Genomic DNA, 114404 nt, shown 5'->3' on the forward strand with positions numbered 1-114404 from the left:
ACCGCGAGCAGCTGCGCGAGATTCTCGATCGCAAACAGATCCACGTCGTCTCCAAAATGCTTCGCCGGTGGTGCGGCAACGTCATGCGCTCGAAAGTCGAACCCATGAAGGACGTCGCGCGCATGATCCGTCGTCATTTCGACGGCATCATCGCGTGGGCGCAGACGCGTCAGACCAACGGATTCATCGAAGCGATCAACGGCCTGTTTCAGGCCGCCAAACGCAAGGCACGGGGATACGCCAGCTTCAAGACCATGCGCACCGTGCTGTTTCTCATCGCGGGCAAGCTCGACTTCTCAGCACTCAATCCGCATGCCTCGTGAGCCGCATTACCCACTGAGTTTTTAAAAGAGCCACAATTAGAGACGTTCCTTCTGATGGCGATACAACACGTGAACCTCTATGCGAACAAGCGTCATCTGCGCAGCGAAGCAATGCGGGAAAAGGGAGTCCGGATACATCCATATTCGCTCTGGAACTACTACCAGCGTCCGGAGAACCGCGCTGGCGACCAGCGGCGTGAATGGAATCCCTTTGACATTTGGCTCAGGTTCATACCTTGGCGAACAGCGAGCGTGCGCGGTGGCAAGATTAGATACCTCGGCAGGCGTTGGCGCTCGGATGAGCTCGATGCGCTCTATGACAGGCATATGGGCAAGAAGGCGAAGACGCGCGGCACGCTCTCAATCGAGTTCAAACGGGTTGGCCCGTACGCCAAGCGCCTACAGTGGCGCGCGGATGATGGAAAGATTGGCGAGCTCGAGATGGTCGAGGAAGACAAGTTCATGTTAGGCGCTATGACTTGGAAGCAGTTGGAACTGCGCAACTTCGACGACAGAACTCAGGCGGTGAAAGCGGAGCCGAAAGCAAGCCGCAGCCGAAGTCGGCTGCAAGATAAACCGCATAAGAAGATTGCTAAAGTCGAAAAAGCTCGGCAAGCCTCGGCGGTCACTGCGTTCCACGGTCCTACCCCCAAACAGGCTCGGGAAGACGGACAGGCTCGACGGGAGGCACGGAGGCTTGCAGACCTCCGAGCGGCACATGGCAGTTCGGGCGACCAGCAGAACGACATCGCCTCTGTGGAGACCATCGTCGAAGAGAGCGTGAGCATCTTCTTCGAGTCGTTTCATGGGTCAATGGCCGAACAGGCATACGACAGCGACCTCGAAGCTCGGCTGCTGGCGATTGCCCAATCGCAAAGCCGCATCGCACGACCGTGACTTGGTTGCGTCACTTCTCGGAGCGGTGGTGACATCGCTCCGTACTCTTACTCTTGGCGCACGAAGCCGCGTCGCCATCACAGATAAGGAGTCTGACATGGCTGCAGCAGACCGTAATCGACCTTCATCGTCCGACAAAACGGCATTCTTCTTCCCGCCTACACTTGAGTCGGTCAAGAGGCAAGGAAAAAAGCTCCGGAAGATGTTCGGTAAGGAAGCATTGCACTTGAGTAACGCATACAACCTCGCTGCCCGGATTTTCGGCTACCAAAACTACTGGGCCATACGCGAAGCACATCTGTCGAATGACGTACGTCCCACTGTCTGGGACCACGAACTCAGCGAGTCGCAACTGCGCGAACGTCGAAGAGTTCAAACCGAGGTGCTGGCGACTGGGATGCAGATAAGCGGTGCGTATGCTCTCGAGATTCTCGACGCCTGTCGGTTATCGGCTCGGAATGTCAACCTGATAGACGAGCAATCGCTGCCCGAGGAATTCCGCGGGCAGGTGGGTGGTCGTGCCGTTGTTGACGATGGCGGAAGCCGAGGGCTGACCGGGAGGATAGAGCTTGGCGACTCGGCCGGTGCGGCGGCCACCGCGCAATTCAATCAGGTGAAGGTGGTGTACCGGAAGCGCCGGCTGGTGCAGAGGGCTGTGTGACAAACGGTCTTGGGAAGCGATGCCGGCTTCCCCACACCGAGCTTAAGTGAAACTATTAGAAGTTCGCGTCAGGGACGCCATGTCAAAAGGAACGAGCCGCGCTAACAAGGAGCATCGAGGTGCTACAGGCAGGCCGAATCTTAAGTCGTTGATTTTGCGGAAAAAAAGACTCGGCTTAAGTGAAACTTCGCCGCTTAAGTGAAACTAATAGAAGTGGCTAGGGCCGCAAGCTCACGCAATCAGCCGCGCCGCCATGCGGTCCGGCGGACGAAACACCATCGGCATCTGTCGTGCAACGATGCCTCGACGTGACGACGCCACATCGACTACCCTCTGTCGACATCCATGTGGCCTCGTCATCATGAAGACCTCATCTCCCAACACGCTCACCGAAAAGCTGAAGTCACGCGTCGTGCTAATCGGGCTGTTCGTCGGTTCGATGTGGGCGGTGTTCTTTCTGTCGGTTGCGTTGCCGTTCCTGCATCTGAACGAACACGGCGTCGTGCCGCCTTCGCTCGACGGCTTGCAGGGCATCCTGTTCGCGCCGTGGCTGCATGCGAGCGTCGGACACATCGCCGCCAACACGAGCGGGCTCGTCGTACTCGGCTGGCTGTGTACGTGGCCGGATATCGCCGGCTTCTGGCGCGCGACCATCGGCGCGATGCTCGGCGCCGGTCTTTGCGCGTGGCTATTCGGCGCGCCGTATTCGGTGCATATCGGCGCGAGCGGGCTGGTGTTCGGCTATGCGGGTCACCTGGTTGCGCGTGGTTACTACACGCGCAATCTCGTGTCGATCCTCGTGGCCCTGGTCGTCGTCAGCAGCTACGGTCTGAGCCTGCTGTTCGGCGTACTGCCGATCTATCCGGATGTGTCGTGGCAGAGCCATGTCGGCGGCGTGCTCGGTGGTGTGCTCGCCGCGCGTGCGGGGGCCGGCGCGGCAAACCGGGTACGCGTGCGCTGACCCACCTGTATTTTTTCGCCTATCGGCATATCGCCGGGTGATCGACGAATCCTACAACTCCGGCCGCGCCAGATCGCTCGCGACGATGTGTTCGCCATACACCTGCGCGGCCGCGAGCGCTTCGAGTCGGCTCGCGTGTGGGCCCAGTTCGGGCGCGCCATCGAATGGAAACAGCACGCGGCCGTCGGTCGTGCGCACCACCGTCAATACGCCGAAGAAGCGCCGGTAGCCGGCCATTTTCGCGCTCGCCGAAATCTCGAAGTCGTCCTCCGACGTGCCGGGGACGCTGGGAATAAACGCGGTCTTGCTCATAGCTGAAACATCGGTTGTTCGTTGAGGCGGCATGCAACGATGCGCGCGGCCGACGCGCATTGTCTCAAATCGGCGCGAAGCGTGAATCGAGTCGGCAACCCGCTGGTTCGCCAATGGTTTTATCGGTGAACTAACGTCAACTTTCACGGCAATGTCATAGGCGCTCCATAAAGTCTGCCCGCAAATAAAACCGCATTCCCGACAGGGCAACAAAGAGACAGCAACAGAGGGCCACGAACATGTCACACCGCATTGGGCTACGCGCACTCATCATGGCCGCTTGCGCGGCTTTAATCGCTTTGATCGTGGCCGCCTGCGGCTCGTCTTCTTCGTCCGGCGGGCTGCAACTGACCGGACAGCAGCAGATTCGCCACGTCTTCGTGATCACGCTCGAAAACGAAAACTACGCGACCACATTCGGCGCCAACACCAAAGCGCCGTATCTCGCGCAAACACTGGCATCGCAAGGCGCGCTCGTGCAGCAGTACTACGGCACGGGCCACGTGAGTCTCGACAACTACATCTCGATGATCAGCGGCCAGTCGCCGACCAACGAGACCGACAACGACTGCATGACCTATCAGGACTTCAAGCTGACCGGCATGACGTCCGATGGCCAGGCGATCGGCTCGGGCTGTGTGTATCCGGCGAGCGTGAAGACGTTGCCGGACCAGCTGAAGGCAGCGGGCTATACGTGGAAGGGCTATGAAGGCGACATGGGCAACGATCCGTCGCGCGAAGCGGCCACCTGCGGCCATCCGACGCTGAACACGACGGACCTCACGCAGTCGGCCGAAGCGCCGAGCGCGGCCGTGCCGCTCGGCGACCAGTATGCGACGCGCCACAATCCGTTCATGTACTTCCACTCGATCATCGATTCGCCGGACTGCGGACAGCACGTCGTCAATCTGAATAACCTGCAGAACGATCTGCAATCGGTCTCGACCACGGCGAACTTCAACCTGATCACGCCGAACCTGTGCGACGACGGCCACGACGCACCTTGCGTGAACGGCCAGCCGGGCGGCCTGACGAGCGCGAACACGTTCCTGCAGAAGTGGGTGCCGATCATCACCGCATCGCCGGCGTTCCAGAAGGATGGCCTGCTGATCATCAACTTCGACGAAAGCAGCTACGCGACGGTCACGCAGTCCGCGTCGGGCGAGGATCTGATATTTGCCGGCACGACCTGCTGTAGCCAGCAACCCGGGCCGAACCTGCCGTCGTTCCCGGAGACTTCGTCGCTCGCCTATAACGGCATCACGATCAACCTGACCAAGTCGAGCTACGGCGGCGACCAGACCGGCGCTGTGATGATCTCGAAGTTCATCAAGCCGGGTACGGTGTCCACGGTGCCGTACAACCACTATTCGATGCTGAAGAGCATCGAGGACATTTTCCAGCTCGACCACCTTGGTTATGCGGGACAGGCCGGTCTGGTGGGGTTCGGCAGCGACATCTTCACGAACCTGTAAAAGACTCGATGCTGTCTTCTGTCATACGATTCACGGCGCGCGCGAGCGCGCGTCGGATAGCGCTCGCCGCCCTGATGGGCGGCGCGTTACTGGGGGGCGCCGGTGCGGCGCCCGCTGTTGCGTCGAATGCGACACCGACATCCGCCGATGCGAAGCCCGTCTATAGCGACGCCGCCGCGCTCGGCAAACTGATGTTCTTCGATCCGGCGCTGTCGGCCTCGGGCAAGATGTCGTGCGCGAGCTGCCACAGTCCCGAGCACGCGTACGGGCCGCCCAACGGTCTCGCCGCGCAACTGGGCGGCACGGACTTGCATCAGCAGGGCACACGCGCGGTGCCGAGCCTGCGCTACGTGCTGAACCGTACGCCGATCTGGACGCATGCGCAGGCGGCGAGCCTGTCCGAGCGGCTCAGCGAAACGGACAACGCGCCGGTCGGCGGCTTCGGCTGGGACGGGCGCTTCAACTATCTGCACGATCAGGCGAACTTCCCGCTGTTCAATCCGAACGAGATGGCCAACAAGGATCCGGCCGCATTGCTCGCGAAGATGCAGCGCGTGCCATACGCTGCGCGCTTCAAGGAAGTATTCGGCCAGAACATTTTTGCCGATCCGACCAAGGCGTTCACCCAGGCGATGTACGCGATCGAGCGCTTCGAGCTCGAAGACCCGAGTTTTCATCCGTACACGAGCAAGTTCGACTACTACCTGGACGGGAAAGTGCAACTAACTGCACAAGAGCTACGCGGCAAAAAACTGTTCGACGACCCCGCCGGCGGCAATTGCGCATCCTGTCATATCGACCAGTCGGGCGTGAACGGCGCTCATCCGCTTTTCACCGACTTCAACTTTCAGGCGCTTGGCGTGCCGCGCAACGCTGAACTGAAGGTCAACGCCGATCCGAAGTATTTCGACATGGGCCTGTGCGGACCATTGCGTACGGATCAGAGCGACAAGCTGAACTGCGGACTGTTCAAGTCGGTGTCGCTGCGCAATACCGCAACGCGTCACGTGTTTTTTCACAACGGTCGCTTCCACACGCTGAAAGAGGCGTTGCGTTTCTACGTGCAACGCGATACGAACCCGGACAAGTGGTATCCAAGGGATGCGCACGGCAAAGTCGACAAATTCAACGATCTGCCGGTCGCACTGCGCGTGAACGTCGATATGACCGACGAGCCGCTGACGCGCAAAACGGGCGAGCGTCCGGTCTGGTCCGAGCGTGATATCGACGACGTCGCCGCATTCCTCGCGACGCTGAGCGACGGCTATGACCTGAAGTCAAAAGCGGTCAAATGAACGCATCGGAAAGCGGGGCGAGTTCCGCTCACCCTTGATTTAAAAGACAAAAATTGCCGAGGAAAGGCGCCGCCCGACGCCGCGGCGCTATAATGCGCGGATCTTTGCTTCCTCCGACGTCCACTATGAGCCGGTTACTTTGCCTGATCGTGCTTTCGCTCGGCCTCGCGCAAACCGCGGCGGCCGACGAAAACAGCGACCGAATATCGGCGTACCTGACGCAGAAGTTCGGTGTGGGCAAAGAAAAGGCTCAAAAGATCTCCGACGCGGTGCAATCCGCCGCCAACAAATACTCCCTTCCTCCGGCGCTGCTGCTCGCCATCATCTCGATCGAATCCCGCTTCAAGGAAAAAGCCCGCGGCGCCAATGGCGCGACGGGGCTGATGCAGGTCGTGCCGCAGGCGCACCGCGGCCTGCTGCGCAACGTGAAGGATCTGACCGAGCCGGGTGCGAACATCGAAGCGGGCTCGGCGATTCTGTACGGCTACATGCGCTCGGCGAACGGCGATCTGAATACCGCGCTCAAGAGCTATGGCGGCTCGAAGGCCTATGCGCAGAAGGTGAATCTGCGCGTGGAGGATTTCGCGGCGGTTGCGACACCCGCTGACGGCGCTTCCGGGGCCGCTGGGCGGGCCGCGTCGTGCGAGGCGGATCGTTGCGCCAGCGCGAACCCGTGGGCCGACGCGTTCAGCGTGCCGGCGGCGCTCATTGCATCCGCGGCACCCGCCGCGAGCGGGGCAGCCGGGGCATCGTCGGCCGCGACCTCTGGGTCGACTTCGGCCGCGACGATTGGCTCGACGCGCACGACGTCGAACTAGGCACGCGCGCGATTTCTTTCGCATTTTCGCCCGCATGCACTGCGAGGGCGCGGCGGCGTGCTTCAAGTTGACGCCCTGTTTCCCGCTGTAATAGGGTCCGGGCTGCACCTTGCACGCTTTTTACGCACGTGACGCTGCCCGCTCTACAATGCATTTCCATTCGCGCTCACGAGGCGCTTCTCGCAACTGATCATGCAGAACCCCTTTTCCCGCACCACCGCCGCGGCCCTGTTCGGGCTGGTCGCGCTCACGGCATGCAGCAGCACGCCGCAACCCGAATTCACTCAGGAACTATTCGAAACCGGCGCAAGCCCGTACGCGCGCAATTTCAATTCGAGTACGGGCGATAGCTGCGAAGCCGCGCGCCGCGCATTGCTGAGCCAAGGCTATCTGACGACGATGTCGCGTCCCGATACCGTCGACGGCACGAAGAATTTTCAGCCGACCGGCGATTCGCACGTGGTCGTCGAATTTCACGTCGTGTGCACGCCCGGCGAAGAGGCGGCCGATACCAGCATCGTGTACGTGAACGCGGTGCAGAACGGCTTCGCATTGAAGAAGAGCGATACGTCGGCGAGCGTCGGGCTCAGCGTGCTCGGTTCGCTGTCGCTGCCGATTCGCTCGAATAGCGACGCGATGGTGAAGATCTCGAGCGAGACGATTCCGTCGGGCAAGTTCTATGACCGCTTTTTCGGTCTCGTCGATCATTACTTGCAGACGGTCGTGCGCACGCAGCCGGTGACGAGCAGCCCGATCGAGACGCGGACGCTGCCGATGCCGGTAGCAGCGCCGCTTCAACTGACGATCCCTGAGCCGGTGCCCGAGCCGGTAGCGGCGACCACCTCCACTGCAGTTCGAGCGACGCCGACCGTGCCGGTTCAGACGACGTCACCAGCGCTCGCCCAACCGACGACCGACAAGCCTGTCGTCGTGACGCCACCAGCTGCGGCTCAGGCGGTCCAGTCAGCGCCCGCGCCAGTGCAGTTAACCGCGCCCGCACCGGTTCCGTTGACGACACCGTCGACATCCTCGCCGGTCCAGCCCGCCGACCCAATTGGCCAGGCTGCAGCGATCGATCCCGCGAGCGGCACGGCGCCTCTGGTGCCGTGACAGCGGCGCAGCGGCTTTCGCATCGAGGCTGATCAAGGTCCGATCAGCCTCTGATTCAGGCGCGCAGTGATATTCACCTTATGGTGTTTACTTGATACGTATACATACGTAGTAGTAGTTAACAAGGGTTAACCGATTCTGTGGATAAGTCGCAAATGTCGCGCCGCTTCAACATCATGCGAAACCTATAACCCTGCGGAACACGTCGGTAGAAAAACTACATAACTGGGATAAGTTCGAACACCGTTAGCCGACCCTGATCTTTATCAAGATTTCGCGCACAGGCTGTTCGTCGCGCTATCCCGAAGTTATTCAGAGGTCGCTGGGGATAACCACGCCTCGACCGACACTTCCCGTTGCTCCCGCATCGACGCTTCGCGCGACGCGAAGGGCTCGCCAACGCACAGATTTCCGCCCACCGAACGCGCACATTGATAACGCGGTACGAAGATTGCGCGCCTTCTTATTGCAAGCGCGACTGTTGCTATTTGGTCAAAATCATTTGCCCAACGAACAATCCGGCATAGAGTTAAAGTGCTTTGTGAGGTTTCTGGTGCAGTGCGGGGGATGTATGAAACGCAGATCAGCACGACAGCTAGTCCGTCTTCTGTCCGACCTTCGACATGCGGCCCATTGCAGCTCGTTGCGCGCGGTCGCGACCAGTCGGATGATGGCGCTGGCAGCCGCAGAGGCCGCCGAGAACGGCGACGCCGCTCGCGACGACGACAGTCCCGAGTCCACGCGCGATGCGCAGCGCGGCAAGCTGTTCCGGGGCAGATCATGAGAGCCGCGAGCGAACAGTCGTTGCGGTTTCTGGTCGAGAAGTGGCTTTCGCCATCGCCGGCCGAGCCGGTTCACGTGACGGAGTTCAGCCGCACGCGCGCGGGCGGGCGGCGCTATGTGCGGGTGGAGACGTCGTCGGAACAGGGCGGGCGGGGTTTGTTCTTCTTTCGCCACGACGACGGCTGCTGGTGCGTGTTTCCGCCAACCGCCGATACGCCGAGCCTATTCGCTCATCCGCGCGCGGCATAGTTGGGCGAAGGGGCAAGACGCCTGTCGGCGCGCATCCGCGCACCGAGCGTTGGCGTCGAATCGTTTTATGACGCTGTAAATCACATCCCCTGCGGCGCACGCTGCCGGGCGCGTTTCCAGCCTGGCAGTATCTGACACACGATCAATCCCGCGAGCATCAGCGCAGAGCCGAACAACGCGCGAGTCGTCAGCGTTTCGCCGAAGACGAGCCAGCCCGCAAACGCAGCGAACACGCCTTCCATGCTGAAAATCACCGCCGCATGCGAGGGCGCCGCGTGGCGCTGCGCGACCACCTGGATCGTATACGCGACGCCCACCGATAACGCACCGCCGTACGCGATCGTCGGCGCGGCCCGCGCAATTACCGCGGCGCTAACGGGTTCAATGGCAAGGCCGATCGACAGGCACACGAGCCCACAGGTCACGAACTGCGCGAGTGCGAGCATCAGCGTGTCGTGGCGCGCCGCGAAGCGGCCGACCAGCATCATCTGCGCGGAAATCACCAGCGCCCCGGCGAGCTGATACCAGTCGCCGTACAGTATCGAAAAGTGCTCGTCGACGCTCAGGAAGTACATGCCAACGGCCGCCAGTAGCGCGCCAAGCCACGTACCGAGGCCAGTCCGGTGGCGAAACAGCACGCCGAGCAGCGGCACGATCACCACATACAGCGAACTGATGAAGCCCGCGTTCGCGATCTTCGTGTACTGCAGGCCGATCTGCTGCAGCGAGATCGACACGGCCAGCACGACGCCGAGCAGCCCGCCCGCGCCAAGCAGTTCGCGGGCTCCGCCGGGCGCGCGCTTCGTCCGCTCGCCGAGCGCCGCGCGGCGCACGCAGACGATCATCGTCAGCACGACGAGCGCGCCGAGCAGAAAGCGCAAGCCGGTAAACAGGAACGGGCCGATCGTATCGAGGCTCAGTCGCTGTGCGACGAACGCGGAGCCCCAGATCATCGCGGCGATCAGCATCAGCACGTTCGCGCGCAGGTGTTGGCGGGTATCGGGATGCAAGATTTCTTCTGATTTGTCTTGGGATCGCGCTGGGAAGCCGCGCAGGCGCGCCACGCGGTGCTCAGCCGGTAAGGAATCGCTCACATGATACGCGGGCGTCGCGCGTGGGGCAGGCAAAGCCCGCGAGTCGCGCGATAATCGCGCAACGGCCGTGCGGTCGCCGGCCTGCGGATCGCGGTGATCAAGCGACTTGCGGACCGGACCGCGATCCCCCGCTCCTTCCACGAGCAAACGACATGGACGACAAGGACTGGATCGCGGGCGCCGCGAAGGCGCTCGCGATCATCGAAGCATTCGACGAAGAGCACGCGCGCATGACGCCAACGATGGTCGCCGCGCGCGCCGGCCTGTCGCGCACGGCTGCGCGCCGCTATTTGCTGACGCTGCGCGAGCTCGCCTACGTCGACACAGACGGCAAGCTGTTCTGGCTCGCGCCGCGCGTGCTGCGGCTCGGCCAGTCTTACCTCGATTCGGCGCGGCTGCCGCGCACGGTGCAGCCGTTCCTGCAACGGATCACCGCGACCGTGCAGGAAACCGCGCTGGTCGCGATCCTCGACGAACACGACGTCGTCTACGTCGCGCGCAACGGCGTGAATCGGGCGATGGCGGTCGGCTTCGTGACCGGCTCGCGCGCGCCGGCGCCGTTGTCGTCGGCGGGGCTCGTGCTGCTCGCGTTCCAGCCGCCCGACAGCATCGACCCGTGGCTCGCGTCGTATCCGATCAAGGTTTTCACGCCGTACACCTATTCGACCGTCGAACGGCTCAGAGAAGTGCTTGGCGAAATCCGCCGCAACGGCTACGTGGTCACCGACCAGCAGCTCGAGATCGGTGTGCGCGGCGTCGCGGTCCCGCTGCGCGACCGGCACGGTACGGTGGTCGCGGCGATCAGCGTCAGCATGCCGATTGGCGAGGAGTCGGCGAACGCCGCGCTGCACCGCGTTTTGCCGGCGCTGCAGGAGACCGCGAGCCTGCTGCGGAACCTGGTTTGAGCGCCGCGAAGCGGTCGGCGAGGCGCGCGGGCGGCGGCTTCACGGGGACCTGGTAGGGTCCTTGGTGCGCCTTGCAGGTAGATGAAAGCACGCTGAAAGCAGGCTGTCTCCCGGAAAATACATATCGAGTTTTGCGCATGACAAACCGCCTACGCCTGGGTAATACTCTCCCGCGGGGAGCACAAGGCACCTCGAAGTCCAGCCGCTCTACCGTGCAGCTGTATTCATTCACATTGACTCAGTCGTCTGGTTTGGGGATCAACACATGAAAAAAGTTATCGTCTCGCTCGCAGCCGCTTCGATCGCACTCGTTTCCGTTCAGGCTTTCGCGCAGGCATCGGGTGCCGCTGCTATGGAAGCAGCAAGCGCACCGAAGAAGCACCACGTCAAGCAGTTGAAGACCCACGGCAAGAAGGCACACGTTTCCGCCGCAGCTTCGGCAGCAGGCACGAACGACAAGGGCGTGCAGAACTAAGCCAACGCGCGCTCGTTGGGCGCGACATAGCGCTGCGCCGCACCGGTTGCCGGTCGGTGCAGCCGGTGGCGGCAGATGCGTTGCCAGCAAAAAGGCCAGAGCTCGCGCTCTGGCCTTTTTGCTGTTGCGGCGCATTTTGCGCGCGGGAAGATCAGCCCGCGAGCCCGCGCCGGATCACTTCATCCAGCAGCCCGTTCAGGCCGTCCGGATGACTGGCAGCGCGCGTTTTCAGCTCCTCCACCAGCTCGCCGTTGAGCTTGCACGCAAACGGGACGAGGCCTTGCGCCTGATCGAGCTTGCGCTGCTCGCGCCGGTCGATCTTCGGCTCGGTCGCCGCGTTCTTGCCACCGCGGTTCGCGGTCGCCTGTTTCATCGCGTTGCCCAGTTTCAGCGCCTTGTTCTTTTCAAGGTCGGTTTTTTTCATCATCGGAAAGGCCTCTGCCAAATAGATCAACCCGCATTGTACGCAAGCGCGGGGCGTCAGCCGACACGGTCCGGTGCGCCGGCGGAGACGCTGTCCATCAACGCGCGCATCCTCTGCCAATGCGTGCCTTCCCAGAACACGCGTCCGCATACATCGCAGGTCACGAAGCGGCTGTGCCGCTGCAGCACGCCGCGCGGCACGCGCGGGCCGGCTTCCTCGCGTGCGATGCGTCGCAGCGGCGCGTTGCATACGAGGCATAGCCGAAACGGTTGCGCGCTGCGCGCGAGGTCGAGCCGCTCGAACACTTCGCGCAACTGCTCGCGCGGCCGCAGCGCGCGCACGTAGCAGCCATGCGTGATGTTGCGGCGTTTGAGCAGCTCGCGGTCGCGCGTCAGCACGATGCGCTGCTGCGCGGCGGCGAGCGCCTCGATATCGGCGTCGGGAAAGTGGTTGTCGTACAGCGTATCGAAGCCCGCAAGCCGCAGAAGCGGCGCGAGGCCGCCGAGATGCGCATCGGCGATGAAGCGCATCACGCGCAACGGACGCTCGCGCACGCGCAGCAGCGGCTGGATGTCGAGCGCCTCGAATTTCGGATAGACCGCGACGCGGTCGCCGTCGGCGAGCGGATGATCGAAACCGACCGAGTCGCCGTTCACCAGTATCAGCTCGACCTCGGTATGCGGCACACCGAGCACTTCGATCATGTGCTTGGTCGTTGCGCCGCGCGCGCAGACGCAGGTGAACGCGCGCCGGCGCAGCGGCCGGGCGATGAAGTCGTTCAGCTCCTCGTAGAAGCGGAATGTCGCGGTGACCATGCCTGCAGTATCGCACCGCTCGGGTTGCGCGTTGTCCTGCGCTTGTCGCATGAGTGTGCTCTACTTCGGGTTCTTTAGAAGACGGAGCGATAGATGGACATCGGTTTTATCGGTCTCGGCGAGATGGGCGCCGCGATGGTTGCAAACATTCTGAAAGCCGGGCACCAGGTGCGCGTGTGGAACCGCTCACCGGAAAAGGCCCAGCCGCTGGCCGGGCTGGGCGCGCAAGTCGTCGCGACGCCGGCTGAAGCGTTTGCGGGCGACGCCGTGTTCTCGATGCTCGCCGACGATGCCGCGCTGCGCGAAGTCATCACCGCGTCGTTGCTCGAACATGCGCCGCGCGGGCTGATCCACGCGAATATGGCGACGATTTCCGTGGCGCTCGCCGAGGAACTGGCGACCGCGCACGCGTCGCGCGGCGTGCATTACGTCGCCGCACCGGTGCTCGGGCGGCCCGATGTCGCGGCCGCGGGCAAGCTGACGATCGTCGCGGGGGGCCCGGCCGAATCGATCGACCGGATCCAGCCGATTTTCGACGCACTCGGCCAGAAGACCTGGCGCATCGGCTCGCTGCCGCAGCAGGCGAACGTGATGAAGCTGGCCGCGAACTTCATGCTCGGCGCGGCGATCGAGACGCTCGGCGAAGCGGCCGCGCTCGTGACGGGCCACGGCCTCGCGATGCAGGACTTTCTCGACGTGATCACGAGCGGCCTGTTTCCGGGACCGGTGTACTCGGGCTACGGCAAGCTGATCGCCGAGCAGCGCTTCGAGCCGGCGCTGTTCAAGGCGCGTCTGGGACTGAAGGACGTGCGCCTCGCGCTCGCCGCCGCCGATGCGGTGACAACGCCGATGCCGGTCGCGAGCGTGGTTCGCGACAGCCTGATCGAGGCGATCGCGCACGGCGACGGCGAGAAGGATTTCGCGGTGCTGGGTCAGGTCGCGACGCGCCGGGCCGGCCGCTGACGGCGCTGTCGATCCCCGGACGCGAGCGATCGACGCAGCGTGGCCGCATGAGTCGCGCTGGGCGGCAAGGCATAATAGCCGCCCGATCCTGTGTTCGTCGGTTTCGGCGCGATGATGGCGCTGGTGAGGCACTAAGCACCGCGCGTGTCGGCAGACCAGGGAAAACTGAGCCGTACCCATGTGACCGTTGTATGTCTGCAACATTGAGGGTCAACCCTAATTTGCATGTTGCAACGCACCAAGCGGTCTGCTATAGTTCGTCTTGTCTCCTCCATGTCTCCTCTGATATGGATTCAGCCCGCCAACCTAGGTGGGCTTTTTTTTGCCCGGAATTCGCCGCGCGCCCAAAGCGGCGCCGCGACCGCGGAAAATCAAATTCAGAACTTATACGAGACGGCCAGGAAGGAAATGATCGGGTTTGCGCGCAGATCCGCCTTCGACACGCCAAGCTCCGTCCCATCGGCCGCCTTGATGATGACCGACGACGTCGTCTTCAGCGGGATATACGTGACCGACGCAACGAGCCCCCAGTGCACGGTGATGTTGTACGCAAGGCCCGCGTTGAACACCGGCGCCCACGACGACGACGCCTTCGCCCACGAAAATCCGCGCCGGCCGGCTCGCATCGAGGCTCGCGCCGTTCAGACGGAACGCGCACTGGTTCAGTTTGTTGGTCGGTAGCCGCGTTTCCTGGGTCAGGGAGCCGCTCGCGAACTGGCCCGCGCGCGTCGGGGCGACGGTGCCGGTGGTGGCGGGAATCGGCGACTGGATGTAGCTGATCTGCCACGTCATCTTCGTCGTATCGAGCTGCAGTTTGACGAGTTCACCGTCTCCGCCGCCACCGGTGAAGACCGTGCCGTAGTCGAGCGACGCAGGGCACAGCCGCGTTTCGGTCATCGGTCCGTCGCCGGCTCCCATTCCGGCCACCGTCTGCTTCATGTGTCCTGCACTGAGCCGCGCGGGTCGGCTGCGCGTTGCGCGCAGCGGGTGCCTGTTGCTTTTATTTGCTGATCTGCGCGCCGATGCCGAAGTACGGCGCGCTCGGCGTATCCGCATTCGCCGACGTCGACGTGATCCCGCCGTTTTCTTCGCCCTGAATCACGGTCGCGTACAGTCCGCCCGACGCGATCGCGAGACCGGTGTTGCCGGTGCCGTCCCGCACGTTGACGAGACCGGGGCTCGACGCGCCATAGCTCAGACCGACCGAGCTTTCCGCGGCCGACGTCGACGGATTGATGAATGTCGCGGCCGCGCCCTGGACCAGCGTCGCCGTGTACTTGAAGTTCGAATCCGCGCCGACGTAACCGCCGTCGAAGCCGCCCGAGGCGAGCGGCGTCGCCGCGGCGAGCATTGCGATGCCGGATTCGTCGTCGACCTGCGGGGAGATCAGGTTGCTCGTGTCGACGAGGCCGGTGCGGACCACGAGCGGGACCGTCGCGCCGTTGAGCTGGCCGAGGATCATGTGCGCGGTGCCGTACTTGCCGGTGCGCAGCGGATTGCTGGTGGCGCCGGTGCCCGGCACGATCTGCGGCGGGTTGGCGCTGTCGAAATAGCCGTTGCTGTTCAGCGTCAACGGGTTACCGGTGCTCAGACACCCGGCCACGCTCGATGACGTGCAGTTGCCGCTCGCGTCGAAGGTTTCGACGGCGTTCGTAGCGACGGTTTCGTAGTTCGCGGTCGGCGACAGGTGGTACAGCAGCGCGTTGTAGGTGCCGGCAAGCTTCGTGATGTCGGTCGTCGTGCTCGCGAAGCCGAGGAACGGATAGAAGTCGAAGTGCCGCTTGTTGACCGCGCCGATGGCGGGAACGCCGGGCAGCAGCGTGATGCCTGCATACTGGATCGTCGCGCCCGGAATCCCGCCGCCCGCGACGCACTTGCCGATCAGGATCATCGGCGCGTTCGGGTTGTCGACGAAGTCGGGCGTCGTGTAGGTCGTGCCGTCCGACGCGGTGCCGGTGCCCGCGCCGAGGATGAACGCGCAGCGTGTCTGCTCGGCAGTCGGCAGCATGCCGGTGGGCGGGTGAATCACCGCGCCCGTGATCTGCGTGCCCCTGCGTGTGACGGCGACGCTCGCGCTGGTGAGCGGAATCGGCGACTCGAGCCACTTCAGCGTGTAGGTCATCGCGGTCGCGTCGATATTCAACTGAACGATTTCGCCGCTGCCGGCGCACAGCGTCGCGGTGCTAGCGCTGGGCGTCGGTGCGCCTTGCGTACCGCAACTCGCGCCCGCGCATTGCGCCGGTGTGACGGGGCCCGGATTGTCGGCTTTGCCGCCGCCGCAAGCAATAAGAAAAGGTGCTGTGGCAATAGCCATGGCCAGATCGCGAGTTATGCCGTGCGACATGCTGCTGGCGGAAAACAATGCAGTGTAATGCAATGAGCGGGCTTTAAAACAAAAAAAGCCGGTCTGCAAAGACCGGCTTTTTTCGTGGCACCGCGGATGCGGGTCGACTCGCCTAGCGTTTCAAACCGGTGTCTTCGGCCGCGCCGATCGCGAGATTCATGCACTGGATCGCCGCACCCGACGCGCCCTTACCGAGATTGTCCAGCCGCGCGACGGTCACGAAGCGCTCTTCGTTGCCGAACACGAACAGGTCGACGCGGTTGGTGTCGTTGTTCGCCTGCACGTCGAAGAAGCCGTTGTCGAGACTCGCGTCGGCGTTGAACGGCGCGACGTGCACGAACGCTTCGCCCGCGTAGTATTCGGCGAACTGAGCCTGCACGTCCTGCGGCGTCGTCTTCTTCGCGAGCTGGCCCGGCGAGAAGTACGTGGTGACCGCGAGGCCCTTGTAGAAGTCGCCGACGATCGGCGTGAAGATCGGCGCCGACTTCAGGCCCGTATGCGCGGCCATTTCCGGCAGGTGCTTGTGCGTGAGGCCGAGCGCGTACGGGCGCGGGCTTTTGAGTCTGTCGTTGCCGCCGGCTTCGTAGTCGGCAATCATCTTCTTGCCGCCGCCGCTGTAGCCAGTGATCGAATAGGCGTGCGCGGCGAACTCGGGCGCGACGACGCCGCCTTCAACGAGCGGGCGCATCGCAAGCACGAACGCCGAGGCGTGGCAGCCCGGCACGGCGATGCGTTTGGCGGTGCGCAGGCGTTCGCGCTGCGAGCGAGCCAGCTCGGGCAGGCCGTAGGCCCAGTCGGGCGAGGTGCGGAACGCGGTGCTCGCGTCGATCAGCACCGTGCGGTCGTTCTCGACGAGCGAGGCCGACTCGCGCGAGGCGACATCGGGCAGACACAGGAACGTGACGTCCGACGCGTTGATGAGACGAAGGCGCTCGTCCAGGTCCTTGCGCTTCGCTTCTTCGATACGCAGGATTTCGACGTCGGCGCGCTGCGACAGGTATTCAAAAATTTTCAGGCCGGTCGTGCCTTCCTGTCCGTCGACAAAAACTTTCGTGCTCATCTCGATCTCACTCGCTGGAAACGGGGCGCGACGCCGCGCCGGAACGTTATTTTAAGACGTCATCGCCGCAACCGTGCGGTGCAGCGCGAAAAAACGACGATGCGCGCACAACGTGACGTTGGCGTGACCCGTTGCGCGGCGAATGCGGGCTGATGACCGAAGATGAACCGCAGATGAGCCGCGACGTCGTTTCGGCGCCGTTCAGCCATTAGCCGCGCGCCGCTACCCGCGCGCCGCTACCCGTGCGGCGCGATCCAGCGCGCGGTGACGCCCGCAATGCGCGCGCCGAAGAGGCGCGCGGTTTCGAGATCGCCCGGCGGCGGCGCTTCGTCGGGCGACGCATCGGCCGCCGATTGCGTAAGCAGACCGGTAAAGCCGCCGACGAAGTTCAGATCGTTGCGCGTCGCGGCCTTCGTGTTCGACGGCATCATGCCGGTGCCGGCCCAGATCATGCTGTGCTGCATCGCCAGCGTGACGAAGTACTGAATGGTCGAGAACTTGTCGCCGTTCATCGTCGCCGAGTTCGTGAAGCCGGCTGCGATCTTGTCTTTCCACGCCTGCGCGAACCACGGTTTCGAACTGGCGTCGGCGAACTTCTTGAAGTCGGCCGACGGACCGCCCATGTAGGTCGGCGCGCCGAAGATCAGCGCGTCGGCGGCGGCGAGTTCGTCCCACGAGGCGTCGTCGAGGTCGCCGACCGGCATCATCTTTGCTTGCGCACCGGCTTCCAGCGCGCCCGCGAGGACGGCTTCGGCGACCTTCTTCGTGTGGCCGTAGCCGCTGTGATAAACGATGACGATCTTCGACATGAAGTGCTCCAGCAAAGCGATCGGGAAGGCGAGCGGCGCAAGCCAGGCGATGCGGCGCGGCGGCGCCCCATCACGACCGCGATGGCCGCCACTAGCGCCCGTAATTGACCTCGAGCCGCGCGCTGCCGATCGCGGCCGTGCGGATCTCGTGATCGAACATCAACGCGGGACGTCCTTGCGCGAGACGCAGATCGGCCGAGTTCAGCGCGTACACGGTGATGATATAGCGATGCGGTTTGCCGGGCGGCGGGCACGGACCGCCATAGCCGTCGGTATCGAAGTCGTTGCGCGCTTCGACCGCGCCGAGCTTGCGCAGGAAACCGGACGAGCTCGCATTCTCGGGCAGGCTGTCGACCGTGGCGGGGATGCCCGCGACCGCCCAGTGCCACCAGCCGCGCCCCGGCGCGTCCTCGTCGAACATCGTGATCGCGAAGCCGCGCGTACCGGCCGGCGCGTCGCGCCATGAGAGCTGCGGTGAACGGTTGCCGCCCTTGCAGTCGTTCCGGTCGAACACCTGCGCATTCTGCACGGTGCCGCCCGCGCGCACGCTCGCGCTCGTCAGCGTGAACGGCTCGTCGGCCCGCGCACCCGCACTATGCGCTGCGAATAGCGCGAGCATCGCGCCGACGGCGAGCGATCGATGCCGCCAAGATGAAGCCAGCGAAACAACCAGGCAACGCATGCGCATATGCCGGTTCTCCTGTAAGGGCGCGAGGCGCGGGTCCTCGCGACTGTCGTTGTCCTGAATTGTGCCCCAAGGTCGAATCAAGTCTAACATCAGCGCTGATTAGCTCTGCGACGCAATATGTTCGCGTGCCGCGGAATTCGCAGACAGGAAATCAGCTATAGTAAGGGGGTTGTCGCGCGACCCTTACTGCATTTGACTCGTTTAAATAGCGAGCGTCAAAAGCAGTGTTAGAAGTTGTGGAGACCGGTTTATCCGTCCAGAGGAGGACGATGCAAGTTTCACTCAGGGTCGTGGTGGCAGACGATCATCCGGTTATTCTGTTTGGCGCTGAAAATGCGCTGCTCAAATTTCCCGGTATGCAAGTCGTTGGGCGCGCAAGGCAGTCGACTGAACTTATCAAAATGTTGCAATCCACCGAATGCGACGTGCTCGTCACCGACCTGGCCATGCCGGGCGGTCAGTACGGCGACGGCTTGCAACTCATCGACTATTTGCGCCGCAATTTCCCGGATCTGCCGATCGTCGTGCTCACCATGCTCGAGAACGCCGCATTGCTCAAACGGCTCAAGGAACTTGGCGTGACGTCGGTCGTGAACAAATCGGACGATCTCAGCCATATTGCGCTTGCGGTACAACACGTGGGCCGTCGGATGGCCTATATGAGTCCGTCGGTGAAGGCGGTGCTCGATGGGTTGCGGGTCAATTCAGCCGGCAAGCGCGACGACTCGAAGCTGTCGCGGCGCGAACTCGAAGTCGTGCGCCTGTTCGTATCGGGTATGACGATCAAGGAAATATCGGAGCGTTTGAATCGCAGCATCAAGACGATCAGCACACAAAAAAACGCGGCCATGCGCAAGCTGGGAATCGATCGCGACTCCCAACTATTCCAGTATGCGCAGAGCAATGGTTTGCTGAATCTTTCGTCGAACTCGAGTAAGGACATCGCGAACCAGTCCTGATATCGGGCCTCGTTTCGTCCGCCGGGTAATCGGCGATAAACAAAGCCGCCTGTTGCGAAACAGGCGGCTTTTTCATTCAATCCGCATAAAGCGGCTACGTTTTTATTGTCACTGCCTTAGCGCGATGGCTTTATTGCGGCGTAGACGTCGCACCGCCATGTGCAGCGGACCACTCGGCCGGCGCGTGCAGGAATTTTTCCACTTCGTCGATCGTCTTCGTGTCGAAGTAGTTGTTCTGCTTCGCGACGCGCAGCACGTCCCACCACGTGGCGAGCGCGTGCAGATCGACGTCGATGTCTTTCAGCACCGACACGCTTTCCTTGAAGATGTTGTAGTGGAACAGCACGAAGCAGTGGTTCACCGTCGCGCCGGCGGTGCGCAGCGCGTTGATGAAGTTGATCTTGCTGCGGCTGTCGGTCGTCAGGTCTTCGACGAGCAACACGCGCTGGCCTTCGGTCAGCAGACCTTCGATCTGCGCGTTGCGGCCGAAACCCTTCGGCTTCTTGCGCACGTACTGCATCGGTACCATCAGGCGGTCGGACAGCCATGCCGCGAACGGGATGCCCGCGGTTTCGCCGCCGGCGACCGCGTCGATCTGCTCATAGCCGACGTCGCGCAGGATCGTCGCTTCGGCCATTTCCATCAGGCCGCGGCGCACACGCGGATACGAGATCAGCTTGCGGCAGTCGATATACACCGGGCTCGCCCAGCCGGACGTGAAAATATACGGTTTCTCCGCATTGAAATGCACTGCTTGCACTTCGAGCAGCATTTTGGCGGTGGTGTCGGAGATCGTCTGGCGATCGAAGCCTGTCATGGGCGGATCCTTCGGAGTGAGCGGGGGAGAAGCGGGCGCTGGGCCCGGTGGCGCAGCAAGCGGGGTATGCCGCGCCATGCTGGGCGGGATACGCGGCCGGGGGAAGAGCACAGACCGGCTTTTGCTGCGCGCGTGGGCCGCTATTTTACCTGAAATGGGTCGCACCGAGGAGGCCGTCGTGCGCGGCGGCGCAGCCGGCGGGCGCTTTGGCGCGCGCATCGTCTTGTGACCGGGTGAGGCCGCCTTTACACTCACGCGACTTTCCCGGGACGCTTCCCACGCAGCCGCCTTCAGACCTACGGAATGCTTTCAATGAACGCCGCTCCACCCGCCTCCGCCTCCGCCACCGAAACCCGCTCCGCCGTCCAACCGGGCTATGCGGGCCGCGCGCTGCTTGCGTCGGTGCTGGGCTATGCGATGGACGGCTTCGATCTGCTGATTCTCGGCTTCATGCTGCCGGTGATCGCCGCCGACCTGCATCTGAGTTCCTCGCAGGCCGGTGCGCTGGTCACATGGACGCTCATCGGTGCGGTGGCGGGCGGCGTGCTCTTCGGCGTGCTCAGCGATTATTTCGGCCGCGTGCGCATGCTGACGTGGACGATCCTGATCTTCGCGGTGTTCACCGGCCTGTGCGCGCTCGCGCAAGGCTACACGGACCTGCTGATCTATCGGACCATCGCCGGGATCGGGCTGGGCGGCGAATTCGGCATCGGTATGACGCTGGTCGCCGAAGCGTGGCCGGCGTCGCAGCGGGCGCGGGTGTCGTCGTATGTCGGGCTCGGCTGGCAGCTTGGCGTGCTGGCGGCCGCGTTGCTGACGCCGCTGCTGCTGCCGGTGATCGGCTGGCGCGGCATGTTCGCGCTCGGGCTGCTGCCGGCGGTCGTGTCGTTCTTCGTGCGGCGCCGCGTCGAGGAGCCGGCGCTTTTCGACCAACGCGTCGCGCGCGGCATGCGCAAGCTGCCGCTGAAACTGCTGTTCGTCGATGGACGCACGACGCGCGCGAGCCTCGGCGTCACGATCCTGTGCTCGGTGCAGAACTTCGGCTATTACGGGCTGATGCTCTGGCTACCTAGCTATCTGTCGAAGACCTTCGGCTACTCGCTGACCAAATCGGGGCTGTGGACCGCCGCGACGATTCTCGGCATGGCGGCCGGCATCTGGCTATTCGGCATCGCCGCCGACCGCTTCGGCCGCAAGCCGACGTTCCTGTTCTACCAGGCGGGCGCCGTCGTCATGGTGTTCGTCTATGCGCAACTGACGACGCCGATGGCGTTGCTGATCGGCGGCGCGGCGATGGGAGTGTTCGTCAACGGCATGATCGGCGGCTACGGCGCGCTGATTTCGGAGCTCTATCCAACCGATGCGCGCGCCACCGCGCAAAACGTGCTGTTCAACGCGGGTCGCGCGGTGGGCGGCTTTGGGCCGGTCGTCGTGGGCGCGCTGGCGGCGCGCTACTCGTTCGGCGCGGCGCTCGCGCTACTGGCGTCGATTTACCTGCTGGACATCCTCGCGACCCTGTTTCTGATTCCTGAGCGACGCGGCGCCGAACTCGACTGACCGCGTCGACGAAGCGCGTCCTTCAATCGCTTCGAATACTGCGAATGCGTGGACCATGCGGCCCGCATGGCGCCCTGCCGCGTGGCGGAAAAGCATGGCCGGGTCGTGGCGACGCAGCGTCCTGAGCGCCTGTTTCGCTAATGGCGAGTCCTGTTAACCACTCAGTGCATCGACACGTCCGGGGTGTACACTAATCGACCCGCGAAGCACTCCACATCGTCCCGTGTTCGTCGAGCTAAGCCGTCGCGCCTGACCGGGCGCGTGCGAAAACCGCCTCGGTCGGCTATCGGTCCGACAGATGAAAGCGCTGCAACGATGTGTGTCGCCGGGCCCAATCACTTACGTCTCGCAGGCCTAGAAATGGACGAACAACTCAAGCAAAGCGCTCTCGCATATCACCAGAATCCGAAACCTGGCAAGATTTCGGTGACGCCTACCAAGGCGCTGTCGAACCAGCTGGATTTGTCGCTCGCGTATTCGCCGGGTGTGGCGGCAGCCTGTATGGCAATTCACGAGGAACCGCTCGACGCGCAGAAGTACACGTCGCGCGGCAACCTCGTCGGCGTGATCACGAACGGCACCGCGGTGCTCGGCCTCGGCAACATCGGCCCGCTTGCCGCGAAGCCGGTGATGGAAGGCAAGGGGTGTCTGTTCAAGAAGTTCGCGGACATCGACGTGTTCGACATCGAGCTGAGCGAATCCGATCCGGACAAGCTCGTCGAGGCGATCGCGATGCTCGAGCCCACGCTGGGCGGCATCAACCTCGAGGACATCAAGGCACCCGAGTGCTTCTACATCGAGAAGAAGCTGCGCGAACGTATGAAGATTCCGGTCTTCCACGACGATCAGCACGGCACCGCGATCATCGCGTCGGCGGCGATCCTGAACGGCCTCAAGGTGGTCGGCAAGAGGCTCGACGAAGTGAAGCTGGTCTGTTCGGGCGCGGGCGCGGCGGCCATTGCGTGTCTGGATCTGCTCGTCAATCTCGGTCTGTCGAAGCAGAACATTCTCGTCGCCGACTCGAAGGGCGTGATCTACGAAGGGCGCGGCAACCTCGATCCGTCGAAGGAGCGCTATGCCGCGCACACCGAAGCGCGCTCGCTCGCCGATGCAATCCGCGGCGCGGACGTGTTCCTCGGCTGCTCGAGCGCTGGCGTGCTGAAGCCGGAGATGGTCGCCGAAATGGGCTCGCAGCCGCTGATTCTCGCGCTCGCGAACCCCGAGCCGGAAATCCGTCCGGAAGAAGCGCGCAAGGTGCGCCCGGACTGCATCATCGCGACCGGCCGGTCGGACTATCCGAACCAGGTCAACAACGTGCTGTGTTTCCCGTTCATCTTCCGCGGCGCGCTCGACGTCGGCGCGACGACGATCACCGAAGAAATGAAGCTCGCGTGCGTGCGCGCGATTGCCGAACTGGCCGAGGAAACCGACCAGGGCGATGAAGTCGCGAAGGCCTACGAAGGCCACTCGCTCGAATTCGGTCCCGAATACCTGATTCCGAAGCCGTTCGATCCGCGCCTGATCATCAAGATCGCGCCGGCCGTCGCGCAGGCCGCAATGGATTCGGGCGTCGCGACCCGCCCCATCCAGGACATGGATGCGTACCGCGAACAGCTCGGCGCGACCGTCTATCGCTCGGGCATGGTGATGCGGCCGGTGTTCGCGGCGGCGAAGTCGGCACCGGCGCGCATCGTGTTCGCGGAGGGCGAAGACGAGCGCGTGCTGCGCGCCGCGCAGTTCGTGCTGCTCGAAAAGATCGCCAAGCCGATCCTGGTCGGCCGTCCGTCGGTGATCGAGATGCGTCTGAAGAAGATGGGCTCGAAGCTCAAGTGCGGCGAAGACGTCGAGATCGTCGATCCGGAAGACGATCCGCGCTATCACAAGTGCTGGCAGGCGTATCACGAACTCGGCGCGCGCGAAGGCGTGACGCCGGACGTCGCGAAGGCCGCGATGCGCAAGTTCAACACGCTGATCGGCGCGATCCTCGTGCGCCTTGGCGAAGCGGACGGCATGATCTGCGGCATGATCGGCCAGTTCCACACGCATCTGAACTTCATCGAGCAGGTGCTCGGCAAGGCCGACGACGTCGAGAACTTCGCCGCGATGAATCTGCTGATGCTGCCGGGCCGCAACATGTTCATCTGCGACACGTACGTGAACGAAGTGCCGACCGCCGAGCAGCTTGCCGACATGACGATGCTCGCCACGCGCGAAATCGAGAAGTTCGGCATCACGCCGAAGGTCGCGCTGCTGTCGAACTCGAACTTCGGCAGCGCGCCGTCGTCGTCGTCGCAGCGCATGGCCGCGGCGCGCAAGCTGATCACGCAACGCGCGCCGTCGCTCGAAATCGACGGTGAAATGCACGGCGACGCGGCGCTGTCGGAGACGGTCCGCAAGGCCGCGTTCCCGGGCACGACGCTCGCCGGCGAAGCGAATCTGCTGATCATGCCGAACGTCGAAGCGGCGAACATCGCGTACAACCTGCTGAAGGTCGTGGGCGGCGAGGGCGTGACGGTCGGGCCGTTCCTGCTGGGTGCGGAAAAGCCGGTGCATATCCTGACGCCGGCCGCGACCGTGCGCCGTATCATCAACATGACGGCGGTCGCTTCGGCGAACGCGCACAAGTCGGTGAACGCGAAGTAACGTGCATCACGCCTGAAAAAAAGCGGCGGTCCGTGCAGACCGCCGCTTTTCGGTTCAGTTGGGAGAGTCGATCAAGCCGCGTGCTGCGTCTTGCCCGCATCCGGCGAACGCCAACGCGCGAGCAGCTCGTTCCACTTGATGCGCACGCCTTTCAGGTTGTTTTCCTTCACGTGCCCATAGCCGCGGATGCCGTCAGGCAGATTCGCGAGCTCGACCGCGAGATCGCGTTTCTGAGAAGTCAGCCCGCCGATCAGCTGACGCACCAATGCCTCGTATTCGCCGATCAGCGCGCGCTCGGTGCGACGCTCCCCGGTGTTGCCGAACACGTCGAACGCGGTGCCGCGCAGGAACTTGAGCTTCGCGAGCACGTGCATCGCGCGGAACATCCACGGGCCGTACTTCTTCTTCACCAGATGGCCGTGCGCGTCCTTCTTCGATAGCGTCGGCGGCGCGAGATGCAGGTGCAGCTTCCAGTCGCCTTCGAACGTCGCGTTCAGTTTTTCGATGAACGCCGGGTTGCTGTACAGACGCGCGACTTCGTATTCGTCCTTGTACGCCATCAGCTTGTGCAGGTTCTTCGCGACCGCCTCGGTCAGCGGCATTTGGCCGTCGGCGGAATCGAGCGCTTCTTCCGCGGCCCGCACCTGCGACACCAGCGCGCGATAGCGCTCCGCGTACGCACGGTTCTGCCAGGCGGTCAGATAGTCGGCGCGCTTGTCGATCAGCGTGTCGAGCGCCTTCGGCGTATGCAGCGCGATGATCTTGCCGCCCGCGCTGTCGGCCGGGTCGCCGCGTCCCTGCGTTTGCGCGAGCTTGCGTACCGCAGCCAGGTCGTGCGCGGCGCGCCGGCCCCATTCGAACGCCGCGCGGTTCTTGTCCACCTGCACGTTGTTCAGCTCGATCGCGCGAATCAGCGACTCGTGCGTGAGCGGCACCCAGCCGCGCTGCCACGCATAGCCGAGCACGAACGGGTTCGTGTAGATCGCGTCGCCGAGCAGCGCGACGGCGAAGTGATTCGCGTCGACGGTCGAAACGTTGTCATCGCCGGCCGCTGCGCGCACGTCGGCTTCGGTGCTGCTGCCGGGGAAGCGCCAGTTCGGGTTCTTGATCAGCTCGGCCGTCGGCGTGTGCGCGCTGTTCAGCACGACGCGCGTGCGATCCGCGTGCATCCGCGACACGCATTCGTCGCTGGCAGTGACGATCGCGTCGCAGCCGATCACGAGGCTCGCTTCGCCCATTGCGATGCGGGTCGCGTGGATGTCGGCGGGCTGCTTCGCGATCTGCACGTGGCTCATCACGGCGCCGCCTTTCTGCGCGAGGCCGGTGACGTCGAGCACCGTGACGCCCTTGTTCTCGAGATGCGCGGCCATGCCGAGCAGCGCGCCGATCGTGACGACGCCCGTGCCGCCCACGCCCGTCACCAGAACGCCGTACGGACGGTCGATGGACGGCAACTCGGGATCCGGCACCGGCGGCATTTCGGCGCCCGACGCCGCCTTCGGCTTGCGCAACTGGCCGCCTTCAACGGAGACGAAGCTCGGGCAGAAGCCGTTCACGCACGAGAAGTCCTTGTTGCAGGTCGACTGGTTGATCTGGCGCTTCGTGCCGTACTCAGTGTCGAGCGGTTCGACCGACAGGCAGTTCGACTTCACCGAGCAGTCGCCGCAGCCTTCGCACACCGCTTCGTTGATCACGACGCGTCGTGCCGGATCTGGATACGCGCCGCGTTTCCTGCGACGGCGCTTTTCGGTCGCGCAGGTCTGGTCGTAGATCAGGATCGTGGTGCCCGGAACCTCGCGTAGCTGACGCTGCACGTCGTCGAGCTGGTCGCGGTGGTGAATGTCGACGCCGGGCGCAAGGCCGACGTTTGCCGCGTACTTCTCCGGCTCATCGGTGACGATGACGATCTTCGCCGCGCCTTCGGCGGCGAGCTGATGCGTGATCTGCGGCACGCTCAGCACGCCGTCGACCGGCTGGCCGCCCGTCATCGCGACCGCGTCGTTGTACAGCAGCTTGTAGGTGATGTTCGCCTTCGACGCGATCGCCGCGCGAATCGCGAGCAGCCCCGAGTGGAAGTAGGTGCCGTCGCCGAGATTGGCGAACACGTGCTTGTCGTTCGTGAACGGCGCCTGGCCGATCCACGCGACACCTTCGCCGCCCATCTGGCTGAACGTGCTGGTGCTGCGATCCATCCAGACCGTCATGTAATGACAGCCGATGCCGGCCATCGCGCGCGAGCCTTCCGGCACGTTGGTCGACGTGTTGTGCGGGCAGCCCGAGCAGAACCACGGCTTGCGCTCGACTTCGACGCGCGGCCGCGCGAGCGCCTTTTCCTTCGCCTCGATCACCGCGATGCGCGCGGCAATGCGGGCGCGCACATCCGACGGCAGATCGAACTTGTCGAGCCGCGTGGCGATCGCCTTCGCGATGATCGCGGGCGACAGCTCGTAGTGCGCCGGCAGCAGCCAGTTGCCCATCGGCACCGACCATTCGCCGCCCCGCGCCGTCCTTCTCGTCGAACTTGCCGAATACGCGCGGGCGCTGCGCGTCGGGCCAGTTGTAGAGCTCTTCCTTGATCGCGTATTCGAGGATCTGGCGCTTTTCCTCGACCACCAGAATTTCGTCGAGACCGCGTGCGAAGGCCTGCGCACCTTGCGCTTCGAGCGGCCACACGCAGCCGACCTTGTACAGCCGGATGCCGATGCGCGAGCAGGTTTCGTCGTCGAGACCGAGGTCGGTCAGCGCCTGGCGCACGTCGAGATAAGCTTTGCCGCCGGTCATGATGCCGAAGCGCGCATGCGGCGAATCGATTTCGACGCGGTCGAGTTTGTTCGCTCGCACGTAGGCGAGGCCCGCGTACCACTTGTAGTCGAGCAGACGCGCTTCCTGCACGAGCGGCGGATCGGGCCAGCGGATGTTCAGCCCACCGTCGGGCATCACGAAGTCTTCCGGCAGGATGATGTTGGTGCGGTGCGGATCGATATCGACCGATGCGGACGATTCGACCACGTCGGTCACGCACTTCATCGCGACCCAGAGGCCCGAGTAGCGGCTCATCGCCCAGCCGTGCAGGCCGAAGTCCAGATATTCCTGCACGTTCGACGGAAACAGCACCGGAAGCCCGCATGCCTTGAAGATGTGTTCGGACTGATGCGCGAGTGTCGAGGATTTGGCGGCGTGATCGTCGCCGGCGAGCACGAGAACGCCGCCGTGCCGCGACGAGCCGGCCGAGTTGCCGTGCTTGAAGACGTCACCGGACCGGTCGACGCCGGGGCCCTTGCCGTACCACATCGAAAACACGCCGTCGTATTTGGCGCTCGGGTACAGATTGACCTGCTGCGAACCCCACACGGCGGTGGCCGCGAGGTCTTCGTTGACGCCGGGCTGGAACACCACCTGATGCGCGGCCAGATGCTTTTTCGCTTTCCACAGCGACTGGTCGAGCCCGCCGAGCGGCGATCCGCGGTAGCCGGAGATGAAGCCGGCCGTGTTGAGGCCGGCGGCGCGGTCGCGTTCCTGCTGCAGCATCGGCAGACGCACCAGCGCCTGGATGCCGCTCATGTACGCGCGGCCGCGATCGAGGGTGTATTTGTCGTCGAGCGTGACGGAAGACAACGCGGCTTCGAGCGAGGCTCGCTGACCTGCGTCTAGCGGGGCATTCATTATGTGTACTCCTCCACTTCAGCTTGGGATCACCAAAACTTTTCTGGCCCCGGCATCTCGTGAATGCTGGGGCCGGGGTCGTCATATTGACGGGTTTTAAGCGATGGTAGCACTGGTGGAAACCCGCCGCAGCGGATCAAAAATCGCCCGCGCACGGTCTGATTTCGGCCGGTTTCGCGACAAGTTGCCTACGTGTTGTCACCAGTTGTCGCGGATTTCCGCCGGAATGGAGTTGTATTGCGCCTGCGCGTGTAACAAGCTGTAAAACCTACAAATTTGCGGAACCGCAGTGAAAACGACTGTCTAACCCCGACCTGCGAGCGATGCCGAACGCCGCGCATTCTGTGCAGCTTCTGGACAGCAGGGCAGTTAGAAAAGGAGTACGCGTGAACACAAGAAACATCCAGACCTTCCTGATGGTTTCCGCCGCTTTCTTCGCGATGAGCGCGCCGGTGCGCTCGAATCCGGGCAGCACGGGGGCACTGTCGAACGCGATCATCCGCACGGCGCAGGTGGCGCCGGCGCGGGTCGACAGTGCGATCGGCAGCGATCGGTACAGGCAGAATTCATGACGCACCGCATCGCGCGCGTCTTATGACGACCGGCCGCCGTTCCGAAGAGAGCGGCGGCGTTGCAACGTAAAAGGGCGAGGATCCTGCGATCCTCGCCCTTTTTTCTTGTGCGCGCCGATCAGGCGCGAGTCTCCGTGGTCAGGTCTTGTCCTGCACGACGCCGCGGCGAATCTGATCGAGCTCGATCGATTCGAACAGCGCCTTGAAGTTGCCTTCGCCAAAGCCCTGGTTGCCCTTGCGCTGAATGATCTCGAAGAAGATCGGGCCGATCTGGTTTTCGGTGAAGATCTGCAGCAGCAGATCGTCCGGTGCGCCGTCGATCAGGATCTTGCGCTTGCGCAGTTCCTCGAGCGGCTCGCCATGATTCGGCACGCGTCGGTCGACGAGTTCGTAGTACGTGTCGATCGTGTCGAGCAGTGAAATGTCCGATGCGCGCAGGCCGTCGACGGTGCGGTAGATGTCGCTGGTGCCGAGCGCGATGTGCTGGATGCCTTCGCCGTGGTACGCGTCCAGGTATTCCTGGATCTGACCGGCGGTGTCCGAGCCTTCCTCGTTGATCGGAATGCGAATCTTGCCGCACGGCGAGGTCATCGCTTTCGACTTGACGCCCGTCACCTTGCCCTCGATGTCGAAGTAGCGCACCTCGCGGAAGTTGAACAGGCGCTCGTAGAACTCCGCCCATTCCTGCATGCGGCCGCGATGCACGTTGTGCGTCAGGTGATCGATATAGGTCAGGCCGTGGCCGACCGGGTTCGGGTTCGCGCCCGGAATCGGCTCGAAGTCGACGTCGTAAATGTCGATGTCACCGATGCTGTTCGGCGTCGCGCCGTTCTTGCCGCGCCAGCGGTCGACGAAATAGATCAGCGAATCGCCAATGCCCTTGATCGCCGGGATGTTCAGCTCCATCGGGCCGGTCTTGTTGTCGAAACCCCATGCGCCTTTTTCGAGCGCTTGGGCGTAGGCCTTCGCGGCGTCCTGTACGCGAAACGCAATCGCACAGATCGACGGGCCATGCAAGCGCGCGAAGCGCTGCGCAAACGAATGCTTCTCCGCGTTGACGATGAAGTTGATGTCGCCCTGACGATACAGCGTCACGTCCTTATGACGATGCCGCGCGACGGCCGTGAAGCCCATCTGTTCGAACAGCTTGCCGAGCGCTTTCGGGTCCGGCGCCGTGTATTCGATGAATTCGAAGCCGTCAGTGCCGACAGGATTTTCCCAAGTTGAAACCTGCATCGTCTGTCTCCAATCCCATGCAAGAGGGTTGCCAAGGCGCGCTGGCGGTGAGCGCGCGGGACGGTCGGCTGAGCGCGACCGGATGGGGCAAGTGTAGAACCGCGATGAAGGCAAATACTTGCGAACTTAATCGCGCGTCGCTACGCTTGAGCCAGTTTATGGCTTTATTCAACGGATACGCGGCAGAACATGGCTAGTAACGAGATAGACGCGATCGATCGACGCATTCTGGCGATCCTTCAGGAGAATGGCCGGCTGTCGAATCAGGAGATAGCGGAACGGATCAATCTGTCGCCGAGTCCGTGCCTGCGGCGGATTCGCCGGCTCGAGGAAAGCGGCGTGATTCGCGGCTATGTCGCGCTGCTCGACGCCCAACGTCTCGGGCTTGACCTGCTCGCGTATGTCAGCGTGCGGCTGGAGAAGGGTGGCGGTCGCGCGTTCAGTCCGCATGGCGAGGCCACGCACGCCGATCTGTTCGGCGCGGCCGTGCAGACGTGGCCCGAAGTTGTCGCATGTCACGCGATGACGGGTGAGATGGATTACCTGCTGCGCGTCCAGGTGGAGGACATGGCGCACTTTTCGCGCTTCGTGCAGGATCAATTGCTGCGGCATCCATCGGTGATCGATGTGAAATCGAGCTTTTCGCTAGAAAAGATCAAGGAAACGACAGCGCTGCCCATTTTGTAGGCTTCCGCGCACGGTCCTACGCGTGGCGTTGATTGGGTACAGATAGAAAAAGGGCGACCTTGCGGCCGCCCCAATCTCATTTCCCCGTAGCGATTATTCAGGCAGCGACAGCCACCGGCATGAACGACTCGAACAGTCGCGATGCCTGGCGGGCGTGGCGCTTGAGCGCGTAATCGAACACGGCGGCCTGCTCCTGCAGCATTTCCGCGAGGATGCTCGACTGATCGGCCGGCGACAGCGTCAGATAGGCGTCGGCCTCGCCGTACGCGTACTCGATCTTCATGCCGGCCTTCCTGGCGATGTGCATCATGGTCGAATTGCGCGCCAGGCAGTGGATGTACAGCGTCGTCACATGCGTGTTGCGGCTGCGGATCGCGGCGCGCTCGAATAGCCTCGAGCCGATACCGATGCCGCGTGCGCTTTCGAGCACGGAGACGCCGAATTCGGCGGTGCGCTTGTTGCCTTCGGCCGGCAGGTAGGCCAGATGGCCGACGCCGCTCAGTTCCAGCTTGCTGTTGAACACGCCGAATACGGTGTCGCGCGTAAAGTCGATCGCGCGCACGTAGTTTTCGATCACATGGTTCGGCACGACCTGGCCGAAGCGCAGCAGACGGTCTTCTTCGTCGAGTGCGAGGAAGTGAGCAAGCAGGCGTTCGCGATCGGCGGCGGTGAGTTCACGGACCAGAACGTGCGCGCGTTCAGCAGGCAGCGACGCGCGATCGTTCGGCGCGATCGGCTCGGTGTTGCGATGGGTCAGCATGTTCATGGTCGGGTTCTCCTTTTAATCAGGCGGCGTTGTGCACCGCAAAACCGATTTTAGCGGAAACCTAAGCCATTCACTAGGGAAAACCCGTATCAAAAGTCGAGGTGAATACCTGGAGCGCTGGAACCCTAAATTTAATTATTTGATTTTAAACAGAAATTAAAAGTGATCGCACGTTCGTGACACGATGCCGCATGGATTCCCTGCGCCGATTTATGTGGTCTGCATGTTGTTGCTTTGCAACATCCGGTGTGCGGGTTGCGATCTGTTCAGACCATCGTCTACCTGGCCGGCGCGCTGCCGAGACCATGCTCGACCATGCCGACCACCTGCTCGGCGAACTCGCGATAGCCCATCCGGCCGTCCGGCTTGAGCCACGTGAAGGTCCAGTTGATCATGCCGAACACCATCATCGTCAGCGCGGTCTGGTTGTCGCGAGTCGCGCGTTCGGGATAGGCGCGCACGAGCTGCCGCGCGAAGGCGGCGACTACGTCGCGCTGACGGTTCAGGATGATCTCGCGCTGCGAATCGACCAGATACTTGACATCGTTCAGCAGCGCGACGTGCCGGCTGTGCGACGTCTCATACTCGGACAGGAACGCGCGGATCAGCTCCGCGAAGGTTTCTCGCTCGCTCAGTTCGCGCCGCTGGCTCGATCCTTCCACCTCGGCGATGATCAGCATCAGGCGCTTCGTGTAGCGATCGAGCAGATCGAACAGGATTGCTTCCTTGCTGTCGTAATAGTGATAGAGGCGCGCTTTCGAGGTGCCGCTCGCCGCGGCAAGATCGGCCATCGACGTGCTTGGATAGCTGGTCTGCGCGAACTTCGCGGCGGCCAGTTCGAGAATCTGCTCGCGTTGGGTTTCGTGGTCGGGGGCTCGGGTGCGGGCCATATTCGTCTGTTCTTATCTTATTGGGGTGAGCAGGGGGCGGATGCCGCGCGCAGTTCGAGCGAGCGCCATTCGTTCGCGTCGCCGCGCAGGCGGATGCGCCGCAGCGCCGCGAGTTCGCGCATGCGCCACAGCACGATGCTGTCGCTGACGAGGAACCACAACTCGGCGGTCATCACGTAGGCGGCGACGCGCGCGGCGGGCTGCCAGGCGTCGGTTGCCCGTTCGAGGATCAGCGCGTCGATTTCGGCAACGCTGCCGCTCGTGAAGGTGTTGTCACGCCAGCGCCGCGTCTCGCCGTTCGCCTGTTTGACCTCCTGCCATTCGAGCGCGAGCCGGCTGATGCGCAGCACGGAAATCGGCGCGGCGTCCGGCAGGTGTGTCTGCAATACGTCCGGCGCAAACATGCCGACCGATGTCGCGCGATCCTTGCGGGTATGCGCCCACGCTTGCGGATCCGTGAGGTCGGCGATCGACAGACGCACTTCGTTCAAACGCTGCGGGCTGTTGCGCACCAGGTAGCAGACGCGGCGCAGCATCAGTTGATCGGACGCGCTTTCGGCGTGCCACACCACGAGATTCGCGGTGCTGTTGGCGAGGCCGTCGAGCACCGCGGCCTGTTCGCGGAACTCGCGCACGAAGTCGCGTTGCGTGTCGGCGCTGACGCGTTCCCAGAAGTCGGCGCGCACGTGCGGAGCGTCGTCGACGCCGCGTAACGGGCCGACCGCCAGATCGTCCCGCAGCGGCTGCACGCGATCGTCGCGGCCCGCCTGGTCCAGCGCGGTACGCAGCGACTCGGCGGCGACGTCGCCGTTGGTGAGGTGAATCGTGCTCATGGGCAAGGGCTTGCAGTGACGCCAGCAGCTGTAACAAAAAGAGGCCGCTCGCCGACTGGAACCCGATGTCCCGATCGATGAGCGGCCCCTAGTTTAAGCGGATCGCGAAACGGCCGAAAGCGGTGGCGGACGTCACGGGAGGGCAGTCCGTACCTAGACCACGAAAGCACTCGACTCAACGTTCGTCGTAACTGACGACGACCTTGTCGCTAACCGGATGACACTGACACGTCAGCACGAACCCATCGCGGACCTCGTGTTCTTCGAGCGTGTAGTTCTTTTCCATCTTCACTTCGCCCTCGAGCACCTTCGCGCGACAGGTGCAGCACACGCCGCCCTTGCACGCATACGGCAGCGCGAGACCGGCGCGCAGCCCGACGTCGAGCACGCTCGTGCCCTGATACGGCAGGCGCAGCTTGCGGCGCTTGCCGTCGAGCACGATTTCGAGCTCGGCCGCGGGGGTGTCCGCGGTGATCTCGACGGGCGGCACGCCCGCCTGCGGCAGCGGCGTACCGAAGCGCTCGACGTGCACCTTCGCGGGCGGCACGCCGGCTGCCTTGAGCGCGGCCTCGGCCGCATCCATCATCGGCGCGGGGCCGCAGATGAACGCTTCGTCGATCGCGTCGGCCGGCAGCAGCTGCTCGATGAACGCCGCGCATTTTTCCTGGTCGAGCACGCCGTTAAACAGCTCGACGTCCTGCAGGTCGTCCGACAGCACGTGATACAGCACGAAGCGGTTCATGAAGCGGTTCTTCAGATCCTCGAGCTCCTCGGCGAACATGATCTGGTCGACGCTGCGGTTGCCGTAGACGAGCGTGAAGGTGCTGCGCGGCTCGACTTCGAGCGTCGTCTTGATGATCGCGAGCACCGGCGTGATGCCCGAGCCGCCCGAGAATGCGAGGTACTGCTGCCCCTGTTCCGCGTTCAGGTGCGTGAAGAAACGGCCGTCCGGCGTCATCACGTCGATCGTATGGCCCGGCTGCAGCGTGTCGAACGCGAAGTTCGAGAAACGCCCGCCGCGCACGCGCTTGATGCCGATGCGCAACTCGCCGTCGCGATCGTAGTCGGTGACGCCCACGCAGATCGAATACGAACGGCGCGTTTCCTCACCGTCGATATGCGTCTTCAGCGTGACGAACTGCCCCTGCGTGAAGCGATAGTGGTCGCGCAGTTCGGGGGGGACTTCGAAGGCGACCGAGACCGCATCGGCGGTTTCGGGGCGCACTTCGCGGATACGCAGCGGATGGAATTGCGGGGTGGCCATATCAGTACGGTTTGAAGTAGTCGAAGGGTTCGCGGCAGTCGAGGCAGCGATACAGGGCCTTGCAGGCGGTCGAGCCGAATTGCGCGAGCCGCTCGGTGTGCGCCGAGCCGCAGCGTGGGCAGCCTGGGGCCGGCAGCGCGCGCGGCACGAAGCGCAGCACTTTCTCCTGCGGCGCTGACGTCGCGGCTGAACCGCAGTTGCCCGTCGGCGGCGCGATGCCGTAGACGCGCAGTTTTTCGCGGGCTTCGGCCGTGATCCAGTCGGTGGTCCACGCCGGCGCGAGCACGGTGGCGACGCGGTATGGCGTGAGCTGCGCGGCCTCGAGCGCACGGCCGATGTCTTCGGCAATCTGCGACATCGCCGGGCAGCCCGAGTAGGTCGGCGTGATCGCGACTTCGAGCGCGCCGTCGGCGGCGCGTCGCACGTCGCGCAGGATGCCGAGCTCGCGGATCGACACCACCGGGATCTCCGGGTCGGGTACCGCTTCGAGCACGGTCCATGCGCGGGTGAGCGCGGCATCGGTGGTGGCAGCGGCGGCGTTCGCGGGCTGCGGGGCGGTCGAGGTCGTCATCGCGTACTCACCAGCTGGCGCCCGGATGCTGGCGCGCGAGGCTCTGCATTTGGGCGAGCACGAAACCCATGTGCTCCGAATGCTCGCCGTGCTTGCCCGTGCTCACGTGCCGCAGCGCCGCGGGCAGCGTCAGCGTGGCCTGGTCGAGGGTGGCGCGCACGTCGTCGAGCCACGCGGCTTCCAGCGCCGAGGTGCGCGGGCCGATGCCGGCCGCGGCGACCGCGTCTTCCACCGCGTCCGCGCTGAAGAACTCGTACGTGTACGGCATCAGATAGTCGAGCGCGGCCTGCGCGCGACGGTGCGATTCGTCGGTGCCGTCGCCGAAACGGATCAGCCACTCGCTCGCGTGATGCACGTGGTACTGCGTTTCCTTGATCGACTTCGCGGCGATCGCGGCGAGCTGCCCGTCGGTGGAGCCCGTCAGCGCACCCCACAGATGCATCATCAGCGTCGCGTACAGGAAGTTGCGCACGATCGTGACCGCGTAATCCTTCCCGGCCTGCGCGGTGCCGGCGAGCGGCCCGTAATGCGGCAGCTCGGCGAGCGTGTAGTTCGCGAATTCGCGCTCGGCGCGGAAGTACGCGTAGTCGTCTTCGCTGCGCTGACGGCCGGCGAGCGGCGCTTCGAGCGTGGTCGCGTGCGTGTACAGCAGGCGCGCCTGGCCGATCAGGTCGAGGCTCATGTTCGACAGCGCGATGTCCTCTTCGAGGATCGGGCCGTGGCCGCACCACTCGGTGTTGCGCTGACCGAGGATCAGCGCGGTATCCGCGAGGCGCAGCACGTACTGGAGATGTTCGGGCGTAGTGGACGTAGTGGACGTAGTGGTCATGGCCGCGCTTACATGTGGTTGACTTCGTCGGGGAGCGTGTAGAACGTCGGGTGGCGATAGATCTTGTCGCCCGCCGGTTCGAACAGCTCGGCCTTCTCGTGCGGCGCCGAGGCCGTGATCGCCGAGGACGGCACCACCCAGATGCTCACGCCTTCCTGGCGGCGCGTGTAGACGTCGCGCGCCATGCGCAGCGCCATCGGCGCGTCGGCGGCATGCAGACTGCCGCAGTGTTTATGGTCGAGTCCCTGCTTGCTGCGCACGAACACTTCCCAAATCGGCCATTCCTTGTTCATTGCTGATCTCCTGATTCCTTTGATGTGCGGTGCCACTCAGGCGGCGTGCTGTTGCGCGCGCTGGCGCTGCTTTTCCGCGTGGGCGAGCGCGGCTTCGCGTACCCAGGCGCCGTCCTCATGGGCCTTCACGCGGGTCGCGAGGCGCTCGCGGTTGCACGGGCCGTCGCCATTGACGACGCGCCAGAACTCTTCCCAGTCGATGTCGCCGTAGTCGTAGTGACCGCGCGCCTCGTTCCATTTGAGGTCCGCGTCGGGCAGCGTGACGCCGAGCACCTTCGCCTGCTCGACGGTCGCATCGACGAATTTCTGGCGCAGGTCGTCGTTGGTGATGCGCTTGATGCCCCATCTGGCCGACTGGTTGCTGTGGACCGAATCCTTGTCGCTCGGGCCGAACATCATCAGCACCGGCCACCACCAGCGGTTCACCGCCTGCTGGACCAGCTCGCGCTGCGCCTCGGTGCCGGCCATCATCGCGAGCAGCGCGTCGAAGCCCTGGCGCTGATGGAACGACTCTTCCTTGCAGATGCGGATCATCGCGCGGGCGTACGGGCCGTACGTGCAGCGGCACAGCGGGATCTGGTTCATGATCGCCGCGCCGTCGACGAGCCAGCCGATCACGCCGACGTCGGCCCAGGTGGGTGTCGGGTAGTTGAAGATGCTCGAATACTTGGCCTTGCCCGCGTGCAGCGCGTCGATCAGCTGCTCGCGCGAGACACCGAGCGTTTCGGCGGCGCTATACAGATAGAGGCCGTGGCCGGCTTCGTCCTGCACCTTGGCGATCAGGATCGCCTTGCGCTTGAGGCTCGGCGCGCGCGTGATCCAGTTGCCCTCGGGCAGCATGCCGACGATCTCCGAGTGCGCATGCTGCGAGATCTGCCGCACCAGCGTTTTGCGGTACGCGTCGGGCATCCAGTCCTGCGGCTCGATCTTGCCGTCGGCGCTCATGACCGCGTCGAAGCGAGCCTGTTGTTCGGGCGAATTCGCGTCCGCGTCCAGCGGAGCGACGTTGCCGGGGGTATCGAGGGATTGGGTGTACATGAGGGACGCTCTCTCTGGAGGAGTGGTCTGTGTCGGCGTAGTATAAACCAACCGACCGGTCGGTTAATAAATTTTTTGTGCAGAGACGTTGGGGCTGATAGCTCATCGAGGGCGTCGAAGCATGCATGCTGGTTTGCCCGGTTTCGACGGGGCCGGCGCTTCATGACCGGCCGTCACCCCGCGCCGACACTTACCGGTAAAATTGCGAATTGGCCGCGATTTGCGGCCCACTTGCATCTCCGGTACTCATGTTACGTCTAAGCGAAATCAAACTCCCGCTCGATCATCCCGAAAGCGCCCTCGAAGCCGCCATCCGTGCGCGCCTCACGGAACTCGGCGTGGCGCGGGACGGGCTCATCCGATACACCGTGTTTCGCCGCGCGCACGACGCGCGCAAGCGCGCCGACATCAAGCTCACCTACATCGTCGATGTCGAGGTCAAGGATGAAGGGGCCGCGTTGAAACGGCTCGCCGACGTGCCGCATTGCGGCGTGACGCCCGACATGAGCTACAAGTTCGTCGCCGAAGCGCCCGCCCAACTGAGCACGCCGCGTCCGGTCGTCATCGGCATGGGGCCGTGCGGACTGTTCGCGGGCCTGATCCTCGCGCAGATGGGCTTCCGGCCGATCATCCTCGAGCGCGGCAAGGCCGTACGTGAGCGCACCAAGGACACGTTTGGCCTGTGGCGCAAATCGGTGCTGAATCCCGAGTCGAACGTGCAGTTCGGCGAAGGTGGCGCGGGCACCTTTTCGGACGGCAAGCTCTACAGCCAGATCAAGGACCCGAAACACTACGGCCGCAAGGTGCTCGACGAATTCGTGCGGGCCGGTGCGCCGGAGGACATCCTGTACCTGAGCCGGCCGCATATCGGCACGTTTCGTCTCGTCAGCATGGTCGAGAAGATGCGCGCGAGCATCCACGAGTTGGGCGGCGAAGTGCGCTTCGAAACGCGTGTCGAGGACATCGACATCGACAACGGCCAGGTGCGCGGGCTGAAGCTGTCGACCGGCGAGACGTTGCGCTGCGACCACGTTGTGCTGGCGGTCGGCCATAGCGCACGCGATACCTTCCAGATGTTGTACGACCGCGGCGTTCACGTCGAGGCGAAGCCGTTTTCGCTCGGTTTTCGGATCGAGCATCCGCAAGGGATCATCGATCGGAGCCGTTTTGGGAAATTTGCCGGTCACAAACAGCTCGGCGCAGCCGACTACAAGGTGGTGCACCACTGCAGCAACGGGCGAGCGGTTTATAGCTTCTGCATGTGTCCCGGCGGCACCGTGGTGGCGGCCACGTCCGAGCTGGGGCGCGTCGTCACGAACGGCATGAGCCAGTACTCGCGCGCGGAGCGCAACGCGAATGCGGGCATCGTGGTCGGCATTACGCCAGACGACTACCCGGGCGGGCCGCTCGCCGGCATCGCGTTCCAGCGCAAGTGGGAGGAGCGGGCGTTCGAGCTCGGTGGCGGTAACTATATGGCTCCAGGGCAGTTGGTCGGCGACTTCATCGCGGGGCGGCCGTCCACTTCATTCGGCTCGGTCGTTCCGTCGTACAAGCCGGGCGTGCGGCCAACCGATCTCAGCACCGCGCTGCCCGACTACGCGATCGAAGCGATTCGCGAAGCCCTGCCACAGATGGAGAAGAAAATCGCAGGTTTCGCGATGCATGATGCGGTGCTGACCGGCGTTGAAACGCGAACTTCGTCGCCGGTACGCGTGCGTCGCGGCGACGACTACCAGAGTGTCAACGTCGACGGGCTGTATCCGGCGGGCGAGGGTGCGGGGTATGCGGGCGGGATCTACTCGGCGGCAATCGACGGAATCGAGGTCGCCGAAGCGGTCGCGCTAAAGATCATGAGTCGGCAAACGGCGTGAGACCGAACCGGCACAGCCGCCGGGCGCCGGGGTAAGCGGACCTGCCGGCGATTGCCGGCGCTTGCCGCGTCGTTCGGGCACAATGCGCGTTTCGCCTCGAACCGATCCTCCGAATGACCATTCGCACCTTGGCTGCCGCATGCGGCGCGGCGCTGCTTGCCCAATTTGCCCCGTTTGTCGTTTCCTCGAGTGCGTTCGCTGCCGAAGCGTCCGAGCATTGGGTCGCCGTTTGGGCGACCGCGCTGCAACCGATTCCACAGCGGGTCGAGTTGCCACCGCTGTATCGCGCGCCGGAAGTCGCCGGGCGCACCGTTCGGCAAATCATGTATCCGACGTTGTCGGGGAGGGTGGCGCGAATTCATCTGAGCAATGCGTATGGCAAGACGCCTCTCGTCATCGACGAACTGCGCATCGCGCGCTCCGCCGGTGGCGCGGCAGCAGTCGAGGGCGCCGGCAGTCGGGTGACGTTTGGCGGTAAGGGCGCGGTCAGCGTTCCGCCTGGCGGCGAGGTGGACAGCGATCCGGTCGCGATCGATGTCGTCGAGGGCGCGCCATATGCGATCAGTGCGTTCGTGGGACCGGAGCAGCGGATCGTCGCATGGCACCGAGTGTCGAATCAGGTGAATTATGTGTCCGGGCCCGGCAATCACACCACCGACGCGTCCGCCACGGCGTTTCCCGGACGCTTCACGCAATATGTGTGGGTCACGGGTTTGTCGGTGGAGACGGCGGCACCGTCGCTTGCCGTGGCCGCGATCGGCGACTCGATCACCGACGGCATGCGCTCCACCCTCAACCAGAACCGTCGCTGGCCGGATGCGCTGGCTCGGCGGCTGGCGGCCAGCGGCGCGCAGTCGACCGCGATCGTGAATCTCGGCATCAGCGGCAACCGGCTCCTGAGCGACTCGCCTTGCTATGGCGACGCGCTTGCGAGCCGCTTCGAGCGCGACGTTTTGCGACGTCCAGGCGTCAAAGCGGCGATCCTGCTGATTGGCATCAACGACATCAACTTTGCGGCAATGCCGCCTCATGGCGGGCTCGACTGCGATTTTCCTCATACGTCGGTCACGGCTGCCGATCTGATCGCCGGTTACCAGCGAGTGATCGCGGCCGCGCGGCGCAACGGTGTCAAGATGTTCGGCGCGACGCTGACGCCGGCGTCGCTGCCACCGGAGCGGGAAAACATCCGACTCGCGGTTAATCAGTGGATCCGAACTAGTCGTGCTTTCGATGGCGTCGTCGACTTCGACGCGGCGTTGCGCGATCGGGCGCAGCCGAAGCGTCTGCAGCGCGCTTTCGATAGCGGCGATCACATCCATCCGAGCGACGCGGGCTACGCGGCTATGGCCGCTGCAGTTCCTGTCGAGGTCGTGGTGGATGCGACCCGGAAGTGAGCGGCAACTTTTTTAAGCGAAAGCAAAAACGGGTATTGACGAGACGCGAGAGAGTCTCCATAATCTCGTTTCTCTGCTGCAGACGCAGCGACGCAAACGAAGCGGTGCCGGGTAGTGGTGGTTCAGGCGCGGCGGGTTTGGCGGACCGATCTTTAAAAACTAACAGTCGATAAGTGTGGGCGCTTGATGCGGAATGCGGCGGCGGATTCTCCGGAGTCTGCTGTCAGGCAGAAGTATCAGAAGCCTCACACAGTATTAGAGGAAGGTTTGTCTGTCGAAAGACGGATCAATCATCGTCAGTACGTTGAGTGAGCGACCGGGTTCGAGAGAGCCCGAACACAGTAACAGGTTTGAACTGAAGAGTTTGATCCTGGCTCAGATTGAACGCTGGCGGCATGCCTTACACATGCAAGTCGAACGGCAGCACGGACTTCGGTCTGGTGGCGAGTGGCGAACGGGTGAGTAATACATCGGAACGTGTCCTGGAGTGGGGGATAGCCCGGCGAAAGCCGGATTAATACCGCATACGCTCGGGAGAGGAAAGCGGGGGATCTTTCGGGACCTCGCGCTCAAGGGGCGGCCGATGGCAGATTAGGTAGTTGGTGGGGTAAAGGCCTACCAAGCCGACGATCTGTAGCTGGTCTGAGAGGACGACCAGCCACACTGGGACTGAGACACGGCCCAGACTCCTACGGGAGGCAGCAGTGGGGAATTTTGGACAATGGGCGCAAGCCTGATCCAGCAATGCCGCGTGTGTGAAGAAGGCCTTCGGGTTGTAAAGCACTTTTGTCCGGAAAGAAAACCTCGTGGCTAATATCCGAGAGGGATGACGGTACCGGAAGAATAAGCACCGGCTAACTACGTGCCAGCAGCCGCGGTAATACGTAGGGTGCGAGCGTTAATCGGAATTACTGGGCGTAAAGCGTGCGCAGGCGGTGCTGTAAGACCGATGTGAAATCCCCGGGCTTAACCTGGGAACTGCATTGGTGACTGCAGCGCTGGAGTATGGCAGAGGGGGGTGGAATTCCACGTGTAGCAGTGAAATGCGTAGAGATGTGGAGGAACACCGATGGCGAAGGCAGCCCCCTGGGCCAATACTGACGCTCATGCACGAAAGCGTGGGGAGCAAACAGGATTAGATACCCTGGTAGTCCACGCCCTAAACGATGTCAACTGGTTGTCGGGCCTTCATTGGCTTGGTAACGTAGCTAACGCGTGAAGTTGACCGCCTGGGGAGTACGGTCGCAAGATTAAAACTCAAAGGAATTGACGGGGACCCGCACAAGCGGTGGATGATGTGGATTAATTCGATGCAACGCGAAAAACCTTACCTACCCTTGACATGTATGGAATCCTGCCGAGAGGCGGGAGTGCCCGAAAGGGAGCCATAACACAGGTGCTGCATGGCTGTCGTCAGCTCGTGTCGTGAGATGTTGGGTTAAGTCCCGCAACGAGCGCAACCCTTGTCCCTAGTTGCTACGCAAGAGCACTCCAGGGAGACTGCCGGTGACAAACCGGAGGAAGGTGGGGATGACGTCAAGTCCTCATGGCCCTTATGGGTAGGGCTTCACACGTCATACAATGGTCGGAACAGAGGGTTGCCAAGCCGCGAGGTGGAGCCAATCCCAGAAAACCGATCGTAGTCCGGATCGCACTCTGCAACTCGGGTGCGTGAAGCTGGAATCGCTAGTAATCGCGGATCAGCATGCCGCGGTGAATACGTTCCCGGGTCTTGTACACACCGCCCGTCACACCATGGGAGTGGGTTTTACCAGAAGTGGCTAGTCTAACCGCAAGGAGGACGGTCACCACGGTAGGATTCATGACTGGGGTGAAGTCGTAACAAGGTAGCCGTATCGGAAGGTGCGGCTGGATCACCTCCTTTCCAGAGCTGTGCATTCATTGCACTCAAGTGCTCACGCTTATCGGCTGTGGTTAGAAGAAACGCAGGCAGGCTCAGGGGTCTGTAGCTCAGCCGGTTAGAGCACCGTCTTGATAAGGCGGGGGTCGATGGTTCGAATCCATCCAGACCCACCAGTGTCTTGTCTGGTGAGCTGAAGGGCTGGGGCCGCTGGAGTATCTGTGAGACTGGGGGATTAGCTCAGCTGGGAGAGCACCTGCTTTGCAAGCAGGGGGTCGTCGGTTCGATCCCGTCATCCTCCACCAATCCTCAATGCCAAGGGTTCAGCACGAAGTGATGCTGAGTACTTTGCATTGGCGATTGAGCCAGTCAGAGCGGTATGAGGCACAGGCTTCATACCGGCTGCCGTTCTTTAACAATCAGGAAGAAGTAGTAAAGAGATTCACGAAAGGCACCTGGAGATGGGTGCGGAGTAGGTGAATCAGGGTTGTGATTGTATCGATGTATTTTAAAGGTGATCGAAAGATTGCTTTGGAATACGGCGCAACACGAATACTCAACCTGTAGCGAGTGCGTCTATCCCCTGCGGGGATGGGACCCACGTAAGCGCTAAAGCGCTAGCGTGGGTCGACACAGAGACACACCCGTTATAGGGTCAAGCGAACAAGTGCATGTGGTGGATGCCTTGGCGATCACAGGCGATGAAGGACGCGGTAGCCTGCGAAAAGCTCCGGGGAGCTGGCAAACGAGCATTGATCCGGAGATGTCCGAATGGGGAAACCCACTCCTAATGGAGTATCCGTAGCTGAATCCATAGGCTACGTGAGGCGAACGCGGTGAACTGAAACATCTAAGTAACCGCAGGAAAAGAAATCAACCGAGATTCCCAGAGTAGTGGCGAGCGAAATGGGATCAGCCGGTACACGTTATCTGTATTGTTAGTCGAACGCTCTGGAAAGTGCGGCCATAGCAGGTGATAGCCCTGTAGACGAAAACAGCATGGAAGAACTGGGTGTACGAGAAGTAGGGCGGGACACGTGAAATCCTGTCTGAAGATGGGGGGACCATCCTCCAAGGCTAAATACTCGTGATCGACCGATAGTGAACCAGTACCGTGAGGGAAAGGCGAAAAGAACCCCGGGAGGGGAGTGAAACAGATCCTGAAACCGCATGCATACAAACAGTCGGAGCCTCTGCGAAGGGGTGACGGCGTACCTTTTGTATAATGGGTCAGCGACTTACATTCAGTGGCGAGCTTAACCGATTAGGGCAGGCGTAGCGAAAGCGAGTCCGAACAGGGCGTCCAGTCGCTGGGTGTAGACCCGAAACCAGGTGATCTATCCATGGCCAGGTTGAAGGCACGGTAACACGTGCTGGAGGACCGAACCCACTAACGTTGAAAAGTTAGGGGATGAGCTGTGGATAGGGGTGAAAGGCTAAACAAACCTGGAAATAGCTGGTTCTCTCCGAAAACTATTTAGGTAGTGCCTCGTGTATCACCTTCGGGGGTAGAGCACTGTCATGGTTGTGGGGTCCATTGCGGATTACTACGCCATAGCAAACTCCGAATACCGAAGAGTGCAATCACGGGAGACAGACATCGGGTGCTAACGTCCGGTGTCAAGAGGGAAACAACCCAGACCGCCAGCTAAGGTCCCCAAATATGGCTAAGTGGGAAACGAAGTGGGAAGGCTAAAACAGTCAGGAGGTTGGCTTAGAAGCAGCCACCCTTTAAAGAAAGCGTAATAGCTCACTGATCGAGTCGTCCTGCGCGGAAGATGTAACGGGGCTAAGCCATATACCGAAGCTGCGGATGCACAGTAATGTGCATGGTAGGAGAGCGTTCCGTAAGCCTGCGAAGGTGCACTGGAAAGTGTGCTGGAGGTATCGGAAGTGCGAATGCTGACATGAGTAGCGATAAAGGGGGTGAAAGGCCCCCTCGCCGTAAGCCCAAGGTTTCCTACGCAACGTTCATCGGCGTAGGGTGAGTCGGCCCCTAAGGCGAGGCAGAAATGCGTAGCTGATGGGAAGCAGATTAATATTTCTGCACCATTGTGAAATGCGATGGGGGGACGGATCGCGGAAGGTTGTCCGGGTGTTGGAAGTCCCGGTCCTTGCATTGGAGAAGGCGCTTTGGCAAATCCGGGCGCAGAATTCAAGGGTGCGAGGCGAGCCACTTCGGTGGCGAAGCAACTGGAAGGGGTTCCAGGAAAAGCCTCTAAGCTTCAGTTTCACAGTGACCGTACCGCAAACCGACACAGGTGGGCGAGATGAGTATTCTAAGGCGCTTGAGAGAACTCGGGAGAAGGAACTCGGCAAATTGGTACCGTAACTTCGGGATAAGGTACGCCCTCATAGCCTGACTGGCCTGCGCCAGAAGGGTGAAAGGGTTGCAATAAACTGGTGGCTGCGACTGTTTAATAAAAACACAGCACTCTGCAAACACGAAAGTGGACGTATAGGGTGTGACGCCTGCCCGGTGCCGGAAGATTAAATGATGGGGTGCAAGCTCCTGATTGAAGTCCCGGTAAACGGCGGCCGTAACTATAACGGTCCTAAGGTAGCGAAATTCCTTGTCGGGTAAGTTCCGACCTGCACGAATGGCGTAACGATGGCCACACTGTCTCCTCCCGAGACTCAGCGAAGTTGAAGTGTTTGTGATGATGCAATCTCCCCGCGGCTAGACGGAAAGACCCCATGAACCTTTACTGTAGCTTTGCATTGGACTTTGAACCGGTCTGTGTAGGATAGGTGGGAGGCTATGAAGTTGGGACGCCAGTCTCAATGGAGCCGTCCTTGAAATACCACCCTGATCTGTTTGAGGTTCTAACCTTGGCCCGTGATCCGGGTCGGGGACAGTGCATGGTAGGCAGTTTGACTGGGGCGGTCTCCTCCCAAAGTGTAACGGAGGAGTACGAAGGTACGCTAGGTACGGTCGGAAATCGTGCTGATAGTGCAATGGCATAAGCGTGCTTGACTGTGAGACTGACAAGTCGAACAGGTGCGAAAGCAGGTCATAGTGATCCGGTGGTTCTGTATGGAAGGGCCATCGCTCAACGGATAAAAGGTACTCTGGGGATAACAGGCTGATACCGCCCAAGAGTTCATATCGACGGCGGTGTTTGGCACCTCGATGTCGGCTCATCTCATCCTGGGGCTGTAGCCGGTCCCAAGGGTATGGCTGTTCGCCATTTAAAGAGGTACGTGAGCTGGGTTTAAAACGTCGTGAGACAGTTTGGTCCCTATCTGCCGTGGGCGCTGGATATTTGAAGGGGGCTGCTCCTAGTACGAGAGGACCGGAGTGGACGAACCTCTGGTGTACCGGTTGTCACGCCAGTGGCATCGCCGGGTAGCTATGTTCGGAAGAGATAACCGCTGAAAGCATCTAAGCGGGAAACTCGCCTTAAGATGAGATATCCCCGGGGCTTCGAGCCCCTTGAAGGGTCGTTCAAGACCAGGACGTTGATAGGTCAGGTGTGCACGTACAGTAATGTACTGAGCTAACTGATACTAATTGCCCGTAAGGCTTGATCCTATAACAGGTGTGTCTCGACCCGCGTGAGTGCTTCAGCACTTACGCGGGTCCGATCCCCGAAGGGGATTTGTGTGACCTCCCGCGGGAGCTCACAGAAACGCACGGTTGGGATTCAGTGTTGTGCCAGAAACAACACAACCCCCCACACTCGAATCCTTTACGCTTCTTCCCGATTGGCTGTGGCGCAACCGGTTGACTCCAGCCCTGCGACGCAGCAACCCGTCATGCCTGATGACCATAGCGAGTCGGTCCCACCCCTTCCCATCCCGAACAGGACCGTGAAACGACTCCACGCCGATGATAGTGCGGATTGCCCGTGTGAAAGTAGGTAATCGTCAGGCTCCCCTCCAGTCAGAAACCCCACCCGCCGCGGTGGGGTTTTTGCGTTTACGAACGGCTAACAGCCAATCACTATATAAGTGAGAGCGTTGGGATCGGAACGGTCAAGCAGCCCTTGACAAAGAGACATTGTTCCCCCATAATCGTCAGTTCTCTGCGGAGGGGTGCCCGAGTGGCTAAAGGGGGCAGACTGTAAATCTGTTGGCTTACGCCTACGTTGGTTCGAATCCAACCTCCTCCACCAGAATGCACGATGTAGCAGTTGTTGGGAATCCATGATCCTTGCGGGTGTAGCTCAATGGTAGAGCAGAAGCCTTCCAAGCTTACGACGAGGGTTCGATTCCCTTCACCCGCTCCAGCAACACAGAGGTAGCGCCCATGTGGCTCAGTGGTAGAGCACTCCCTTGGTAAGGGAGAGGTCGGCAGTTCGATCCTGCCCATGGGCACCAGAAGTAATCGGTGATTGTTTGCGCCCGGCGCAACGTACGGAAAATCCTCTTAGGAGTCGAAAATGGCCAAGGGTAAGTTTGAGCGGACCAAGCCGCACGTGAACGTGGGCACGATCGGTCACGTTGACCACGGCAAGACCACGCTGACGGCAGCGATCACGACGGTCCTGACGCAGAAGTTTGGCGGCGAAGCGAAGGCGTACGACCAGATCGACGCGGCGCCGGAAGAAAAGGCGCGTGGCATTACCATCAACACCGCGCACGTCGAGTACGAAACGGCTAACCGCCACTACGCACACGTCGACTGCCCGGGCCACGCAGACTACGTGAAGAACATGATCACGGGCGCGGCGCAGATGGACGGCGCAATCCTGGTGTGCTCGGCTGCCGACGGCCCGATGCCGCAAACGCGTGAGCACATCCTGCTGGCGCGTCAGGTTGGCGTTCCGTACATCATCGTGTTCCTGAACAAGTGCGACATGGTGGACGACGCCGAGCTGCTGGAGCTCGTCGAGATGGAAGTTCGCGAACTTCTGTCGAAGTACGACTTCCCGGGCGACGAGACGCCGATCATCAAGGGTTCGGCCAAGCTGGCGCTGGAAGGCGACAAGGGCGAGCTGGGCGAGGTGGCGATCATGAACCTGGCCGATGCGCTGGACACGTACATCCCGACGCCGGAGCGCGCGGTTGACGGTGCGTTCCTGATGCCGGTGGAAGACGTGTTCTCGATCTCGGGTCGCGGCACGGTGGTGACGGGTCGCGTCGAGCGCGGCGTGATCAAGGTTGGCGAGGAAATCGAGATCGTCGGTATCCGCGCAACGGCCAAGACGACCTGCACGGGCGTGGAAATGTTCCGCAAGCTGCTCGACCAGGGTCAGGCAGGCGACAACGTTGGTATCCTGCTGCGCGGCACGAAGCGTGAAGACGTGGAGCGTGGTCAGGTTCTGGCCAAGCCGGGTTCGATCAACCCGCACACGCACTTCACGGCTGAAGTGTACGTGCTGAGCAAGGACGAAGGCGGCCGTCACACGCCGTTCTTCAACAACTACCGTCCGCAGTTCTACTTCCGTACGACGGACGTGACGGGCTCGATCGAGCTGCCGAAGGACAAGGAAATGGTGATGCCGGGCGACAACGTGTCGATCACGGTGAAACTGATCAACCCGATCGCGATGGAAGAAGGTCTGCGCTTCGCAATTCGCGAAGGTGGCCGTACGGTCGGCGCTGGTGTCGTCGCCAAGATCATCGAGTAACGCCAGAGAGTTCTCGACAATCGGTTGTATCGGGGTTGGCGGTGTCGTCAACCCCAAATGGTTTAGGGGTATAGCTCAACTGGCAGAGCGTCGGTCTCCAAAACCGAAGGTTGGGGGTTCGATTCCCTCTGCCCCTGCCAACTATCGCGCCGTAGTGGCGCTTGTTAAGGTGTTATGGCGAATCCTTCCGTCGAAACTGTAAATACATCCGGCGACAAGTTGATGTTGATCGCAGGTGTGTTGCTGGTCTTGGCCGGGTTCGTGGGGTTCTTCTGGCTTAATGGCCAGGAATGGTACATCCGCGGAGCCGCCTTGGCTGTTGGTGCGATCGCGGGTGTCGTAGTCGGTCTTCTCTCGGCGCCTGGCAAGGGTTTCATCGCTTTCGCCAATGACTCATACAAAGAGGTCCGCAAGGTAGTCTGGCCGAGTCGCAAAGAGGCGACCCAAACAACACTCGTGGTCTTCGGCTTCGTAGTCGTGATGGCTATCTTCCTCTGGGTTTGTGATAAATCCATTGAGTGGGCGATTTTCTCGGCGATTCTGGGTTGGAAATGATATGAGTGATACTCCGGCATCCCCGAGCGGCAAACGTTGGTACGTAGTGCACGCATATTCCGGTATGGAGAAGAGCGTGCAACGAGCGCTTCAGGAGCGCATCGAGCGGGCTGGTATGCAGGATCAGTTCGGCCAGATCCTCGTTCCAACGGAAGAGGTTGTTGAGGTAAAGGGCGGTCACAAATCAGTAACCGAACGTCGTTTCTTCCCGGGCTATGTTTTAGTCGAAATGGAAATGACAGACGAAACGTGGCACCTCGTCAAAAATACGGCGAAGGTGACCGGCTTCGTCGGCGGGGCGCGTAATCGGCCGAGCCCGATCTCCCCTCGGGAAGTTGAAAAGATCATGTCGCAGATGCAGGAGGGCGTGGAGAAGCCGCGTCCGAAGACCCTGTTTGAGGTGGGCGAGATGGTGCGCGTGAAAGAAGGCCCGTTCACAGATTTCAACGGCAGCGTCGAAGAAGTGAACTACGAAAAGTCGCGAGTCCGTGTTTCCGTTACAATCTTCGGCCGCGCAACGCCGGTCGAGTTGGAATTCGGCCAAGTCGAAAAGTTGTAGTCTAGATTTTACGGAACGCACCGCTAGGTGCGTTCCGTATTTCGCGCTTACGGTCCGCGTAATGGCCGTTGAGGAGCGTAACTAGCCAGTTTGTCGGCGAACACGCGCTACTACTCACTGAGCGTCCGCCCGTAAGGCGGCGTTCCACAGAGGTTCTCGAAATGGCAAAGAAAATTATCGGCTTTATCAAGCTGCAGATTCCTGCAGGTAAAGCCAATCCGTCGCCGCCGGTTGGTCCGGCACTGGGTCAGCGCGGCCTGAACATCATGGAGTTCTGCAAGGCGTTCAACGCGCAGACTCAAGCGATGGAACCGGGTCTGCCGATTCCTGTCGTGATCACGGCATTCGCGGACAAGAGCTTCACGTTCGTTCTGAAGACGCCGCCGGCTACGGTTCTGATCAAGAAGGCAGCGAAGCTCGATAAGGGTTCGAGCAAGCCGCATACCGACAAAGTGGGCAAGATCACCCGCGCTCAAGCTGAAGATATCGCCAAGACTAAGATGCCCGATCTGACGGCTGCTGATCTGGACGCAGCGGTTCGTACGATCGCTGGTAGCGCCCGCTCGATGGGCATCACCGTGGAGGGCGTGTAAATGGCTAAGCTTTCGAAGCGTCTGCAAGCATTTGCAGCCAAAGTGGATCGTCAGAAGCTGTACCCGATCGAAGACGCTCTGTCGCTCGTGAAGGAATGCGCAAGCGCGAAGTTCGACGAGTCGATCGACGTCGCCGTGCAACTCGGCATTGACGCAAAGAAGTCGGATCAAGTGGTTCGCGGCTCGGTCGTGCTGCCCGCTGGTACCGGTAAGTCGGTCCGCGTCGCTGTGTTCGCGCAGGGCGAAAAGGCTGAGCAGGCTCGTGCCGCTGGTGCTGACGTCGTCGGTATGGAAGACCTGGCCGAACAGGTCAAGGCCGGGAACCTGAACTTCGACATCGTGATCGCTTCGCCGGACACGATGCGTATCGTCGGTACGCTCGGGCAGATTCTCGGCCCGCGTGGCCTGATGCCGAACCCGAAGGTTGGCACGGTCACGCCGGACGTCGCGACCGCGGTCAAGAACGCCAAGGCTGGTCAGGTGCAATTCCGTGTCGACAAGGCCGGCATTATCCACGCAACGATCGGCCGCGCTTCGTTTGAACCGGCAGCACTGCGCAACAACCTGAATGCGCTGATCGAAGCGCTGCAGAAGGCGAAGCCGGCAACGAGCAAGGGCGTGTATCTGCGCAAGGTCGCTCTGTCGAGCACGATGGGTGTTGGTGTTCGTGTCGACCAGACGTCGATCGCTGCCCAGTAATGAATTTCGCCGCTCCGGCGCGAGTTGGGGCGGCTTCTAAGGGCTTTGGGCGGTTGCGAGGTGGCAGTCTGCATCGCGCGACCGGTTGTCAAAGACCGTTGGTGGGCACGCAGCAAGTAGGCGGGTCCTTAATGTAAAGCCAACGCAGATGGCGAACCCGAAAAGGTTTTGTAGTGATGAAGCCGTTCGATGTCTGTAGCGATACGGATTTTTGACGGTCGAAATACTCCTGACTGGTCGGACGCCGTTATTGAATGCGGTACACAAGGCGCACGCTGCGTGTATCGAATCTGGAGGTTAACCGTGCCACTAAACAAAGAAAGCAAGCAGGCCGTCGTCGCTGAGGTTGCCGCGCAAGTCGCGAAAGCTCAGACCGTGGTTCTGGCTGAGTATCGTGGAATCGCGGTTGGCGATCTGACCAAGCTGCGCGCGAAAGCGCGTGAGCAACAGGTTTACCTTCGCGTGTTGAAGAACACGCTGGCGCGTCGCGCCGTCGAGGGTACCCCGTTTGCTCCGCTGGCAGAGCAGATGACTGGCCCCCTGATCTACGGCATCTCGGAAGATGCGATTGCTGCTGCTAAGGTCGTCAATGACTTCAGCAAGAGCAATGACAAGTTGGTCATCAAGGCTGGTTCCTACGAAGGCAAGGTGATGGACAAGGCGGGCGTGCAAGCGCTGGCAAGCATCCCGAGCCGCGAAGAACTGCTCTCCAAGCTGTTGTACGTTATGCAGGCACCTGTTTCTGGCTTCGCGCGCGCTCTGGCCGCGCTGGCAGAAAAGAAGCAAGGCGAAGAAGCCGCTGCGTAATGCACTTCAGTCGAGCGTGATTGATCGCTGGCTGTATCCGAATTCAATTTAGGAGTATTTCAAATGGCAATCGCAAAAGAAGACATCCTCGAAGCCGTAGGCTCGATGTCGGTTCTGGAACTGAACGAGTTGGTCAAGGCGTTCGAAGAAAAGTTTGGCGTCTCGGCAGCTGCTGTTGCAGTGGCTGGCCCGGCAGGTGCAGCCGGCGGCGCTGCTGCTGCTGAAGAGCAGACCGAATTCACGGTCATCTTGGCTGAAACCGGTGCAAACAAGGTTTCGGTCATTAAGGCTGTTCGCGAACTGACGGGTCTCGGCCTGAAGGAAGCGAAGGATCTGGTCGACGGTGCACCGAAGCCCGTTAAGGAAGCGGTGCCCAAGGCTGCTGCTGAAGAAGCCAAGAAGAAGCTGGAAGAAGCCGGCGCGAAGGTTGAAATCAAGTAAGCTTCAACGCGCTGTGCGAAGGCTGGCGGTTTTTCACCGCCGGCCTTTTTGTGCTTTGTGGAGGACGCGTTTTTGCGGGCGTATGCCGGCAGGAATGTGATTCCCAGAAGCCAAAGAAAAACGCCCACGGTAATTTTGACCGGCATTTCTCTTTGTCTTCTGAAGCGACTGCAGAAGGCAAGTTTGGTCGGGTAGCGGGCAACACAGGCATCCGCTGCCGTCAGCCAGCGGTTGGTAGCGGCCAACCACCAAGCTTCTAGGCTCGTTCAAGCCATCGGACGGCCATCGGGTCTCAGTCGGTGAACACTCGGGTTGTCTCATCAAGGTATCCTGCCTCGACAACTATGCCCGCCGTGATTCGGAGATCGTATGCAATATTCCTTCACCGAGAAGAAGCGTATTCGCAAGAGTTTTGCGAAGCGCCCCATCGTTCACCAAGTACCTTTCCTGCTGGCTACCCAGCTTGAATCATTCAGCACGTTTCTGCAAGCAGATACGTCATCTACGCAACGCAAGCCGGAAGGCTTGCAGGCCGCGTTTACTTCCGTTTTTCCGATCGTTTCGCACAACGGCTTCGCGCGCCTTGAGTTCGTCAGCTACATGCTGTCGCCGCCGGCATTCAACATCAAGGAATGCCAGCAGCGCGGTCTGACGTACTGCTCGGCGCTGCGCGCCAAGGTGCGTCTGGTGCTGCTCGACAAAGAATCACCGAGCAAGCCGGTCGTCAAAGAAGTGAAGGAACAGGAAGTGTACATGGGCGAAATCCCGCTCATGACGCCGACCGGTTCGTTCGTCATCAACGGCACGGAACGTGTGATCGTTTCGCAGTTGCACCGTTCGCCGGGTGTTTTCTTCGAACACGACAAGGGCAAGACGCACAGCTCGGGCAAGCTGCTGTTTTCGGCACGTATCATTCCCTACCGTGGCTCGTGGCTCGACTTCGAGTTCGACCCGAAGGACGTGCTGTACTTCCGCGTCGACCGTCGTCGTAAGATGCCGGTTACGATCCTGCTAAAGGCAATCGGCCTGACGCCGGAACAGATCCTCGCAAACTTCTTCGTGTTCGACAATTTCACGCTGATGCCGGAAGGCGCGCAGATGGAATTCGTGCCGGAGCGTTTGCGCGGTGAAGTCGCGCGCTTCGATATCACGGACCGCGATGGCAACGTGATCGTCCAGAAGGACAAGCGGATCAACGCCAAGCACATTCGCGACCTCGATAACGCGAAGACCAAGTTCATCTCGGTGCCGGAAGATTATCTGCTCGGCCGCGTGCTCGCGAAGAACGTGATCGACGGCGATACGGGTGAAGTCATCGCGAACGCCAACGACGAAATTACCGAATCCGTGCTCGAGAAGCTGCGCGAAGCGAAGATCAAGGACATCCAGACGCTCTACACGAACGATCTGGACCAAGGTCCGTACATCTCGTCGACGCTGCGTATCGACGAAACGGCCGACAAGATGGCCGCACGTATCGCGATCTACCGCATGATGCGTCCGGGCGAGCCGCCGACGGAAGAAGCGGTCGAGGCACTGTTCAACCGTCTGTTCTACAGCGAAGAAGCGTACGACCTGTCGAAGGTGGGTCGTATGAAGTTCAACCGGCGCGTCGGCCGTGATGAAATCGTCGGTCCGATGACGCTGCAGGACGACGACATTCTCGCGACGATCAAGATCCTCGTCGAGCTGCGCAACGGCAAGGGCGAAGTGGACGACATCGACCACCTCGGCAACCGTCGTGTGCGCTGCGTCGGCGAACTCGCTGAGAACCAGTTCCGCGCGGGCCTCGTGCGTGTCGAACGTGCTGTGAAGGAACGCCTCGGCCAGGCCGAAAGCGAAAACTTGATGCCGCACGACCTGATCAACTCGAAGCCGATCTCGTCGGCGATTCGCGAGTTCTTCGGGTCGTCGCAGCTGTCGCAGTTCATGGACCAGACCAATCCGCTGTCGGAAATCACGCACAAGCGTCGTGTTTCTGCACTAGGCCCGGGCGGTCTGACTCGTGAGCGCGCCGGCTTCGAAGTCCGCGACGTGCACCCAACTCACTACGGCCGTGTGTGCCCGATTGAAACGCCGGAAGGTCCGAACATCGGTCTGATCAACTCGCTCGCTCTGTACGCGCACCTGAACGAATACGGCTTCCTCGAAACGCCATATCGCAAGGTGGCGGACGGCAAGGTGACCGACCAGATTGACTATCTGTCGGCGATCGAAGAAGGCCGTTACGTGATCGCTCAGGCGAACGCGGCGGTGGCCGACGACCGCACGCTGACCGACGAACTCGTGTCGTCGCGTGAAGCGGGCGAAACGCTGATGGTCACGCCGGACCGCATTCAGTACATGGACGTGGCGCCGTCGCAGATCGTGTCGGTCGCAGCTTCGCTGATTCCGTTCCTCGAGCACGACGACGCGAACCGCGCATTGATGGGCTCGAACATGCAGCGTCAGGCCGTCCCGTGTCTGCGTCCGGAAAAGCCGGTCGTCGGTACGGGTATCGAACGCACCGTGGCGGTCGACTCGGGCACGACGGTTCAGGCACTGCGTGGCGGTGTGGTCGATTACGTCGACGCGGGCCGTATCGTAATTCGCGTGAACGACGACGAAGCGGTCGCGGGTGAAGTCGGCGTCGACATCTACAATCTGATCAAGTACACGCGTTCGAACCAGAACACGAACATCAACCAACGTCCGATCGTGAAGATGGGCGACAAGGTTGCGCGCGGCGACGTGCTGGCTGACGGCGCATCGACCGATCTGGGCGAGCTCGCGCTCGGCCAGAACATGCTGATCGCGTTCATGCCATGGAACGGCTACAACTTCGAAGACTCCATCCTGATTTCGGAGAAGGTCGTTGCGGACGACCGTTACACGTCGATTCACATCGAAGAACTGAACGTCGTTGCACGCGACACGAAGCTCGGACCGGAAGAAATCACGCGCGACATCTCGAATCTCGCCGAAGTGCAGCTTGGCCGCCTCGACGAGTCGGGCATCGTGTACATCGGCGCGGAAGTCGAGGCGGGCGACGTGCTGGTCGGCAAGGTCACGCCGAAGGGCGAAACCCAGCTCACGCCGGAAGAAAAGCTGCTGCGCGCGATCTTCGGTGAGAAGGCGTCGGACGTGAAGGACACGTCGCTGCGCGTGCCGTCGGGCATGAGCGGCACTGTGATCGACGTGCAGGTATTCACGCGTGAAGGCATCCAGCGCGACAAGCGCGCGCAACAGATCATCGACGATGAACTGAAGCGCTATCGTCTCGACCTGAACGACCAGTTGCGTATCGTGGAAGGCGATGCGTTCCAGCGTCTCGCACGCATGCTCGAAGGCAAGGTGGTGAACGGCGGTCCGAAGAAGCTCGCGAAGGGCACGAAGATCGACCGCGCTTACCTCGAAGATCTGGACCACTATCACTGGTTCGACATCCGCCTCGCGGATGAAGAAGCAGCGGCCCAGCTCGAAGCGATCAAGAACTCGATCGAAGAGAAGCGTCACCAGTTCGACCTCGCGTTCGAAGAGAAGCGCAAGAAGCTCACGCAAGGCGACGAACTGCCGCCGGGCGTGCTGAAGATGGTCAAGGTGTATCTGGCGGTGAAGCGCCGTCTGCAGCCTGGCGACAAGATGGCAGGCCGTCACGGTAACAAGGGTGTCGTGTCGAAGATCGTGCCGATCGAAGACATGCCGTACATGGCCGACGGCCGTCCGGCTGACGTCGTTCTGAACCCGCTCGGCGTGCCGTCGCGGATGAACGTGGGTCAGGTTCTCGAAGTGCATCTGGGTTGGGCCGCGAAGGGTCTCGGCTGGCGTATCGGCGAAATGCTGCAGCGTCAGGCGAAGATCGCTGAACTGCGCGAATTCCTGATCAAGATCTACAACGAATCGGGCCGCGCCGAAGAGCTGGACAGCTTCAGCGACGACGAAATCCTCGAACTGGCGAAGAACCTGCGCGAAGGCGTGCCGTTCGCAACGCCGGTGTTCGACGGTGCGACGGAAGAAGAAATGTCCCGCGCGCTCGATCTGGCGTTCCCGGACGACATCGCTGAAAACCTCGGCATGACGCCGTCGAAGAACCAGGTGCGTCTGTTCGACGGTCGCACGGGCGAGATGTTCGAACGTACGGTGACGGTCGGCTACATGCACTACCTGAAGCTGCACCACCTGGTCGACGACAAGATGCACGCGCGTTCCACAGGCCCGTACTCGCTCGTCACGCAGCAGCCGTTGGGCGGTAAGGCGCAGTTCGGTGGCCAGCGTTTCGGTGAAATGGAAGTGTGGGCGCTCGAAGCGTACGGCGCATCGTACGTGCTGCAGGAAATGCTGACGGTGAAGTCGGACGACGTGACGGGCCGGACCAAGGTGTACGAGAACCTGGTCAAGGGCGATCACGTGATCGATGCCGGCATGCCTGAGTCGTTCAACGTGTTGGTGAAGGAAATCCGGTCGCTGGGTATCGACATCGACCTGGACCGGAACTAATCGGACTACTGGAGAGAAGCGATGAAAGCTTTGCTCGATCTATTCAAGCAAGTCCAACAACCTGAAGTTTTCGACGCGATCAAGATCGGTCTGGCCTCGCCGGACAAGATCCGTTCGTGGTCGTTCGGTGAAGTCAAGAAGCCGGAAACCATCAACTACCGCACGTTCAAGCCGGAGCGCGATGGTCTGTTCTGCGCGAAGATTTTCGGTCCGATCAAGGACTACGAATGCCTTTGCGGCAAGTACAAGCGCCTGAAGCACCGCGGCGTGATCTGCGAGAAGTGCGGCGTCGAAGTGACGCTCGCGAAGGTGCGTCGTGAGCGAATGGGCCACATTGAGCTGGCCTCGCCGGTCGCGCACATCTGGTTCCTGAAGTCGCTGCCGTCGCGTCTGGGCATGGTGCTCGACATGACGCTGCGCGACATCGAGCGCGTGCTGTACTTCGAAGCATACGTGGTGATCGATCCGGGCATGACGCCGCTGAAAGCGCGGCAGATCATGACCGAAGAGGATTACTACAACAAGGTCGAGGAATACGGCGACGAATTCCGTGCCGAAATGGGCGCGGAAGGTATTCGCGAACTGCTGCGCGCGATCAACATCGACGAGCAGGTCGAGCTGCTGCGCACGGAGCTCAAGAACACCGGCTCGGAAGCGAAGATCAAGAAGTACGCGAAGCGCCTGAAAGTGCTCGAGGCGTTCCAGCGTTCGGGCATCAAGCCGGACTGGATGGTCCTCGAAGTGCTGCCGGTGCTGCCGCCGGAACTGCGTCCGCTCGTCCCGCTCGACGGCGGCCGTTTCGCGACGTCGGATCTGAACGACCTGTATCGCCGCGTGATCAACCGTAACAACCGGTTGAAGCGTTTGCTCGAGCTGAAGGCGCCTGAAATCATCGTCCGCAACGAAAAGCGGATGCTGCAGGAAGCCGTCGACTCGCTGCTCGACAACGGCCGTCGCGGCAAGGCGATGACCGGTGCGAACAAGCGTCCGCTAAAGTCGCTCGCGGACATGATCAAGGGTAAGGGCGGTCGCTTCCGTCAGAACCTGCTCGGTAAGCGTGTCGACTACTCGGGCCGTTCGGTGATCGTGGTCGGCCCGACGCTGAAGCTGCATCAGTGCGGTCTGCCGAAGCTGATGGCGCTCGAACTGTTCAAGCCGTTCATCTTCAACAAGCTCGAAGTGATGGGTGTCGCTACCACCATCAAGGCTGCGAAGAAGGAGGTCGAGAACCAGACACCGGTGGTGTGGGACATCCTCGAAGAGGTGATCCGCGAACATCCGGTCATGCTGAACCGTGCGCCGACGCTGCACCGTCTCGGCATCCAGGCTTTCGAGCCGGTGCTGATCGAAGGTAAGGCAATCCAGCTGCACCCGCTCGTTTGCGCGGCGTTCAACGCCGACTTCGACGGTGACCAGATGGCCGTTCACGTGCCGCTGTCGCTCGAAGCGCAGATGGAAGCGCGCACGCTGATGCTCGCGTCGAACAACGTACTGTTCCCGGCTAACGGCGATCCGTCGATCGTGCCGTCGCAGGATATCGTGCTCGGCCTGTACTACGCGACGCGTGAAGCGGTGAACGGCAAGGGCGAAGGCCTGACGTTCACGGGCGTGTCGGAAGTGCTGCGCGCGTACGAGAACAAGGAAGTCGAACTGGCCTCGCGCGTCAACGTGCGGATCACCGAAATGGTCCACAACGAAGACAAGTCGGAAGGCGGCCCGGTGTTCGTACCGAAGATCACGCTGTATGCGACCACGGTTGGCCGCTCGATCCTGTCGGAAATCCTGCCGCCGGGTCTGCCGTTCTCGGTGCTGAACAAGCCGCTGAAGAAGAAGGAAATCTCGCGTCTGATCAACACCGCGTTCCGCAAGTGCGGTCTGCGTGAGACGGTGATTTTCGCCGACCAACTGATGCAGTCGGGCTTCCGTCTGGCAACGCGCGCTGGTATTTCGATTTGCGTCGACGACATGCTCGTACCGCCGCAGAAGGAAACCATCGTTGGCGACGCCGCGAAGAAGGTGAAGGAATACGACCGTCAGTACATGTCGGGTCTCGTCACTGCGCAGGAGCGCTACAACAACGTGGTCGACATCTGGTCGGCGACGTCGGAAGCGGTCGGCAAGGCAATGATGGAGCAGCTGTCGACGGAACCGGTCACGGACCGCGACGGCAACCAGACGCGTCAGGAGTCGTTCAACTCCATCTACATGATGGCGGACTCAGGCGCTCGTGGTTCCGCGGTTCAGATCCGTCAGCTGGCCGGTATGCGCGGTCTGATGGCGAAGCCGGACGGCTCGATCATCGAGACGCCGATTACGGCGAACTTCCGCGAAGGTCTGAACGTGTTGCAGTACTTCATCTCGACCCACGGTGCACGTAAGGGTCTGGCTGATACGGCACTGAAGACCGCGAACTCGGGTTACCTGACGCGTCGTCTCGTCGACGTGACGCAGGATCTGGTCGTCGTCGAGGAAGATTGCGGCACGTCGAACGGCGTGGCGATGAAGGCGCTCGTGGAAGGCGGTGAAGTGGTCGAAGCGCTGCGTGACCGTATCCTGGGTCGCGTGGCCGTGGCTGACATCGTCAACCCGGAATCGCAGGAAACGCTGTTCGAAGCGGGCACACTGCTCGACGAAGACGCGGTCGAAGACATCGAACGCCTCGGCATCGACGAAGTGCGGGTACGCACGCCGCTGACCTGCGAAACGCGCTACGGTCTGTGCGCGGCCTGCTACGGTCGCGACCTCGGCCGCGGCTCGCTGGTGAACGTCGGCGAAGCGGTCGGCGTGATCGCGGCGCAGTCAATCGGTGAACCGGGCACGCAGCTCACGATGCGTACGTTCCACATCGGTGGCGCGGCGTCGCGTGCGGCGGTGGCATCGTCGGTCGAAGCGAAGTCGAACGGTACGGTGCGTTTCACGTCGACGATGCGTTACGTCACGAATGCGAAGGGCGAGCAGATCGTCATCTCGCGTTCGGGTGAAGCGATGATCACCGACGATCACGGCCGCGAGCGCGAGCGTCACAAGGTGCCGTACGGCGCCACGCTGCTGCAGCTCGACGGTGCGCAGATCAAGGCTGGCACGCAACTGGCCACGTGGGATCCGATGACGCGTCCGATCATCACCGAGTACGGTGGTACGGTGAAGTTCGAGAACGTCGAGGAAGGCGTGACGGTCGCGAAACAGATCGACGACGTGACGGGTCTGTCCACGCTCGTCGTGATCGACGTGAAGCGTCGTGGTTCGCAGGCGTCGAAGACGGTGCGTCCGCAGGTCAAGCTGCTGGATGCGAACGGCGAGGAAGTGAAGATCCCGAACACCGAGCACTCGGTGCAGATCGGCTTCCAGGTCGGCGCGCTGATCACCGTGAAGGACGGTCAGCAGGTGCAGGTCGGCGAAGTGCTCGCACGTATCCCGACCGAATCGCAGAAGACGCGTGACATTACCGGTGGTCTGCCGCGTGTGGCGGAACTGTTCGAAGCACGTTCGCCGAAGGACGCGGGTATCCTGGCGGAAGTCACGGGTACGACGTCGTTCGGTAAGGACACGAAGGGCAAGCAGCGTCTCGTTATCACGGACCTCGAGGGCAACCAGCACGAGTTCCTGATCGCGAAGGAAAAGCAGGTTCTGGTGCACGATGGTCAGGTCGTCAACAAGGGCGAAATGATCGTCGACGGACCGGCGGATCCGCACGACATCCTGCGTCTGCAGGGCGTCGAGGCGCTGTCGCGCTACATCGTGGACGAAGTGCAGGACGTGTACCGTCTGCAAGGCGTGAAGATCAACGACAAGCACATCGAAGTGATCGTCCGTCAGATGCTGCGCCGCGTGCAGATTTCGGACAACGGCGATACGCGTTTCATCCCGGGCGAACAGGTCGAGCGGTCGGACATGCTCGACGAGAACGACCGTATGATCGCGGAAGACAAGCGTCCGGCAACGTACGAAAACGTGCTGCTCGGTATCACGAAGGCGTCGCTGTCGACCGATTCGTTCATCTCCGCGGCGTCGTTCCAGGAAACGACCCGCGTGCTGACCGAAGCGGCGATCATGGGCAAGCGCGACGACCTGCGTGGCCTGAAGGAAAACGTGATCGTCGGCCGCCTGATTCCGGCCGGTACGGGTCTCGCGTTCCACAAGGCGCGCAAGAGCAAGGAACTGGCCGACCGCGAGCGTTTCGATCAGATCGCAGCGGAAGAGTCGTTCGAATTCGGTACGCCGGAAACGCCGGCTGCCGAACAGCAACACTCGGGCGAGTAAGTGCTGGCGGCGCAAGCCGCCTTGCCTTACGAGCCACGAAGGCCGCTCAGTTTCGACTGAGCGGTTTTTTTTGCTCTTTTTGCGCGTGCATGGGTGCCAAGTGCCGGAGCAGTCCTAGGCCGAATGGCACTTACTTAAGCCTACATGGAGGAGAAGACGCGGGTAAGTGCTTGAAGAGAAAGGGAGGGGGCTGATCCAGGGATTGATACGATGGTTGTTACCAGGCAAACACCGTCTCATTCCAAAGATCAGCCCCCATGGATCGTAATGCACGAAGTCATCACAGGCAAACACGAAGCAGGGTTCAAAGCCGGGCGTGCAGGGCCCAGGCGGTAGACTACTTCAACATACTGACGAGCCCGGGGCTGTTGGGCATAACGGAAGCGTATTTGCCAGAACATCGGGAACGGCTGTATCCGCCGACGGTGACACTGTCGATGTTCATGCGCCAGGCGCTGGAAGAGGACGCCTCCTGTCAGAAGGCAGTCAACGGGTGGGCGGCGCAGCGAGCTGCCGACGGGCTGCGGCCCATGAGTGTGCGTACGGGAGGCTACTGCCGCGCTCGCCAGAGACTGCCGCTGACGATGGTGCGGGAGTTGGCGCGCGAGACGGGGCGCCAACTGCATGAGCAGGCCGAGCCTGCCTGGAAGTGGCGCGGGCGCCCGGTCAAGCTGGTTGACGGCACCGGGATCTCGATGCCCGATACGCCGTCGAACCAGGCCCGTTTCCCGCAGTCCAGTGCTCAGGCCGAAGGAGTGGGCTTTCCATTGGCCTATCTGGTTGCGGTGATCTGTCTGGCAAGCGGCGCAGTACTGGAGTCGGCGGTCGGAACTTACGCGGGCAAAGGCAGCGGGGAGCTGACGGCGTTTCGCATGCTGCAAGGCACGTTTCGCAAAGGTGACGTGATCGTCGCCGATGCCTTGTACTGCCACTACTTTCTGATGGCCTCAATGATCGCCGCCGGGGTGGACGTCGTGATGGAACAGCATGGGGCACGCCGCACCGACTTTCGGCGAGGCCGGTCCCTGGGCACGCGCGATCACATTGTGACGTGGCCCAAACCCCGGCAGCGTCCCGACTGGATGACGCATGAGCAGTACCAGGCCTTCCCCGATGAACTGATGGTGCGCGAGTCCAGGCTGCATCACCGGGTGCTGGTCACCACGATGCTTGATGCACGCAAGACCAGCAAACAGGACCTCTCGCAGTTGTACGCCAGGCGCTGGAACGTGGAACTGGATCTACGTAACATCAAGACGACGATGGGCATGGATGTGCTGCATTGCCAGACTGCCCACATGAACGAAAAGGAGATCTGGGTCCATCTGCTGGCCTACAACGTGATTCGGCTGCTGATGGCTCAGGCCGCCAGTCACCATGCCACTGACCCGAGAACACTGAGTTTCAAACACACGGTGCAGTTATGGACTGAATGGCTGGCCAGAGGTCTGACGGCAACTCACAACCAGAGTCTCCTGTTCAACCTGATCACGCAGTCTTGCGTTGGGAGTCGCCCCGGTCGCATCGAACCACGAATGCGCAAACGAAGACCGAAGTCCTACCCATGGCTGAAAGAGCCTCGTCACATCGCACGTGAGCGCGTCCAAAAATATGGGCACGCTCCACGGGCTTAAGTAAGTGCCATTCGTCCTAGGCCCGATGGCTAACGTTGTCGCAAAGCGCGGGCGCGGCACGAATGGGTTGGTAAAATTCGTCTCACCGCCTGCGTGCCGTTCCTTTCGCCGTCTCTCTCAAATACATGTCCCGACCGCTCGAAATCCTCAATGAAGTCTTTGGTTATCCCGCGTTCAGAGGGCAGCAGGGCGAAATTGTCGAGCACGTCGCCGACGGTGGCGATTGCCTTGTGCTGATGCCGACGGGCGGCGGCAAATCGCTGTGCTATCAGATCCCGTCGCTGGTGCGGCGCGAACGCGGCTTTGGCACCGGCATCGTGGTGTCGCCACTGATCGCGCTGATGCAGGATCAGGTGGCCGCGCTGACCGAAGTCGGCGTGCGGGCCGCGTACCTGAACTCAACGTTGTCGAGCGCGGAGGCGGTGGCCACCGAGCGGGCGCTCCGCGACGGCGACATCGATCTGCTCTACGTCGCACCGGAGCGGCTGATGACGCCGCGCTTCCAGGAACTGCTCGAACGCACGCGCATCGGTCTTTTCGCGATCGACGAAGCGCACTGCGTGTCGCAATGGGGACACGATTTCCGGCCCGAATATATTCAGCTGTCGGTGCTGCACGAGCGCTTTCCGAATGTCCCGCGCATCGCGCTGACGGCGACCGCCGACGCGATCACACGCGACGAAATCATCCACCGTCTCGCGCTCGAAGACGCGCGCGTGTTCGTGTCGAGTTTCGATCGGCCGAACATCCGCTATCGCATCGCCGAAAAAGACAACGCGCGCACGCAACTGCTCGACTTCATCCGCGCCGAGCATACGAAAGCCGACGGTACGACCGACGCGGGCGTCGTTTATTGCCTGTCGCGCCGCAAGGTCGAGGAAACCGCGGAGTGGCTGAAGGAAAAGGGCATGCGCGCGCTGCCGTACCACGCCGGCATGGAGTTCGAGGTGCGCCAGAAACATCAGGAGATGTTCCAGCGCGAGGAAGGCATCGTGATGTGCGCGACGATTGCGTTCGGCATGGGCATCGACAAACCCGACGTGCGGTTCGTCGCGCATCTGGATTTGCCCAAGAGCGTGGAAGGGTACTACCAGGAGACCGGCCGCGCGGGCCGCGACGGACTGCCGTCGAACGCGTGGATGGCCTACGGGCTCGGCGACGTCGTGCAGCAGCGCAAGATGATCGACGAATCCGAAGCAGACGACGCGCACAAGCGCGTCCAGACCGGCAAGCTCGACGCGCTGCTCGGTTTGTGCGAAACGGCGACTTGCCGGCGGGTGCGCCTGCTCGCGTACTTCGGCGAAACGAGCCAGCCGTGCGGCAACTGCGACAACTGCCTCGAGCCGCCGCCGACCTGGGATGCAACGCGCGAGGCTCAGATGGCGCTGTCGTGCGTGTTTCGCGCGCAGCGTGCGAGCGGCTTTCATTTCGGAGCCGGACACCTGATAGATATTTTGCGTGGCAACCGCAGCGAAAAAATCCTGCAGCGCGGCCACGAGAAGCTGACCACGTTCGGTATCGGCGCGGCGCTCGGTGAGCCGGAGTGGCGTGCGATCTTTCGCCAACTCGTCGCGTTCGGTTACCTGACGGTCGACCACGAGGGCTTCGGTTCGCTCGTGCTGACGGAGGCGAGCAAGCCGGTGCTCAAGGGCGAGCAGAAGGTGACGATGCGTCGCTACGTCAAGCCGACACGCACGCGTCAATCGTCGGGTCGTACGAGCGAGCGCGCCGATCCGACCATTGGCATGGGCCCTCGCGAGCGGGCCCGCTGGGAGCGCCTACGCATGTGGCGCACAGAAACCGCGAAGAGCGACGGAGTGCCGGCTTATGTGATTTTCCATGACGCGACGCTCGCGGAAATCGCCCGTCTCGGCCCCGATTCGATCGACGGTCTGCGCGGGATTCCGGGCATGGGGGCGCGTAAACTGGACCGTTTCGGCGACGAATTGCTGCACGTCGTAGCGGCAGACTGACGTCGTCTGGCTGTTGAGCCGGATTGACACGGGCGAAACACCGCAACCTGTTGACTCCCTTAGTATTTTCGGAATATTATGTTAGGTTCCGGTTCTTGGAATGCCTACGCGCAACTTCAGTTCGTGCGTGAGCGGGCCAGCCGGAAGTTCGATGCGCGGGCGTTTCCGCTTTGCCCGGAAACCGATGCGTCGATTTTGTTCAATTTCAGGAATAATCAATGCCAACCATCAATCAACTGGTTCGCAAAGGCCGCACGTCGGAAACGACGAAGAGCAAGAGCCCGGCTTTGCAGGACTGCCCCCAGCGTCGGGGCGTGTGCACCCGTGTGTACACCACGACGCCGAAGAAGCCGAACTCGGCACTCCGTAAGGTCGCCAAGGTTCGTCTGACGAACGGCTTCGAAGTCATTTCGTACATTGGTGGCGAAGGCCACAACCTGCAGGAACACTCGGTCGTGCTGATTCGCGGCGGCCGTGTGAAGGACTTGCCGGGTGTGCGTTACCACATGGTTCGCGGCTCGTTGGATACCCAGGGCGTCAAGGATCGTAAGCAGGCTCGCTCGAAGTACGGTGCGAAGCGTGCCAAGGCTGGCAAGTAATTTAGCCGGTCGATCGCAGTTTCAGGTCGCCTGCAAAGGCGGTAATAGCGATGGTGCCGGAATCGCCGGCGCTATCGAGTAAGTGGTCACCCGACCAGGCTGGTTAGTCTTACGGATGAATCGGGTTAGTTGGTGGCCGCGGGGCTGTAAACAGCTCCAACTGAAAAGTAAAGGAAGAAACATGCCGCGTCGTCGCGAAGTCCCCAAGCGGGAAGTGTTGCCGGATCCGAAGTTTGGCAACGTTGATGTAGCAAAATTCATGAACGTGCTGATGCTCTCCGGCAAGAAGTCGGTTGCCGAGCGTATCGTGTACGGCGCTTTCGAACAGATCCAGACCAAGGGTGGCAAGGACCCGCTGGAAGTGTTCACGGTGGCGCTCAACAACGTCAAGCCGGTGGTCGAAGTGAAGAGCCGCCGCGTTGGTGGTGCGAACTATCAGGTTCCGGTCGAAGTGCGCCCGTCGCGTCGTATGGCATTGGCGATGCGTTGGCTGCGTGAAGCCGCGAAGAAGCGCAGCGAGAAGTCGATGGCCCTGCGTCTGGCAGGTGAGCTCTCCGAAGCGGCCGAAGGCCGTGGCGGCGCGATGAAGAAGCGCGACGAAGTTCACCGGATGGCAGAAGCCAACAAGGCGTTCTCGCACTTCCGTTTCTAAGCTTCCCCACCCCGGGATTAGCTGAAAACGGAAAGAAATTCCGGGCGGGTGCGCTTCAAAGGCGCCTCGCCCGTTTGTGTTACAGCGCGATGGGCATCTCTCGCATCGCGTCATCCCAATAGAGGATCAAAGTGGCTCGCAAGACTCCTATCGAGCGCTACCGTAACATCGGTATTAGCGCTCACATCGACGCCGGCAAAACGACGACGACCGAGCGCATTCTGTTCTACACGGGCGTGAACCACAAGATTGGTGAAGTTCACGACGGCGCTGCCACCATGGACTGGATGGAGCAGGAACAGGAGCGCGGCATCACGATTACTTCCGCTGCTACCACGGCATTCTGGAAGGGCATGGCGGGCGACCGCGCCGAACACCGCATCAACATCATCGACACCCCGGGTCACGTCGACTTCACGATTGAAGTCGAGCGCTCGATGCGCGTGCTCGACGGCGCGTGCATGGTGTACTGCGCTGTGGGCGGCGTGCAGCCCCAGTCGGAAACCGTGTGGCGTCAGGCTAACAAGTACAAGGTTCCCCGTCTCGCGTTCATCAACAAGATGGACCGTACCGGCGCGAACTTCTTCAAGGTCTACGACCAGCTCAAGCTGCGTCTGAAGGCAAACCCGGTTCCGGTCGTCGTGCCTATCGGCGCGGAAGAGAACTTCACGGGCGTCGTCGATCTGATGAAGATGAAGGCGATCATTTGGGACGACGCGTCGCAAGGCACCAAGTTCTCGTACGAAGACATCCCGGCAGAGCTCGTCGACACATGCAACGAATGGCGTGAAAAGATGGTCGAAGCCGCGGCGGAAGCGAACGAAGACATGATGAACAAGTACCTCGAGTCGGGTGAGCTGACCGAAGAGGAAATCATCAAGGGTCTGCGCGACCGTACGATCGCTTGCGAAATCCAGCCGATGCTGTGCGGCACCGCGTTCAAGAACAAGGGTGTGCAGCGCATGCTGGACGCCGTGCTTGACTTCCTGCCGTCGCCGATCGACATCCCGCCGGTTACCGGCGAGCTGGAAAACGGTGAAAAGGGTGAGCGCCGCGCTGCTGACGACGAAAAGTTCTCGGCACTGGCATTCAAGATCATGACCGACCCGTTCGTCGGCCAACTGATCTTCTTCCGTGTCTACTCTGGCGTTGTGAATTCGGGCGACACCCTGCTGAACGCGACCAAGGACAAGAAGGAACGTCTGGGCCGTATTCTGCAGATGCACGCGAACCAGCGTGAAGAAATCAAGGAAGTGCGCGCAGGCGACATCGCCGCTGCGGTCGGCCTGAAGGACGCGACCACGGGCGACACGCTGTGCGATCCGACGAGCCCGATCGTGCTCGAGCGCATGGTTTTCCCGGAACCCGTGATTTCGCAGGCTGTTGAGCCGAAGACGAAGCCGGACCAGGAAAAGATGGGTCTGGCCCTGAACCGTCTGGCGCAGGAAGATCCGTCGTTCCGCGTTCAAACGGACGAAGAATCGGGTCAAACCATTATTTCGGGCATGGGCGAGCTCCACTTGGAAATTCTGGTCGACCGGATGAAGCGTGAGTTCGGCGTCGAAGCAACGGTTGGCAAGCCGCAGGTGGCTTACCGCGAAACGATTCGCGGCAAGGCGGAAGACGTTGACGGCAAGTTCGTCAAGCAGTCGGGTGGTCGCGGCCAGTACGGCCACGCGGTCATCACGCTCGAGCCGAACGAGCAAGGCAAGGGCTACGAGTTCCTGGACGAGATCAAGGGCGGTGTGATTCCGCGTGAATACATCCCGGCAGTCGACAAGGGTATCCAGGAAACGCTGAAGGCCGGCGTGCTGGCGGGCTTCCCGGTCGTGGACGTGAAGGTTCACCTGACGTTCGGTTCCTACCACGATGTCGACTCGAACGAAAACGCGTTCCGCATGGCCGGTTCGATGGCGTTCAAGGAAGCGATGCGCAAGGCACAGCCGGTCATTCTCGAACCGATGATGGCTGTCGAAGTCGAAACGCCGGAAGACTACATGGGCAACGTGATGGGCGACCTCTCTGGCCGTCGCGGTATTGTTCAGGGCATGGATGACATGGTTGGCGGCGGCAAGATCGTTCGCGCCGAAGTGCCGCTGTCGGAAATGTTCGGCTACTCGACGTCTCTGCGTTCGCTGACGCAAGGCCGTGCAACGTACACGATGGAGTTCAAGCACTATGCTGAAGCTCCGCGTAACGTGTCGGAAGCGATCATCAACGCGAAGTCGAAGTAATCGCGCGGCAAAGTCATTCAACGATTAACTTTCTGAAAGAAGAGAAACATGGCTAAAGGTAAATTCGAGCGGACCAAGCCGCACGTGAACGTGGGCACGATCGGTCACGTTGACCACGGCAAGACCACGCTGACGGCAGCGATCACGACGGTCCTGACGCAGAAGTTTGGCGGCGAAGCGAAGGCGTACGACCAGATCGACGCGGCGCCGGAAGAAAAGGCGCGTGGCATTACCATCAACACCGCGCACGTCGAGTACGAAACGGCTAACCGCCACTACGCACACGTCGACTGCCCGGGCCACGCAGACTACGTGAAGAACATGATCACGGGCGCGGCGCAGATGGACGGCGCAATCCTGGTGTGCTCGGCTGCCGACGGCCCGATGCCGCAAACGCGTGAGCACATCCTGCTGGCGCGTCAGGTTGGCGTTCCGTACATCATCGTGTTCCTGAACAAGTGCGACATGGTGGACGACTCCGAGCTGCTGGAGCTCGTCGAGATGGAAGTTCGCGAACTTCTGTCGAAGTACGACTTCCCGGGCGACGAGACGCCGATCATCAAGGGTTCGGCCAAGCTGGCGCTGGAAGGCGACAAGGGCGAGCTGGGCGAGGTGGCGATCATGAACCTGGCCGATGCGCTGGACACGTACATCCCGACGCCGGAGCGCGCGGTTGACGGTGCGTTCCTGATGCCGGTGGAAGACGTGTTCTCGATCTCGGGTCGCGGCACGGTGGTGACGGGTCGCGTCGAGCGCGGCGTGATCAAGGTTGGCGAGGAAATCGAGATCGTCGGTATCCGCGCAACGGCCAAGACGACCTGCACGGGCGTGGAAATGTTCCGCAAGCTGCTCGACCAGGGTCAGGCAGGCGACAACGTTGGTATCCTGCTGCGCGGCACGAAGCGTGAAGACGTGGAGCGTGGTCAGGTTCTGGCCAAGCCGGGTTCGATCAACCCGCACACGCACTTCACGGCTGAAGTGTACGTGCTGAGCAAGGACGAAGGCGGCCGTCACACGCCGTTCTTCAACAACTACCGTCCGCAGTTCTACTTCCGTACGACGGACGTGACGGGCTCGATCGAGCTGCCGAAGGACAAGGAAATGGTGATGCCGGGCGACAACGTGTCGATCACGGTGAAACTGATCAACCCGATCGCGATGGAAGAAGGTCTGCGCTTCGCAATTCGCGAAGGTGGCCGTACGGTCGGCGCTGGTGTCGTCGCCAAGATCATCGAGTAAAATCGACGATTGCTGTAGCAGTTTGTAGCGCCCGGGCTCGGGCACTCGCTTTGCGCGAGCGTCCGAGCCTACGTTCTTTTTCTAATCGGCGGTGCAATATCGCCTCGCTCTTTTCAAGGAATTTGTCATGCAGAACCAGAAAATTCGCATTCGCCTGAAGGCTTTCGACTATCGCCTGATCGACCAATCGGCAGCTGAAATCGTCGATACGGCAAAGCGGACCGGCGCGATTGTTCGTGGTCCCGTACCCCTGCCGACCCGCATTCAACGCTTCGACATCCTGCGTTCGCCGCACGTCAACAAGACGTCGCGTGACCAGCTCGAAATCCGCACCCACCAGCGTCTGATGGACATCGTTGACCCGACGGACAAGACCGTCGACGCGCTCATGAAGCTGGATCTCCCGGCTGGCGTGGACGTTGAAATCAAGCTGCAGTAAGGCTTCCAGCCCTTGCCCGGCCACCCGGGCAACGCTAAGTCATTGATTGCTTGCGGAAAACGAAAAGGCTCGCTATACTATTGAGCTTTTGGCGCATTTGCGTAAAAAAGTCGGCGTCCTGCAGCATGGTTTCATGCCCGAAGCGGTGCCGGCATTTTGTAAATTAGCCCCGACCAATCGCAGTCGGGAATGGAGAAAACGATGAGCCTTGGACTCGTAGGTCGCAAGGTTGGCATGACCCGTATCTTCACGGCTGAAGGGGATTCAATTCCCGTCACCGTGCTGGACGTGTCCGACAACCGCGTGACGCAGATCAAGACTGTTGAAACCGACGGCTACACGGCCGTGCAGGTTGCCTTCGGTACGCGCCGTGCATCCCGCGTGACGAAGCCGTTGGCAGGTCATCTCGCCAAAGCCGGTGTTCAAGCCGGTGAAATCCTCAAAGAATTCCAGATCGATGCCGCTAAGGCTGCCGAACTGTCGAGCGGCGCCGTGGTTGGTCCCGAGCTGTTCGAAGTGGGCCAGAAGGTCGACGTGCAAGGCGTGTCGATCGGTAAAGGCTACGCCGGTACCATCAAGCGTTATAACTTCTCGTCTGGCCGTGCATCCCACGGTAACTCGCGCTCGCACAATGTGCCGGGCTCGATCGGTATGGCGCAGGATCCGGGTCGTGTTTTCCCGGGTAAGCGCATGACCGGTCACATGGGTGATGAGAAGGTAACGGTGCAAAACCTCGAAATCGCTCGTATCGATGCTGACCGCAAGCTGCTGCTGGTCAAGGGCGCCGTTCCGGGTGCGAAGGGTGGCAAGGTATTCGTTACGCCGGCCGTGAAGACGCGTGCCGTGAAAGGAGCGAAATAATGGAACTTAAGCTCCTGAATGCCAATGGTCAGGAAAGTGCAGGCGTTAGCGCGTCGGACGTCGTGTTCGGCCGCGACTACAACGAAGCCCTGATTCACCAGGTGGTGGTTGCGTACCAGGCGAATGCCCGTAGCGGCAACCGCGCGCAGAAGGATCGTGAGCAGGTCAAACACACGACCAAGAAGCCGTGGCGCCAGAAGGGTACGGGCCGCGCCCGTGCCGGTATGTCGTCGAGCCCGCTGTGGCGCGGCGGTGGCCGTATTTTCCCGAATTCGCCGGAAGAAAACTTTTCGCACAAGGTCAACAAGAAGATGCATCGTGCAGGTCTCTGCTCGATCTTCTCGCAGTTGGCCCGCGAAGGCCGCATCTCAGTGGTCGACGAGTTGACGCTCGAAGCGCCGAAGACGAAGCTGCTGGCCGAAAAATTCAAGGCGATGGGTCTCGATTCCGTGCTGGTGATTACCGACACGGTTGACGAAAACCTGTACCTCGCGTCGCGCAACCTCGCCCATGTGGCGGTTGTGGAGCCGCGTTACGCCGACCCGCTGTCGCTGATCTACTTCAAGAAGATCCTGATCACGAAGGCTGCGGTCGCCCAGATCGAGGAGTTGCTGTCATGAGCGAGATTCGCAAGAACGATCATCGTTTGATGCAGGTCCTGCTCGCGCCGGTGGTCTCCGAAAAGGCGACGCTGGTGGCCGACAAGAACGAACAGGTTGTGTTCGAAGTCGCGCCGGATGCCACGAAGCAGGAAGTGAAAGCTGCAGTCGAGCTGCTGTTCAAGGTGGAAGTCGATTCCGTCAACGTGCTGGTCGCGAAGGGCAAAGCCAAGCGCTTTGGTCGCTTCATGGGCAAGCGCAAGGACGTGAAGAAGGCGTACGTCTGCCTGAAGCCCGGCCAGGAAATCAACTTTGAAGCGGAGGCCAAGTAATCATGGCAATCGTGAAAGTTAAGCCGACTTCGCCGGGTCGCCGCGCGATGGTCAAGGTGGTCAACAAGGAACTGCACAAGGGCAAGCCGTTCGCAGCGCTGCTCGACACGCAGTCGTCGACCGCCGGCCGTAACAACAACGGTCACATCACCACGCGTCACAAGGGTGGTGGTCACAAGCATCACTATCGTGTCGTCGACTTCCGTCGCACGAAGGATGGTATTCCCGCAAAGGTCGAGCGTCTCGAGTACGACCCGAACCGTAGCGCGAACATCGCGCTGGTTCTGTACGCAGACGGCGAGCGCCGCTACATCATCGCTCCGAAGGGTATTACCGTCGGTCAACAGCTGATGTCGGGTTCGGAGGCGCCGATCCGCGCAGGTAACACGCTGCCGATCCGCAACATCCCGGTCGGTACGACGATTCACTGCATCGAAATGCTGCCGGGCAAGGGCGCCCAAATGGCGCGTTCGGCGGGTACGTCGGCGATGCTGCTGGCTCGCGAAGGCATCTACGCGCAGGTTCGTCTGCGTTCGGGCGAAATCCGCCGCGTTCACGTTGAATGCCGCGCAACGATCGGTGAAGTAGGCAACGAAGAGCATAGCCTCCGTCAAATCGGTAAGGCTGGTGCGAACCGCTGGCGCGGTATCCGCCCGACGGTGCGTGGCGTTGCAATGAACCCGGTCGACCACCCGCACGGTGGTGGCGAGGGCAAGACTGCGGCAGGCCGCGATCCGGTGAGCCCGTGGGGCACGCCGACGAAGGGCTATCGCACCCGCAGCAACAAGCGCACGACGAGCATGATCGTTCAGCGCCGTCACAAGCGTTAAGGAGTAGGCAATGGCACGTTCTATTAAGAAAGGTCCGTTCTGCGACGCCCATTTGCTGAAGAAGGTTGAGGCGGCTGCAGCATCGCGTGACAAGAAACCGATCAAGACCTGGTCGCGTCGCTCGACGATCCTGCCGGACTTCATCGGCCTGACGATCGCCGTTCACAACGGCCGTCAACACGTTCCGGTGTATGTCACGGAAAACATGGTCGGCCACAAGCTTGGCGAGTTCGCACTGACCCGTACGTTCAAGGGACACGCGGCCGACAAGAAGGCCAAGAAATAAGGGGCAGTCAAGATGGAAGTGAAAGCAATTCATCGCGGTGCCCGCATCTCGGCGCAGAAAACGCGCCTTGTGGCTGACCAGATCCGCGGTTTGCCGGTCGACAAGGCGCTGAACGTTCTGACGTTCTCGCCGAAGAAGGCTGCGGGGATCGTGAAAAAGGTCGTGCTGTCGGCGATCGCGAATGCGGAGCACAATGAAGGCGCCGATATCGACGAGCTCAAGATCAAGAGCATCTATGTCGACAAGGCAGCATCGCTGAAGCGTTTCACCGCGCGCGCTAAAGGCCGCGGTAACCGCATCGAGAAGCAATCCTGTCACATCACTGTGACGGTCGGGAATTAAGGGGTCATACGATGGGACAGAAAATTCATCCGACTGGCTTCCGTTTGGCCGTCAGCCGCAATTGGGCTTCGCGTTGGTACGCGAACAACAACAATTTCGCGGCGATGTTGCAGGAAGACATCGGTGTTCGTGAATACCTGAAGAAGAAGCTGAAGAACGCGTCCGTCGGCCGCGTTGTGATCGAGCGTCCTGCAAAGAACGCGCGTATCACGATTTTCAGCTCGCGTCCGGGTGTCGTGATCGGCAAGAAGGGTGAAGACATCGAACTGCTGAAGTCCGAGCTGCAAAAGCGCATGGGCGTTCCTGTTCACGTCAACATCGAAGAAATCCGCAAGCCGGAAACGGACGCGCAACTGATCGCTGATTCGATCACGCAACAGCTCGAGCGCCGGATCATGTTCCGCCGCGCGATGAAGCGTGCGATGCAGAACGCGATGCGTCTGGGTGCTCAAGGCATCAAGATCATGAGCGCTGGCCGTCTGAACGGTATCGAAATCGCCCGTACGGAATGGTATCGCGAAGGTCGCGTGCCGCTTCATACGCTGCGTGCGGATATCGACTACGCAACGTCGGAAGCAAAGACGACGTACGGCATCATCGGCGTGAAGGTGTGGGTCTACAAGGGCGACACGCTCGGCCGCAACGACGCACCGGTGGTCGAAGAAGTCGCCGAAGAAAAGCGTCCGCGCCGCAACGCACGTCCGGGTGGCGATCGCCGTCCGCGTCGTGATGGTGAAGGTGGTGGCCCGGCAGGTGCACGCCGTGGCGCTCCCCGACGTGCCGGCGGCGACGGGAAGACTGGAGAATAACGATGCTGCAACCGAAACGCAGAAAGTATCGCAAAGAGCAGAAAGGTCGTAACACCGGCGTTGCTACCCGCGGCAACGCGGTGTCGTTCGGTGAGTTCGGCCTGAAGGCTGTCGGTCGTGGCCGTCTGACCGCGCGCCAGATTGAAGCGGCGCGTCGTGCAATGACGCGTCACATCAAACGCGGTGGCCGCATCTGGATCCGGATCTTCCCGGACAAGCCGATCTCGACCAAGCCGGCGGAAGTGCGTATGGGTAACGGTAAGGGTAACCCGGAGTACTACGTCGCTGAGATTCAACCGGGCAAGATGCTGTACGAAATGGACGGCGTAACCGAAGAACTGGCGCGCGAAGCGTTCCGTCTGGCTGCAGCGAAGCTGCCGCTGAAGACGACGTTTATCGTGCGTCAGCTCGGCGCCTAAGGAGCAAATGATGAAGGCTTCCGAACTTCACCAGAAAGATCAGGCCGCGCTCAACAAGGAGCTGTCGGACCTGTTGAAGGCGCAATTCGGCCTGCGCATGCAACTCGCGACCCAGCAGCTCACGAACACGAGCCAGCTGAAGAAGGTCCGTCGCGACATCGCGCGTGTGCGGACCGTCCTGACTGAGAAGGCGAACCAGAAATGAACGATAGCGTAAAAACCTCGCTCAAGCGGACGCTGGTCGGCAAGGTCGTCAGCAACAAGATGGACAAGACGGTTACCGTGCTGGTCGAGCACCGCGTGAAGCACCCGATCTACGGCAAGTACGTCGTGCGGTCGAAGAAGTACCACGCGCATGACGACGCGAACACGTACAACGAGGGCGACCTCGTTGAAATCCAGGAAACTCGTCCGATTTCGAAGACGAAGGCTTGGGTTGTGGCTCGCCTGGTCGAGGCTGCTCGCGTCATCTAATGTCGCAAAGCTGTAGAAGTAGTTGAAATCGCAGTAAGTTTCGCTTGCAAGACCGAGATTATTTGATATAATCTCGGTCTTCCCTCTTTATGGGAGCCCCGTCGCGGGCGAAGTTGGTGGGGGAAGCGGTTCGGGCGCCAGCCTAGACCGAAGGATTCACCGGATTGCGATGGCGGGTTTCGTTTGCCGTCGCTGCTGTTCTAACCCAAGCAGCCGATCGGCTGACGGGACCAAGACTGACCGGGAAGCGCCATGGTGGTGTGACCGGATTAAGTTGGGAAAGATAAACCATGATCCAGACCGAAACTCGGCTTGAAGTGGCCGACAACACGGGTGCACGTGAAGTCATGTGCATCAAGGTGCTCGGCGGCTCGAAGCGTCGTTATGCCAGCATTGGCGACATCATCAAGGTGACTGTCAAAGAGGCAACGCCGCGCGGGCGCGTGAAGAAAGGCGAAATCTACAACGCCGTGGTGGTTCGCACCGCCAAGGGCGTGCGTCGTCAGGACGGCTCGCTGATCAAGTTCGACGGCAACGCGGCTGTGTTGCTCAACACCAAGCTCGAACCGATCGGTACCCGTATTTTTGGGCCTGTCACGCGCGAGTTGCGTAGCGAACGATTCATGAAGATCGTTTCGCTGGCGCCTGAAGTGCTGTAAGGAGTCGCGATGAACAAGATTCGCAAGGGTGACGAAGTTATCGTCATCACCGGCAAAGATAAGGGCAAGCGTGGCGTGGTGCTGGCCGTTCACGGCGAGACCGTGACTGTCGAGGGCATCAACCTCGTCAAGAAGCACGTCAAGCCGAACCCGATGAAGGGTACGACGGGCGGCGTGGAAGCCAAGACGATGCCGCTGCAAATTTCGAACGTCGCATTGGTGGACGCGAATGGCAAGCCATCGCGTGTAGGCATCAAGGTCGAAGGGGACAAGAAGGTCCGTTTCCTGAAGACGACCGGTGCCGTACTGAGCGCCTGACGCTGCGGAGTAAAAAATGGCTCGTTTGCAAGAGTTTTACAAAGAGAAGGTTGTACCCGGCCTCATCGAGAAGTTCGGTTACAAGTCCGTGATGGAAGTGCCGCGCATCACCAAGATCACCCTGAACATGGGCCTTGGCGAAGCCGTCGCTGACAAGAAGATCATCGAAAACGCCGTTGGCGATCTGACGAAGATCGCGGGCCAGAAGCCGGTGATCACGAAGGCACGCAAGGCAATCGCTGGCTTCAAGATCCGTCAGGGCTATCCGATCGGTGCAATGGTCACGCTGCGTGGCCAGGCAATGTACGAATTCCTGGACCGTTTCGTGACGGTTGCGCTCCCCCGTGTGCGCGACTTCCGTGGCGTGTCGGGCAAGGCGTTCGATGGTCGCGGCAACTACAACGTCGGTGTGAAAGAGCAGATCATTTTCCCCGAAATCGACTACGACAAGATCGACGCACTGCGTGGGCTGAACATCAGCATCACGACGACTGCGAAGACTGACGACGAAGCAAAGGCTCTGCTCGCCAGCTTCAAGTTCCCGTTCAGAAACTGAGGTTACCGTGGCTAAACTGGCACTGATCGAACGTGAAAAGAAGCGTGCTCGCCTCGCCGCCAAGTATGCTCCCAAGCGTGCAGCATTGAAGGCAATCATTGGCGATACGAGCAAGTCGGAAGAAGAGCATTACGCAGCACGCCTGGAACTGCAGCAACTGCCGCGAAACTCTAATCCGACCCGTAAGCGCAACCGTTGCGCAATTACCGGTCGTCCGCGCGGCACGTTCCGTAAATTCGGGCTGGCGCGTAACAAGATTCGCGAAATCGCGTTCCGCGGCGAGATCCCTGGCCTGACCAAGGCGAGCTGGTAATAGGAGAAACATAAATGAGCATGAGTGATCCTATCGCCGATATGCTGACTCGCATCCGCAATGCGCAGATGGTCGAGAAGGTTTCGGTGACTATGCCCTCGTCGAAAGTCAAGGTTGCGATTGCGCAGGTCCTGAAGGACGAAGGTTATATCGACGATTTCGCAGTGAAGTCCGAAGGTGCGAAGTCGGAATTGAACATCGTGTTGAAGTATTACGCTGGCCGTCCGGTCATCGAGCGCATTGAACGCGTCTCGAAGCCTGGTCTGCGTGTGTACCGCGGCCGTAACGACATCCCCGTGGTCATGAATGGCCTGGGCGTGGCAATCGTGTCGACGCCGAAGGGCGTGATGACGGACCGCAAGGCACGTGCAACGGGCGTTGGCGGCGAAGTCATCTGCTATGTCGCTTAAGGCCGAAAGGAGAGAAACATGTCTCGAGTAGGTAAGAGCCCAATCGCGCTGCAAGGCGCGGAAGTGGCCCTGAGCGCCGACAGCATTACTGTCAAGGGTCCGCTGGGTACAATTTCGCAGGCTGCCAACAGCCTCGTGAAGGTAGTGAACGACAGCGGCACGCTGAAGTTCGAACCGGTCGATGAAAGCCGCGAGGCGAATGCGATGTCGGGCACGATGCGCGCGCTGGTTGCGAACATGGTGCACGGCGTGACGAAGGGTTTCGAGCGCAAGCTGACGCTGGTTGGCGTCGGTTATCGCGCACAAGCGCAAGGCGACAAGCTGAACCTGTCGCTGGGTTTCTCGCACCCGGTGGTGCACCAGATGCCGGTTGGCGTCAAGGCAGAAACCCCGTCGCAAACCGAAATCGTGATCAAGGGGATCAACAAGCAACAAGTCGGTCAAGTCGCTGCAGAAGTGCGCGGCTACCGTCCGCCGGAGCCCTACAAGGGCAAGGGCGTGCGTTACGCCGATGAGGTTGTGATCCTCAAAGAAACGAAGAAGAAGTAAGGGTGCGCAATCATGGATAAGACTCAATCTCGCCTGCGCCGCGCTCGTCAGACGCGTATCAAGATCGCTGAGCTGCAGGTCGCGCGTCTCGCCGTGCATCGCACGAACACGCACATCTATGCGCAAGTGTTCTCGCCGTGCGGCACCAAGGTGCTCGCTAGCGCGTCGACGCTCGAAGCCGAAGTGCGTGCGCAACTGGCCGATCAATCGGGAAAGGGCGGCAACGTTGCTGCTGCCACCCTGATCGGCAAGCGCATTGCAGAAAAGGCTAAGGCTGTCGGCATCGAATCCGTCGCCTTCGACCGTTCGGGTTTCCGTTACCACGGCCGCGTGAAAGCGCTGGCTGACGCGGCGCGCGAAGCCGGACTCAAGTTCTAAGGGAAGAATTCGTCATGGCAAAGATGCAAGCTAAAGTTCAGGCTGACGAACGCGACGACGGCCTTCGTGAAAAAATGATCGCGGTTAACCGCGTGACCAAGGTCGTGAAGGGTGGCCGTATTCTCGGCTTCGCTGCACTGACCGTGGTTGGCGACGGTGATGGCCGCGTCGGTATGGGCAAGGGCAAGGCGAAGGAAGTGCCGGTCGCTGTCCAGAAGGCGATGGAACAGGCTCGCCGCAACATGTTCAAGGTGCCGTTGAAGAACGGTACCTTGCAACACGAAGTGCACGGTAAGCACGGCGCATCGACGGTCCTCCTCGCTCCGGCGAAAGACGGTACCGGCGTGATCGCGGGCGGCCCGATGCGCGCCGTGTTCGACGTGATGGGCGTGCAGAACGTTGTGGCCAAGAGCCACGGCTCGACGAACCCGTACAACCTCGTTCGTGCGACGCTCGATGGCCTGCGCAAGCAGTCCACGCCGGCCGACATCGCTGCGAAGCGTGGCAAGTCCGTCGAAGAAATTCTGGGCTAAAGGTGGACACCATGTCTGATAAAACTGTCAAGGTCCAGCTCGTCAAGAGCCTGATCGGCACCCGTGAATCGCACCGTGCAACGGTGCGTGGCTTGGGCCTGCGCCGACTCAACTCGGTTAGCGAGTTGCAGGATACGCCGGCTGTGCGCGGCATGATCAACAAGGTTTCGTACCTCGTTAAGGTCATCAGCTAAGCGGCTGACCAGGACTCAAGGAGTTGATAATGGAATTGAATAACCTGAAGCCGGCCGAAGGCGCGAAGCACGCAAAGCGCCGCGTTGGTCGCGGCATCGGCTCCGGCCTCGGCAAGACCGCTGGCCGTGGTCACAAGGGTCAGAAGTCGCGTTCGGGCGGCTTTCACAAGGTCGGCTTTGAAGGCGGTCAAATGCCGCTGCAACGTCGCCTGCCGAAGCGTGGCTTCACCTCGCTGACGAAGGAATTCGTCGGTGAGGTACGTCTCTCGGATCTGGAGAAGCTGCCGGTCGACGAAATCGATCTGCTGGCTCTCAAGCAAGCCGGCCTCGTCGGCGAGCTGATCCGTAGCGCCAAGATCATTGCAACGGGCGAGCTCAAGCGCAAGGTCGTTGTGAAGGGTCTGGGTGCGACGAAGAGCGCACGTGCTGCTATCGAGGCAGCCGGTGGCTCTTTTGCCGAGTAACGCGCAAGTTAATTGCCGTCACTAGCACTTGCATCGGAGAAGGTACTTGGCTAACAGCCCGAGTCTCGCAAAACCCGGTCGCAGCGCGGCGAAGTTTGGCGATCTGCGCCGGCGAGCAGTGTTCCTGCTGCTGGCGCTAGTCGTCTACCGTATCGGCGCGCATATTCCGGTGCCGGGTATCGACCCGGACCAACTGGCGAAACTGTTCCAAAGCCAGTCGGGCGGCATCCTTGGCATGTTTAACATGTTCTCGGGTGGCGCACTTTCGCGGTTCACGATTTTCGCGCTGGGGATCATGCCGTACATTTCGGCGTCGATCATCATGCAGTTGCTGGCGATTGTTTCGCCGCAGCTCGAAGCGCTGAAAAAGGAAGGGCAGGCAGGTCAGCGAAAGATTACGCAGTACACGCGGATCTTCACGGTTGTGCTGGCGACGTTCCAGGCGTTCGGTATTGCCGTCGCTCTGGAAAATCAGCCGGGCCTCGTGATCGATCCGGGGATGGTTTTCCGCTTGACGACGGTCGTTACGCTGGTGACCGGCACGATGTTCCTGATGTGGCTGGGTGAGCAGATCACGGAGCGCGGGCTTGGCAACGGTATTTCGATCATCATATTCGGCGGTATTGCGGCGGGTTTCCCGAACGCAATCGGTGGTCTCTTTGAACTGGTGCGAACCGGCTCGATGAGCATCATCTCGGCGATTATCGTCGTCGCGCTGATTGCTGCTGTGACCTATGTGGTGGTGTTCATCGAACGCGGCCAGCGCAAGATACTTGTGAATTATGCGAAGCGGCAGGTGGGCAACAAGATTTACGGCGGCCAGTCTTCGCATTTGCCGCTGAAGCTGAATATGTCGGGGGTGATTCCGCCGATCTTCGCATCGTCGATCATTCTCTTCCCGGCAACTATCCTGAACTGGTTCAGTTCGGGTTCGCGTACCAGCTGGTTCGCAGACACGTTGCACAACGTTGCCGAAGCCCTGAAGCCCGGTCAACCGGTGTATGTGTTGCTGTACGCGTTGGCGATCGTCTTCTTCTGCTTCTTTTACACTGCACTGGTGTTTAACAGCAGGGAAACGGCCGACAACCTGAAAAAGAGCGGCGCTTTCGTCCCAGGTATCCGCCCGGGCGATCAGACGGCGCGATATATCGACCGCATCCTCACGCGTTTGACGCTTGCCGGTGCGATCTACATCGTGTTCGTTTGCCTGCTGCCTGAATTTCTGGTGCTACGCTGGAACGTGCCGTTTTATTTTGGTGGAACGTCGCTGCTGATCATTGTCGTCGTCACAATGGATTTCATGGCGCAGGTGCAGTCGTACGTTATGTCGCAACAGTATGAATCGCTGCTGAAGAAAGCTAATTTCAAAGGCGGCGGCGTCCCGATGCGTTGAAAGGACTTATGGCCAAAGACGATGTTATCCAGATGCAGGGCGAAGTAATCGAGAACCTGCCTAATGCTACCTTCAGGGTGAAGCTGGAAAACGGCCATGTCGTGTTGGGACACATATCCGGCAAAATGCGGATGCACTACATCCGGATCTTGCCGGGCGACAAGGTGACGGTTGAATTGACGCCTTACGATCTGTCGCGTGCGCGGATCGTGTTCCGGGCGAAGTGATTTGAAAAAAGGGTAATATCATGAAAGTGATGGCATCGGTTAAGCGCATTTGCCGCAATTGCAAGATCATCAAGCGCAAAGGCGTTGTGCGCGTGATTTGCAGTTCTGATCCGCGCCACAAACAGCGTCAAGGCTGAACGCCGCGCTTTTGCTTGCGCTTTTTGTTTGAGGAAAAACAATGGCTCGTATCGCAGGGGTTAACATCCCGAATCACCAGCATACTGAAATCGGCCTGACGGCTATTTACGGTGTCGGTCGCACGCGCTCGCGCGACATTTGCGTCGCTGCTGGTGTGGCATTTTCGAAGAAGGTCAAAGACCTGACTGACGCAGACCTCGAAAAGCTGCGTGAAGAAGTCGGCAAGTTCATCGTTGAAGGCGATCTGCGCCGTGAAACGACGATGAACATCAAGCGCCTGATGGATCTCGGCTGCTATCGTGGCGTGCGGCATCGTAAGGGTCTGCCCCTGCGCGGCCAGCGTACGCGTACGAATGCCCGTACGCGCAAGGGTCCGCGTCGTGCAGCGCAATCGCTGAAGAAGTAAGCGGAACTGACAGTTACAGGAAAACGTAATGGCTAAGGCTTCGAACAACTCCGCGGCGCAACGCGTTCGCAAGAAGGTCAAGAAGAACGTCGCCGAGGGCGTGGTTCACGTTCACGCGTCGTTCAACAACACCATCATCACGATCACCGACCGTCAAGGCAACGCGCTTGCCTGGGCAACGTCGGGCGGTCAGGGCTTCAAGGGTTCGCGTAAGTCGACTCCGTTTGCAGCTCAGGTCGCAGCTGAATCAGCTGGCCGCGTGGCGATGGAATACGGCGTGAAGAACCTCGAAGTGCGGATCAAGGGCCCCGGTCCTGGCCGGGAATCGGCGGTGCGCGCGCTGCATGGTCTTGGCATCAAGATCACCGCGATCTCCGACGTGACGCCGGTCCCGCATAACGGCTGCCGTCCGCCGAAGCGTCGTCGTATCTAAGACGCTGGTATTTCGAGCGCCTGTTGCCGCCTTGCGCGGTGGCGGGCTGCGCGTGTTATTTGAATTGACTAAGCCCACCGTTCGACTCAAAGGGTTCGGACTAGCGCGAGTGGAAGCATTCGCGTGACAAATCACAGAAGGAATTAACGTGGCACGTTATATCGGCCCCAAGGCCAAGCTGTCCCGCCGTGAAGGCACTGACCTCTTCCTGAAGAGCGCGCGCCGTTCGCTCGCTGACAAGTGCAAGCTTGACAGCAAGCCCGGCCAGCACGGCCGTACCTCGGGCGCACGTACGTCCGACTATGGCACTCAGCTGCGCGAGAAGCAAAAAGTAAAGCGTATCTACGGTGTCCTCGAGCGCCAGTTCCGTCGCTACTTCGCTGAAGCAGACCGCCTGAAGGGCAACACGGGTGAGAACCTGCTGAAACTGCTCGAATCGCGTCTGGACAACGTCGTGTATCGCATGGGCTTTGGCTCGACGCGCGCTGAAGCACGTCAGCTCGTTGGCCACAAGGCAATCACGGTGAACGGCGTCGTGACGAACATCCCGTCGATGCAAGTGAAGGCTGGGGACGTCGTCGCCGTGCGCGAACAGAAGCGCAAGCAGGCTCGCATCATTGAGGCGCTGTCGCTCGCTGAGCAAGGCGGCATGCCGAGCTGGGTCGCGGTCGACGCGAAGAAGTTCGAAGGTACCTTCAAGCAGAAGCCGGAACGCAGCGACATCGCTGGCGACATCAACGAAAGCCTGATCGTCGAATTGTATTCGCGGTAATCGGATTGATGGCCGGGGCGCCCTGATTGCGTTGCGCAAGGGGGCGTCTCGGCTGTTTATTTTCAGGTTGTTACCGGTCAGCCTTATCGGTGTAACGAGCCGAGGGTATTGAAAAGGAAAACCTATGCAAACCAGTTTGTTGAAGCCCAAGATTATTGCAGTTGAATCGCTTGGCGAAAGCCACGCGAAAGTGGTCATGGAGCCGTTTGAACGCGGTTATGGCCACACCTTGGGCAACGCGCTTCGGCGCGTGCTGTTGTCGTCGATGGTAGGCTATGCCCCGACCGAGGTGACGATTGCAGGCGTCGTGCACGAGTATTCGACGCTCGACGGTGTGCAAGAGGATGTGGTCAACCTGTTGTTGAACCTGAAGGGCGTCGTCTTCAAGCTGCATAATCGTGACGAAGTGACGGTTACGCTGCGGAAGGAAGGCGAAGGCGTGGTCACGGCCGGCGATATCGAACTCGCACACGATTGCGAAGTCATCAATCCCGATCACGTGATTGCGCATCTGTCGAAGGGTGGCAAGCTCGACGTGCAGATCAAGGTCGAAAAGGGCCGCGGCTATGTGCCGGGCAATGTGCGTCGTTACGGTGAAGAGTCGGCCAAGATCATCGGCCGGATCGTGCTGGACGCCTCGTTTTCGCCGGTTCGTCGCGTGAGCTACGCGGTCGAAAGCGCTCGCGTCGAGCAGCGCACCGACCTCGACAAGCTCGTGATGAACATCGAGACCAACGGTGTGATTTCGCCGGAAGAAGCGATCCGACAATCGGCGCGCATTCTGGTGGATCAGTTGTCGGTGTTCGCGGCGCTGGAAGGTACCGAAGCAGCGGCGGAAGCGCCGTCGCGCGCACCGCAGATCGATCCGATCCTGCTGCGTCCGGTCGACGATCTCGAACTGACGGTTCGTTCCGCGAACTGCCTGAAGGCCGAGAACATCTACTACATCGGCGACCTGATCCAGCGTACCGAGAACGAACTGCTCAAGACTCCGAATCTGGGTCGCAAGTCGCTGAACGAGATCAAGGAAGTTCTGGCATCGCGTGGGCTGACGCTCGGCATGAAGCTCGAAAACTGGCCGCCGGCTGGTCTCGACAAGTAAGCGGACAACTCGGTTGGGTGTGACCCGCGAATTGCACCGATGTACTGTACTGGCAAAGGCGCGGATTTTCCTTTAAAATCCGCGTCTTGTCTTTTGTCACTACCGGCCCGTGCGCTCACTGTTTGTAGGCGATGCTGCAGAACGAGTGCGATAGAAGAGCTGGACCAAAACTTTGAACTGAAGGAATTAACATGCGTCACCGTCATGGTCTGCGGAAACTGAACCGCACGAGCAGCCACCGTTTGGCAATGCTCCGTAACATGTCCAACTCGCTGATCGAGCACGAAGTCATCAAGACCACGCTGCCGAAGGCCAAGGAACTTCGTAAAGTCGTCGAGCCGCTGATCACGCTCGGCAAGAAGCCGTCGCTCGCAAACCGTCGTCTGGCGTTCAACCGCCTGCGCGATCGTGACTCGGTCACGAAGCTGTTCGACGTGCTCGGCCCGCGCTACGCAAACCGTCCGGGCGGCTACCTGCGCGTGCTGAAGTTCGGCTTCCGCGTTGGTGACAATGCGCCGATGGCACTGGTCGAACTGCTCGACCGTCCGGAAGTTGAAGAAACGGAAGTGCAAGAAGCTGAGTAAGCTTTCTGCTTCGACAAAAAGCCAGGCGCGTCGCCTGGCTTTTTTGTTTTCTGCGGCCGATTTTTCATTGATAGCGAAAGCCGCTTCGCTGTGACCAAATGTCGCGGCCGCACCGCGTGGCGCCCTGCAGGGCGACAGGGCCAGGTGATACGATATCGGGATCGAAATCCTGCGCCGCCGGAGCTTGGTGTGAGTGTGAATGTGACCTTGGTGCTGACAACGGTGCCGGATGCGGCCGGCGCTCAAAAGCTCGCAGCCGAAGCGCTCGCCGCTCGCCTTTGCGCGTGCGTCACCCAGCTAGGAAGCGTGCAGTCGAGCTATCACTGGCAGGGCGCGATCGAAACCGCGCAGGAAATCCAGCTGCTGTTCAAGACCAGCGCCGCTCGCGCGCTCGAACTGGAGCAATACATTCAGGCTCATCATCCCTACGGCACGCCGGAAATCCTCTCATGGCAAGCGACGGCCTCCGCCGCCTACGGCCAGTGGATCACTGCTGAAACCCAACGCCCTGTCCATGTTTAACGGTCTCGACCGGCGCGCGCGCGCTGCGCTGCGCACCGCATTCTTTCTGCTCGGCTGCGTGTTCCTCGCGCAAGTCGCCACGCTCGCGCGCGCTGCGGACGACTTCCTCGACCCGTCCGTCGCGTTCCGGTTCAGCGCGACCGAGGCCCCCGGCCAAGTCGTCGTCACCTACAAGATTGCGGACGGCTACTACATGTACCGCGAGCGCTTCGCGTTCGCGACCCGCAACGGCACGGCGACGCTTGGCGAGCCTGAACTGCCAGGCGGTCATGTGAAGTTCGATCAGACATTCAACAAGAATGTCGAGACGTATCGCAACGAGCTGACGATTCGTATTCCGGTCAAGCAGGCTGCCGGACCGTTCGATCTTGCGGTGACGTCGCAGGGCTGCGCCGACGCGGGCATCTGCTACCCCCCGATGGAGCGCGTGTACCACGTGAGCAGCGAGGCGCTGCAGCTGGCTGGCAGCGGGACGGCGACCCCAACCGCGCAACAATCCGCCGCCGCTGACGACGAACCCTGGTACGAACGCGCCACCAGCGCCGATTACGCGCAGTCGCTGCTGCAGCGTGGCGGTTTTTTTGCGATCGTCGGGCTTTATTTCGTTGCCGGCGCCATTCTGAGCTTGCTGCCGTGCTCGTATCCGATGATTCCGATTCTGTCGGCGATCATCATCGGTGAGGGAGCGCGCGTCACGCGCAGGCGTGGCTTCGCGCTGTCGCTCGCGTATGTAGTCGGGATGGCGCTCGTGTACACGGTGCTGGGTGTCGTGGCGGCACTCGTCGGGCAGAGTCTCGGCGCATGGCTGCAGAACCCGTGGGTGCTCGGCGCGTTCGGCGGGCTTCTGACGATTTTCGCGCTGCTGCTGATCGCCGGTGTGGATCTCGAACTGCCGCCGCGCTGGCGCGATCGCATGTCGAGCGGGTCAGCGCGACGCTCGGGTGGCAAATTTACCGCGGTCGCCGTGATGGGCGCGCTGTCGGCGCTGGTGGTCGGCGCCTGCATGACCGCGCCGCTTTTTGCGGTGCTCGCGTTCATCGCGCATACCGGCAACGCCGTGCTCGGTGGCGCGGCGCTGTTCTCGATGGGCATCGGGCTCGGGCTGCCGCTGCTGATCATTGGCCTCGGCGCGGGTACACTGCTGCCGCGCGCGGGCAAGTGGATGGACAGCGTAAAAGTGTTCTTTGGCGTCGTTCTGCTGGCCGCGGCGCTGTGGATTGTTTGGCCGGTGCTCGGCGGGGCGGCGTCGATGCTGTTGAGCGCCCTCTGGCTGCTGATCGCCGCGGTTGCGCTCGGCCTGTTTTCCAAGTCGGTTGCGGGCGCCTCGATATGGCACCGGCTTGGGCGGGCGGTCGGCGTCGTGATGGCGGTTTGGGCAGCCGCGCTTCTAGTTGGCCTCGCGGCGGGATCGTTGGATCCGCTGCGACCGCTGGCGGTGCTCGCGGCTCGCGTCGGCAATCAGGCGAGCATCGCGAAGGATGGCTCCAGCGCGGCCGCGCCGGCGCCGCAAAGCGATTTGACGTTCGCGCCGGTACGTTCATCGGATCAGCTCGACCAGGCCGTCAAAACGGCGGCGCAGCCAGCCATGCTCGATTTTTACGCGGACTGGTGCGTGAGCTGCAAGGAGATGGAGAAATTCACCTTCAGCGACCCGCGCGTTCAGGCGAAGCTGAAGCAGATGAATCTGCTGCGCGCCGACGTCACTGCGAACAATACCGACGACCAGGCGCTGCTCAAGCGCTTCAATCTGTTCGGGCCGCCGGGGATTATTTTTTTCGATCAGGGTGGCAAGGAAGTGTTGCGGGAGGTCGGCTACGAATCGGCGGACAAATTCCTGCGCACACTGGATCGGGCGAGTGCATCGGGGGTGTAATCGAAGGCCGCGGGGCGTTGCAAGACCGCCGCTTCGCAAACGGCAGCACAAAAAAACGGAGGCGAAACCCTAAGGTTCGCCTCCGTTTTTTTCTCGACGGCCGCGCGCTAAACCGCGCCTGGCTTACTTCTGCGAACGCAGGATCTTCGCGGCATCCAGCGCGAAATACGTCAGCACGCCGTCCGCGCCTGCACGCTTGAACGCGAGCAGCGATTCCATCATCACCTTGTCGTGATCGAGCCAGCCATTCTGCGCGGCGGCCTTCAGCATGGCGTATTCGCCGCTTACCTGGTACACGTAGGTGGGGAACTGGAACTCGTCCTTCACGCGACGCACGATGTCCAGATACGGCATGCCCGGCTTGACCATCACCATGTCCGCGCCTTCGTTGATGTCGGCCTGCACTTCGCGCAGCGCCTCGTTGGAATTTGCCGGGTCCATCTGGTAGGTCATCTTGTTGCTCTTGCCGAGGTTCGTCGCGGAACCGACGGCATCGCGGAACGGGCCGTAGAACGCCGAAGCGTACTTCGCCGCGTACGCCATGATGCGCGTGTGGATATGGTCCTCGCTCTCGAGCATTTCGCGGATCGCACCAATGCGTCCGTCCATCATGTCCGACGGCGCGACGATGTCGACGCCGGCTTCCGCCTGCGCACGAGCCTGCTCGACGAGGATCTCGACGGTTTCGTCGTTGATCACGTAGCCGGCTTCGTCGAGCACGCCGTCCTGACCATGGCTCGTATACGGATCGAGCGCCACGTCGGTGAGCACGCCGAGCCCCGGAAAATTCTTCTTCAACTCGCGCACCGCGCGCGGGATCAGGCCCGCGGGGTTGGCCGCTTCACGGCCTTCGGGTGTTTTCAGCGAGGGCTCGATCGCGGGAAACAGAGACAACACCGGCACGCCCAGTTCGACGCACTGCCCGGCGACGCCCATCAGCAGATCGACCGACACACGCTCGACGCCCGGCATCGACGGCACGGCTTGCCGCACGTTGGTTCCCTCGACGATGAATACGGGGTAAATCAGATCGTTGGTCGTGAGGATGTTTTCGCGCATCATGCGACGCGAGAAGTCGTCACGGCGCATGCGGCGCGGACGGTAGTGCGGGTAGAAGCTCATATCGAATCGAAGATCGTGGATAGGTGGAGTGGACAAATAGCACCTAGCTCCGCTCCCGGAAACTTTTCGAGACAATGGTATATCATACCGATCGAGCAAGGCGCCTAGCGCTGACCTCCCCGCTTCTCCTCCCTGAGCGGGTGCCTGTCGTTTTTCGATTAGGCTGTTTGACCCGCCGTTCAAGCGGCGGGTTTTTTTATGCGCGGCCGCAAACGCGCTCTGACGCGGGTTTTACAGGCATATCACGCGTGCCGCGGGATTCCTGCATTGATATGCGTTCAGCCCGCGGCCGGCGTTTCGCCTGTTTCGCCCGCTGCCTCCGGGATCAGCCAGCTCTCGATCAGCTCATGCGCTTCATCGAGCCCGGTTCGCTTGAGCGCCGAAAACAGTTGCGCGGTGAGTTCGCCGCGATAGCCCGCAGCCCGATATTCGGCCAGTCCCTTCTGCGCGGTGCGCAACGCGTTCGTGCTTTCCTGGCGCGTCAATTTGTCGCATTTGGTGAGCAGCGTGTGGATCGGCTTGCCGGTCGGCGCGAACCACTCGATCATGCGCCGATCTAGATCCGTCAGAGGGCGGCGCGAATCCATCATGAGGATCATGCCGCGCAGTTGCGAGCGCGATTGCAGATACGTGGACAGCAGCGCTTCCCAGTGCGCCTTCGCCGCACCCGGCACTTCCGCATAACCGTAGCCCGGCAGGTCGACCAGATAGGCGGTCGGCTCATCCGCCTTGCCAACCGAAAAATAATTGATGTGCTGCGTGCGGCCAGGCGTCTTACTTGCGAATGCAAGTCGCTTCTGATTGCAGAGCACGTTGATCGCGGTCGATTTGCCCGCGTTCGAGCGTCCCGCGAAAGCGATCTCGGGCTGCGCGGTGGACGGCAGGTCGCGCAGATGATTGACGGTGGTATAGAAGCGGGATTCGTGGAGCAGGAAGGGCATGGTGGAAGCCAGATTGGAGAAGCTGCGGAGCCCGCAGCGGGAACGGGGTCAAGCCCGACTGGCGTCTAAGCGATTAGCGAGTTATTGTACAATACGATGGTTTACTGAAAACCTTAGGAGGCCGCCCCACGTGCCTTGGCGGCTCCTGGCGGTCACTCGGTCGCCGTCGTCGTACTTTGCAGAACATCTAAAATCCCACAAGACGAGACAGGGTGTGCGAATGAATCGACTGTGCAAGACTCTGATGGTGCTTCATGTAACGGCAGCTCTTTCAGGTTTGGCAATTCAGGCACGAGCAGCAGATCCGGCAAAGCCGGACATCAATCGGGGGCAGGCAATCGCGGTACAGGTATGCGCGTCATGTCACGGCGCAGACGGCAACAGTGCCGGCGGCGCATACCCGAAACTGGCGGGCCAGCATCCTGAGTACCTCGTCAAGCAGCTCAGAGATTTCAAGCCGCAGCCGGGCGCCAAACAGGCCGCGCGCAACAATGCGATCATGGCGGGCATGGCCGCCGCGCTTTCCGATCAGGACATGATCAACGTCGCGGCTTACTTCTCGACGCAGACGCCCAAGCCAGGCTATGCGCACAACAAGAAGACCGTCGCGGTGGGGCAGCAGATCTATCGCGGTGGGATTGCTGACCGCGGGGTGCCGGCCTGCGCGGCCTGTCACGGGCCCACGGGGCAGGGCATTCCGATCCAGTATCCACGCCTGTCGGGGCAGTGGGCCGAGTACTCGGTCACGCAATTGACCGCGTTCACGCAAGGTCCGGGCGCTCGTAATAACAACGACGCGATGCATGCGATAGCATCGCGTCTGTCGGACAACGAAATCAAAGCGGTTGCCGACTACATCGCGGGCCTGCATTAAGCGCTTCGTCCGCGCAAATCCAACCGGCCCGGCGAGGCCGGTGAAAAACAAGAAAAGGGTGAGGGTGTCGTCGCTACGACAGCCCTTCACCCTTTTTTGCTGTTCAGTCGGAGATTGAATGAGCGTCACCACGTCGGGTCTGCAGTCGAAGTCGGGCAATCGCGTCATGCGCAGCGCCATCGAGCTCCTGAGCTCGATGCGTTTCGCCATTGCGCTGCTCGTCATTCTGTCGATCGCCAGCATCATCGGTACCGTCCTCACGCAGGACGATCCGTATCCCAACTACGTCAACCAGTTCGGTCCGTTCTGGGCGGACATCTTCCGCGCGCTGAGCCTCTACACGGTGTACAGCTCGTGGTGGTTCATGCTGATTCTCGGCTTCCTGATGGTGTCTGTGTCGCTCTGCGTGATCCGAAATGCGCCGAAGATGGTCGCCGACGTGAAGAGCTGGAAGGACAAGGTTCGAGAAGGCAGCCTGCGCGCGTTCCATCACAAGGGTGAGTTCGCGGTGCACGGCACGCGCGCGCAGTCGGCGGCGGTGCTCGCAAGGTTGTCGGCGAAGCTCGGCTACAAGTTCGTCACGCGCGAGTCGGACGGCGCGACGTTGATCGCCGCGAAGCGTGGCGCGCTGACGAAGTTCGGCTACATCTCCGCGCACCTCGCGATCGTCGTGATCTGCCTCGGCGGCCTGCTCGACAGCAATCTGCCGATCAAGCTGCAAATGTGGCTGTTCGACAAGTCGCCGATCAACTCGAACACGGTGATCAACGAGATTTCGCCCGAGCATCGGCTGTCGCAATCGAACCCGACGTTCCGCGGCTACGCGTGGGTACCCGAAGGGCAGCACGTGTCGACCGCGATCCTGAATCAGCCCAATGGTTCGCTGATCCAGGACCTGCCGTTTTCGATCGAGCTCAACAAGTTCATCGTCGATTACTACTCGACCGGCATGCCGAAGCTGTTCGCGAGCGACATCGTCGTGATCGATCACAAGACCGGCGCGCGCGTGCCGGCGCGCGTCGAGGTCAACAAGCCGTTCGAATACGACGGCGTGTCGATTTATCAATCGAGCTTCCAGGACGGCGGCTCGCAGATGCAGATGACTGCCTTCCCGATGTCCGGCCCGAGTGCAAAGCCCGCGCCGTTTGGCGGCACGATCGGCGGCAGCGCGCCGTTGAGCTCGGCCACGCCGCTGGCCGATGGCCAGACCGTCGAATTCACCGACTTCCGCGCGATCAACGTCGAAAACATCTCGAACGGCAACGGGCAGAACGATGCGCGCGGGGTTGTCGCGCAGCACTCGCTGAAGGAAGCGTTCGACGAGCGCCTCGGCTCCGGCGCGAAAACGTCGAAGCCGCTCGATCTGCACAACGTCGGCCCGTCGGTGCAGTACAAGATTCGCGGCAAGGATGGCCAGGCGCGCGAATACAACAACTACATGCTGCCCGTCGACGTGAACGGCGAGAAAATGTTCCTCGCCGGCATGCGCTTGAATCCCGATGACCCGTTCCGCTATCTGCGAATTCCCGCCGACAGCGGCGGCACGCTCAAGGAATGGATGAATCTGCGCGCCACGCTGGAAGACCCGAACCAACGGGCCATCGCCGCTCATCAATTCGCGCAGCGTTCGGTGCCGGGTTCAAATGCGGAGTTGCAGCAACATCTGGAGGAAAGCGCCTTGCGGGTGCTGACCCTTTTTGCGGGCGCCGACGGCAGCATGAAGATGCCGAATGGCGAAACGCTCGGCGGCTTCCAGGCGGTCGCTGGGTTTATCGACCGCTCGGTACCGAAGGGCGAGCAGGAAAAGGCCGCGGGCCTGCTGCTTCGCATGCTCGAAGGTGTGACGTGGGACTTGTGGCAACTGTCGCGCCAGCGGCTCGGCGAGCCCGCCGCGCCGGCCGATGCGGACACGAGCCGCTTCATCCAGAGTTCGCTTAATGCGATTTCCGACAGCTTTCTGTATGGATCGCCGGTCTATTTGCAGCTTGACTCATTCAAGCAGGTGCAAGCTTCGGTATTTCAGTTGACGCGCGCGCCGGGCAAAAAAGTCGTGTATCTTGGCAGCCTGCTTCTCGTATTGGGCATCTTCTCGATGTTCTACGTTCGCGAACGGCGTCTGTGGTTCTGGCTCAAGGACACGGACCACGGCACGAGCGTCGTAATGGCGATGTCGAGCGCGCGTAAGACGCTAGACTTCGAGAAAGAGTTCGTCCAGACGCGGGCCGCCGTGAGCGCCGCATTGGGCGCGAAACTCATCGAAGCAGCCGATGCCAGCCCGGCCGGCCAGGCCGCCGCTGCGTCGGCAAGCTCACAGGATTCGACCCGGTAAGATCATGGACTTGACTCAGGTTTCCTCCTCCTCTTCTTCTGCTTCACGCGCCGACAAGGCGTTTGCGAGCAGCACGCCCGAACTCCCGAACTTCGACGAACGGCCGTTCCTGAAACGCCTGGGTATCGTCGACTGGCTGTTCGCGCTCGCGCTCGTCGGGGGCGCCGGGTTCGCGCTGTCGCGCTATTACCCGTTCATGAACTACTACGACAAATTGGTGCTGATGTGCTCGGTGCCGGTTTTCGTCGTGCTCGGCTGGCGCTGGAAGCCGGTGCGTCCGCTGATGGTGGGAATCGCCGCGCTGTCGCTGCTCGCAATCCAGATCTACCACGGCGATCTGAGCCGCGCCGACAACGCTTTCTTCCTCAAGTATTTCCTGTCGAGCCAGTCCGCGATCCTGTGGATGAGCGCGCTCTTCGTATTCGCGACCGGGTTCTACTGGATCGCGCTGCTGTCGCGCTCGCCGACCGGCGCCGCGATCGGCTCGAAGATGACGTGGGCGGCGGTGCTGATGGGCTTCGTCGGCATGATGGTGCGCTGGTACGAGTCGTATCTGATCGGCGCGGACGTTGGCCATATTCCGATTTCGAACCTCTATGAAGTGTTCGTGCTGTTCAGCCTGATCACCGCGCTGTTCTATCTGTACTACGAGCAGCACTACAACACGCGCGCGCTCGGCGCGTTCGTGTTGCTCGTGATCAGCGCAGCCGTCGGCTTCCTGATGTGGTACTCGGTCGCGCGCGATGCGCAGCAGATCCAGCCGCTCGTGCCGGCGCTGCAAAGCTGGTGGATGAAGATTCACGTGCCGGCGAACTTCATCGGCTATGGCAGCTTCGCGCTGTCGGCGATGGTCGGCGTCGCATATCTGGCGAAGGAACGCGGCGTGCTCGCGGATCGTCTGCCGGCGCTCGACGTGCTCGACGACGTGATGTACAAGTCGATCGCGGTCGGCTTCGCGTTCTTCACGATCGCGACGATTCTCGGCGCGCTGTGGGCCGCCCAAGCCTGGGGCGGCTACTGGAGCTGGGACCCGAAGGAGACGTGGGCGCTGATCGTGTGGCTGAACTACGCGGCCTGGCTGCACATGCGTATGATGAAGGGCCTGCGCGGCGCGCTCGCCGCGTGGTGGGCGCTGACCGGGCTGCTGGTCACGAGCTTCGCGTTCCTCGGCGTGAACATGTTCCTGTCGGGCTTGCATAGCTACGGCAAGCTGTAAGATCCGCCGCGCTGAACCGACTAAGAACCGCCGCGTGCTTTCGCACCGGCGGTTTTTTTATGGCCGATGGAATATTCGTTGCTCCCCGGTGTTCGCCAGTCGAGCACCAGAGCAACTACCCATGGATGACAGACGCCCCCAAAGGGGCGATCATCAATAAGGCTCCGCAACGCGCGCGACGCGGCGGGCCGGCAAGGAGTAGCACGATGTGGATCAAGCGAAGCGACAGAATTCAACTGACCGGCGATGACATCGCGCGCAGCGAAATCGCGCCGCGGCACGTGTTCGAAAACCGGCGACGCATCCTGCAGGCGGCGGGCGCGATGGCGCTCGGCGGCCTGATCGGCGTGAGCGGCGAGGCGCTCGCGACCTACTCGTCGCCCGATCCGAAGGCGCAGAAGCTCGCGGCGAAAACCAACACCAGGTTCGTCGCGCTCGACAAGATCACGCCGTACAAGGACATCACGACCTACAACAATTTCTATGAGTTCGGCACCGGTAAATCCGACCCCTCGCAGCGCGCGGGCACGTTGCGGCCGCATCCGTGGAAGGTGAGCGTCGAGGGCGAGATCAAGAATCCGAAGGTGTACGACATCGACGATCTGCTGAAGCTCGCGCCGCTCGAGGAGCGTGTGTACCGGCATCGCTGCGTCGAAGGTTGGTCGATCGTGGTGCCGTGGATCGGGGTCTCGCTGTCGGAGCTGATCAAACGCGTCGAACCGACCGGCAATGCAAAGTACGTGCAGTTCATCACGCTCGCCGATCCGTCGCAGATGCCAGGGTTGTCGGCACCCATACTCGATTGGCCTTACTCCGAAGGCCTGCGGATGGACGAGGCGATGCATCCGCTGACGCTACTGACGATGGGCCTCTACGGCCAGGTGCTGCCGAATCAGAACGGCGCGCCGGTGCGCGTCGTGGTGCCGTGGAAGTACGGCTTCAAGAGCGCGAAGTCGCTCGTGAAAATCCGCTTCGTCGAGAAGCAGCCGCCGACGAGCTGGAACACGTACGCGTCGAACGAATATGGGTTTTATTCGAACGTGAATCCGAATGTCGATCATCCGCGCTGGAGTCAAGCCACTGAAAGGCGCATCGGCGAAGACGGCTTTTTCACGCCGAAACGCAAGACGCTGATGTTCAACGGTTACGGCGATCAGGTCGCGTCGCTCTATCAGGGCATGGACCTGAAGAAGAACTTCTAGGGCGAGCGCGATGGTTTCCGATACGCAAACTGTCACCCGCACCGAGCCTGCGACGCGGCGGACCTCGTCGGCGTCGGCGGCGAAGCTGCGTTCCACCGGCGGCGCGCGCTGGGTCGTGCCCACCAAAGTCGCGGTCTTCATCGCGGCGCTCTATCCTCTCGCGCGCCTCGTGCTGTTCGGCCTGACCGACCGGCTCGGCGCGAATCCGATTGAATTCATCACACGCTCGACCGGCCTGTGGACGCTCGTGTTCCTGTGCATCACGCTCGCGGTGACGCCGCTACGCCGTCTGACCGGCGTCGCCGCGTTCGTGCGTTTGCGCCGCATGCTCGGGCTCTACACGTTCTTCTACGCGACGCTGCATTTCACCACGTACCTGTGGTTCGACAAGTGGTTCGATGTTGCGGAGATTCTGAAGGACATCGGCAAGCGGCCGTTCATCACGGTGGGCTTCGCCGCGTTCGTGCTGCTGATCGCGCTCGCGGTCACGTCGCCGCGCGCGATGGTGCGCAAGCTCGGACGTCGCTGGCAGACGCTGCATCGCGCGATCTATGCGATCGGCGTGCTCGCGATCCTGCATTTCTGGTGGATGAAGGCGGGCAAGCACGACCTGCTGCTGCCGAAGATCTACGGCGCGGTGATGATCGCGTTGCTGGGATGGCGACTGGTGGTGTGGATACGTGAGCGGAGGATGGGAACGCGCCGACGATGATGGCGAGTTTATTGGCGTCACGCTGTTTCAAATAAAAATGGCGATGCCACCGTGGCATCGCCATTTTCGTTGCTGCGCTCGACCTTCGCGCTCTGCCGCAGGGACTGACGTTTACGCCGGCAGTATCGTTTCATCCGCAAACAGCTGCTTGACCTCTTCGCGCGCGCGAACCACATGCGCCTGTGTACCATCCACCATCACCTCGGCGGCGCGCGCACGGGTGTTGTAGTTCGAGCTCATCACGAAGCCGTACGCGCCGGCCGAGCGGATCGCGAGCAGATCGCCGGGTTCGATCGCGAGCAGCCGCTCGCGGCCGAGCCAGTCGCCGCTTTCGCAGACCGGGCCGACCACGTCGTACACATGCGCGGGGACGTCGCGCTTCACGACCGGCTCGATGGCGTGATAGGCGTCGTACATCGCGGGGCGCGCGAGATCGGTCATCGCCGCGTCGACGATCGCGAAGTTCTTGTCCTCGCCCGGCTTCAGAAACTCGAGACGTGTGAGCAGCACGCCCGCATTGCCGACCAGCGAGCGGCCCGGCTCGAAATAGACTTCGCGGTGACCGTGGCCGCGCGCTTCGATGCGATCGAGCACCGTGCGCACGAACTCACCGATTTCCGGCGGCGTTTCGTCGTCGTAGGTGATGCCCAGACCGCCGCCGACGTCGATATGGCGAATCGACACGCCGTCCTGCTCGATCTGCTCGACGAGTTCCAGCACCTTGTCGATCGCGTCGAGATAGGGCGCGACTTCGGTGATCTGCGAGCCAATATGGCAGTCGATGCCGATCACCTCGAGATTCGACATCGCTGCGGCCGCCTGGTAGGTGGCACGCGCATCTTCGAACGCGACGCCGAACTTGTTGGTCTTGAGTCCGGTGGAAATGTACGGATGCGTTTTCGCATCGACATCGGGATTCACGCGCAGCGACACCGGCGCTTTCTTGCCCATCTCGCCCGCCACCGAATTGAGGCGGTCGAGTTCGGGAATCGATTCGACGTTGAAGCATTTGACGCCCGCCGCGAGCGCGTCGCGCATTTCGCTTGCCTGCTTGCCAACGCCCGAAAACACGGTGTTTTCCGCTTTGCCGCCAGCCGCGAGCACGCGCGCGAGCTCGCCGCCCGACACGATGTCGAAGCCCGCGCCGAGGCGCGCGAACACGTTCAGCACCGCGAGATTGCTGTTGGCCTTGACGGCCACGTGCACGCTCGCGCGACGCCCCGCGCAGGCGCCCGCATAGGCGTTCCACGCTGCGGTGAGCGCGGCGCGTGAATAGACGTAGAGCGGCGTGCCGAACTGCTCGGCGAGGGAAACGGCGGACACGCCTTCGGCGTGCAATACGCCGTCGACGTAGTCAAATGCGGATCGAGTCATGCGAAAGTCTTATTGAACGGAAGGGACGGCAGAGGCGGGCAGCGGCACTGCGGGAGCCGATGCCGCCGAAGCGGGCGGCGCCGCGAGCTGGTCTTCGGGGGCGAGCGTGAGCGGCGTGCCCGAGGTGTCCGGGATCGAACCCGTGTCGGCCGCGCTGCCGCTAGCCGGTTGCGTTCGATCGGTCGATGGTGTTTGCGTGCGGTGAGCCGGCGGGGCAGGCATCGGCGGTACGGTCGGCAGATAGAGTGAGCCGCGTTGGCCGCAGCCGGTAAGCGCACAACCTGCGAGAATGACTAAAACCGCTACAATCGCGCGGCCGGGCGCTGCCGCGCGCATCCGAGTTACGACTCGCATGACTGTCCCTGAATGAATAATCGATGGAGTTTAGCATGTCCGATAGTGATTACCTGACCCGTGCGGAAGCCGTGCTGGCCGCCATCGAGAGCGCGCTCGACGACATCGACGCCGACATCGAGCTCGAGCGCAGCGGCAACGTTTTGACGCTCGAATTCGAGAACCGCACGAAGATCATCGTCAACCTTCAGCCGCCGATGAGCGAGATCTGGATCGCCGCCAAAGCCGGTGGTTTCCACTTCCGTTTCGTCGACGGTGAATGGCGCGACACGCGCAGCGGCGCGGAGTTTTTCGCGGCGCTGTCGCAGTATGCGACGCAGCAGGCTGGCGAGCCGGTGCGGATCGCCGCGCTATGAGCGCGGTGTAATAAGCGCGAGACGCTCTCAAAACAAAACCGCCGCGTAACGAACGCGGCGGTTTTTTCTTTTCTAGCGGGACATCGACGCAGCCTCAGTGCCCGCGGAACAGATTCATGATGTCCTGCTTTTCCTGTTCGCCAACCTGTTCCGGAGCGGCGGCTGCCGCGCTCGCCTCCGCATCGAGCGTCGCCTGACTGACGCCGACCGTCGCGATGAAGCCGTGGCCCGGCGTGAACTCGTCGAAATAAAGCTCCGAGCCGATTTCGCTGACGCCGTCGGGGCGTGGCATCTTGTACTCGGGCACCCCCTTCAGCGCGCGTCCCATGTACTCGATCCACACCGGCAGCGCCAGGCCGCCGCCGGTTTCCTTGTCGCCGAGGCTGCGCGGGTTGTCGTAGCCGATCCACGCGATCGCGGTGAGCGTGTGCTGATAGCCGGCGAACCACGCGTCGCGGGAATCGTTGGTCGTGCCGGTCTTGCCGGCGAGATCGGTGCGCTTGAGCACGTTGCTCTTCGCCCCGGTGCCGTGCTGCGCGACGCTTTGCAGCAGGCTGTTCATCACGTAGGCGTTGCGCGGTTGGATCGCGAACGGCGCGCTTTGCCCGGCCACGAGCGGCTGCGCGTGCGCGACGACGATGCCGCGCTGATCGGTGACTTCGGCGATCAGATACGGATTGATCCGATAGCCGCCGTTGGCGAACACCGAGAACGCGCCGGCCATTTGCAGCGGCGTCACGAGGCCCGCGCCAAGCGCCATCGGCAGATAGGCGGGATGGCGGTCCGCGTCGAAGCCAAACCGCGTGATGTATTGCTGCGCGTACTTCGGGCCGATCTGGTTCAGGATGCGGATCGACACGAGGTTCTTCGATTTCTGCAGCGCGGTGCGCATCGTCATCGGACCGTCGAAGCCGCCGCCGTAGTTTTTCGGCTCCCACGCCTGGCCGCCGGTTTCGGCGGCGCTGAAGAAGAGCGGCGCGTCGTTGATGATCGTGGCGGGCCCGAGGCCCTTTTCGAGCGACGCCGAATAGATGAACGGCTTGAAGCTGGAGCCCGGCTGACGCCACGCCTGCGTCACGTGATTGAACTTGTTCTTGTTGAAGTCGAAGCCGCCGACCAGCGAGCGGATCGCACCGTCCTGCGGCACCAGCGAGATGAACGCGCCTTCCACCTGGGGCAATTGCGTGATCGACCAGTCGCCCTCGTCGTTCTTCACGAGCCGCACGATCGCGCCGGGCCGGATGCGCTGATTCGGCTGCGCGCGCGGGCCGAGCGCGAACTGCGCGTAGCGCAGGCCGTCGCCCTGAATGGTCGCGACATTGCCGTCGATGAACGCCGCCTGGACCTGCTTCGGGCTCGCCGCCGTGACGACGGCCGCGATGATTTCGCCATTGTCGGGATGTTCGAGCAGCGCGTCGTCGATGGCCTGCTCGCGCTCGTCGGCGTCGGCCGGCAGATCGATGAACGCCTCCGGGCCGCGATAGCCGTGACGGCGCTCGTAGTCCATCAAGCCTTTGCGCACCGCGTGGTAGGCGACGTCCTGATCGGCCGAGTCGATCGTGGTCACGACGTTCAGGCCGCGCGTGTAGGCTTCCTCGCGATACTGCGCGTACATCATCTGCCGCACCATTTCCGCGACGTATTCCGCGTGCACGCTGTACTCCTTGCCCATGCCCTTCACGACGAGCCGCTGCCGGCTCGCCTCGTCGTACTGTTCCTGAGTGATGTAGTGCAATTCGTACATGCGCTGCAGGATGTACTCCTGGCGCACCTTCGCACGCTTCGGATTGACGACCGGGTTATACGCGGAGGGCGCCTTCGGCAGACCGGCGAGCATCGCCGATTCGGCGAGCGTCAGGTCCTTCAGATCCTTGCCGAAGTACACGCGCGCGGCACTCGCGAAACCGTACGCGCGCTGACCGAGATAGATCTGATTCATGTACACCTCGAGAATCTGATCCTTGCTCAGCTTCGACTCGATCTTGTACGCGAGCAGCATCTCGTAGATCTTGCGCGTGTACGTCTTCTCGCTGGACAGAAAGAAGTTGCGCGCGACCTGCATCGTGATCGTGCTCGCGCCTTGCGTCGCATGACCGTTGGTCAGCGCGACGAAGCCGGCTCGCGCGATGCCGGTGAGGTCGACGCCGCCGTGCTCATAGAAGCGCGCGTCCTCGATCGCGAGAATCGCTTTCTTCAGGCTGTCGGGCACGTCCTGGATGTGCACGATGTCGCGCCGCTCCGCGCCGAATTCGCCGATCAGCACGTGGTCGGCCGTATAGATTCGCAGCGGCACTTTGGGCTGATAGTCGGTCAATGCATCGAGTGACGGCAGGTTCGGCGTCGCGACGACGAGCGCATAGCCGAGCACCAGCGCCACGCATACGATGCCCGCCACGATCAACCCGACAAAGCCGAGGATCAGCTTCAGCCATAACGGACGTTCGCGCCGTTTCGGCGCGGGCGGCGGGGACGTAGGAGACGTGGCTTGCATAGGAGTACCGGAAAAACAGTCCCGCGATTATAGCCGCCAGGGTTTTTCTGCTTTCGACAAGCTTACGAATGACGCGCAATCGGCACACGCCAGGCGGCGCGGGAATGACTTCGCTGTAGTCCCAACTGTAGTCGCTTTGATGTCGCTCGGGGCGGCTTCGCATCCGCGTTAGCCATTCGGCTGAATGTCGTTAGGACGTGCGTCTGCCGACAATGATCCCTCGTTACTCGCGTTCGAATGGTTCGTCGCGTGAGTCAGAGGGAGGGCGGTATGGCCTATAAAAATTCGTGGCTTCAGGCGGTGCGGGAGGGCCGGCAGCGTTTCGCCGCCGGCATCGATGTCGGTTCGCAAAACGTGCGTCTCGTCGTGGTGAGTCAACGCGCCCGGGGCGCGCTGCATCTCGAACATATGAGCACGGTGCCCTTCGCGGCCGGCACCATGGCGGGCGCCGAGATCGTCGATCGGCAGGCCGTCGCGCGGGCGTTGCGCGATGCGTTCGCCGGTTTGCCGCGCGTATGCGCGACGCACGCGCTGCGCTGCGCGATGGCCGTGCCTTCGTCGGCCACGCTAACGACGACAGTGCCGCTCGCGCGGCTCGCCGCTCAGAGCGACTGCGAGGCGGAGGACGGCGGCGTTGCGCTCGCCGGACTTGCGCCCGCGGTGATGGGAGAGGCGGAGCGCATCGCCGGCCTCGAGCGTCATGCGCTCGCGGTCGACTGGTACGTCGACGAGACGCCGTCGCCGGTGCGCTCGGTGAAGATCGCCGCGACCGCGCGCCAGCATCTCGAAGCGCGGATCGAATGCGCCGCGACCGCAGGGATTTCGCTGTCCGCGATCGATGGCGAACCGCACGCGGCATTGCGCGCGCTGCGCCACGCGGCCAGTCGCGAACTCGACCCGAACGAGCCGTACGCGGCGGTGTGGGTCGGTACGGACGGCGTGTACGGCTGGAGCGTCGTCGATGGCGCGAGCGTCGGCGAGATGCGCTACCCGGCGCCGGAGCATGCCGATCTCGCCGACGCGTTGCGCGATCTCATGCGCGGGCCGGAGTTCGACTGCGCGCTGATTGGCGGCGAAATCGATCTGCTCGACGGCGTCGGCTTTTCACTCGCCGATATTGGCGACGTGCTCGGCTGCTCGGCGCTGCCGTTCGAATGCGCGCTGCTCGGCAGCCACGCGCGGCCGCTCGACGACGCCTTGCTGCACGAGCCGGCTGGCGCGGTCGCGTTTGGGCTCGCGTTGCGCGGGGTGCTGGAATGAAGGCCGTTCTGTCGTTTTCGTCTGGCGTCGCCGCGAGTGCCGATCAGCGCGCCGCTGTACCGTGGCTGGGCGGCTTCAATCTGCTGCCGTATCGCCAACGCAACGCGCGACTCGCGCGGCGCCGCTGTATGCGCGACTGGGCTGTGGCCGCTTGTGTCGGTGCCGCGGGTGTGTTGCTCGTCGCCGGTTGGCAGAGCTTCGCTGCAGCGCGGCTCGATGCGCGGCTCGCGGCGGCCGGGCAGGCGCTGACTCCGCTCGCCGTGCCGCTCGCGGAGCACGCGAAGCTGTCGCGGGCCGAACAGGATGAGCGCGAAGCCGCGGCGCGCGCCGCGAGTCTCGCGAGGCCGCTCGCACATCTGCGCGATCTGCTCGACGCGCTGAGCTTCGAACCCGGCGATCGCGTCGTGTTGCGGCAGTTGCGCCAGCGCGAGTACGAGACTGAATTGCTGGCGACTTCGAGTGACCATATCGCGTCGGCTGAGTGGCTCAAGCGGCTCGGCGCGATCCACGGCGTGCAGGGCGCGGAGATGCGCGATCTGCATCGGCCGACGGGGAAGGGCGGCGCGTCGACGGAACAGGCGATAGGCGGACCCGTGGAGTTCGATGCGCGCCTGCGCTGGGGCGATCCGCCGCACAAGCCGGCACGCGCCCTGAAGGCCGCACCAACGGGAGGTGCGCGATGAGCACGACCTTTTTTGAGGCGGGTGGTGCGGCGCATGGGTCCGCGGGTTTTTCGCGCTGGGTCAAGCAGGCGCGTATGCCGCTCGAGGCGTGGAGCCGGCGCCGTCGCTGGCTCGTCGCGGCGACGCTTGCCGCGCTCGTGTTCGGCGTCGGCGCGTACGGCTGGAACGCGGCTGATCTCGCCGGACTGGAAGCGAGCCGCGCGGCGCTCGCGGTCAGCACGCAGCGTCTCGCGGCCGCGCGGCACACGCTCGCACAGCTGCCGTCGCTGCGCCGTGCAGCCGCGGCGATGCCGGCCACGGCGTCGAGCGCCGTGTCGTGGAACTCCGCCGACGACGTGCGCATCGTCTCCGAGCTGGCCACGCAAAGCGGCGTCGCGCTGCTTGCGGTGGAACCGGGCGCGGCGAGCGGCGAGGGCGTCGAGCGGATGCGCGTGCTGCAGCTCACCGCGCGCACCGACTTCGTTCACCTGATGGCGTTTTTCCACGGGCTCGCGCAACTGCCGGTGCTGATCGTTCCCGTCGACGTGACCGTCAAGCAGGACGGCAAAGGGCTCGCGGTGGCCGCGACGCTGCAGGTGTACGCCGCGCTGCGACCGGCGCCCGACACCCCGGCTGCGAGCGCCGAGGCGAGCCCTGACGCCGACGAGGCTGCCGACGATGACGACGAAGGCCTCGTGTTCTTCGATCCGTTTGCGAAGTCGCAGATCTCCGCGAGCGGCGAGCTGGGCGATGCTTCTGAGTTGCGCCTTGTCGGTTTGCTGCGCGATCGTACCCGCGGGCTCGCGCTGCTCGACACGCCAGACGGCACGACGACGGTCGCGGCTGGGCAACGACTGGGCGTCGAGCGGGTCACACAGCTCGACGCGCTTGGCATTACGCTCGCGAACGGCGGCGCGACGCGCACGCTGACGCTGACGGAGGCGTCATGATGCGCCCGCTCAAGCGATGGAGCGTGGCGAAGATGGGTGTCGGACGCGAGGTCCGCGTCGTCTCCGGACGGTGTTTCGGGCTCTACGTCGCCGCGACGCTGGGTGCCGGCGTCGCCCAGGCAGCGACGCCACTGCTGCTGCCGCCGTTGCCGACTTACGCGGCGCTCGACGACCCGGCCGTATCGGCCAACACCGCCTACGAGACGGCGCCGCTGCCGAGCGGCGGCATCGGCCAGGCGGCGAATCCGTTCGGCGACGTTTCCACGCCAGGCGCGGCCCAGGAGCCGGACACGCTCCAGCCGGCCGCGCGTTCCGCGATAGCGCCCGACGCCTCCCCGGACGACCTCGCCAACGGCCCGATGCCGCCGCCTTCGCCACAACACAACCCGCCACCCCGGCTCGCGACGACAGTGCCGGCACGCCTGGTCTCGAAGGCCCGCCGGTCCCGCTGCCGCCGCGGCCGCGCCTCGCCGACGCATCGGCCAGTGCGGACTCGGGCCTTCCCGCGGGCAACGAGCCGATCTCGCTGAGCTTTCAGCGTGCGCAACTTGGCGCGGTCCTGAAAGCGTTCGCCGAGTTCACCGGCCTGAACATCGTCGCCAGCGCCAAAGTGCGCGGCGCCGTGTCGATACGTCTCGACAAGGTGCCGTGGCGCACCGCGTTCGACACCTTGCTCGATGTCAATAATCTGGCGATGGAGCGCCACGGCAACGTAATCTGGGTCGCGCCTGCCGCCGAGCTCGCCGCGCGCGAACGTCAGCGCTTCGAAGCCCACGCGCGCGCCGCGGACCTCGAGCCGCTCGTGAGCCGCACCTTCGAGCTGCACTACGCGCATGCCGAGGACGTGCGTCGCCTGCTGACCGGTTCCGGCACCCAGCGCGTGCTGTCCAAACGTGGCGCCGTCACCGCTGATCCGCGCACCAACCTGCTGTTCGTCACCGATCTCGCGGGGCGGCTCGAGCAGATCGCGGCGCTGATCGCTTCCGTCGACCGGCCGACTCGCCAGGTGCTGATCGAGGCTCAGATCGTCGAAGGCGACCAGGGCTTTTCGCGCAATCTCGGGGTGCGGCTGTCGCTCGCCGGCACCAGCGCGGACGGTACGTCGAGAGGGCTGACGGGTGGAACGGACGGCTCCGTGTACGATCTGTCGGCCCGACCGATCTCCGGATTCGATGCCGCGACCGCCGGCCTCACGCTGTTCGCGGCTCACGCGACCCGGCTGCTGAATATCGAACTCTCGGCGCTCGAGTCCGAAGGGCATGGGAAAATCGTGTCGAGCCCACGGGTCGTCACCGCGGACCGGATGAAGGCGATCGTCGAGCAGGGCACCGAGCTGCCGTATCAGGCGAAGGTCGGCCAGGGCGTATCGGGCGTGCAGTTTCGCCGGGCGACGCTCAAACTGGAGGTCGAGCCGCAGATCATGCCGGATGGCCGCGTGGTGCTCGATCTCGACGTCGCGAAGGACAGCGTCGGCGAGCAGACCGACGCCGGGCCCGCGATCAACACCAAGCACGTCCAAACGCGCGTCGAGGTCGAGGACGGTGGTACGGTGTCGATCGGCGGAATTTACGAGACCGACGACCGTGACGACGTCGAGCGGGTGCCCCTCCTCGGCAAAATACCGGTTCTGGGCGCATTGTTCCGCCATCGGACTCATCGCGACACGCGTAGCGAACTGGCGGTTTTCATCACGCCGCGCGTGGTGCGGGAAAATTAGGGCATATAGGGCACGCATGCACCGCCGTCCGCCGGCGGCGCGCAGGCTCGACAAGGCAGCCGCTTTGCCAGTAAGCTGCGGCACGAACTACACCGGATTAGCCAGAGGACACCGTTGCAAGCGCGGGACGCACACGCCAATGTTTTTTTCGTAGGGCTCATGGGGGCAGGAAAAACCACTGTGGGTCGGGCGGTTGCGCGCCGTCTCGAGCGCCCGTTCTTCGATTCCGACCATGAAATCGAGGCGCGCACGGGCGCGCGCATTCCCGTGATCTTCGAGCTCGAGGGCGAAGCGGGCTTTCGCGATCGCGAAGCGAGCGTGATCTCCGAGCTGACCGGGCGCGACAATATCGTGCTCGCGACCGGCGGCGGTGCAGTCCTGCGGCCGGAAAACCGCGAAGCGTTGAAAAGTCGTGGCCTCGTGATCTATCTGCGCGCCAATCCGCATGACCTGTGGCTGCGCACGCGGCGCGACAAGAATCGCCCGCTGCTGCAAACGGAAGACCCCAAGGCGCGCCTCGAAGCGCTCTATGAAGTGCGCGACCCGCTGTACCGCGAATGCGCGCACTTCGTGATCGAAACCGGCCGGCCCTCGGTCAACGGACTCGTCAACATGGTTCTGATGCAGCTCGAGATGGCCGGCGTCGCCAAACATCCTGCTTCATAATGGACCGTATGATTACCGTCAACGTCGAACTGGGCGAGCGCGCCTACCCCATCCATATCGGTGCCGGCCTGATCGGCCAGACCGCGCTGTTCGCGCCGCATATCGCCGGCAACTCGGTCACGATCGTCACCAATAGCACCGTCGATCCGCTCTACGGCGACAAGCTGCGCGCAGCGCTTGCGCCGCTGAACAAGCAGGTGTCCACGGTGGTTTTGCCGGACGGCGAAGCACACAAGAATCTGCAGACGCTGAACCTGATCTTCGACGCGCTGCTCGGCTCGCGCGCCGACCGCAAGACCACGCTGATCGCGCTCGGTGGCGGTGTGATCGGCGACATGACCGGGTTTGCCGCCGCCTGCTACATGCGCGGCGTGCCGTTCATCCAGGTGCCGACCACGTTGCTGTCGCAGGTGGATTCGTCGGTCGGCGGCAAGACCGGCATCAATCATCCGCTGGGCAAGAATATGATCGGCGCGTTCTACCAGCCTCGGGCGGTGATCGCTGACATCGGCGCATTGCGTACGTTGCCCGAACGCGAACTCGCGGCGGGCATCGCCGAGGTCATCAAGACCGGCGCAATCGCCGAGGCCGGATTCTTCAGCTGGATCGAGGCCAATATCGAGGCTTTGAACCGCTGCGAACCGGAGGCGTTGACCGAGGCAGTCAAACGCTCGTGCGAGATCAAGGCGTCGGTGGTGGCGCAGGACGAGCGCGAAGGTGGTCTGCGCGCGATCCTCAACTTCGGTCACACGTTCGGCCACGCGATCGAAGCCGGCCTCGGCTATGGCGAGTGGCTGCACGGCGAGGCGGTCGGCTGCGGAATGGTGATGGCGGCGGATCTGTCCGTGAGGCTCGGCCATCTCGATGAAGCGTCGCGCAAGCGGCTCGTCGACGTCGTGCTTGCCGCGCATCTGCCCACTCGTGCTCCCGCGCTCGGCGCGGATCGTTACATCGAGCTGATGCAGATCGACAAGAAGGCGGAAGCCGGCGCGATCAAGTTCATTCTGCTGAAGCGTTTCGGTGAGACACTGATCACCCGCGCGCCCGACGCCGACGTGCATGCGACGCTGGCCGCCGCCGTCTAGATTCAACACGGCCCTGCAGCCACGCTTCACGCACCCGCGTCACGAGGCGCCGCCCATGTTTCGGAGGACCCGGTGACTGACAGGCGCAGCGACGATATCCAGCATGACACGACGAGCGCGCGCGCAGGCGCCGGGAACGGCGTCATCGCCGCCACGGTCAGCACCGCGGATGCCGCTGCCGCGGTTGCCACACCCGCCGTCCCCGCGCCGACCCAGCAGGCGCTCGAAGCGCATCTCGCGCCGTACGCGGCGCATTCGAGCCAGTCGCGTGGGCGTCGCTATGCGGAAACCGCGCCGAGCGCGCGTACCGAGTTTCAGCGCGACCGCGACCGCATCGTCCACTCGACCGCATTCCGGCGGCTCGAATACAAGACGCAGGTATTCGTCAACCACGAGGGCGACCTGTTTCGCACGCGCCTCACCCATAGCCTCGAAGTTGCGCAGATCGCGCGCTCGGTTGCGCGCAATCTGCGCGTCAATGAAGATCTCGTCGAAGCGATTTCGCTGGCGCACGATCTCGGCCATACGCCGTTCGGCCATGCCGGCCAGGATGCGTTGAACGAATGCATGCGCGAGCATGGCGGCTTCGAGCACAACCTGCAGAGCCTCACGGTCGTCGACGAACTTGAAGAGCACTACGGAGCGTTCAATGGGTTGAACCTGTGCTTCGAGACGCGCGAGGGCATTCTCAAGCACTGCTCACGCGACAACGCGCGCCGGCTCGGCACATTGGGCGAGCGCTTTCTCGAAGGGCGGCAACCGTCGCTCGAAGCGCAGATCGCCAACGTCGCCGACGAAATCGCGTACAACAATCACGACGTCGACGACGGTCTGCGCTCCGGTCTGCTGTCGCTCGAGCAGCTCGCCGAAGTGGAACTCTGGCAGACGCACTGCGAGGCGGCGCGCGGCGACTATCCGCAGATCGAGGGGCGTCGGCTGATTCACGAGACGGTGCGGCGCGTGATCAATACGCTGATCGTCGATCTGATCGAAACGACGCGGGCCAATCTCGCGCGCTACGCGCCGGCGTCACTCGACGACGTACGCGCGGCGCCACCGCTCGTCGCGCACAGTGATGCGATCGCCGCGCAGGCCGCGGCGCTCAAGCGCTTCCTGTTCAGAAACATGTACCGTCACTATCGCGTGATGCGCATGGCCAATAAGGCACGCCGCGTCGTGGTCGGCCTGTTCGACGCGTTCACCGACGACCCGCGGCTGCTGCCGCCGGACTATCAGTCGGCCGATGCGACGCGTCAGCCGCGTTTGATCGCGCATTACATCGCGGGGATGACCGATCGTTACGCGCTGAAGGAGTATCGGCGGCTGTTCGTGATCGACGACAACTAGGCGCTAGCGGCTGGGCGCGGCAAGCAGTGTAACGTTCAGCCTTCGCATCGAGCGGCCGTCGCGCCCCCTTGCCAGCACCGTCAAACCGGGCAAGCCAGCGTCATCGCGAACGGGACGCGAACAGCGCCCCCAGCACCAGCGCAAGCCCGCCGACGATCGCAATCGTCTGCCACGGATTTTCATGCACGTAGTGATCGGCGTCCGAGATCGCGACGCCCGCACGATCGCGCATCGCGTCGCGCGTGTCGTTCAGCCGCTCGCGCGCGGCGTCCAACTGTTTGCGCAGCCTGCCGCGCAGGGCCACGGCGTCGGCCTGCGTGCCGTCGGCCAAGGTCGATTCGAGTTCCGACAGCAGGGTGCGCAACTCGACCGCGATGTCTTCGGCCGCGTGGCGGCTGTGGCGAGCGATGCGCCGCGCGCGGCGACTCGCGCTGGTCCAGGATTCGCCGAGGGCGTCTCGCGTATTTGGAAGTGCTGTCATGGTCGCTCCGTCGATGAGTTGAAAGGCCCCGCGCATCGTCGCGCGGACACGCAATGCGCAGACGCAGTATCACGTCGTCGCATAGGAAACGCCATCTAAACGCAACTTCGATGCCAAGCGCTGCATCGCCGGTACCGCTGCACGCGTGCGGCTCACGACAGGATGGGGCGTGCCCGTATCGTCGCCGGATTTTGCACATGGACGCGCCGAATTCGCGTCAAATTTACAAACGCTGATGCCGGATGACGCTGCCATGCCGATGCAACAGAGACGCCAAATGCAAACGCCGTGATCGGTTCGATGACGGCGTTCCCCAGGTCGCGAAAATTCGACTACCCTAATTCAAGCTACCCGCTCTAGCGAAGCGTTAGAAACGGTAACCGACGTTGACGTAAGTGACGATCGGGTTCAGCTTGATCTTGGTTTGCGATTGCACGGTCAGCGTGCCGACCGGCGTGGCCGATGCCGAACTGAGCTTTGCGGTCGTGCTGAGCGGCAGGTACGAGATCGACACGCCGGCGAACCAATGCTGATTGAAGGCGTACGTGAAGCCCGCATTAAACACGGGTTCCCACGAACTATCCGTCGACACACTGGTCGGACCATGCAGAACGTTGGCTTCGAATGCGCTGTTGGAAATGTGTTCGTCGGTGAACCAGATGCGGCTCACACCGAGACCGAGATACGGGCGGAACGAAGCGGTCGGCGCGTTGAAGTAGTACTTGAACAGCAGCGTCGGGCTCCACTGTTTGGCCTGCCCGAGCTTGCCGAACTGCGCGAAGCTGCCCGTGCCGTACAGATCGAAAGTAGGGGGGACGCCAATGACGAATTCGGTTGCGATATGGTCGGTGACGAAGTAGCCGGCGGTGAAACCGATGGTATCGGCCGAACTCAGCGAGGCGCCGGTGTTGGCTTCGGTGATGTTGGTTGGGCTACCGCCAATGCTGGTCACGGTCAGTGGGTCGCTGCTCGATTGGGGCGCAAGATGGAACCAGCCCGTCGAGAAGTAAATGGTGCCGGCCGATTGTGCGTGCGCTGCCGTGCTCATGCAGGCTAGCACTGCCATCCCCGTTACGGCCTGTTTTAATTTCATATGTGCTCCTCCAAAAAAGGCCCGCTCATTATGACTACAACGTTTGAAACAAACCATACGCGGCGGTTAGAGTTTTCTCCCTAAGCACCGCGTGGTTTCTGGCTTGGCCGCATGGCGCCGAACCTTGCGCCCATGCGGCTCTTCGGACCTTCGGGTATATACCAACGCGACTATTGGACACTCCAGCATGGCACGGCTTGCACGTCTTTATGTCCCCGACCAGCCGCAGCACGTCATCCTCCGCGGGCTCGACCAGCAGCCCGCCTTCGTCGACGACCAGGACTACGAGCTTTTCATCGACTGTCTGAAGGCGGCCTCCCGGGACCATCACCTTTCGATCCACGCTTACGCCTTGATGCCGGGCGCCGTGCAACTGCTCGTCACGCCCACCGAGGAGTCGAGCCTGCCCAAGGCGATGCAGGCCGTCGGGCGGCGCTATGTCGCGCACTTCAACCGGCGCTATGCGCGTCGCGGCACCTTGTGGGAAGGCCGTTACCGGGCCACCGTGATCGAGGGTGAGCGCTACTTCCTGCTTGCGAGCCGGGTCGTGGAAATGTGTCCGGTGCGCTTGCAGCTGGTCAACGCGGCCGAGGATTATCGCTGGTCGAGCTACCGTCATCACATCGGCCTCACCCTCGACAGTCTGATCACGGATCACCCCCTTTACTGGTCGCTCGGCAATACGCCGTTCGAGCGACAGCGTGCTTATCGCGAACTGTGCGAGCAGCCGCTCGACGAGCGCGAGGCAAGTCAGCTCCAGCAAGCCACGTTGAAGGGCTGGGTGCTCGGCAGCGACACGTACCGCGAATGGGCGGCGCGCGCCGCCAACCGACGTGTGTCACCCCTACCGCGTGGCCGACCACGCAAGGTGCGCGAGACGCCGCATACGCAGTGAGGCGGCGGCAGGGCGATACCCCGGCGGCGCCGATAGAGCCGCTTTAAATCGGATTAAAGCGATTTGCATCAAGGGACTGCATGAAGACGGCACGTCGGATGCCGTTTTCTTTTGCCCCAAGTTGATGTGGCACCAATAAAAAATAACCGCACTGCACCAATTTGATAATCGGGGTCTTATCATTAGGTTTTATTTGCTATTTCCTTGATTCGTCGCGTATATTCCGATTTCCGACGCTTTTCGTCCCGCGCAGTCTTGCTGCGAGAAAGAGCGCCGTCGTAATCGCGAAGCGCACTGCGGCAAAAACACAATGGTTTAACGGCCTGTCCGGCCTCCTCACAGACGGTGTCCCCATGAACGACCACCAGCAACCGATTCACCCGGTTCCCGCCGCCCAAGGTCTGTACGACCCGCAAAACGAGCATGATGCCTGCGGCGTCGGCTTCGTCGCCCATATCAAGGGCCACAAGAGTCACGAAATCATCCAGCAGGGCCTGAAGATTCTCGAGAACCTCGATCACCGGGGCGCCGTCGGCGCCGATCCGCTGATGGGCGACGGCGCGGGCATCCTGATCCAGATTCCGGACGGCTTCTATCGCGAAGAGATGGCCCGGCAGGGCGTGACGCTGCCGCCGGCTGGCGAATACGGCGTCGGCATGATTTTCCTGCCGAAGGAGCACGCGTCGCGCATCGCCTGCGAACAGGAGCTCGAGCGCACGGTGAAGGCCGAGGGTCAGGTCGTGCTCGGCTGGCGCGACGTGCCGGTCGACCACGCCATGCCGATCTCGCCGACCGTGAAGGCGAGCGAGCCGCTGATCCGCCAGATCTTTATCGGCCGCGGCAAGGACATCATGGTGACCGACGCGCTTGAGCGGAAGCTGTACATCATCCGCAAGACCGCGAGCCATCGCATCCAGGCGCTGAAGCTCAAGCACGGCAAGGAATACTTCGTGCCGTCGATGTCGGCGCGCACGGTCGTCTACAAGGGTCTGCTGCTGGCGGGCCAGGTCGGCGTGTACTACCGCGACTTGCAGGACGACCGCACCATCTCGGCGCTCGCACTCGTGCACCAGCGCTTCTCGACCAACACGTTCCCGGCGTGGGAACTGGCTCACCCGTACCGCATGATCGCCCACAACGGCGAAATCAACACGGTGAAGGGCAACGTCAACTGGCTGAACGCGCGTACCGGCGCGATCGCCTCGCACGTACTCGGCGACGATCTGCCGAAGCTGTGGCCGCTGATCTATCCGGGCCAATCGGATACGGCATCGTTCGACAACTGTCTCGAACTGCTGGTGATGGCCGGCTACCCGCTCGTCCACGCGATGATGATGATGATTCCGGAAGCCTGGGAACAGCACACGCTGATGGACGAAAATCGCCGCGCGTTCTACGAATACCACGCCGCCATGATGGAGCCGTGGGACGGCCCCGCCGCCATCGCGTTCACCGACGGCCGCCAGATCGGCGCGACGCTCGACCGTAACGGTCTGCGCCCGGCGCGCTACATCGTCACCGACGACGACCTCGTCATCATGGCGTCGGAAGCCGGCACGTTGCCTATTTCCGAGTCGAAAATCGTCAAGAAGTGGCGTCTGCAGCCGGGCAAGATGTTCCTGATCGACATGGAGCACGGCCGCATCATCGACGACAAGGAACTGAAGGACAACCTCGCGAACGCCAAGCCGTACAAGAGCTGGATCGACGCCGTGCGCATCAAGCTCGACGAGATCGAGGCGAAGGCCGAAGACGTCGTGACGGAACGCCGCGAAGCTGCTGCGCTGCTGGATCGCCAGCAGGCGTTCGGCTACACCCAGGAAGACCTGAAGTTCCTGATGGCGCCGATGGCGCAAGCGGGCGAGGAAGCCGTCGGCTCGATGGGCAACGACTCGCCGCTCGCGGTCATGTCCAACAAGAACAAGACGCTCTATCACTACTTCAAGCAGCTGTTCGCGCAGGTCACGAACCCGCCGATCGACCCGATCCGTGAAAACATGGTGATGTCGCTCGTGTCGTTCATCGGCCCGAAGCCGAACCTGCTCGACACGAACAATATCAACCCGCCGATGCGTCTCGAAGTATCGCAGCCGGTGCTCGACTTCAAGGACATCGCGAAGATCCGCGCGATCGATCAGTACACGGGCGGCAAGTTCAGCTCGTACGAACTGAACATCTGCTATCCGGTCGCCTGGGGCAAGGAAGGCATCGAGGCACGCCTTGCGTCGCTGTGCGCGGAAGCCGTCGATGCGGTCAAGTCCGGCTACAACATGCTGATCGTGTCGGACCGCAAGACCGATCGCGACAACGTCGCGATTCCGGCGCTGCTCGCTACGGCCGCGATCCATACGCACCTCGTGCAGCAGGGTCTACGCACGAGCACGGGTCTCGTCGTCGAAACCGGTTCGGCGCGTGAAACGCACCACTTCGCGCTGCTCGCGGGCTATGGCGCGGAAGCCGTGCACCCGTACCTCGCGATGGAAACGCTGAGCCAGTTCGCGGCCGGCCTGAAGGGCGACCTGTCGGCGGAGAAGGCGGTCTACAACTTCACGAAGGCAGTCGGCAAGGGCCTGCAGAAGGTCATGTCGAAGATGGGTATTTCGACCTACATGTCATACACCGGCGCGCAGATTTTCGAAGCGGTCGGTCTTGCCGCGGATCTGGTGTCGAAGTACTTCCACGGCACGTCGTCGAAAGTCGGCGGCATTGGTCTGTTCGACGTCGCGGAAGAAGCGATCCGTTTGCATCGCGAAGCATTCGGCGACAACCCGGTCCTCGCGAACATGCTCGACGCGGGCGGCGAGTACGCGTACCGCGTGCGCGGCGAAGAACACATGTGGACGCCGGATGCGATCGCCAAGCTGCAGCACTCGGCGCGCAGCAACTCGTACCAGACGTACAAGGAATACGCGCATCTGATCAACGATCAGACCAAGCGCCACATGACTTTCCGCGGCCTGTTCGAGTTCAAGTTCGATCCGACCAAGGCGATCCCGCTCGACGAAGTCGAACCGGCGAAGGAAATCGTCAAGCGTTTCGCGACCGGCGCAATGTCGATGGGCTCGATCAGCACCGAAGCGCACGCCACGCTCGCCCGTCGCGATGAACCGCATCGGCGGCAAGTCGAACACCGGTGAAGGCGGTGAAGACGCGAACCGTTATCGCAACGAACTGCGCGGCATTCCGATCAAGAACGGCGACACGATGAAGTCCGTGATCGGCGACGAAGTGGTCGTCGACATTGCGTTGAAGGAGGGCGACTCGCTGCGCTCGCGCATCAAGCAGGTCGCGTCGGGCCGCTTCGGCGTGACGGCGGAGTACCTCGCGTCGGCCGACCAGATCCAGATCAAGATGGCGCAGGGCGCGAAGCCGGGCGAAGGCGGTCAGCTGCCGGGTCACAAGGTGTCGGACTACATCGGCAAGCTGCGGTACTCGGTGCCGGGCGTCGGCCTGATTTCGCCGCCGCCGCACCACGACATCTACTCGATCGAAGATCTGGCGCAGCTGATTCACGATCTGAAGAACGTGAACGCGTCGTCGAGCATCTCGGTGAAGCTCGTGTCGGAGTCGGGCGTCGGTACGGTTGCCGCGGGTGTCGCGAAGGCGAAGGCCGACCACGTCGTGATCGCCGGTCATGACGGCGGCACGGGTGCATCGCCGCTGTCGTCGATCAAGCATGCGGGCACGCCGTGGGAACTGGGTCTCGCCGAAACGCAGCAGACGCTGGTGCTGAACCGGCTGCGCGGCCGTATCCGCGTGCAGGCCGACGGTCAGATGAAGACCGGCCGCGACGTCGTGATCGGCGCGCTGCTCGGCGCTGACGAGTTCGGCTTCGCGACGGCGCCGCTCGTCGTCGAAGGCTGCATCATGATGCGCAAGTGCCATCTGAACACGTGCCCGGTCGGCGTCGCGACGCAAGATCCGGTGCTGCGCGCGAAGTTCCAGGGCCAGCCGGAACACGTCGTGAACTTCTTCTTCTTCATTGCGGAAGAGGCGCGCGAAATCATGGCGCAACTCGGTATCCGCAAGTTCGACGACCTGATCGGTCGCGCGGAACTGCTCGACACGAAGAAGGGTATCGAGCACTGGAAGGCGAAGGGCCTCGACTTCTCGCGTGTGTTCTACCAGCCGCAAGTGCCGGCTGAAGTCGCGCGCAAGCACGTCGACGTGCAGGATCACGGCCTCGACCGCGCGCTCGACCACACGCTGATCGAGAAGGCGAAGGCCGCGATCGAGAAAGGCGAGCACGTGTCGTTCATCCAGCCGGTGCGCAACGTGAACCGCACGGTCGGCGCGATGCTGTCGGGCACGATCGCGAAGAAGTACGGCCACGAAGGACTCGCGGACGACGCGATCCACATCCAGTTGAAGGGCACCGCGGGTCAGAGCTTCGGCGCGTTCCTCGCGAAGGGCATCACGCTGGATCTGGTCGGCGACGGCAACGACTACGTGGGCAAGGGCCTGTCGGGCGGCCGCATCATCATCCGTCCGACCAACGATTTCCGCGGCAAGTCGGAAGAGAACATCATCTGCGGCAACACGGTGATGTACGGCGCGATCGAAGGCGAAGCCTTCTTCCGCGGCGTGGCCGGCGAGCGTTTCTGCGTGCGTAACTCGGGCGCGACGGCGGTCGTCGAAGGCACGGGCGACCACGGTTGCGAATACATGACGGGCGGCACGGTCGTCGTGCTCGGCGAGACGGGCCGTAACTTCGCGGCCGGTATGTCGGGCGGCATCGCGTACGTGTTCGATCCGGACGGCATGTTCGCGAGCAAGTGCAACAAGTCGATGGTCGCGCTCGAACCGGTGCTGCAACAGGCCGAACAGGAGCGCACGGTCGATCAGGGCGTGTGGCATCGCGGCACGACCGACGAAGCGCTGCTCAAGGGGCTCATCGAGCGTCACTTCCAGTTCACGGGCTCTCCGCGCGCGAAGGCGCTGCTCGAAAACTGGGACGCGGCACGCCGTCAGTTCGTGAAGGTGTTCCCGACCGAATACAAGCGCGCGCTCGGCGAACTCGCCGCGAAGAAGGCGAACAGCGAAGTGCTCGCCGCCTGAGCTGCCTTCACGGAAGTCAACTTTAGACGTACCCGCCGCGTTCCGACCAATCGACGCGCGGCGGGTCCAGATTACCCCCTAGATACAGATAGAGAAGAGAACCACATGGGCAAGGCAACCGGTTTTCTCGAGTTCGAACGTCGCCACGAGACGTACGAGGCTCCGCTCACGCGTGTGAAGCACTACAAGGAATTCGTCGCGGCACTGACCGACGACGAAGCGAAGATTCAAGGCGCGCGTTGCATGGACTGCGGCATCCCGTTCTGCAACAGCGGCTGCCCGGTCAACAACATCATCCCGGACTTCAACGACCTGGTGTTCCGTCAGGACTGGAAGAACGCGATCGAAGTGCTGCATTCGACCAACAACTTCCCCGAGTTCACGGGCCGCATCTGTCCGGCGCCGTGCGAAGCGGCGTGCACGCTCGGCATCAACGACGATCCGGTCGGCATCAAGTCGATCGAGCACGCGATCATCGACAAAGCCTGGACCGAAGGCTGGG

At 62.0% G+C, this 114404-nt stretch carries 104 protein-coding genes, 6 tRNA genes, 3 rRNA genes and 5 pseudogenes (2 of these 118 running past the window's edge); 90 read left to right on the forward strand and 28 right to left on the reverse strand.

What is annotated here, in order from left to right; translation table 11 throughout:
* The 4 genes from OKW39_RS13175 to OKW39_RS13190 form a co-directional block, all read left to right on the forward strand.
* Positions 1 to 323, forward strand: the end of a protein-coding gene (locus tag OKW39_RS13175) for an ISL3 family transposase (RefSeq protein ID WP_429562555.1). It extends 907 nt beyond the left edge of the window; the window shows 323 of its 1230 coding nt (coding positions 908-1230); the start codon falls outside the window, past its left edge; the stop codon is at positions 321 to 323.
* A gap of 69 nt (positions 324 to 392) precedes the next feature.
* Positions 393 to 1220 (forward strand): hypothetical protein, encoded by an 828-nt coding sequence (locus OKW39_RS13180; RefSeq protein ID WP_429562851.1) that lies wholly within the window; start codon positions 393 to 395, stop codon positions 1218 to 1220.
* A gap of 97 nt (positions 1221 to 1317) precedes the next feature.
* The gene (locus OKW39_RS13185; RefSeq protein ID WP_429562852.1) at positions 1318 to 1881 is read left to right on the forward strand and encodes a hypothetical protein; all 564 of its coding nucleotides are present in this window, start codon (positions 1318 to 1320) and stop codon (positions 1879 to 1881) included.
* 361 nt (positions 1882 to 2242) lie between these two features.
* Positions 2243 to 2842 carry a rhomboid family intramembrane serine protease gene (locus tag OKW39_RS13190; protein ID WP_429562853.1) on the forward strand — a complete coding sequence of 200 codons (600 nt, stop codon included), beginning with the start codon at positions 2243 to 2245 and terminating at the stop codon, positions 2840 to 2842.
* Positions 2843 to 2893: 51 nt separating this feature from the next.
* Here OKW39_RS13190 and OKW39_RS13195 read toward each other — a convergent pair whose 3' ends face one another.
* Positions 2894 to 3154, reverse strand: coding sequence for a DUF6723 family protein (locus OKW39_RS13195; RefSeq protein WP_429562854.1), 261 nt, complete (start codon positions 3152 to 3154; stop codon positions 2894 to 2896).
* Positions 3155 to 3393: 239 nt separating this feature from the next.
* Here OKW39_RS13195 and OKW39_RS13200 point away from each other — a divergent pair, with 239 nt between their 5' ends.
* The 5 genes from OKW39_RS13200 to OKW39_RS13220 all read left to right on the forward strand — a co-directional run bounded on the left by OKW39_RS13200 (position 3394) and on the right by OKW39_RS13220 (position 8884).
* A complete protein-coding gene (locus OKW39_RS13200; protein WP_090802597.1) occupies positions 3394 to 4629 on the forward strand; it encodes an alkaline phosphatase family protein in 1236 nt (411 codons plus the stop codon).
* A gap of 8 nt (positions 4630 to 4637) precedes the next feature.
* Entirely contained in the window at positions 4638 to 5924 is a 1287-nt protein-coding gene (locus OKW39_RS13205; protein ID WP_429562855.1) for a cytochrome-c peroxidase, read from the forward strand.
* 125 nt (positions 5925 to 6049) lie between these two features.
* Positions 6050 to 6742: a lytic transglycosylase domain-containing protein gene (locus tag OKW39_RS13210; RefSeq protein WP_429562856.1), complete on the forward strand. Its 693-nt coding sequence runs from the start codon at positions 6050 to 6052 to the stop codon at positions 6740 to 6742.
* Positions 6743 to 6934: 192 nt separating this feature from the next.
* Positions 6935 to 7852: a DUF2242 domain-containing protein gene (locus OKW39_RS13215; protein ID WP_429562857.1), complete on the forward strand. Its 918-nt coding sequence runs from the start codon at positions 6935 to 6937 to the stop codon at positions 7850 to 7852.
* A 780-nt stretch (positions 7853 to 8632) separates the two neighbouring features.
* Positions 8633 to 8884 (forward strand): hypothetical protein, encoded by a 252-nt coding sequence (locus OKW39_RS13220; RefSeq protein WP_184056386.1) that lies wholly within the window; start codon positions 8633 to 8635, stop codon positions 8882 to 8884.
* 80 nt (positions 8885 to 8964) lie between these two features.
* On the opposite strand, the gene OKW39_RS13225 is transcribed toward OKW39_RS13220, so the two are convergent.
* Entirely contained in the window at positions 8965 to 9894 is a 930-nt protein-coding gene (locus OKW39_RS13225; RefSeq protein WP_429562858.1) for a DMT family transporter, read from the reverse strand.
* Between the two features lie 236 nt (positions 9895 to 10130).
* Here OKW39_RS13225 and OKW39_RS13230 point away from each other — a divergent pair, with 236 nt between their 5' ends.
* Both OKW39_RS13230 and OKW39_RS13235 read left to right on the forward strand, forming a co-directional pair.
* On the forward strand, positions 10131 to 10883 hold the full coding sequence (locus OKW39_RS13230) for an IclR family transcriptional regulator domain-containing protein (RefSeq protein WP_429562859.1): 753 nt from the start codon (positions 10131 to 10133) through the stop codon (positions 10881 to 10883).
* 265 nt (positions 10884 to 11148) lie between these two features.
* The gene (locus OKW39_RS13235) at positions 11149 to 11358 is read left to right on the forward strand and encodes a hypothetical protein (protein ID WP_429335429.1); all 210 of its coding nucleotides are present in this window, start codon (positions 11149 to 11151) and stop codon (positions 11356 to 11358) included.
* A 151-nt stretch (positions 11359 to 11509) separates the two neighbouring features.
* Here the strand turns inward: OKW39_RS13235 and OKW39_RS13240 are convergent, their stop codons facing one another.
* The gene (locus OKW39_RS13240) at positions 11510 to 11785 is read right to left on the reverse strand and encodes a hypothetical protein (protein WP_018418694.1); all 276 of its coding nucleotides are present in this window, start codon (positions 11783 to 11785) and stop codon (positions 11510 to 11512) included.
* A 53-nt stretch (positions 11786 to 11838) separates the two neighbouring features.
* Positions 11839 to 12597 (reverse strand): Mut7-C RNAse domain-containing protein, encoded by a 759-nt coding sequence (locus OKW39_RS13245; protein ID WP_184056392.1) that lies wholly within the window; start codon positions 12595 to 12597, stop codon positions 11839 to 11841.
* Between the two features lie 93 nt (positions 12598 to 12690).
* Here OKW39_RS13245 and OKW39_RS13250 point away from each other — a divergent pair, with 93 nt between their 5' ends.
* Positions 12691 to 13560 carry an NAD(P)-dependent oxidoreductase gene (locus tag OKW39_RS13250; protein WP_184034705.1) on the forward strand — a complete coding sequence of 290 codons (870 nt, stop codon included), beginning with the start codon at positions 12691 to 12693 and terminating at the stop codon, positions 13558 to 13560.
* A 377-nt stretch (positions 13561 to 13937) separates the two neighbouring features.
* Here the strand turns inward: OKW39_RS13250 and OKW39_RS13255 are convergent.
* The 6 genes and pseudogenes from OKW39_RS13255 to OKW39_RS13280 all read right to left on the reverse strand — a co-directional run.
* Positions 13938 to 14156 (reverse strand): annotated as a pseudogene (locus tag OKW39_RS13255) (OmpW family outer membrane protein); the annotation flags it as partial.
* Positions 14116 to 14499 (reverse strand): annotated as a pseudogene (locus OKW39_RS13260) (DUF2957 domain-containing protein); the annotation flags it as partial. The pseudogenes OKW39_RS13260 and OKW39_RS13255, both read right to left, overlap by 41 nt.
* 61 nt (positions 14500 to 14560) lie before the next feature.
* On the reverse strand, positions 14561 to 15904 hold the full coding sequence (locus OKW39_RS13265; RefSeq protein WP_429562860.1) for a DUF2957 domain-containing protein: 1344 nt from the start codon (positions 15902 to 15904) through the stop codon (positions 14561 to 14563).
* Positions 15905 to 16016: 112 nt separating this feature from the next.
* Entirely contained in the window at positions 16017 to 16964 is a 948-nt protein-coding gene (gene argC, locus OKW39_RS13270) for an N-acetyl-gamma-glutamyl-phosphate reductase (protein ID WP_429562861.1), read from the reverse strand.
* A 236-nt stretch (positions 16965 to 17200) separates the two neighbouring features.
* Positions 17201 to 17773: a flavodoxin family protein gene (locus tag OKW39_RS13275; protein WP_429362791.1), complete on the reverse strand. Its 573-nt coding sequence runs from the start codon at positions 17771 to 17773 to the stop codon at positions 17201 to 17203.
* Between the two features lie 91 nt (positions 17774 to 17864).
* On the reverse strand, positions 17865 to 18461 hold the full coding sequence (locus tag OKW39_RS13280; RefSeq protein WP_429562862.1) for a YbhB/YbcL family Raf kinase inhibitor-like protein: 597 nt from the start codon (positions 18459 to 18461) through the stop codon (positions 17865 to 17867).
* Positions 18462 to 18730: 269 nt separating this feature from the next.
* Here OKW39_RS13280 and OKW39_RS13285 point away from each other — a divergent pair, with 269 nt between their 5' ends.
* Positions 18731 to 19420 (forward strand): response regulator, encoded by a 690-nt coding sequence (locus OKW39_RS13285; protein WP_429562863.1) that lies wholly within the window; start codon positions 18731 to 18733, stop codon positions 19418 to 19420.
* 130 nt (positions 19421 to 19550) lie between these two features.
* On the opposite strand, the gene OKW39_RS13290 is transcribed toward OKW39_RS13285, so the two are convergent.
* Positions 19551 to 20237: an orotate phosphoribosyltransferase gene (locus OKW39_RS13290; RefSeq protein WP_018418686.1), complete on the reverse strand. Its 687-nt coding sequence runs from the start codon at positions 20235 to 20237 to the stop codon at positions 19551 to 19553.
* 312 nt (positions 20238 to 20549) lie between these two features.
* Between OKW39_RS13290 and OKW39_RS13295 the strand changes: the two genes are divergently transcribed.
* Both OKW39_RS13295 and OKW39_RS13300 read left to right on the forward strand, forming a co-directional pair.
* Positions 20550 to 21794, forward strand: coding sequence for an MFS transporter (locus OKW39_RS13295; protein ID WP_429562864.1), 1245 nt, complete (start codon positions 20550 to 20552; stop codon positions 21792 to 21794).
* A 360-nt stretch (positions 21795 to 22154) separates the two neighbouring features.
* Positions 22155 to 24437 (forward strand): NADP-dependent malic enzyme, encoded by a 2283-nt coding sequence (locus OKW39_RS13300; RefSeq protein WP_429562865.1) that lies wholly within the window; start codon positions 22155 to 22157, stop codon positions 24435 to 24437.
* Between the two features lie 71 nt (positions 24438 to 24508).
* On the opposite strand, the pseudogene OKW39_RS13305 reads toward OKW39_RS13300, so the two are convergent.
* Positions 24509 to 28100 (reverse strand): annotated as a pseudogene (locus OKW39_RS13305) (indolepyruvate ferredoxin oxidoreductase family protein).
* A 386-nt stretch (positions 28101 to 28486) separates the two neighbouring features.
* Here OKW39_RS13305 and OKW39_RS13310 point away from each other — a divergent pair.
* On the forward strand, positions 28487 to 28672 hold the full coding sequence (locus OKW39_RS13310) for a hypothetical protein (protein WP_187612701.1): 186 nt from the start codon (positions 28487 to 28489) through the stop codon (positions 28670 to 28672).
* Positions 28673 to 28810: 138 nt separating this feature from the next.
* Here the strand turns inward: OKW39_RS13310 and hppD are convergent, their stop codons facing one another.
* Entirely contained in the window at positions 28811 to 29908 is a 1098-nt protein-coding gene (gene hppD, locus OKW39_RS13315; RefSeq protein ID WP_184056359.1) for a 4-hydroxyphenylpyruvate dioxygenase, read from the reverse strand.
* Positions 29909 to 30097: 189 nt separating this feature from the next.
* Here hppD and OKW39_RS13320 point away from each other — a divergent pair, with 189 nt between their 5' ends.
* Complete coding sequence (locus OKW39_RS13320) at positions 30098 to 30595, forward strand: Lrp/AsnC family transcriptional regulator (protein WP_090802190.1); 498 nt, start codon at positions 30098 to 30100, stop codon at positions 30593 to 30595.
* Positions 30596 to 30692: 97 nt separating this feature from the next.
* Here the strand turns inward: OKW39_RS13320 and OKW39_RS13325 are convergent, their stop codons facing one another.
* The 8 genes from OKW39_RS13325 to paaA all read right to left on the reverse strand — a co-directional run bounded on the left by OKW39_RS13325 (position 30693) and on the right by paaA (position 37079).
* Positions 30693 to 31361 carry a GNAT family N-acetyltransferase gene (locus OKW39_RS13325; RefSeq protein WP_090802188.1) on the reverse strand — a complete coding sequence of 223 codons (669 nt, stop codon included), beginning with the start codon at positions 31359 to 31361 and terminating at the stop codon, positions 30693 to 30695.
* A 278-nt stretch (positions 31362 to 31639) separates the two neighbouring features.
* The gene (locus OKW39_RS13330; protein ID WP_429335420.1) at positions 31640 to 32251 is read right to left on the reverse strand and encodes a TetR/AcrR family transcriptional regulator; all 612 of its coding nucleotides are present in this window, start codon (positions 32249 to 32251) and stop codon (positions 31640 to 31642) included.
* 17 nt (positions 32252 to 32268) lie between these two features.
* Positions 32269 to 33084 (reverse strand): DUF1835 domain-containing protein, encoded by an 816-nt coding sequence (locus tag OKW39_RS13335; RefSeq protein ID WP_090802187.1) that lies wholly within the window; start codon positions 33082 to 33084, stop codon positions 32269 to 32271.
* A 175-nt stretch (positions 33085 to 33259) separates the two neighbouring features.
* Positions 33260 to 34348: a 1,2-phenylacetyl-CoA epoxidase subunit PaaE gene (gene paaE, locus OKW39_RS13340; RefSeq protein WP_184034674.1), complete on the reverse strand. Its 1089-nt coding sequence runs from the start codon at positions 34346 to 34348 to the stop codon at positions 33260 to 33262.
* 1 nt (position 34349) lies between these two features.
* Positions 34350 to 34919 carry a 1,2-phenylacetyl-CoA epoxidase subunit PaaD gene (gene paaD / locus OKW39_RS13345; protein WP_429335419.1) on the reverse strand — a complete coding sequence of 190 codons (570 nt, stop codon included), beginning with the start codon at positions 34917 to 34919 and terminating at the stop codon, positions 34350 to 34352.
* A gap of 7 nt (positions 34920 to 34926) precedes the next feature.
* Positions 34927 to 35748, reverse strand: coding sequence for a 1,2-phenylacetyl-CoA epoxidase subunit PaaC (gene paaC / locus OKW39_RS13350; RefSeq protein ID WP_429562866.1), 822 nt, complete (start codon positions 35746 to 35748; stop codon positions 34927 to 34929).
* Positions 35749 to 35756: 8 nt separating this feature from the next.
* On the reverse strand, positions 35757 to 36041 hold the full coding sequence (gene paaB / locus OKW39_RS13355; RefSeq protein WP_018418671.1) for a 1,2-phenylacetyl-CoA epoxidase subunit PaaB: 285 nt from the start codon (positions 36039 to 36041) through the stop codon (positions 35757 to 35759).
* A 36-nt stretch (positions 36042 to 36077) separates the two neighbouring features.
* The gene (gene paaA / locus OKW39_RS13360) at positions 36078 to 37079 is read right to left on the reverse strand and encodes a 1,2-phenylacetyl-CoA epoxidase subunit PaaA (protein ID WP_187612694.1); all 1002 of its coding nucleotides are present in this window, start codon (positions 37077 to 37079) and stop codon (positions 36078 to 36080) included.
* Between the two features lie 248 nt (positions 37080 to 37327).
* Between paaA and OKW39_RS13365 the strand changes: the two genes are divergently transcribed.
* From OKW39_RS13365 to dsbD, 57 genes are all read left to right on the forward strand, one after another.
* Positions 37328 to 38950, forward strand: coding sequence for an NAD(P)/FAD-dependent oxidoreductase (locus OKW39_RS13365; protein ID WP_187612693.1), 1623 nt, complete (start codon positions 37328 to 37330; stop codon positions 38948 to 38950).
* Positions 38951 to 39063: 113 nt separating this feature from the next.
* The gene (locus OKW39_RS13370; protein ID WP_429562867.1) at positions 39064 to 40344 is read left to right on the forward strand and encodes an SGNH/GDSL hydrolase family protein; all 1281 of its coding nucleotides are present in this window, start codon (positions 39064 to 39066) and stop codon (positions 40342 to 40344) included.
* Between the two features lie 352 nt (positions 40345 to 40696).
* A 16S ribosomal RNA gene (locus OKW39_RS13375) occupies positions 40697 to 42229 on the forward strand.
* 75 nt (positions 42230 to 42304) lie between these two features.
* Positions 42305 to 42381: transfer RNA gene (locus tag OKW39_RS13380), tRNA-Ile, on the forward strand.
* 53 nt (positions 42382 to 42434) lie between these two features.
* Positions 42435 to 42510: transfer RNA gene (locus tag OKW39_RS13385), tRNA-Ala, on the forward strand.
* A gap of 348 nt (positions 42511 to 42858) precedes the next feature.
* A 23S ribosomal RNA gene (locus OKW39_RS13390) occupies positions 42859 to 45740 on the forward strand.
* A 227-nt stretch (positions 45741 to 45967) separates the two neighbouring features.
* A 5S ribosomal RNA gene (gene rrf / locus OKW39_RS13395) occupies positions 45968 to 46081 on the forward strand.
* Together the 16S, 23S and 5S rRNA genes with 5 tRNA genes alongside form the textbook arrangement of a ribosomal RNA operon.
* Before the next feature lie 156 nt (positions 46082 to 46237).
* Positions 46238 to 46323, forward strand: a tRNA-Tyr gene (locus OKW39_RS13400).
* Between the two features lie 40 nt (positions 46324 to 46363).
* Positions 46364 to 46437 (forward strand) — tRNA-Gly (locus OKW39_RS13405).
* Between the two features lie 16 nt (positions 46438 to 46453).
* A tRNA-Thr gene (locus OKW39_RS13410) sits at positions 46454 to 46528 on the forward strand.
* A 62-nt stretch (positions 46529 to 46590) separates the two neighbouring features.
* Positions 46591 to 47781: an elongation factor Tu gene (tuf, locus tag OKW39_RS13415; protein WP_090802167.1), complete on the forward strand. Its 1191-nt coding sequence runs from the start codon at positions 46591 to 46593 to the stop codon at positions 47779 to 47781.
* Positions 47782 to 47845: 64 nt separating this feature from the next.
* Positions 47846 to 47921, forward strand: a tRNA-Trp gene (locus tag OKW39_RS13420).
* Positions 47922 to 47955: 34 nt separating this feature from the next.
* Complete coding sequence (gene secE / locus OKW39_RS13425; protein WP_090802176.1) at positions 47956 to 48336, forward strand: preprotein translocase subunit SecE; 381 nt, start codon at positions 47956 to 47958, stop codon at positions 48334 to 48336.
* Between the two features lies 1 nt (position 48337).
* The gene (gene nusG, locus OKW39_RS13430) at positions 48338 to 48895 is read left to right on the forward strand and encodes a transcription termination/antitermination protein NusG (protein ID WP_075303275.1); all 558 of its coding nucleotides are present in this window, start codon (positions 48338 to 48340) and stop codon (positions 48893 to 48895) included.
* A 161-nt stretch (positions 48896 to 49056) separates the two neighbouring features.
* Positions 49057 to 49488: a 50S ribosomal protein L11 gene (rplK, locus tag OKW39_RS13435; protein WP_008922976.1), complete on the forward strand. Its 432-nt coding sequence runs from the start codon at positions 49057 to 49059 to the stop codon at positions 49486 to 49488.
* Positions 49489 to 50187: a 50S ribosomal protein L1 gene (gene rplA, locus OKW39_RS13440; RefSeq protein WP_090802175.1), complete on the forward strand. Its 699-nt coding sequence runs from the start codon at positions 49489 to 49491 to the stop codon at positions 50185 to 50187.
* Positions 50188 to 50490: 303 nt separating this feature from the next.
* Complete coding sequence (rplJ, locus tag OKW39_RS13445; RefSeq protein ID WP_062129470.1) at positions 50491 to 50994, forward strand: 50S ribosomal protein L10; 504 nt, start codon at positions 50491 to 50493, stop codon at positions 50992 to 50994.
* Between the two features lie 63 nt (positions 50995 to 51057).
* Complete coding sequence (gene rplL / locus OKW39_RS13450; protein ID WP_018420143.1) at positions 51058 to 51435, forward strand: 50S ribosomal protein L7/L12; 378 nt, start codon at positions 51058 to 51060, stop codon at positions 51433 to 51435.
* Between the two features lie 369 nt (positions 51436 to 51804).
* The gene (rpoB, locus tag OKW39_RS13455) at positions 51805 to 55911 is read left to right on the forward strand and encodes a DNA-directed RNA polymerase subunit beta (protein WP_090802173.1); all 4107 of its coding nucleotides are present in this window, start codon (positions 51805 to 51807) and stop codon (positions 55909 to 55911) included.
* Positions 55912 to 55932: 21 nt separating this feature from the next.
* Positions 55933 to 60171: a DNA-directed RNA polymerase subunit beta' gene (gene rpoC, locus OKW39_RS13460; protein ID WP_429562868.1), complete on the forward strand. Its 4239-nt coding sequence runs from the start codon at positions 55933 to 55935 to the stop codon at positions 60169 to 60171.
* A gap of 257 nt (positions 60172 to 60428) precedes the next feature.
* Positions 60429 to 61805 (forward strand): IS4 family transposase, encoded by a 1377-nt coding sequence (locus OKW39_RS13465; protein WP_090800641.1) that lies wholly within the window; start codon positions 60429 to 60431, stop codon positions 61803 to 61805.
* A 125-nt stretch (positions 61806 to 61930) separates the two neighbouring features.
* Positions 61931 to 63778 (forward strand): DNA helicase RecQ, encoded by a 1848-nt coding sequence (recQ, locus tag OKW39_RS13470; RefSeq protein WP_429335413.1) that lies wholly within the window; start codon positions 61931 to 61933, stop codon positions 63776 to 63778.
* 218 nt (positions 63779 to 63996) lie between these two features.
* Positions 63997 to 64377 (forward strand): 30S ribosomal protein S12, encoded by a 381-nt coding sequence (rpsL, locus tag OKW39_RS13475; RefSeq protein WP_006053290.1) that lies wholly within the window; start codon positions 63997 to 63999, stop codon positions 64375 to 64377.
* 181 nt (positions 64378 to 64558) lie between these two features.
* Positions 64559 to 65029, forward strand: a complete 471-nt coding sequence (gene rpsG / locus OKW39_RS13480; protein WP_006053291.1) for a 30S ribosomal protein S7 — start codon at positions 64559 to 64561, stop codon at positions 65027 to 65029.
* Between the two features lie 131 nt (positions 65030 to 65160).
* Positions 65161 to 67263, forward strand: a complete 2103-nt coding sequence (gene fusA / locus OKW39_RS13485) for an elongation factor G (RefSeq protein ID WP_090802169.1) — start codon at positions 65161 to 65163, stop codon at positions 67261 to 67263.
* Between the two features lie 48 nt (positions 67264 to 67311).
* On the forward strand, positions 67312 to 68502 hold the full coding sequence (tuf, locus tag OKW39_RS13490; RefSeq protein WP_429562869.1) for an elongation factor Tu: 1191 nt from the start codon (positions 67312 to 67314) through the stop codon (positions 68500 to 68502).
* Positions 68503 to 68629: 127 nt separating this feature from the next.
* A complete protein-coding gene (gene rpsJ, locus OKW39_RS13495) occupies positions 68630 to 68941 on the forward strand; it encodes a 30S ribosomal protein S10 (RefSeq protein WP_006998489.1) in 312 nt (103 codons plus the stop codon).
* A gap of 201 nt (positions 68942 to 69142) precedes the next feature.
* On the forward strand, positions 69143 to 69802 hold the full coding sequence (gene rplC, locus OKW39_RS13500; protein WP_090805499.1) for a 50S ribosomal protein L3: 660 nt from the start codon (positions 69143 to 69145) through the stop codon (positions 69800 to 69802).
* Entirely contained in the window at positions 69802 to 70422 is a 621-nt protein-coding gene (rplD, locus tag OKW39_RS13505; protein WP_090802165.1) for a 50S ribosomal protein L4, read from the forward strand. The genes rplC and rplD overlap by 1 nt, the downstream gene beginning before the upstream one ends.
* Positions 70419 to 70733 (forward strand): 50S ribosomal protein L23, encoded by a 315-nt coding sequence (rplW, locus tag OKW39_RS13510; protein ID WP_008923345.1) that lies wholly within the window; start codon positions 70419 to 70421, stop codon positions 70731 to 70733. Before rplD ends, rplW begins: the two co-directional genes overlap by 4 nt.
* A gap of 2 nt (positions 70734 to 70735) precedes the next feature.
* Positions 70736 to 71563 carry a 50S ribosomal protein L2 gene (gene rplB, locus OKW39_RS13515; RefSeq protein WP_018420149.1) on the forward strand — a complete coding sequence of 276 codons (828 nt, stop codon included), beginning with the start codon at positions 70736 to 70738 and terminating at the stop codon, positions 71561 to 71563.
* 10 nt (positions 71564 to 71573) lie between these two features.
* The gene (gene rpsS / locus OKW39_RS13520) at positions 71574 to 71849 is read left to right on the forward strand and encodes a 30S ribosomal protein S19 (RefSeq protein WP_006998484.1); all 276 of its coding nucleotides are present in this window, start codon (positions 71574 to 71576) and stop codon (positions 71847 to 71849) included.
* Between the two features lie 12 nt (positions 71850 to 71861).
* Positions 71862 to 72191, forward strand: coding sequence for a 50S ribosomal protein L22 (rplV, locus tag OKW39_RS13525; protein ID WP_004199272.1), 330 nt, complete (start codon positions 71862 to 71864; stop codon positions 72189 to 72191).
* Between the two features lie 11 nt (positions 72192 to 72202).
* On the forward strand, positions 72203 to 73000 hold the full coding sequence (rpsC, locus tag OKW39_RS13530) for a 30S ribosomal protein S3 (protein ID WP_074766158.1): 798 nt from the start codon (positions 72203 to 72205) through the stop codon (positions 72998 to 73000).
* Positions 73001 to 73002: 2 nt separating this feature from the next.
* Positions 73003 to 73419, forward strand: a complete 417-nt coding sequence (gene rplP / locus OKW39_RS13535) for a 50S ribosomal protein L16 (protein WP_008923342.1) — start codon at positions 73003 to 73005, stop codon at positions 73417 to 73419.
* Between the two features lie 10 nt (positions 73420 to 73429).
* Positions 73430 to 73624, forward strand: coding sequence for a 50S ribosomal protein L29 (rpmC, locus tag OKW39_RS13540; RefSeq protein ID WP_007180130.1), 195 nt, complete (start codon positions 73430 to 73432; stop codon positions 73622 to 73624).
* On the forward strand, positions 73621 to 73893 hold the full coding sequence (gene rpsQ / locus OKW39_RS13545) for a 30S ribosomal protein S17 (protein WP_007180129.1): 273 nt from the start codon (positions 73621 to 73623) through the stop codon (positions 73891 to 73893). The genes rpmC and rpsQ overlap by 4 nt, the downstream gene beginning before the upstream one ends.
* A gap of 290 nt (positions 73894 to 74183) precedes the next feature.
* Positions 74184 to 74552: a 50S ribosomal protein L14 gene (rplN, locus tag OKW39_RS13550; protein ID WP_006998478.1), complete on the forward strand. Its 369-nt coding sequence runs from the start codon at positions 74184 to 74186 to the stop codon at positions 74550 to 74552.
* Between the two features lie 9 nt (positions 74553 to 74561).
* Positions 74562 to 74870 (forward strand): 50S ribosomal protein L24, encoded by a 309-nt coding sequence (gene rplX / locus OKW39_RS13555; RefSeq protein WP_008923340.1) that lies wholly within the window; start codon positions 74562 to 74564, stop codon positions 74868 to 74870.
* A 16-nt stretch (positions 74871 to 74886) separates the two neighbouring features.
* Positions 74887 to 75426, forward strand: coding sequence for a 50S ribosomal protein L5 (gene rplE, locus OKW39_RS13560; protein ID WP_090802163.1), 540 nt, complete (start codon positions 74887 to 74889; stop codon positions 75424 to 75426).
* A 7-nt stretch (positions 75427 to 75433) separates the two neighbouring features.
* Positions 75434 to 75739 carry a 30S ribosomal protein S14 gene (gene rpsN / locus OKW39_RS13565; RefSeq protein ID WP_090802162.1) on the forward strand — a complete coding sequence of 102 codons (306 nt, stop codon included), beginning with the start codon at positions 75434 to 75436 and terminating at the stop codon, positions 75737 to 75739.
* 14 nt (positions 75740 to 75753) lie between these two features.
* Positions 75754 to 76149 carry a 30S ribosomal protein S8 gene (gene rpsH, locus OKW39_RS13570; RefSeq protein WP_006052216.1) on the forward strand — a complete coding sequence of 132 codons (396 nt, stop codon included), beginning with the start codon at positions 75754 to 75756 and terminating at the stop codon, positions 76147 to 76149.
* 18 nt (positions 76150 to 76167) lie between these two features.
* The gene (gene rplF, locus OKW39_RS13575) at positions 76168 to 76698 is read left to right on the forward strand and encodes a 50S ribosomal protein L6 (protein WP_090802160.1); all 531 of its coding nucleotides are present in this window, start codon (positions 76168 to 76170) and stop codon (positions 76696 to 76698) included.
* 12 nt (positions 76699 to 76710) lie between these two features.
* The gene (gene rplR, locus OKW39_RS13580; protein WP_134169729.1) at positions 76711 to 77076 is read left to right on the forward strand and encodes a 50S ribosomal protein L18; all 366 of its coding nucleotides are present in this window, start codon (positions 76711 to 76713) and stop codon (positions 77074 to 77076) included.
* A gap of 14 nt (positions 77077 to 77090) precedes the next feature.
* The gene (gene rpsE, locus OKW39_RS13585) at positions 77091 to 77609 is read left to right on the forward strand and encodes a 30S ribosomal protein S5 (protein WP_075303262.1); all 519 of its coding nucleotides are present in this window, start codon (positions 77091 to 77093) and stop codon (positions 77607 to 77609) included.
* Positions 77610 to 77620: 11 nt separating this feature from the next.
* The gene (gene rpmD / locus OKW39_RS13590; RefSeq protein ID WP_008923335.1) at positions 77621 to 77803 is read left to right on the forward strand and encodes a 50S ribosomal protein L30; all 183 of its coding nucleotides are present in this window, start codon (positions 77621 to 77623) and stop codon (positions 77801 to 77803) included.
* A 29-nt stretch (positions 77804 to 77832) separates the two neighbouring features.
* Positions 77833 to 78267, forward strand: coding sequence for a 50S ribosomal protein L15 (gene rplO, locus OKW39_RS13595; RefSeq protein ID WP_018420156.1), 435 nt, complete (start codon positions 77833 to 77835; stop codon positions 78265 to 78267).
* A gap of 46 nt (positions 78268 to 78313) precedes the next feature.
* Positions 78314 to 79660 carry a preprotein translocase subunit SecY gene (secY, locus tag OKW39_RS13600; protein ID WP_090802158.1) on the forward strand — a complete coding sequence of 449 codons (1347 nt, stop codon included), beginning with the start codon at positions 78314 to 78316 and terminating at the stop codon, positions 79658 to 79660.
* Between the two features lie 8 nt (positions 79661 to 79668).
* The gene (gene infA, locus OKW39_RS13605) at positions 79669 to 79887 is read left to right on the forward strand and encodes a translation initiation factor IF-1 (protein ID WP_004521905.1); all 219 of its coding nucleotides are present in this window, start codon (positions 79669 to 79671) and stop codon (positions 79885 to 79887) included.
* A gap of 20 nt (positions 79888 to 79907) precedes the next feature.
* Positions 79908 to 80024, forward strand: a complete 117-nt coding sequence (gene rpmJ, locus OKW39_RS13610; RefSeq protein WP_004199844.1) for a 50S ribosomal protein L36 — start codon at positions 79908 to 79910, stop codon at positions 80022 to 80024.
* A 41-nt stretch (positions 80025 to 80065) separates the two neighbouring features.
* Positions 80066 to 80431: a 30S ribosomal protein S13 gene (gene rpsM, locus OKW39_RS13615; RefSeq protein WP_013589830.1), complete on the forward strand. Its 366-nt coding sequence runs from the start codon at positions 80066 to 80068 to the stop codon at positions 80429 to 80431.
* Between the two features lie 28 nt (positions 80432 to 80459).
* On the forward strand, positions 80460 to 80864 hold the full coding sequence (gene rpsK / locus OKW39_RS13620; RefSeq protein ID WP_006052224.1) for a 30S ribosomal protein S11: 405 nt from the start codon (positions 80460 to 80462) through the stop codon (positions 80862 to 80864).
* Positions 80865 to 81012: 148 nt separating this feature from the next.
* Positions 81013 to 81636, forward strand: coding sequence for a 30S ribosomal protein S4 (gene rpsD, locus OKW39_RS13625; protein WP_090802157.1), 624 nt, complete (start codon positions 81013 to 81015; stop codon positions 81634 to 81636).
* A gap of 124 nt (positions 81637 to 81760) precedes the next feature.
* Positions 81761 to 82738, forward strand: a complete 978-nt coding sequence (locus OKW39_RS13630) for a DNA-directed RNA polymerase subunit alpha (RefSeq protein WP_007730697.1) — start codon at positions 81761 to 81763, stop codon at positions 82736 to 82738.
* A gap of 191 nt (positions 82739 to 82929) precedes the next feature.
* The gene (rplQ, locus tag OKW39_RS13635) at positions 82930 to 83322 is read left to right on the forward strand and encodes a 50S ribosomal protein L17 (RefSeq protein ID WP_013090750.1); all 393 of its coding nucleotides are present in this window, start codon (positions 82930 to 82932) and stop codon (positions 83320 to 83322) included.
* A 189-nt stretch (positions 83323 to 83511) separates the two neighbouring features.
* Positions 83512 to 83844, forward strand: coding sequence for a divalent-cation tolerance protein CutA (gene cutA, locus OKW39_RS13640; protein WP_429335412.1), 333 nt, complete (start codon positions 83512 to 83514; stop codon positions 83842 to 83844).
* Positions 83837 to 85717 carry a protein-disulfide reductase DsbD gene (dsbD, locus tag OKW39_RS13645; protein WP_429562870.1) on the forward strand — a complete coding sequence of 627 codons (1881 nt, stop codon included), beginning with the start codon at positions 83837 to 83839 and terminating at the stop codon, positions 85715 to 85717. Before cutA ends, dsbD begins: the two co-directional genes overlap by 8 nt.
* Before the next feature lie 123 nt (positions 85718 to 85840).
* Here dsbD and hemB read toward each other — a convergent pair whose 3' ends face one another.
* On the reverse strand, positions 85841 to 86839 hold the full coding sequence (gene hemB / locus OKW39_RS13650) for a porphobilinogen synthase (RefSeq protein WP_090802152.1): 999 nt from the start codon (positions 86837 to 86839) through the stop codon (positions 85841 to 85843).
* A 278-nt stretch (positions 86840 to 87117) separates the two neighbouring features.
* On the reverse strand, positions 87118 to 87780 hold the full coding sequence (yihA, locus tag OKW39_RS13655) for a ribosome biogenesis GTP-binding protein YihA/YsxC (RefSeq protein WP_429562871.1): 663 nt from the start codon (positions 87778 to 87780) through the stop codon (positions 87118 to 87120).
* Between the two features lie 220 nt (positions 87781 to 88000).
* Here yihA and OKW39_RS13660 point away from each other — a divergent pair, with 220 nt between their 5' ends.
* From OKW39_RS13660 to msrQ, 5 genes are all read left to right on the forward strand, one after another.
* Positions 88001 to 88654 carry a c-type cytochrome gene (locus OKW39_RS13660; protein ID WP_429362807.1) on the forward strand — a complete coding sequence of 218 codons (654 nt, stop codon included), beginning with the start codon at positions 88001 to 88003 and terminating at the stop codon, positions 88652 to 88654.
* A 118-nt stretch (positions 88655 to 88772) separates the two neighbouring features.
* Positions 88773 to 90983 (forward strand): cytochrome c biogenesis protein ResB, encoded by a 2211-nt coding sequence (locus OKW39_RS13665; protein ID WP_090802149.1) that lies wholly within the window; start codon positions 88773 to 88775, stop codon positions 90981 to 90983.
* 4 nt (positions 90984 to 90987) lie between these two features.
* Positions 90988 to 92199 (forward strand): c-type cytochrome biogenesis protein CcsB, encoded by a 1212-nt coding sequence (gene ccsB, locus OKW39_RS13670; protein ID WP_090802147.1) that lies wholly within the window; start codon positions 90988 to 90990, stop codon positions 92197 to 92199.
* Positions 92200 to 92405: 206 nt separating this feature from the next.
* Positions 92406 to 93401, forward strand: a complete 996-nt coding sequence (gene msrP / locus OKW39_RS13675; protein ID WP_187612942.1) for a protein-methionine-sulfoxide reductase catalytic subunit MsrP — start codon at positions 92406 to 92408, stop codon at positions 93399 to 93401.
* Between the two features lie 10 nt (positions 93402 to 93411).
* Entirely contained in the window at positions 93412 to 94113 is a 702-nt protein-coding gene (gene msrQ / locus OKW39_RS13680) for a protein-methionine-sulfoxide reductase heme-binding subunit MsrQ (protein ID WP_429562872.1), read from the forward strand.
* A 111-nt stretch (positions 94114 to 94224) separates the two neighbouring features.
* Here the strand turns inward: msrQ and lysA are convergent, their stop codons facing one another.
* On the reverse strand, positions 94225 to 95487 hold the full coding sequence (gene lysA / locus OKW39_RS13685; RefSeq protein WP_429562873.1) for a diaminopimelate decarboxylase: 1263 nt from the start codon (positions 95485 to 95487) through the stop codon (positions 94225 to 94227).
* A gap of 9 nt (positions 95488 to 95496) precedes the next feature.
* On the reverse strand, positions 95497 to 95841 hold the full coding sequence (gene lptM / locus OKW39_RS13690) for an LPS translocon maturation chaperone LptM (RefSeq protein ID WP_090802141.1): 345 nt from the start codon (positions 95839 to 95841) through the stop codon (positions 95497 to 95499).
* Between the two features lie 35 nt (positions 95842 to 95876).
* Between lptM and cyaY the strand changes: the two genes are divergently transcribed.
* Positions 95877 to 96197 carry an iron donor protein CyaY gene (cyaY, locus tag OKW39_RS13695; RefSeq protein WP_090802140.1) on the forward strand — a complete coding sequence of 107 codons (321 nt, stop codon included), beginning with the start codon at positions 95877 to 95879 and terminating at the stop codon, positions 96195 to 96197.
* Between the two features lie 94 nt (positions 96198 to 96291).
* On the opposite strand, the gene OKW39_RS13700 is transcribed toward cyaY, so the two are convergent.
* Positions 96292 to 98688 carry a penicillin-binding protein 1A gene (locus OKW39_RS13700; protein WP_429562874.1) on the reverse strand — a complete coding sequence of 799 codons (2397 nt, stop codon included), beginning with the start codon at positions 98686 to 98688 and terminating at the stop codon, positions 96292 to 96294.
* A 270-nt stretch (positions 98689 to 98958) separates the two neighbouring features.
* Here OKW39_RS13700 and pilM point away from each other — a divergent pair, with 270 nt between their 5' ends.
* The 7 genes and pseudogenes from pilM to OKW39_RS13735 all read left to right on the forward strand — a co-directional run bounded on the left by pilM (position 98959) and on the right by OKW39_RS13735 (position 106375).
* Positions 98959 to 99948 (forward strand): pilus assembly protein PilM, encoded by a 990-nt coding sequence (gene pilM, locus OKW39_RS13705; RefSeq protein ID WP_090802137.1) that lies wholly within the window; start codon positions 98959 to 98961, stop codon positions 99946 to 99948.
* Positions 99945 to 100631 (forward strand): fimbrial assembly protein, encoded by a 687-nt coding sequence (locus tag OKW39_RS13710; protein ID WP_429562875.1) that lies wholly within the window; start codon positions 99945 to 99947, stop codon positions 100629 to 100631. The genes pilM and OKW39_RS13710 overlap by 4 nt, the downstream gene beginning before the upstream one ends.
* Positions 100628 to 101560, forward strand: a complete 933-nt coding sequence (locus OKW39_RS13715) for a hypothetical protein (protein WP_429562876.1) — start codon at positions 100628 to 100630, stop codon at positions 101558 to 101560. Before OKW39_RS13710 ends, OKW39_RS13715 begins: the two co-directional genes overlap by 4 nt.
* Positions 101557 to 103277, forward strand: a pseudogene (locus tag OKW39_RS13720) (type IV pilus secretin PilQ). The gene OKW39_RS13715 and the pseudogene OKW39_RS13720 overlap by 4 nt, the downstream one beginning before the upstream one ends.
* Before the next feature lie 114 nt (positions 103278 to 103391).
* On the forward strand, positions 103392 to 103943 hold the full coding sequence (locus tag OKW39_RS13725) for a shikimate kinase (RefSeq protein ID WP_090802131.1): 552 nt from the start codon (positions 103392 to 103394) through the stop codon (positions 103941 to 103943).
* Positions 103944 to 103951: 8 nt separating this feature from the next.
* Positions 103952 to 105028, forward strand: coding sequence for a 3-dehydroquinate synthase (aroB, locus tag OKW39_RS13730; RefSeq protein ID WP_167368607.1), 1077 nt, complete (start codon positions 103952 to 103954; stop codon positions 105026 to 105028).
* A gap of 144 nt (positions 105029 to 105172) precedes the next feature.
* Entirely contained in the window at positions 105173 to 106375 is a 1203-nt protein-coding gene (locus tag OKW39_RS13735; RefSeq protein WP_311541596.1) for a deoxyguanosinetriphosphate triphosphohydrolase, read from the forward strand.
* Positions 106376 to 106475: 100 nt separating this feature from the next.
* On the opposite strand, the gene OKW39_RS13740 is transcribed toward OKW39_RS13735, so the two are convergent.
* Complete coding sequence (locus OKW39_RS13740; protein WP_090802126.1) at positions 106476 to 106856, reverse strand: DUF883 family protein; 381 nt, start codon at positions 106854 to 106856, stop codon at positions 106476 to 106478.
* Positions 106857 to 107223: 367 nt separating this feature from the next.
* On the reverse strand, positions 107224 to 107949 hold the full coding sequence (locus tag OKW39_RS13745) for an OmpW/AlkL family protein (RefSeq protein ID WP_429356249.1): 726 nt from the start codon (positions 107947 to 107949) through the stop codon (positions 107224 to 107226).
* A 187-nt stretch (positions 107950 to 108136) separates the two neighbouring features.
* Here OKW39_RS13745 and OKW39_RS13750 point away from each other — a divergent pair, with 187 nt between their 5' ends.
* The 3 genes and pseudogenes from OKW39_RS13750 to OKW39_RS13760 all read left to right on the forward strand — a co-directional run.
* Positions 108137 to 108844: a transposase gene (locus tag OKW39_RS13750; protein ID WP_013090727.1), complete on the forward strand. Its 708-nt coding sequence runs from the start codon at positions 108137 to 108139 to the stop codon at positions 108842 to 108844.
* Between the two features lie 353 nt (positions 108845 to 109197).
* Positions 109198 to 113902: pseudogene (locus OKW39_RS13755) on the forward strand (glutamate synthase-related protein).
* A gap of 105 nt (positions 113903 to 114007) precedes the next feature.
* On the forward strand, positions 114008 to 114404 hold the 5' portion of the coding sequence (locus tag OKW39_RS13760) for a glutamate synthase subunit beta (RefSeq protein WP_090802122.1). It continues 1073 nt past the right edge of the window; the window shows 397 of its 1470 coding nt (coding positions 1-397); the start codon lies at positions 114008 to 114010; its stop codon lies beyond the right edge, outside the window.

Source organism: Paraburkholderia sp. MM6662-R1, assembly GCF_050436245.1.
Classification (GTDB): Bacteria; Pseudomonadota; Gammaproteobacteria; order Burkholderiales; family Burkholderiaceae; genus Paraburkholderia; species Paraburkholderia tuberum.

Coding starts and splice junctions, on each gene's coding strand:
- OKW39_RS13185 (WP_429562852.1), top strand. CDS start 1,318: ATGGCTGCAGCAGACCGTAATCGACCTTCATCGTCCGACAAAACGGCA.
- OKW39_RS13190 (WP_429562853.1), top strand. CDS start 2,243: ATGAAGACCTCATCTCCCAACACGCTCACCGAAAAGCTGAAGTCACGC.
- OKW39_RS13195 (WP_429562854.1), bottom strand. CDS start 3,154: ATGAGCAAGACCGCGTTTATTCCCAGCGTCCCCGGCACGTCGGAGGAC.
- OKW39_RS13200 (WP_090802597.1), top strand. CDS start 3,394: ATGTCACACCGCATTGGGCTACGCGCACTCATCATGGCCGCTTGCGCG.
- OKW39_RS13205 (WP_429562855.1), top strand. CDS start 4,638: ATGCTGTCTTCTGTCATACGATTCACGGCGCGCGCGAGCGCGCGTCGG.
- OKW39_RS13210 (WP_429562856.1), top strand. CDS start 6,050: ATGAGCCGGTTACTTTGCCTGATCGTGCTTTCGCTCGGCCTCGCGCAA.
- OKW39_RS13215 (WP_429562857.1), top strand. CDS start 6,935: ATGCAGAACCCCTTTTCCCGCACCACCGCCGCGGCCCTGTTCGGGCTG.
- OKW39_RS13220 (WP_184056386.1), top strand. CDS start 8,633: ATGAGAGCCGCGAGCGAACAGTCGTTGCGGTTTCTGGTCGAGAAGTGG.
- OKW39_RS13230 (WP_429562859.1), top strand. CDS start 10,131: ATGGACGACAAGGACTGGATCGCGGGCGCCGCGAAGGCGCTCGCGATC.
- OKW39_RS13235 (WP_429335429.1), top strand. CDS start 11,149: ATGAAAAAAGTTATCGTCTCGCTCGCAGCCGCTTCGATCGCACTCGTT.
- OKW39_RS13240 (WP_018418694.1), bottom strand. CDS start 11,785: ATGATGAAAAAAACCGACCTTGAAAAGAACAAGGCGCTGAAACTGGGC.
- OKW39_RS13245 (WP_184056392.1), bottom strand. CDS start 12,597: ATGGTCACCGCGACATTCCGCTTCTACGAGGAGCTGAACGACTTCATC.
- OKW39_RS13250 (WP_184034705.1), top strand. CDS start 12,691: ATGGACATCGGTTTTATCGGTCTCGGCGAGATGGGCGCCGCGATGGTT.
- OKW39_RS13265 (WP_429562860.1), bottom strand. CDS start 15,904: ATGTCGCACGGCATAACTCGCGATCTGGCCATGGCTATTGCCACAGCA.
- argC (WP_429562861.1), bottom strand. CDS start 16,964: ATGAGCACGAAAGTTTTTGTCGACGGACAGGAAGGCACGACCGGCCTG.
- OKW39_RS13275 (WP_429362791.1), bottom strand. CDS start 17,773: ATGTCGAAGATCGTCATCGTTTATCACAGCGGCTACGGCCACACGAAG.
- OKW39_RS13280 (WP_429562862.1), bottom strand. CDS start 18,461: ATGCGCATGCGTTGCCTGGTTGTTTCGCTGGCTTCATCTTGGCGGCAT.
- OKW39_RS13285 (WP_429562863.1), top strand. CDS start 18,731: ATGCAAGTTTCACTCAGGGTCGTGGTGGCAGACGATCATCCGGTTATT.
- OKW39_RS13290 (WP_018418686.1), bottom strand. CDS start 20,237: ATGACAGGCTTCGATCGCCAGACGATCTCCGACACCACCGCCAAAATG.
- OKW39_RS13295 (WP_429562864.1), top strand. CDS start 20,550: ATGAACGCCGCTCCACCCGCCTCCGCCTCCGCCACCGAAACCCGCTCC.
- OKW39_RS13300 (WP_429562865.1), top strand. CDS start 22,155: ATGGACGAACAACTCAAGCAAAGCGCTCTCGCATATCACCAGAATCCG.
- hppD (WP_184056359.1), bottom strand. CDS start 29,908: ATGCAGGTTTCAACTTGGGAAAATCCTGTCGGCACTGACGGCTTCGAA.
- OKW39_RS13320 (WP_090802190.1), top strand. CDS start 30,098: ATGGCTAGTAACGAGATAGACGCGATCGATCGACGCATTCTGGCGATC.
- OKW39_RS13325 (WP_090802188.1), bottom strand. CDS start 31,361: ATGAACATGCTGACCCATCGCAACACCGAGCCGATCGCGCCGAACGAT.
- OKW39_RS13330 (WP_429335420.1), bottom strand. CDS start 32,251: ATGGCCCGCACCCGAGCCCCCGACCACGAAACCCAACGCGAGCAGATT.
- OKW39_RS13335 (WP_090802187.1), bottom strand. CDS start 33,084: ATGAGCACGATTCACCTCACCAACGGCGACGTCGCCGCCGAGTCGCTG.
- paaE (WP_184034674.1), bottom strand. CDS start 34,348: ATGGCCACCCCGCAATTCCATCCGCTGCGTATCCGCGAAGTGCGCCCC.
- paaD (WP_429335419.1), bottom strand. CDS start 34,919: ATGACGACCTCGACCGCCCCGCAGCCCGCGAACGCCGCCGCTGCCACC.
- paaC (WP_429562866.1), bottom strand. CDS start 35,748: ATGACCACTACGTCCACTACGTCCACTACGCCCGAACATCTCCAGTAC.
- paaB (WP_018418671.1), bottom strand. CDS start 36,041: ATGAACAAGGAATGGCCGATTTGGGAAGTGTTCGTGCGCAGCAAGCAG.
- paaA (WP_187612694.1), bottom strand. CDS start 37,079: ATGTACACCCAATCCCTCGATACCCCCGGCAACGTCGCTCCGCTGGAC.
- OKW39_RS13365 (WP_187612693.1), top strand. CDS start 37,328: ATGTTACGTCTAAGCGAAATCAAACTCCCGCTCGATCATCCCGAAAGC.
- OKW39_RS13370 (WP_429562867.1), top strand. CDS start 39,064: ATGACCATTCGCACCTTGGCTGCCGCATGCGGCGCGGCGCTGCTTGCC.
- tuf (WP_090802167.1), top strand. CDS start 46,591: ATGGCCAAGGGTAAGTTTGAGCGGACCAAGCCGCACGTGAACGTGGGC.
- secE (WP_090802176.1), top strand. CDS start 47,956: ATGGCGAATCCTTCCGTCGAAACTGTAAATACATCCGGCGACAAGTTG.
- nusG (WP_075303275.1), top strand. CDS start 48,338: ATGAGTGATACTCCGGCATCCCCGAGCGGCAAACGTTGGTACGTAGTG.
- rplK (WP_008922976.1), top strand. CDS start 49,057: ATGGCAAAGAAAATTATCGGCTTTATCAAGCTGCAGATTCCTGCAGGT.
- rplA (WP_090802175.1), top strand. CDS start 49,489: ATGGCTAAGCTTTCGAAGCGTCTGCAAGCATTTGCAGCCAAAGTGGAT.
- rplL (WP_018420143.1), top strand. CDS start 51,058: ATGGCAATCGCAAAAGAAGACATCCTCGAAGCCGTAGGCTCGATGTCG.
- rpoB (WP_090802173.1), top strand. CDS start 51,805: ATGCAATATTCCTTCACCGAGAAGAAGCGTATTCGCAAGAGTTTTGCG.
- rpoC (WP_429562868.1), top strand. CDS start 55,933: ATGAAAGCTTTGCTCGATCTATTCAAGCAAGTCCAACAACCTGAAGTT.
- OKW39_RS13465 (WP_090800641.1), top strand. CDS start 60,429: ATGGATCGTAATGCACGAAGTCATCACAGGCAAACACGAAGCAGGGTT.
- recQ (WP_429335413.1), top strand. CDS start 61,931: ATGTCCCGACCGCTCGAAATCCTCAATGAAGTCTTTGGTTATCCCGCG.
- rpsL (WP_006053290.1), top strand. CDS start 63,997: ATGCCAACCATCAATCAACTGGTTCGCAAAGGCCGCACGTCGGAAACG.
- rpsG (WP_006053291.1), top strand. CDS start 64,559: ATGCCGCGTCGTCGCGAAGTCCCCAAGCGGGAAGTGTTGCCGGATCCG.
- tuf (WP_429562869.1), top strand. CDS start 67,312: ATGGCTAAAGGTAAATTCGAGCGGACCAAGCCGCACGTGAACGTGGGC.
- rpsJ (WP_006998489.1), top strand. CDS start 68,630: ATGCAGAACCAGAAAATTCGCATTCGCCTGAAGGCTTTCGACTATCGC.
- rplC (WP_090805499.1), top strand. CDS start 69,143: ATGAGCCTTGGACTCGTAGGTCGCAAGGTTGGCATGACCCGTATCTTC.
- rplD (WP_090802165.1), top strand. CDS start 69,802: ATGGAACTTAAGCTCCTGAATGCCAATGGTCAGGAAAGTGCAGGCGTT.
- rplW (WP_008923345.1), top strand. CDS start 70,419: ATGAGCGAGATTCGCAAGAACGATCATCGTTTGATGCAGGTCCTGCTC.
- rplB (WP_018420149.1), top strand. CDS start 70,736: ATGGCAATCGTGAAAGTTAAGCCGACTTCGCCGGGTCGCCGCGCGATG.
- rpsS (WP_006998484.1), top strand. CDS start 71,574: ATGGCACGTTCTATTAAGAAAGGTCCGTTCTGCGACGCCCATTTGCTG.
- rplV (WP_004199272.1), top strand. CDS start 71,862: ATGGAAGTGAAAGCAATTCATCGCGGTGCCCGCATCTCGGCGCAGAAA.
- rpsC (WP_074766158.1), top strand. CDS start 72,203: ATGGGACAGAAAATTCATCCGACTGGCTTCCGTTTGGCCGTCAGCCGC.
- rplP (WP_008923342.1), top strand. CDS start 73,003: ATGCTGCAACCGAAACGCAGAAAGTATCGCAAAGAGCAGAAAGGTCGT.
- rpmC (WP_007180130.1), top strand. CDS start 73,430: ATGAAGGCTTCCGAACTTCACCAGAAAGATCAGGCCGCGCTCAACAAG.
- rpsQ (WP_007180129.1), top strand. CDS start 73,621: ATGAACGATAGCGTAAAAACCTCGCTCAAGCGGACGCTGGTCGGCAAG.
- rplN (WP_006998478.1), top strand. CDS start 74,184: ATGATCCAGACCGAAACTCGGCTTGAAGTGGCCGACAACACGGGTGCA.
- rplX (WP_008923340.1), top strand. CDS start 74,562: ATGAACAAGATTCGCAAGGGTGACGAAGTTATCGTCATCACCGGCAAA.
- rplE (WP_090802163.1), top strand. CDS start 74,887: ATGGCTCGTTTGCAAGAGTTTTACAAAGAGAAGGTTGTACCCGGCCTC.
- rpsH (WP_006052216.1), top strand. CDS start 75,754: ATGAGCATGAGTGATCCTATCGCCGATATGCTGACTCGCATCCGCAAT.
- rplF (WP_090802160.1), top strand. CDS start 76,168: ATGTCTCGAGTAGGTAAGAGCCCAATCGCGCTGCAAGGCGCGGAAGTG.
- rplR (WP_134169729.1), top strand. CDS start 76,711: ATGGATAAGACTCAATCTCGCCTGCGCCGCGCTCGTCAGACGCGTATC.
- rpsE (WP_075303262.1), top strand. CDS start 77,091: ATGGCAAAGATGCAAGCTAAAGTTCAGGCTGACGAACGCGACGACGGC.
- rpmD (WP_008923335.1), top strand. CDS start 77,621: ATGTCTGATAAAACTGTCAAGGTCCAGCTCGTCAAGAGCCTGATCGGC.
- rplO (WP_018420156.1), top strand. CDS start 77,833: ATGGAATTGAATAACCTGAAGCCGGCCGAAGGCGCGAAGCACGCAAAG.
- infA (WP_004521905.1), top strand. CDS start 79,669: ATGGCCAAAGACGATGTTATCCAGATGCAGGGCGAAGTAATCGAGAAC.
- rpmJ (WP_004199844.1), top strand. CDS start 79,908: ATGAAAGTGATGGCATCGGTTAAGCGCATTTGCCGCAATTGCAAGATC.
- rpsM (WP_013589830.1), top strand. CDS start 80,066: ATGGCTCGTATCGCAGGGGTTAACATCCCGAATCACCAGCATACTGAA.
- rpsK (WP_006052224.1), top strand. CDS start 80,460: ATGGCTAAGGCTTCGAACAACTCCGCGGCGCAACGCGTTCGCAAGAAG.
- OKW39_RS13630 (WP_007730697.1), top strand. CDS start 81,761: ATGCAAACCAGTTTGTTGAAGCCCAAGATTATTGCAGTTGAATCGCTT.
- rplQ (WP_013090750.1), top strand. CDS start 82,930: ATGCGTCACCGTCATGGTCTGCGGAAACTGAACCGCACGAGCAGCCAC.
- dsbD (WP_429562870.1), top strand. CDS start 83,837: ATGTTTAACGGTCTCGACCGGCGCGCGCGCGCTGCGCTGCGCACCGCA.
- hemB (WP_090802152.1), bottom strand. CDS start 86,839: ATGAGCTTCTACCCGCACTACCGTCCGCGCCGCATGCGCCGTGACGAC.
- yihA (WP_429562871.1), bottom strand. CDS start 87,780: ATGCCCTTCCTGCTCCACGAATCCCGCTTCTATACCACCGTCAATCAT.
- OKW39_RS13660 (WP_429362807.1), top strand. CDS start 88,001: ATGAATCGACTGTGCAAGACTCTGATGGTGCTTCATGTAACGGCAGCT.
- OKW39_RS13665 (WP_090802149.1), top strand. CDS start 88,773: ATGAGCGTCACCACGTCGGGTCTGCAGTCGAAGTCGGGCAATCGCGTC.
- ccsB (WP_090802147.1), top strand. CDS start 90,988: ATGGACTTGACTCAGGTTTCCTCCTCCTCTTCTTCTGCTTCACGCGCC.
- msrP (WP_187612942.1), top strand. CDS start 92,406: ATGTGGATCAAGCGAAGCGACAGAATTCAACTGACCGGCGATGACATC.
- msrQ (WP_429562872.1), top strand. CDS start 93,412: ATGGTTTCCGATACGCAAACTGTCACCCGCACCGAGCCTGCGACGCGG.
- lysA (WP_429562873.1), bottom strand. CDS start 95,487: ATGACTCGATCCGCATTTGACTACGTCGACGGCGTATTGCACGCCGAA.
- lptM (WP_090802141.1), bottom strand. CDS start 95,841: ATGCGAGTCGTAACTCGGATGCGCGCGGCAGCGCCCGGCCGCGCGATT.
- cyaY (WP_090802140.1), top strand. CDS start 95,877: ATGTCCGATAGTGATTACCTGACCCGTGCGGAAGCCGTGCTGGCCGCC.
- OKW39_RS13700 (WP_429562874.1), bottom strand. CDS start 98,688: ATGCAAGCCACGTCTCCTACGTCCCCGCCGCCCGCGCCGAAACGGCGC.
- pilM (WP_090802137.1), top strand. CDS start 98,959: ATGGCCTATAAAAATTCGTGGCTTCAGGCGGTGCGGGAGGGCCGGCAG.
- OKW39_RS13710 (WP_429562875.1), top strand. CDS start 99,945: ATGAAGGCCGTTCTGTCGTTTTCGTCTGGCGTCGCCGCGAGTGCCGAT.
- OKW39_RS13715 (WP_429562876.1), top strand. CDS start 100,628: ATGAGCACGACCTTTTTTGAGGCGGGTGGTGCGGCGCATGGGTCCGCG.
- aroB (WP_167368607.1), top strand. CDS start 103,952: ATGATTACCGTCAACGTCGAACTGGGCGAGCGCGCCTACCCCATCCAT.
- OKW39_RS13740 (WP_090802126.1), bottom strand. CDS start 106,856: ATGACAGCACTTCCAAATACGCGAGACGCCCTCGGCGAATCCTGGACC.
- OKW39_RS13745 (WP_429356249.1), bottom strand. CDS start 107,949: ATGAAATTAAAACAGGCCGTAACGGGGATGGCAGTGCTAGCCTGCATG.
- OKW39_RS13750 (WP_013090727.1), top strand. CDS start 108,137: ATGGCACGGCTTGCACGTCTTTATGTCCCCGACCAGCCGCAGCACGTC.